Source organism: Haemophilus sp. SZY H36 (genome assembly GCF_018829625.1).
Taxonomy (GTDB): Bacteria; Pseudomonadota; Gammaproteobacteria; order Enterobacterales; family Pasteurellaceae; genus Haemophilus; species Haemophilus haemolyticus_K.
In genome coordinates, this window is sequence record NZ_JAHKKA010000003.1 from 173,014 (window position 1) to 280,875 (window position 107,862).

General features: G+C 39.2%; 99 protein-coding genes, 6 tRNA genes and 3 pseudogenes (1 of these 108 only partly in view). 44 read left to right on the plus strand and 64 right to left on the minus strand.

Going from position 1 to position 107,862, the window contains the following annotated elements; translation table 11 throughout:
• The 4 genes from ureE to rpoH all read left to right on the plus strand — a co-directional run.
• Positions 1 to 326, plus strand: the 3' portion of a protein-coding gene (gene ureE / locus KP713_RS06835; RefSeq protein ID WP_215770219.1) for an urease accessory protein UreE. The gene continues 220 nt to the left of window position 1, outside the view; 326 of the gene's 546 nt are visible here — the last part of the coding sequence; its start codon lies off the left edge, out of view; it ends in the stop codon at positions 324 to 326.
• Complete coding sequence (locus KP713_RS06840; protein WP_215770220.1) at positions 311 to 1,018, plus strand: urease accessory protein UreF; 708 nt, start codon at positions 311 to 313, stop codon at positions 1,016 to 1,018. Before ureE ends, KP713_RS06840 begins: the two co-directional genes overlap by 16 nt.
• 32 nt (positions 1,019 to 1,050) lie before the next feature.
• Entirely contained in the window at positions 1,051 to 1,362 is a 312-nt protein-coding gene (locus tag KP713_RS06845) for a DUF2322 family protein (protein WP_215770221.1), read from the plus strand.
• Positions 1,363 to 1,499: 137 nt separating this feature from the next.
• Positions 1,500 to 2,345: an RNA polymerase sigma factor RpoH gene (gene rpoH / locus KP713_RS06850; RefSeq protein ID WP_005632815.1), complete on the plus strand. Its 846-nt coding sequence runs from the start codon at positions 1,500 to 1,502 to the stop codon at positions 2,343 to 2,345.
• A 39-nt stretch (positions 2,346 to 2,384) separates the two neighbouring features.
• Here the strand turns inward: rpoH and dusC are convergent, their stop codons facing one another.
• The 5 genes from dusC to dauA all read right to left on the minus strand — a co-directional run bounded on the left by dusC (position 2,385) and on the right by dauA (position 7,455).
• Positions 2,385 to 3,317 carry a tRNA dihydrouridine(16) synthase DusC gene (gene dusC, locus KP713_RS06855; protein WP_215770222.1) on the minus strand — a complete coding sequence of 311 codons (933 nt, stop codon included), beginning with the start codon at positions 3,315 to 3,317 and terminating at the stop codon, positions 2,385 to 2,387.
• Positions 3,317 to 4,183 (minus strand): co-chaperone DjlA, encoded by an 867-nt coding sequence (djlA, locus tag KP713_RS06860; protein WP_005636320.1) that lies wholly within the window; start codon positions 4,181 to 4,183, stop codon positions 3,317 to 3,319. The genes dusC and djlA overlap by 1 nt, the downstream gene beginning before the upstream one ends.
• 78 nt (positions 4,184 to 4,261) lie before the next feature.
• Complete coding sequence (pyrE, locus tag KP713_RS06865) at positions 4,262 to 4,903, minus strand: orotate phosphoribosyltransferase (RefSeq protein WP_215770223.1); 642 nt, start codon at positions 4,901 to 4,903, stop codon at positions 4,262 to 4,264.
• 22 nt (positions 4,904 to 4,925) lie between these two features.
• Positions 4,926 to 5,642 (minus strand): ribonuclease PH, encoded by a 717-nt coding sequence (gene rph / locus KP713_RS06870; RefSeq protein ID WP_215770224.1) that lies wholly within the window; start codon positions 5,640 to 5,642, stop codon positions 4,926 to 4,928.
• Positions 5,643 to 5,712: 70 nt separating this feature from the next.
• The gene (dauA, locus tag KP713_RS06875) at positions 5,713 to 7,455 is read right to left on the minus strand and encodes a C4-dicarboxylic acid transporter DauA (protein ID WP_215770225.1); all 1,743 of its coding nucleotides are present in this window, start codon (positions 7,453 to 7,455) and stop codon (positions 5,713 to 5,715) included.
• Positions 7,456 to 7,579: 124 nt separating this feature from the next.
• Here dauA and KP713_RS06880 point away from each other — a divergent pair.
• Both KP713_RS06880 and KP713_RS06885 read left to right on the plus strand, forming a co-directional pair.
• Positions 7,580 to 7,669: transfer RNA gene (locus KP713_RS06880), tRNA-Ser, on the plus strand.
• 179 nt (positions 7,670 to 7,848) lie between these two features.
• A complete protein-coding gene (locus KP713_RS06885; protein ID WP_140519611.1) occupies positions 7,849 to 9,072 on the plus strand; it encodes an MFS transporter in 1,224 nt (407 codons plus the stop codon).
• A 43-nt stretch (positions 9,073 to 9,115) separates the two neighbouring features.
• Here the strand turns inward: KP713_RS06885 and rfaC are convergent, their stop codons facing one another.
• From rfaC to KP713_RS06910, 5 genes are all read right to left on the minus strand, one after another.
• A complete protein-coding gene (gene rfaC / locus KP713_RS06890) occupies positions 9,116 to 10,072 on the minus strand; it encodes a lipopolysaccharide heptosyltransferase RfaC (protein ID WP_215770226.1) in 957 nt (318 codons plus the stop codon).
• Positions 10,069 to 10,974, minus strand: coding sequence for a DMT family transporter (locus KP713_RS06895; RefSeq protein WP_215770227.1), 906 nt, complete (start codon positions 10,972 to 10,974; stop codon positions 10,069 to 10,071). Before KP713_RS06895 ends, rfaC begins: the two co-directional genes overlap by 4 nt.
• Positions 10,971 to 12,011 (minus strand): lipopolysaccharide heptosyltransferase II, encoded by a 1,041-nt coding sequence (gene waaF / locus KP713_RS06900; protein ID WP_215770228.1) that lies wholly within the window; start codon positions 12,009 to 12,011, stop codon positions 10,971 to 10,973. Before waaF ends, KP713_RS06895 begins: the two co-directional genes overlap by 4 nt.
• 86 nt (positions 12,012 to 12,097) lie before the next feature.
• On the minus strand, positions 12,098 to 13,024 hold the full coding sequence (gene rfaD, locus KP713_RS06905) for an ADP-glyceromanno-heptose 6-epimerase (RefSeq protein ID WP_215770229.1): 927 nt from the start codon (positions 13,022 to 13,024) through the stop codon (positions 12,098 to 12,100).
• Between the two features lie 52 nt (positions 13,025 to 13,076).
• Positions 13,077 to 13,580 carry a protein disulfide oxidoreductase gene (locus KP713_RS06910; protein ID WP_215770230.1) on the minus strand — a complete coding sequence of 168 codons (504 nt, stop codon included), beginning with the start codon at positions 13,578 to 13,580 and terminating at the stop codon, positions 13,077 to 13,079.
• Positions 13,581 to 13,688: 108 nt separating this feature from the next.
• Between KP713_RS06910 and deoC the strand changes: the two genes are divergently transcribed.
• Complete coding sequence (gene deoC / locus KP713_RS06915; RefSeq protein WP_215770231.1) at positions 13,689 to 14,360, plus strand: deoxyribose-phosphate aldolase; 672 nt, start codon at positions 13,689 to 13,691, stop codon at positions 14,358 to 14,360.
• Positions 14,361 to 14,393: 33 nt separating this feature from the next.
• Here deoC and KP713_RS06920 read toward each other — a convergent pair whose 3' ends face one another.
• The 3 genes from KP713_RS06920 to gpt form a co-directional block, all read right to left on the minus strand.
• Positions 14,394 to 15,923 (minus strand): YifB family Mg chelatase-like AAA ATPase, encoded by a 1,530-nt coding sequence (locus tag KP713_RS06920; protein WP_215770232.1) that lies wholly within the window; start codon positions 15,921 to 15,923, stop codon positions 14,394 to 14,396.
• Positions 15,924 to 16,037: 114 nt separating this feature from the next.
• The gene (gene yihA, locus KP713_RS06925) at positions 16,038 to 16,655 is read right to left on the minus strand and encodes a ribosome biogenesis GTP-binding protein YihA/YsxC (RefSeq protein WP_005632793.1); all 618 of its coding nucleotides are present in this window, start codon (positions 16,653 to 16,655) and stop codon (positions 16,038 to 16,040) included.
• Positions 16,656 to 16,795: 140 nt separating this feature from the next.
• Positions 16,796 to 17,263, minus strand: a complete 468-nt coding sequence (gpt, locus tag KP713_RS06930; RefSeq protein WP_048953410.1) for a xanthine phosphoribosyltransferase — start codon at positions 17,261 to 17,263, stop codon at positions 16,796 to 16,798.
• A gap of 106 nt (positions 17,264 to 17,369) precedes the next feature.
• Between gpt and pepD the strand changes: the two genes are divergently transcribed.
• On the plus strand, positions 17,370 to 18,827 hold the full coding sequence (gene pepD, locus KP713_RS06935) for a beta-Ala-His dipeptidase (RefSeq protein ID WP_215770233.1): 1,458 nt from the start codon (positions 17,370 to 17,372) through the stop codon (positions 18,825 to 18,827).
• A 132-nt stretch (positions 18,828 to 18,959) separates the two neighbouring features.
• Here the strand turns inward: pepD and gnd are convergent, their stop codons facing one another.
• The 11 genes and pseudogenes from gnd to KP713_RS06985 all read right to left on the minus strand — a co-directional run bounded on the left by gnd (position 18,960) and on the right by KP713_RS06985 (position 28,516).
• On the minus strand, positions 18,960 to 20,414 hold the full coding sequence (gnd, locus tag KP713_RS06940; RefSeq protein ID WP_215770234.1) for a decarboxylating NADP(+)-dependent phosphogluconate dehydrogenase: 1,455 nt from the start codon (positions 20,412 to 20,414) through the stop codon (positions 18,960 to 18,962).
• Between the two features lie 241 nt (positions 20,415 to 20,655).
• Complete coding sequence (locus KP713_RS06945) at positions 20,656 to 21,276, minus strand: hypothetical protein (RefSeq protein ID WP_009499573.1); 621 nt, start codon at positions 21,274 to 21,276, stop codon at positions 20,656 to 20,658.
• Positions 21,277 to 21,379: 103 nt separating this feature from the next.
• Complete coding sequence (locus KP713_RS06950) at positions 21,380 to 21,799, minus strand: hypothetical protein (RefSeq protein ID WP_215770235.1); 420 nt, start codon at positions 21,797 to 21,799, stop codon at positions 21,380 to 21,382.
• A 99-nt stretch (positions 21,800 to 21,898) separates the two neighbouring features.
• Positions 21,899 to 22,058 (minus strand): annotated as a pseudogene (locus KP713_RS09010) (GNAT family N-acetyltransferase); the annotation flags it as partial.
• 16 nt (positions 22,059 to 22,074) lie between these two features.
• Positions 22,075 to 22,410: an avidin-fold protein gene (locus tag KP713_RS06955; protein WP_215770236.1), complete on the minus strand. Its 336-nt coding sequence runs from the start codon at positions 22,408 to 22,410 to the stop codon at positions 22,075 to 22,077.
• Between the two features lie 65 nt (positions 22,411 to 22,475).
• A complete protein-coding gene (locus KP713_RS06960; RefSeq protein ID WP_215770237.1) occupies positions 22,476 to 22,868 on the minus strand; it encodes a GNAT family N-acetyltransferase in 393 nt (130 codons plus the stop codon).
• Between the two features lie 33 nt (positions 22,869 to 22,901).
• A complete protein-coding gene (gene pgl / locus KP713_RS06965; RefSeq protein WP_215770238.1) occupies positions 22,902 to 23,600 on the minus strand; it encodes a 6-phosphogluconolactonase in 699 nt (232 codons plus the stop codon).
• An 84-nt stretch (positions 23,601 to 23,684) separates the two neighbouring features.
• Entirely contained in the window at positions 23,685 to 25,169 is a 1,485-nt protein-coding gene (gene zwf, locus KP713_RS06970) for a glucose-6-phosphate dehydrogenase (protein ID WP_215770239.1), read from the minus strand.
• A 74-nt stretch (positions 25,170 to 25,243) separates the two neighbouring features.
• Positions 25,244 to 26,053: a 3'(2'),5'-bisphosphate nucleotidase CysQ gene (gene cysQ / locus KP713_RS06975; RefSeq protein ID WP_215770240.1), complete on the minus strand. Its 810-nt coding sequence runs from the start codon at positions 26,051 to 26,053 to the stop codon at positions 25,244 to 25,246.
• Between the two features lie 4 nt (positions 26,054 to 26,057).
• Positions 26,058 to 26,474, minus strand: coding sequence for an HI_0559 family membrane protein (locus tag KP713_RS06980; protein ID WP_118817389.1), 417 nt, complete (start codon positions 26,472 to 26,474; stop codon positions 26,058 to 26,060).
• A 53-nt stretch (positions 26,475 to 26,527) separates the two neighbouring features.
• On the minus strand, positions 26,528 to 28,516 hold the full coding sequence (locus tag KP713_RS06985; protein WP_106013680.1) for an OPT family oligopeptide transporter: 1,989 nt from the start codon (positions 28,514 to 28,516) through the stop codon (positions 26,528 to 26,530).
• A 206-nt stretch (positions 28,517 to 28,722) separates the two neighbouring features.
• Between KP713_RS06985 and hslR the strand changes: the two genes are divergently transcribed.
• Positions 28,723 to 29,121, plus strand: a complete 399-nt coding sequence (hslR, locus tag KP713_RS06990; protein WP_048953393.1) for a ribosome-associated heat shock protein Hsp15 — start codon at positions 28,723 to 28,725, stop codon at positions 29,119 to 29,121.
• 55 nt (positions 29,122 to 29,176) lie between these two features.
• Here the strand turns inward: hslR and gyrB are convergent, their stop codons facing one another.
• Together gyrB and KP713_RS07000 are read right to left on the minus strand one after the other, a co-directional pair.
• Positions 29,177 to 31,597: a DNA topoisomerase (ATP-hydrolyzing) subunit B gene (gene gyrB, locus KP713_RS06995; RefSeq protein ID WP_215770241.1), complete on the minus strand. Its 2,421-nt coding sequence runs from the start codon at positions 31,595 to 31,597 to the stop codon at positions 29,177 to 29,179.
• 125 nt (positions 31,598 to 31,722) lie between these two features.
• Positions 31,723 to 34,035, minus strand: coding sequence for a Tex family protein (locus KP713_RS07000; RefSeq protein WP_215770242.1), 2,313 nt, complete (start codon positions 34,033 to 34,035; stop codon positions 31,723 to 31,725).
• Positions 34,036 to 34,142: 107 nt separating this feature from the next.
• Here KP713_RS07000 and greB point away from each other — a divergent pair, with 107 nt between their 5' ends.
• A complete protein-coding gene (gene greB / locus KP713_RS07005; protein WP_048953387.1) occupies positions 34,143 to 34,619 on the plus strand; it encodes a transcription elongation factor GreB in 477 nt (158 codons plus the stop codon).
• Between the two features lie 3 nt (positions 34,620 to 34,622).
• Positions 34,623 to 35,312, plus strand: a complete 690-nt coding sequence (locus KP713_RS07010; RefSeq protein WP_215770243.1) for an rRNA large subunit pseudouridine synthase E — start codon at positions 34,623 to 34,625, stop codon at positions 35,310 to 35,312.
• A gap of 130 nt (positions 35,313 to 35,442) precedes the next feature.
• Here the strand turns inward: KP713_RS07010 and tuf (KP713_RS07015) are convergent, their stop codons facing one another.
• From tuf (KP713_RS07015) to rpsL, 4 genes are all read right to left on the minus strand, one after another.
• Entirely contained in the window at positions 35,443 to 36,627 is a 1,185-nt protein-coding gene (tuf, locus tag KP713_RS07015) for an elongation factor Tu (protein WP_005646706.1), read from the minus strand.
• Positions 36,628 to 36,691: 64 nt separating this feature from the next.
• Positions 36,692 to 38,794: an elongation factor G gene (gene fusA, locus KP713_RS07020; protein WP_009501123.1), complete on the minus strand. Its 2,103-nt coding sequence runs from the start codon at positions 38,792 to 38,794 to the stop codon at positions 36,692 to 36,694.
• Between the two features lie 82 nt (positions 38,795 to 38,876).
• On the minus strand, positions 38,877 to 39,347 hold the full coding sequence (rpsG, locus tag KP713_RS07025) for a 30S ribosomal protein S7 (RefSeq protein WP_005626581.1): 471 nt from the start codon (positions 39,345 to 39,347) through the stop codon (positions 38,877 to 38,879).
• Between the two features lie 157 nt (positions 39,348 to 39,504).
• Positions 39,505 to 39,879, minus strand: a complete 375-nt coding sequence (gene rpsL, locus KP713_RS07030; protein ID WP_005543325.1) for a 30S ribosomal protein S12 — start codon at positions 39,877 to 39,879, stop codon at positions 39,505 to 39,507.
• 266 nt (positions 39,880 to 40,145) lie between these two features.
• On the opposite strand from rpsL, the gene KP713_RS07035 reads away from it, so the two are divergent.
• Complete coding sequence (locus KP713_RS07035) at positions 40,146 to 41,522, plus strand: chloride channel protein (RefSeq protein WP_215770282.1); 1,377 nt, start codon at positions 40,146 to 40,148, stop codon at positions 41,520 to 41,522.
• Positions 41,523 to 41,533: 11 nt separating this feature from the next.
• Positions 41,534 to 42,523 (plus strand): tRNA dihydrouridine(20/20a) synthase DusA, encoded by a 990-nt coding sequence (gene dusA / locus KP713_RS07040; protein WP_215770244.1) that lies wholly within the window; start codon positions 41,534 to 41,536, stop codon positions 42,521 to 42,523.
• Between the two features lie 48 nt (positions 42,524 to 42,571).
• On the opposite strand, the gene KP713_RS07045 is transcribed toward dusA, so the two are convergent.
• Entirely contained in the window at positions 42,572 to 42,862 is a 291-nt protein-coding gene (locus KP713_RS07045; RefSeq protein WP_005665629.1) for a YfcZ/YiiS family protein, read from the minus strand.
• Positions 42,863 to 42,884: 22 nt separating this feature from the next.
• The gene (trpS, locus tag KP713_RS07050; protein ID WP_215770245.1) at positions 42,885 to 43,889 is read right to left on the minus strand and encodes a tryptophan--tRNA ligase; all 1,005 of its coding nucleotides are present in this window, start codon (positions 43,887 to 43,889) and stop codon (positions 42,885 to 42,887) included.
• Between the two features lie 128 nt (positions 43,890 to 44,017).
• Between trpS and hflD the strand changes: the two genes are divergently transcribed.
• The 5 genes from hflD (at position 44,018) to glmU (ending at position 48,746) form a co-directional block, all read left to right on the plus strand.
• The gene (hflD, locus tag KP713_RS07055) at positions 44,018 to 44,635 is read left to right on the plus strand and encodes a high frequency lysogenization protein HflD (RefSeq protein WP_215770246.1); all 618 of its coding nucleotides are present in this window, start codon (positions 44,018 to 44,020) and stop codon (positions 44,633 to 44,635) included.
• Positions 44,636 to 44,657: 22 nt separating this feature from the next.
• Complete coding sequence (gene purB / locus KP713_RS07060; protein ID WP_215770247.1) at positions 44,658 to 46,028, plus strand: adenylosuccinate lyase; 1,371 nt, start codon at positions 44,658 to 44,660, stop codon at positions 46,026 to 46,028.
• Positions 46,029 to 46,299: 271 nt separating this feature from the next.
• Positions 46,300 to 46,791 (plus strand): 50S ribosomal protein L10, encoded by a 492-nt coding sequence (rplJ, locus tag KP713_RS07065; protein WP_005626605.1) that lies wholly within the window; start codon positions 46,300 to 46,302, stop codon positions 46,789 to 46,791.
• Between the two features lie 54 nt (positions 46,792 to 46,845).
• A complete protein-coding gene (rplL, locus tag KP713_RS07070) occupies positions 46,846 to 47,217 on the plus strand; it encodes a 50S ribosomal protein L7/L12 (protein ID WP_009501111.1) in 372 nt (123 codons plus the stop codon).
• Between the two features lie 158 nt (positions 47,218 to 47,375).
• Positions 47,376 to 48,746: a bifunctional UDP-N-acetylglucosamine diphosphorylase/glucosamine-1-phosphate N-acetyltransferase GlmU gene (gene glmU, locus KP713_RS07075; protein ID WP_215770248.1), complete on the plus strand. Its 1,371-nt coding sequence runs from the start codon at positions 47,376 to 47,378 to the stop codon at positions 48,744 to 48,746.
• A 39-nt stretch (positions 48,747 to 48,785) separates the two neighbouring features.
• Here glmU and KP713_RS07080 read toward each other — a convergent pair whose 3' ends face one another.
• The 7 genes from KP713_RS07080 to KP713_RS07110 all read right to left on the minus strand — a co-directional run bounded on the left by KP713_RS07080 (position 48,786) and on the right by KP713_RS07110 (position 52,653).
• Complete coding sequence (locus KP713_RS07080) at positions 48,786 to 49,097, minus strand: DUF5389 family protein (protein WP_215770249.1); 312 nt, start codon at positions 49,095 to 49,097, stop codon at positions 48,786 to 48,788.
• 96 nt (positions 49,098 to 49,193) lie between these two features.
• A tRNA-Arg gene (locus tag KP713_RS07085) sits at positions 49,194 to 49,270 on the minus strand.
• A gap of 55 nt (positions 49,271 to 49,325) precedes the next feature.
• Positions 49,326 to 49,402 (minus strand) — tRNA-Arg (locus KP713_RS07090).
• A 20-nt stretch (positions 49,403 to 49,422) separates the two neighbouring features.
• Positions 49,423 to 49,517, minus strand: a tRNA-Ser gene (locus KP713_RS07095).
• A gap of 115 nt (positions 49,518 to 49,632) precedes the next feature.
• Positions 49,633 to 50,577 (minus strand): alpha/beta fold hydrolase, encoded by a 945-nt coding sequence (locus KP713_RS07100; protein WP_215770250.1) that lies wholly within the window; start codon positions 50,575 to 50,577, stop codon positions 49,633 to 49,635.
• Positions 50,578 to 50,655: 78 nt separating this feature from the next.
• Positions 50,656 to 51,771, minus strand: a complete 1,116-nt coding sequence (gene asd / locus KP713_RS07105) for an aspartate-semialdehyde dehydrogenase (RefSeq protein ID WP_106013704.1) — start codon at positions 51,769 to 51,771, stop codon at positions 50,656 to 50,658.
• A 165-nt stretch (positions 51,772 to 51,936) separates the two neighbouring features.
• Positions 51,937 to 52,653: an MgtC/SapB family protein gene (locus KP713_RS07110; RefSeq protein ID WP_215770251.1), complete on the minus strand. Its 717-nt coding sequence runs from the start codon at positions 52,651 to 52,653 to the stop codon at positions 51,937 to 51,939.
• Positions 52,654 to 52,804: 151 nt separating this feature from the next.
• Between KP713_RS07110 and rimO the strand changes: the two genes are divergently transcribed.
• Positions 52,805 to 54,142: a 30S ribosomal protein S12 methylthiotransferase RimO gene (gene rimO, locus KP713_RS07115; RefSeq protein ID WP_215770252.1), complete on the plus strand. Its 1,338-nt coding sequence runs from the start codon at positions 52,805 to 52,807 to the stop codon at positions 54,140 to 54,142.
• Positions 54,143 to 54,205: 63 nt separating this feature from the next.
• On the opposite strand, the pseudogene KP713_RS07120 reads toward rimO, so the two are convergent.
• Both KP713_RS07120 and KP713_RS07125 read right to left on the minus strand, forming a co-directional pair.
• Positions 54,206 to 54,325, minus strand: a pseudogene (locus tag KP713_RS07120) (NADPH quinone reductase MdaB); the annotation flags it as partial.
• Positions 54,326 to 54,346: 21 nt separating this feature from the next.
• Positions 54,347 to 54,999: pseudogene (locus KP713_RS07125) on the minus strand (IS1595 family transposase).
• Positions 55,000 to 55,086: 87 nt separating this feature from the next.
• Between KP713_RS07125 and KP713_RS07130 the strand changes: the two are divergent.
• The 7 genes from KP713_RS07130 (at position 55,087) to KP713_RS07160 (ending at position 64,243) form a co-directional block, all read left to right on the plus strand.
• Positions 55,087 to 58,074, plus strand: a complete 2,988-nt coding sequence (locus KP713_RS07130) for a type I restriction endonuclease subunit R (protein ID WP_215770253.1) — start codon at positions 55,087 to 55,089, stop codon at positions 58,072 to 58,074.
• Between the two features lie 274 nt (positions 58,075 to 58,348).
• Entirely contained in the window at positions 58,349 to 58,975 is a 627-nt protein-coding gene (locus tag KP713_RS07135) for a Fic family protein (RefSeq protein WP_215770254.1), read from the plus strand.
• Between the two features lie 31 nt (positions 58,976 to 59,006).
• Entirely contained in the window at positions 59,007 to 59,363 is a 357-nt protein-coding gene (locus tag KP713_RS07140; RefSeq protein ID WP_215770255.1) for a Fic family protein, read from the plus strand.
• Between the two features lie 24 nt (positions 59,364 to 59,387).
• The gene (locus KP713_RS07145; RefSeq protein WP_252346329.1) at positions 59,388 to 60,029 is read left to right on the plus strand and encodes a restriction endonuclease subunit S; all 642 of its coding nucleotides are present in this window, start codon (positions 59,388 to 59,390) and stop codon (positions 60,027 to 60,029) included.
• 20 nt (positions 60,030 to 60,049) lie between these two features.
• Complete coding sequence (locus tag KP713_RS09060; protein ID WP_215770256.1) at positions 60,050 to 61,402, plus strand: restriction endonuclease subunit S; 1,353 nt, start codon at positions 60,050 to 60,052, stop codon at positions 61,400 to 61,402.
• Between the two features lie 70 nt (positions 61,403 to 61,472).
• Positions 61,473 to 62,633 carry an AAA family ATPase gene (locus KP713_RS07155; RefSeq protein ID WP_215770257.1) on the plus strand — a complete coding sequence of 387 codons (1,161 nt, stop codon included), beginning with the start codon at positions 61,473 to 61,475 and terminating at the stop codon, positions 62,631 to 62,633.
• Positions 62,630 to 64,243: a type I restriction-modification system subunit M gene (locus KP713_RS07160; protein WP_215770258.1), complete on the plus strand. Its 1,614-nt coding sequence runs from the start codon at positions 62,630 to 62,632 to the stop codon at positions 64,241 to 64,243. Before KP713_RS07155 ends, KP713_RS07160 begins: the two co-directional genes overlap by 4 nt.
• A 187-nt stretch (positions 64,244 to 64,430) precedes the next feature.
• Here KP713_RS07160 and rep read toward each other — a convergent pair whose 3' ends face one another.
• From rep to waaA, 4 genes are read right to left on the minus strand one after another with little or no spacing between them, the layout of a single operon-like run.
• Positions 64,431 to 66,446, minus strand: a complete 2,016-nt coding sequence (gene rep, locus KP713_RS07165; protein ID WP_215770259.1) for a DNA helicase Rep — start codon at positions 66,444 to 66,446, stop codon at positions 64,431 to 64,433.
• Between the two features lie 5 nt (positions 66,447 to 66,451).
• Positions 66,452 to 66,664, minus strand: a complete 213-nt coding sequence (locus KP713_RS07170; protein WP_005644190.1) for a YceK/YidQ family lipoprotein — start codon at positions 66,662 to 66,664, stop codon at positions 66,452 to 66,454.
• Positions 66,661 to 67,131 carry a pantetheine-phosphate adenylyltransferase gene (gene coaD / locus KP713_RS07175; RefSeq protein ID WP_046949399.1) on the minus strand — a complete coding sequence of 157 codons (471 nt, stop codon included), beginning with the start codon at positions 67,129 to 67,131 and terminating at the stop codon, positions 66,661 to 66,663. The genes KP713_RS07170 and coaD overlap by 4 nt, the downstream gene beginning before the upstream one ends.
• Complete coding sequence (gene waaA / locus KP713_RS07180; RefSeq protein WP_215770260.1) at positions 67,128 to 68,411, minus strand: lipid IV(A) 3-deoxy-D-manno-octulosonic acid transferase; 1,284 nt, start codon at positions 68,409 to 68,411, stop codon at positions 67,128 to 67,130. The genes coaD and waaA overlap by 4 nt, the downstream gene beginning before the upstream one ends.
• 62 nt (positions 68,412 to 68,473) lie before the next feature.
• On the opposite strand from waaA, the gene KP713_RS07185 reads away from it, so the two are divergent.
• The gene (locus KP713_RS07185; protein WP_215770261.1) at positions 68,474 to 69,238 is read left to right on the plus strand and encodes a glycosyltransferase family 2 protein; all 765 of its coding nucleotides are present in this window, start codon (positions 68,474 to 68,476) and stop codon (positions 69,236 to 69,238) included.
• Here KP713_RS07185 and KP713_RS07190 read toward each other — a convergent pair.
• The 5 genes from KP713_RS07190 to KP713_RS07210 all read right to left on the minus strand — a co-directional run bounded on the left by KP713_RS07190 (position 69,235) and on the right by KP713_RS07210 (position 72,983).
• A complete protein-coding gene (locus KP713_RS07190) occupies positions 69,235 to 69,792 on the minus strand; it encodes a DNA-3-methyladenine glycosylase I (RefSeq protein WP_215770262.1) in 558 nt (185 codons plus the stop codon). The genes KP713_RS07185 and KP713_RS07190 overlap by 4 nt on opposite strands.
• Entirely contained in the window at positions 69,789 to 70,607 is an 819-nt protein-coding gene (gene aroE, locus KP713_RS07195) for a shikimate dehydrogenase (protein WP_215770263.1), read from the minus strand. Before aroE ends, KP713_RS07190 begins: the two co-directional genes overlap by 4 nt.
• A gap of 3 nt (positions 70,608 to 70,610) precedes the next feature.
• Positions 70,611 to 71,162, minus strand: coding sequence for an L-threonylcarbamoyladenylate synthase type 1 TsaC (gene tsaC, locus KP713_RS07200; RefSeq protein WP_215770264.1), 552 nt, complete (start codon positions 71,160 to 71,162; stop codon positions 70,611 to 70,613).
• A 15-nt stretch (positions 71,163 to 71,177) separates the two neighbouring features.
• Positions 71,178 to 71,714 (minus strand): DNA topoisomerase family protein, encoded by a 537-nt coding sequence (locus KP713_RS07205; RefSeq protein WP_215770265.1) that lies wholly within the window; start codon positions 71,712 to 71,714, stop codon positions 71,178 to 71,180.
• A gap of 123 nt (positions 71,715 to 71,837) precedes the next feature.
• Positions 71,838 to 72,983: a porin gene (locus KP713_RS07210; RefSeq protein ID WP_106014308.1), complete on the minus strand. Its 1,146-nt coding sequence runs from the start codon at positions 72,981 to 72,983 to the stop codon at positions 71,838 to 71,840.
• Between the two features lie 282 nt (positions 72,984 to 73,265).
• Here KP713_RS07210 and tig point away from each other — a divergent pair, with 282 nt between their 5' ends.
• The 5 genes from tig (at position 73,266) to nusG (ending at position 77,637) form a co-directional block, all read left to right on the plus strand.
• On the plus strand, positions 73,266 to 74,564 hold the full coding sequence (gene tig / locus KP713_RS07215) for a trigger factor (protein ID WP_215770266.1): 1,299 nt from the start codon (positions 73,266 to 73,268) through the stop codon (positions 74,562 to 74,564).
• A 96-nt stretch (positions 74,565 to 74,660) separates the two neighbouring features.
• Positions 74,661 to 75,272, plus strand: coding sequence for an ATP-dependent Clp endopeptidase proteolytic subunit ClpP (gene clpP, locus KP713_RS07220; RefSeq protein WP_258183412.1), 612 nt, complete (start codon positions 74,661 to 74,663; stop codon positions 75,270 to 75,272).
• Positions 75,273 to 75,280: 8 nt separating this feature from the next.
• Positions 75,281 to 76,522, plus strand: a complete 1,242-nt coding sequence (gene clpX / locus KP713_RS07225) for an ATP-dependent protease ATP-binding subunit ClpX (RefSeq protein WP_215770267.1) — start codon at positions 75,281 to 75,283, stop codon at positions 76,520 to 76,522.
• Positions 76,523 to 76,661: 139 nt separating this feature from the next.
• Positions 76,662 to 77,078 carry a preprotein translocase subunit SecE gene (gene secE / locus KP713_RS07230; protein ID WP_009500265.1) on the plus strand — a complete coding sequence of 139 codons (417 nt, stop codon included), beginning with the start codon at positions 76,662 to 76,664 and terminating at the stop codon, positions 77,076 to 77,078.
• A 1-nt stretch (position 77,079) separates the two neighbouring features.
• The gene (gene nusG, locus KP713_RS07235; RefSeq protein WP_048953309.1) at positions 77,080 to 77,637 is read left to right on the plus strand and encodes a transcription termination/antitermination protein NusG; all 558 of its coding nucleotides are present in this window, start codon (positions 77,080 to 77,082) and stop codon (positions 77,635 to 77,637) included.
• 56 nt (positions 77,638 to 77,693) lie between these two features.
• Here the strand turns inward: nusG and KP713_RS07240 are convergent, their stop codons facing one another.
• From KP713_RS07240 to KP713_RS07265, 6 genes are all read right to left on the minus strand, one after another.
• Entirely contained in the window at positions 77,694 to 78,446 is a 753-nt protein-coding gene (locus KP713_RS07240) for a DeoR/GlpR family transcriptional regulator (RefSeq protein WP_140527513.1), read from the minus strand.
• A 29-nt stretch (positions 78,447 to 78,475) separates the two neighbouring features.
• A complete protein-coding gene (locus tag KP713_RS07245; RefSeq protein WP_215770268.1) occupies positions 78,476 to 79,054 on the minus strand; it encodes a rhomboid family intramembrane serine protease in 579 nt (192 codons plus the stop codon).
• 26 nt (positions 79,055 to 79,080) lie between these two features.
• Positions 79,081 to 79,740 carry a bifunctional tRNA pseudouridine(32) synthase/23S rRNA pseudouridine(746) synthase RluA gene (gene rluA / locus KP713_RS07250; protein ID WP_215770269.1) on the minus strand — a complete coding sequence of 220 codons (660 nt, stop codon included), beginning with the start codon at positions 79,738 to 79,740 and terminating at the stop codon, positions 79,081 to 79,083.
• A 2-nt stretch (positions 79,741 to 79,742) separates the two neighbouring features.
• Positions 79,743 to 82,514, minus strand: coding sequence for an RNA polymerase-associated protein RapA (rapA, locus tag KP713_RS07255; protein WP_215770270.1), 2,772 nt, complete (start codon positions 82,512 to 82,514; stop codon positions 79,743 to 79,745).
• Between the two features lie 111 nt (positions 82,515 to 82,625).
• Positions 82,626 to 82,702 (minus strand) — tRNA-Arg (locus KP713_RS07260).
• A 48-nt stretch (positions 82,703 to 82,750) separates the two neighbouring features.
• A tRNA-Pro gene (locus KP713_RS07265) sits at positions 82,751 to 82,827 on the minus strand.
• 178 nt (positions 82,828 to 83,005) lie between these two features.
• Between KP713_RS07265 and folD the strand changes: the two genes are divergently transcribed.
• The 5 genes from folD to purT all read left to right on the plus strand — a co-directional run bounded on the left by folD (position 83,006) and on the right by purT (position 87,268).
• Positions 83,006 to 83,860 (plus strand): bifunctional methylenetetrahydrofolate dehydrogenase/methenyltetrahydrofolate cyclohydrolase FolD, encoded by an 855-nt coding sequence (gene folD / locus KP713_RS07270; RefSeq protein WP_140531291.1) that lies wholly within the window; start codon positions 83,006 to 83,008, stop codon positions 83,858 to 83,860.
• 298 nt (positions 83,861 to 84,158) lie between these two features.
• Entirely contained in the window at positions 84,159 to 84,761 is a 603-nt protein-coding gene (locus KP713_RS07275) for a beta-phosphoglucomutase family hydrolase (RefSeq protein WP_215770271.1), read from the plus strand.
• On the plus strand, positions 84,761 to 85,234 hold the full coding sequence (locus KP713_RS07280) for a YqaA family protein (protein ID WP_140586674.1): 474 nt from the start codon (positions 84,761 to 84,763) through the stop codon (positions 85,232 to 85,234). The genes KP713_RS07275 and KP713_RS07280 overlap by 1 nt, the downstream gene beginning before the upstream one ends.
• A gap of 340 nt (positions 85,235 to 85,574) precedes the next feature.
• A complete protein-coding gene (luxS, locus tag KP713_RS07285; protein WP_065265494.1) occupies positions 85,575 to 86,078 on the plus strand; it encodes an S-ribosylhomocysteine lyase in 504 nt (167 codons plus the stop codon).
• Positions 86,079 to 86,086: 8 nt separating this feature from the next.
• Positions 86,087 to 87,268, plus strand: a complete 1,182-nt coding sequence (gene purT, locus KP713_RS07290) for a formate-dependent phosphoribosylglycinamide formyltransferase (RefSeq protein ID WP_215768087.1) — start codon at positions 86,087 to 86,089, stop codon at positions 87,266 to 87,268.
• Positions 87,269 to 87,325: 57 nt separating this feature from the next.
• Here the strand turns inward: purT and dtd are convergent, their stop codons facing one another.
• The 3 genes from dtd to KP713_RS07305 all read right to left on the minus strand — a co-directional run bounded on the left by dtd (position 87,326) and on the right by KP713_RS07305 (position 88,525).
• Positions 87,326 to 87,760, minus strand: a complete 435-nt coding sequence (gene dtd, locus KP713_RS07295) for a D-aminoacyl-tRNA deacylase (protein ID WP_215768088.1) — start codon at positions 87,758 to 87,760, stop codon at positions 87,326 to 87,328.
• A complete protein-coding gene (gene mioC, locus KP713_RS07300) occupies positions 87,757 to 88,197 on the minus strand; it encodes an FMN-binding protein MioC (protein WP_048953319.1) in 441 nt (146 codons plus the stop codon). Before mioC ends, dtd begins: the two co-directional genes overlap by 4 nt.
• 109 nt (positions 88,198 to 88,306) lie before the next feature.
• A complete protein-coding gene (locus KP713_RS07305) occupies positions 88,307 to 88,525 on the minus strand; it encodes a cell division protein ZapB (RefSeq protein WP_046949384.1) in 219 nt (72 codons plus the stop codon).
• A gap of 150 nt (positions 88,526 to 88,675) precedes the next feature.
• On the opposite strand from KP713_RS07305, the gene glpX reads away from it, so the two are divergent.
• Positions 88,676 to 89,689 (plus strand): class II fructose-bisphosphatase, encoded by a 1,014-nt coding sequence (glpX, locus tag KP713_RS07310; protein WP_215770272.1) that lies wholly within the window; start codon positions 88,676 to 88,678, stop codon positions 89,687 to 89,689.
• A gap of 51 nt (positions 89,690 to 89,740) precedes the next feature.
• On the opposite strand, the gene KP713_RS07315 is transcribed toward glpX, so the two are convergent.
• The 4 genes from KP713_RS07315 to ilvC form a co-directional block, all read right to left on the minus strand.
• Positions 89,741 to 91,987: a YadA family autotransporter adhesin gene (locus tag KP713_RS07315; protein ID WP_252346331.1), complete on the minus strand. Its 2,247-nt coding sequence runs from the start codon at positions 91,985 to 91,987 to the stop codon at positions 89,741 to 89,743.
• Between the two features lie 8 nt (positions 91,988 to 91,995).
• Entirely contained in the window at positions 91,996 to 92,421 is a 426-nt protein-coding gene (locus tag KP713_RS09030) for a hypothetical protein (RefSeq protein ID WP_252346332.1), read from the minus strand.
• Between the two features lie 318 nt (positions 92,422 to 92,739).
• The gene (locus KP713_RS07320) at positions 92,740 to 95,346 is read right to left on the minus strand and encodes an autotransporter outer membrane beta-barrel domain-containing protein (RefSeq protein WP_215770273.1); all 2,607 of its coding nucleotides are present in this window, start codon (positions 95,344 to 95,346) and stop codon (positions 92,740 to 92,742) included.
• Positions 95,347 to 95,419: 73 nt separating this feature from the next.
• Positions 95,420 to 96,898, minus strand: coding sequence for a ketol-acid reductoisomerase (ilvC, locus tag KP713_RS07325; RefSeq protein ID WP_065249283.1), 1,479 nt, complete (start codon positions 96,896 to 96,898; stop codon positions 95,420 to 95,422).
• A 543-nt stretch (positions 96,899 to 97,441) separates the two neighbouring features.
• Here ilvC and ilvY point away from each other — a divergent pair.
• The 6 genes from ilvY to ppx all read left to right on the plus strand — a co-directional run bounded on the left by ilvY (position 97,442) and on the right by ppx (position 106,850).
• Complete coding sequence (gene ilvY / locus KP713_RS07330; protein WP_215770284.1) at positions 97,442 to 98,320, plus strand: HTH-type transcriptional activator IlvY; 879 nt, start codon at positions 97,442 to 97,444, stop codon at positions 98,318 to 98,320.
• A 31-nt stretch (positions 98,321 to 98,351) separates the two neighbouring features.
• Positions 98,352 to 99,230 carry an EamA family transporter RarD gene (gene rarD, locus KP713_RS07335; protein ID WP_118856679.1) on the plus strand — a complete coding sequence of 293 codons (879 nt, stop codon included), beginning with the start codon at positions 98,352 to 98,354 and terminating at the stop codon, positions 99,228 to 99,230.
• Positions 99,231 to 99,548 carry a thiosulfate sulfurtransferase GlpE gene (gene glpE, locus KP713_RS07340; RefSeq protein WP_140531262.1) on the plus strand — a complete coding sequence of 106 codons (318 nt, stop codon included), beginning with the start codon at positions 99,231 to 99,233 and terminating at the stop codon, positions 99,546 to 99,548.
• Positions 99,549 to 99,670: 122 nt separating this feature from the next.
• Complete coding sequence (gene tamA / locus KP713_RS07345) at positions 99,671 to 101,407, plus strand: autotransporter assembly complex protein TamA (protein WP_215770274.1); 1,737 nt, start codon at positions 99,671 to 99,673, stop codon at positions 101,405 to 101,407.
• A gap of 9 nt (positions 101,408 to 101,416) precedes the next feature.
• Entirely contained in the window at positions 101,417 to 105,313 is a 3,897-nt protein-coding gene (gene tamB, locus KP713_RS07350; RefSeq protein WP_215770275.1) for an autotransporter assembly complex protein TamB, read from the plus strand.
• A 7-nt stretch (positions 105,314 to 105,320) separates the two neighbouring features.
• Positions 105,321 to 106,850, plus strand: coding sequence for an exopolyphosphatase (gene ppx, locus KP713_RS07355; RefSeq protein WP_215770276.1), 1,530 nt, complete (start codon positions 105,321 to 105,323; stop codon positions 106,848 to 106,850).
• Positions 106,851 to 107,013: 163 nt separating this feature from the next.
• Here the strand turns inward: ppx and tuf (KP713_RS07360) are convergent.
• A partial coding sequence (gene tuf, locus KP713_RS07360) for an elongation factor Tu (protein WP_215770277.1) occupies positions 107,014 to 107,862 on the minus strand: 849 nt, incomplete at its 5' end.

Below are 107,862 nucleotides of genomic sequence, written 5' to 3' on the forward strand. Positions count from 1 at the left end.
TGTTTATCAGCGATGAATTAGTGATTGCGATTGAAATTTTACCAAGTGAAGTGATTGTATTATCACCAAAAACCTTGCCTGAAATGGCTCGGGCTTGTTATGAGATCGGTAATAAACATTCGCCACTCTTTTTAGATGGTGATGAAGTAACATTGCCGTACGATAAGCCGATGTTCGAGTGGCTGCAAGCGGCGGGATTTAATCCACAAAAAGCAGAACGCCGTTTAAGCCAAGCGTTGAGGGCCAATTCTGCACAATGGCACGGGCATTCGCACGATCATCACGGTTATCATCATCACGGAGATGGAAATTGGCACCAACATTAAACCGAAGTCTTGCTGATTTAGGCGCGTTGCTTCACTTAGTTGATCCCACTTTACCTATTGGTGGATTTAATCACTCCAACGGCTTGGAAACCTTTGTCCAGCAAGGTATAGTAAAAAACAAAGCGACCCTCGAAGAATATGTGCAAACCCAGCTGTTGCAGAACTGGATTTACAACGACGGTGCGTATCTTTCCCATGCATTCGATGCAATGTGTGAGGGTAATTTCGACCGCTTGTGTGAGCTGGATTGGCAACTTTCTGCCACCAAAATAGCACGAGAAAGTCGCGAAGGGAGTTTCAAACTCGGTGTACGCTTGCTGAAAATTTTTATTCGCTACGAAACACATACGCTACTCACCACTTACCAACAAGCGATTGTCGAAAAACGCGTGCAGGGCTATTTTCCGATAGTATTTGCAATGGTCGCCCAAGCGATGGGGTTAACCAAAGCCGACACGCTCTATGCGTTCTACTACAACGCAGCAGTCGGTGCGATCACTAACGGCGTAAAGCTAATTCCCCTCAGCCAAATGGATGGGCAAGATATTCTGTTTGACTTGCGAGGCTCTCTTGTGCAGGCGGTGGAATTAAGCCTTGAACCCGACGAAGAATGGCTTGGTGCGTCAACGCTGGCGAATGATATTCGGGCTATCCAGCATGAAACGCTTTATACCCGACTCTATATGTCGTAATAATATTGAAAACACAGTTAAGGAAAAGCAAAATGAGCTTTAAAGAAATTTTAGAAACCTTACCCAAAATCGATCATTTAACTGGTTTAAATGTGATGGATGGTAAAACGATTATCCACAACATTCCAGCCATACCCGGTAAATTAGGTTCTCTTCGCCTTTACAATGCATTGGCTGAAAAATTTAACGGGAAATTAAACCGCACTTCCGCACAACAAGGCGTTGAATGGTTTGCAGAACACATCGAAGATGCAAAAGCGAATCCAGGCAAGCATCCGAACATTGATTTACTATTTAAAGTCATTGATGAAAATCTTAATTTAACCCTGATTCCACTTTGCTAATTAATCAGAATTATTTAGAATAATTGAACTTTTGATTGATAAAACCTGTCTTATTAACAAATTGGTTCAATAAGATAGCTTATTGTGCTATAACTAGGCTCATTGATTGGCAAAAGCCAAAATAAAGAAGGGAAACGATGGATAAAGAAACACAAATGATGTTAGTTCCTCAAGGCAGTATCGAAGGTTATATTCGTGCGGCAAATGAATATCCGATGCTGACGGCAGAGGAAGAAAAGGAATTGGCAGAACGTTTGTATTATCACGAGGATTTAGATGCAGCGAAAAAACTCATTTTGTCGCATCTTCGTTTCGTGATCCATGTTGCGCGTGGCTATTCTGGCTATGGTTTGCCTCAAGCTGACCTAATCCAAGAAGGCAATATCGGCTTAATGAAGGCTGTTAAACGTTTTAACCCTGAAGTTGGGGTTCGTTTGGTGTCATTCGCTGTGCATTGGATTAAAGCTGAAATCCACGAATATGTTCTTCGTAACTGGCGTATCGTAAAAGTCGCAACCACGAAAGCTCAACGTAAATTATTTTTCAACCTACGCAAAACTAAACAACGTTTAGGCTGGTTCAATGAAAATGAAGTTGATCTCGTTGCAAATGAATTGGGTGTATCCAAAGAAGATGTGATCGAAATGGAATCACGTATGAGCGGTGCGGATGTAGGTTTTGATTTACCTACTGATGATGCAGAAACAGAAACTTATTCTCCCGCCCTTTATTTGGAAGATAAAAGTTCTAATTTCGCAGCAGAGCTTGAAAATGAAAACTTTGAAAGCCAAGCAACCGAGCAATTAGGTGCGGCGCTACAAAGTCTAGATGCGCGTAGTCAGGATATTATCAAAGCTCGTTGGTTAGATGATAACAAAGCTACATTGCACGACTTGGCAGCGAAATATAATGTCTCTGCGGAACGTATCCGTCAATTAGAAACCAATGCACTGAAAAAATTAAAAAGTGCGGTGAGTTTTTAAATAATTTAGAAAAAGAAAACCTGCTGATTAGCAGGTTTTTTATTTATTATTTAAACGTAATTTCAAATCTTCAGCAGTTTGGCAAGTCTTAATCTTATCAAACACTTTGTTCGCTTCATCATATTCCTTATTCAAATAACGTAACCATTGTTTAATTCGTGCCACATGATAAAAGCCACTGTCATATTCATTTTCAACATTAGCATATTTTTGCAAGATTTTTTGAATCTCACACCAAGGCATTTTTTCTGCATTTGATTTCAGAACATGACTTAAATTCGGAATGTTCAACGCGCCTCGTCCTACCATTAAATCCTGACAACCTGTTTGGGATAAGCAATCTTGCCCATCTTGCCAATGCCAAATTTCTCCGTTAGCAATAACAGGAATGGATAAACGCTCTCGGACTTCACCAATTTTTTTCCAATTAATTCGATCAGCGCGATAACCATCAGCTTTTGTGCGTCCATGAACTGTAATTTCGGTTGCTCCCCCTTGCTCCACCGCATCAGCGATTTCAAGGGCTTGAGAAATATCATCCCAGCCTAACCGCACTTTTACACTAACAGGAAACTCATTGTACACGGCTTGGCGTAAGGCTTGAGTGGCACGATAAATCAATTCAGGCTGTTTCAATAATGCCGCACCGCCATTGCTGCCATTCACAGTTTTAGAAGGGCAACCACAATTTAAATCAATGCCATGAGAACCAAGCTCGATCGCTCGAATCGCATTTTCAGCAAGGCATTCTGGATGCTGCCCAAGCAACTGCACTCGCACAGGCGTGCCAGAAGAAGTAAAGCCCTGATTTTTTAATTCAGGGCATAAACGATAAAATACTTTTTCAGGAAGAAGTTGATCAACTACGCGCACAAATTCTGTTATACATAAATCGTAGTCATTCACTTCGGTGAGAAGTTGACGCACAAAGGGATCTAGAACCCCTTGCATAGGCGCAAGAATAACACGCACTATTTCCAGCCTTTTGCTTTACAAATTAAATCGTAAGCGGCTTGAATCTGTTGAGTTTTTTCTTTTGCCATTTCCATCATTTCTGGAGGTAAACCTTTCGCCACGAGTTTATCTGGATGGTGTTCATTCATTAAACGACGATAAGCGCGCTTAACCGTGTTTTGCTCGTCGGACTCAGTGACACCCAATACTTTATAGGCATCGTTTAAAGTTGGACCTGAAGCATGTTGGTAACCACCACTATTTTGTTGCTGATATTGGTAGCCACCTTGATATGCACCTTGTTGATATTGCTGATAGAAACCTCCTTGAGTAAAAGCCCGCGCAGCCATTTCCATCGCAATCATTTGTTCAAATTGCATACGAGAAAGACCAAGTTCTTCAGCGATCACATAAAGCACTTCTTTCTCATTTTCGTGAAGTTCTGAATCGGCAAAAGCCGCTTGAACTTGTACTTGTAAGAACATTCGTAATAAATCAGCACGTTGCCCACAGCCAATGCGAAATTCACGGATAACTTGGCGAATCGGGAAATCAGATTCTTTACCACGACGAAACGCATCCTGTGCTAATTTACGCCCCGCATCATCCAATTTAAGCTGAATCATTAATTGATTAGCTAATTGGATATCTTCTTCTGTTACACGCCCTTTCGATTTACTTAAATGGCCTAGCACCGCAAAGGTGGTTTGCATAAACAAGTCTTGACGCGTTGTTTTCTTTTTAAAGAAACTGGAACTTACCGAACCAAGCTCATACAATTTTTTATCTGCGATGGAACCTAAAATGAGCCCAGCAATCGCACCAAAAAATCCACCTACTTTCCAACCTAAAAATACGCCTATAATTTTTCCAATAAATCCCATTCTTTCCCCTGTTAAGTCAAAGTGCGGTTATTTTTATAATGCTATTTATAATGATGACAAAAATTTATTTCTCAAGTTTTATATGCCAAATTCAGCACGATAAGCACGCATTTCTGGCAAATGGCTACTGTATCGAGGATCTTGTTCGATAAATTGCATCAAATCATCTAAATCAATAATTGATAGCACTTGGCATTGATAATCACGTTCTACTTCTTGAATTGCAGAAAGCTCACCTTTTCCTCGTTCTTTACGGTTTAGAGCGATCAATACTGCCGCAAGCTCTGCCTTATTTGCACTGATTAATTCCATAGATTCACGGATCGCAGTGCCAGCCGTAATCACGTCATCCACAAGCAAAATTTTTCCTTGCAATGGGCTACCAATTAAATTACCGCCCTCTCCGTGATCTTTAATTTCTTTGCGATTAAAACACACGGGCTTATCAATACCATAACGATTAAATAACGCGACCGAAACTGACGTGCCAATTGGAATACCTTTGTAAGCGGGCCCAAAAACAATATCAAAATCTACCGCACTTGCCTGAATTGCCGCAGCATAAAACTCACCTAAACGCGCTAAATCTGCCCCCGTATTAAACAAACCCGCATTGAAGAAATACGGACTTTTACGCCCCGATTTCAAAGTAAATTCTCCAAATTTCAATACATTTCTGCTTAAAGCAAATTCGATAAAATCGCGTTTATATTGTTCCATTTTTAATCCCTATAAACTGTGTTTATAAGCCTAGCGCTTCGCGTTGAGCGATGAAAATTTGATTACAGCCTTGTTTCGCTAAATCTAATAATGTTAATAATTCTTCATGGCTAAATGGCTCACCTTCTGCAGTGCCTTGCACCTCAATCATTCGACCATCTTCGATCATCACAACATTCATATCAGTTTCCGCTGCAGAATCTTCTACGTATTCCAAATCACAAACAGCTTGACCATCAACAATCCCTACAGAAATTGCCGAAACTAAACCTTTAATTGGATTAGTTTTTAACGTACCATTCTCAATTAAACCATTGATCGCATCATATAATGCGACTGCAGCACCAGTAATGGATGCAGTTCGTGTGCCACCATCCGCTTGAATAACATCACAATCTAAAGTAATCGCACGTTCACCAAGAGCTTTGAGATCCACCATCGCGCGCAAAGAGCGGGCAATTAAACGTTGAATTTCCATTGTGCGCCCACCTTGTTTACCTTTAGCCGCCTCACGTTGCATGCGACTATGTGTTGAACGTGGCAACATTCCATATTCAGCCGTGACCCAACCTTGCCCTTGTCCTTTTAAGAAACGCGGAACAGCATCTTCCACGGTTGCAGTACAAAGCACTTTGGTATCACCAAATTCAACAAGCACAGAACCTTCAGCATGCTTGGTGTAGTTACGGGTAATTTTAATTTGGCGGGGTTGATTATTTTCTCGATTATTTGGACGCATAATTATTCCTTGATATGGTTTAGAACGATGTAATAAAAAAGCGCACTATTCTAGCACGCTTTAGTTTTCATTATTGGGTAGTTTTTTCAAAGTCACGAATTTTATGGAAAGTTTCGTTTAAATCTGCCGCAAAATTAATTTTTTGAATATCTGGCGAAGAATTAGATTTAACTAACATTCTCAATGGCTGGAATTGCATATTGCACAAGTAAAGTTGTTGATGCGGCAACATGTGTTGAACAAATCGAGTAAGCGCATGAATTCCACCAGCATCAAGCACGGTCACTGCATCACATTGCAGCACAATATGTCGGATTTCATGATCGGTATGAACCGTTCTATCATGCAAATCCGCAAATAATTTATCCGCAGCAGCAAAGAAAAGCGGACCGCTAATTCGGTAAACCAAAACATCATCTAAATCTTCAGGCGCATTGTGTTCAATGGCTTTTGTCATCTCAGCAATCGTCCGAATAAACAAGAGACTTGCAAGCAACACCCCGACACTAATCGCAATTACCATATCAAACAATACAGTCAAAATAAGACAAGTCAGCAACACCGCCATTTCATTTTTGCCTGAACGGCGAGCAAGGTAAATAATATCGTGCACACTTGCCATATTCCACGCCACCACCAACAACAAAGCAGCCATAGATGACAAAGGCAAATAAGAAAGCGCTTGCGAAAACAAAAGTAAAGCGAATAAAACAAGTATTGCGTGCACGACACTCGATATTGGCGATACCGCCCCTGATTTCACATTAGCCGCAGAACGAGCAATCGCAGCTGTTGCCGTAATCCCACCAAAAAACGGAGAAATGATATTCCCCAAGCCTTGCGCTAATAACTCGTTATTGGAGTGATGTTTAGTATCAGTCATGTTATCTAAAATCACTGCACAAAGAAGTGATTCGATTGCGCCCAATACCGCCATTGAAAAAGCAGCAGGTAACAAAGCTTGTAAGCTATTAAAATCCCAATGAATTAATTGACCTTGCGCATCAGGAATATTCCACGGCAGAGAAAAATCTGGCAATACATTAGGAATCCCATGACCAATGGAACCATCAGGCAAAGTATATTGGAATGCAGATCCAATCGTCGCCACCTCAAAACCAAAATACTGTAATGCTAGAGCTAAAATCGTCCCCATAATCACGGCAGGTAGATGCCCTGGCACTGCCAAACGCAATTTATGCCATTGAGTCAGGACTAATAGTGTTACCGCTCCAACCGAAGCATTAGCCCAATTTATCGTAGGAAGTGCGGTAAAAATTGTTTGGATTTTTGCAAGGTAATGCGCCGGCATTTTTTCTATGGAAAGCCCCAAAAAATCCTTAATCTGCAAAGTACCAATAGTAATACCAATCCCGCAAGTAAACCCCAAGGTGACTGGCAACGGAATATATTCAATTAAACGCCCTAAACGAAATAACGCCATCAAAACTAAAATGAGGCCAGAAAGCAACGTTGCCATCAAAAGACCACTTAGCCCAAATTGTTGAGTAACAGGGTATAGAATCACAACAAAAGCGGCTGTAGGCCCAGATATATTAAAGCGAGAACCACCCGTCAGCGCGATAACGATACCCGCAATAATTGCCGTATAAAGACCATGTTGTGGCGGCACACCACTCGCAATAGCCAAAGCCATGGAAAGCGGAATTGCAATCACCCCCACGGTCAACCCTGAAATAATGTCTCGAATCAGCGATTTTTTCGAATAACCTAAACGGAAAGAATCTTTCAGCGCGCTAAAGGGTTTTACGGCTAAAAAAACATTTTTAGAAAATAACGCTTTAATATGCATAAAAAAACTACAAACGATAAATAAAGTACGGTTATTCTAGCGAAACTTTTAAAAGTTTTTTATGTTCTAGCGCAAAAAACTTGACTAAACTGGAGCAAATCTTTATAGTTTGCGCACCTTTTACGGTGAGATGTCCGAGTGGTTGAAGGAGCACGCCTGGAAAGCGTGTATGTGGGAAACTGCATCAAGGGTTCGAATCCCTTTCTCACCGCCATCCTAATTTTATTCCCTAATCATTCCCCTTTTCTTTCTTCTTCAAATTCAGTTTTTTTATTCTGCTTATTTTTGTTACGCTCATTGAATTTTTTCATCAATGCAGTAAACTAGGCACCGATTTTTAATCACCTCTCTTTTCACTTTAAATGTTACCTGCGAGTAACAAAAGGACACATCATGACAAACAAAGTAAACAGTTATGGCTGGAAAGCCTTAATTGGCTCTGCCGTCGGCTATGCAATGGACGGTTTCGATCTTCTCATTTTAGGTTTCATGCTGAGTGCAATTTCCGCAGACTTAAATCTAACCCCCACCCAGAGTGGCTCTCTCGTGACATGGACGCTTATTGGTGCTGTATTTGGCGGCATTTTATTTGGTGCATTAAGCGATAAATACGGTCGTGTACGTGTACTTACTTGGACCATTCTTCTTTTTGCGGTGTTTACTGGTTTATGTGCGATTGCACAAGGTTATTGGGATTTACTGATTTATCGCACAATTGCTGGCATTGGCTTAGGCGGTGAATTTGGAATTGGGATGGCTCTAGCAGCAGAAGCATGGCCCGCACGCCACCGAGCGAAAGCAGCATCTTATGTTGCCTTGGGTTGGCAAGCAGGTGTGTTAGGTGCCGCATTACTTACACCATTATTGCTCCCGCATATTGGCTGGCGTGGAATGTTCTTGGTGGGTATCTTCCCTGCATTTGTCGCTTGGTTCTTACGTTCTCATCTACACGAACCTGAAATTTTCACTCAAAAACAAACCGCACTTTCAACTCAATCTAGCTTTACTGATAAATTACGTTCATTCCAGCTTCTTATTAAAGATAAAGCCACGAGCAAAATTAGCCTTGGTATCGTTGTGCTCACCTCCGTACAAAACTTCGGTTATTACGGCATTATGATTTGGCTACCTAATTTCTTATCAAAACAACTTGGATTCAGTTTAACTAAATCTGGGCTTTGGACAGCCGTTACCGTCTGCGGCATGATGGCTGGAATTTGGATTTTCGGACAACTCGCTGACCGCATCGGACGCAAACCAAGCTTCTTACTTTTCCAATTAGGCGCAGTGATAAGTATCGTGGTTTACTCACAACTTACCGATCCTGACATTATGCTTCTTGCTGGAGCATTTTTAGGTATGTTTGTGAACGGAATGATGGGCGGTTACGGTGCATTAATGGCGGAAGCCTACCCAACAGAAGCTCGAGCAACCGCACAAAACGTACTTTTCAATATTGGTCGTGCCGTAGGAGGATTTGGACCTGTGGTTGTGGGCGCGGTCGTACTCGCCTACTCTTTCCAAACTGCCATCGCCCTACTTGCGATTATCTACGTAATTGATATGTTAGCGACAATTTTCTTAATCCCTGAATTAAAAGGTAAAGCCTTAGACTAAGAAAATATAAAAGATAAAAATGCTCGCCAAGTGCGAGCATTTTTTATGAAATAAAAGGGAGCAATTGTGATAACACTTGTTCAGCTGAAATCTCTTTCATTGAACTTGCCGATAAGTAATGCTGATTTTTACCATAACAGCCAATCAATTTAGGATCCGTTGCGCCATAAAGCGTAATATTGGGCTTATCCAAAGCAGCAGTTAAATGCGCCAAGCCTGTATCCACCGACACGACGGCTTTTGCACTCGCAAGCTGTTTTGCAAGCTCCGTTAAAGTTAATTTCGGCAATACAATCACTTTAGAATCAACTTGAGCCAAACGCTCTGCTCGCGCTTTTTCTTGTTCATTTCCCCAAGGCAAGCGAATTTCGTAATCAGAAAGTGCGGTAATTTTTTCAATCAATTTTTGCCATTCTGATTCTTCCCAATGCTTATCTGCCCGAGTTGTAGAATGAATGAATACCACATAGTTTTGTTCTGAAGTTTGATGAAGAAAATGACGAGCAATATCATAGTCACCCTGAACTTGAGGTAATTCATAACCTAAACTTTGGGCAAAAAGCTGACGAATTCGTTCCACAGCATGCTGTTGATAAGAAATGGCATATTTTTTATCGTAGAAAAAAGACGCTAACGGCTCTCGGATACTTTGGCGATCATAGCCATGTTTCACACCTTGAGCGAAACGAGTTGCAAATAAAGCACTTTTAATGAGTCCTTGCGCATCAATTACCGCATCATAGTTTTTAGCCTGCAACAAAGTGCGGTAATTTTTCCACTCATTTCTTGTTTGAATGGAAAAAGGCGATTTACGCCAACGGCGAAAAGCAATAGGAATCACGCGATTTACGGCAGAATGCCAACGTGGAATTTCTGCAAAGTTTTCTTCCACCACCCAATCAATGCTTAAACTGGGGATCGCCTTTTGTGCATCAGTCAAGGCGGGCAAAGTGTGGATAATATCCCCCATAGAGGAAGTCTTAATCACGCATACTTTCATTTAATTAACCTTCTTCCCCAGTGCATAATCCCAAGCCCAGATACGGCTAAAATGCCCCCAATAATTAAGGAGGAATCCACCTGTTCATTCAACCAAACGGCTGAAAATAAAATGCCTAAAATCGGCACAAGAATAATATAGGCCGAGGCATTGCCCGCCCCTAAGTGTTTCACACCATCAAAATACCATGCATAAGCCAATACCGTTGAGCCAAATGCAAGACCAAGTAAACTAAACCATTGCGATCCATTTAATTGAAATACGCTTGCCCAATCTTCCGCACTTTCCGTCCATAATGCTGCCAACGTCAGCATAAAAAAACCAAAAGTAGAAGAAATCGTGGTAGCAGTGAGAGAATCAATTCCGATTAATACTTTACGAGCCAATAAAGTATAAGCAACCCAGCAAACTAAAGCACAAAGCAATAACATTTGACCGAACCCAAAATTTTGTAAGAGGTTAGTTGGATTCCATTTTGTCATGGCTAACAAAGAACCGCTAATGGCAATAATCATCCCTAATACAACCCAGCGATTCCATTTTTCTTTAAATAATAAAATAGCAAAAAACATCGTAAAGACGGGATTAGAGGCAACGACCATCGTTCCTTGCCCTGCTGGAACATATTTCAAACCCCAAATAAAGAAAGTCGAATAACCAAAGATCCCAAGCAAAGCCGTTAACAATAACCCCACCCATTGATTAGGTCGCAGTTGTTTAGCATATTTGAAACGATTCGCCGCATATAGCCAAATAATGAGTGGAATAATGGCGAAAAAAAAGCGCGCGCTTGAAGCAACAAATGTCGGCATAGCTTGGGCAACCACTCGTCCCCAAGGCCAAGAGGCGCCCCATAAAATCACCATTCCAATTAATTGTAAATGTATGCGTAGAGGGGTCATTTTGCTAATAATGCCTCTAATTTTTCTAATGCCATTTCTGGCGTAATATCAATCAAACTTTGATGATAACCGCCCTCTTTATCGCCTTTACGGACTTTAATCAATCCACCTTCAATTAAACGAATAATCGTTGCTTTATCCGAAAGCGGCGGCGTATATTGCGGGCTAGTTGGTCCATAAAGTGCAATCAATGGGCGATTAACTGCTGCCGCAATATGCATTAAACCACTGTCATTTGTCACGACTGCCGTACAATTTGCAATTAAATCCACTGCTTCATTTAAATTGGTTTTTCCTGCTAAATTGACACAAAACTCACGCAACTCTTCTGGCAGCGCTTGACGAATTTCTTCGCCCACTAGTTCATCTTTAGCAGAACCAAATAGCTCCACCGCATAGCCTTGGGTAATTAACATTTCTGCTAATTTTGCATAATGATAATGTGGCCAACGTTTTGCTGGGCCAAATTCTGCACCGGGACAAAAACCAATAATTGGACGCTCGCCTAAAAGTGCGGTTTGTTTTTCAAATTTTTTTAAGGTTTCAGCTTGTCGCGTTGGCTCAACCGTCAAATAGGGTTTCAAGACAGGAATATCATCAGCTTTTGGTACGGCATCTTTTTCAAAAGCCAATGCAACATAACGCTGCACCATCATTGGATAATATTTTTTATTGGCTCGTAAATCATTCAATAAAATATAACGGCTTTCGCCTTTCCAACCACGACGATGAGCAATTTTTGCGAAGAAAGGAACAAACGCAGATTTCAATGAATTAGGCAAAATAATCGCCATATCATATTGTTCACGCAAAGATTTCCCTAAACGATAACGCGTTCCCAATTCAAAGGCTCCGTGCCCTAATGGCATTTCAATCGCCTTACGCACCTCTGGCATACGCGCAAGCAAAGGCTTACACCAATTCGGTGCCATCACATCAATATTGCAGTTTGGATATTGAATTTTCAGTTGCTGGTACAAACTGTGCGACATCATCATATCGCCAACCCAAGATGGGCCAATAATTAGAATATTCATTTTCTGTCTTTCAGATAAAAGTGCGGTCAAAAATACCGAGATTTTTTAACCGCACTTTGTTGATGGGAAGTAGGCAAACCTACGGTTTATTTTCTATTCAACCATGCCATATATTCAGCCACGCCTTCGGCGACTGTTTTGAATGCTTTATCGTATCCTGTTGAACGAAGTTTAGTTAAATCTGCTTGAGTATATTCTTGATAACGAGATTTCAAATGTTCTGGGAATGGAATGGTTTCAATCTCGCCTTTTCCGTGGAATTTCACTACTGCATCAGCCACCGCACGGAAACTTTCTGCATTTCCTGTACCAAGGTTGTAAATACCTGAAATACCATTTTGCCAACACCAAATATTCACTGCAGCTACATCGCCTACATAAACGAAATCACGGCGGAAGTGTTCGCTGCCTGCAAATAATTTTGGATTTTCGCCTTTTAAGATTTGGTTATTCAAGTGGAATGCTACACTCGCCATAGAACCTTTATGATTTTCACGCGGCCCGTAAACATTGAAATAACGGAAACCACATACTGGCGATTTTGCTTCAGGCAAAATGTTGCGCACATATTGGTCGAACAAAAATTTAGAATAGCCATACACATTTAACGGGCCTTCAAATTCACGTTCTTCACGGAACACTTTGGTATCACCATAAGTTGCTGCGCTTGAGGCATAAAAGAAAGGGATTTCGCGGTCAAGGCAATAATGCAACAACTCTTTAGAATATTCGTAGTTGTTGTGCATAATGTATTTGCCATCCCATTCCGTAGTCGCAGAACATGCCCCCTCGTGGAATACTGCATCAATATCGCCAAATTCGTCGCCCGCGATAATAGAAGCAATGAAATCTTCTTTATCACAATAATCTGCAATGTCTAAATCAACTAAATTGGCAAATTTTGTGCCATCTTTTAAGTTATCGACCACTAAAATATCTTTGCGCCCTAAATCATTCAATGCTTTGACAATATTGCTGCCAATAAAACCTGCGCCACCTGTTACGATAATCATAATTCTGTCCTCTTTAAAATAAGTCTGCGTATTGTAATAGATTTTCTACTGCTTAGCCAAAAAACTCTGCGAAAAACAACCGCACTTTTAATCCCCAATAACTCGTGAGGCCGGTCGTAACAAGATCCATTTTGCCTTTACTCAACAGCACAATTGTGGGCGTTACATTAATTTGCCATCGTTCTGCAAATTCCCCTTTAGGATCGTTAACCGTAGTGAAGTGGTAGTCATTTTTACTTAAATAATCATTTACGTCCGCCTCATTACCTGAACGTAACGCCACCGATACAACTTGATAGCCTTCTTTCGCTAAAGAATTAATTGCTGGCGAAGTATAGCGACAATAACCACACCAAGTTCCCCAAAAATAAAGCAGCGTAGGTTTATTTTGGTCAAGGCTCTCAAGAGAAAAAGAGTTCCCTTGAAGATCTTGTAGTGTGATTTTATTTATTTCCTCAGGCACTACAGGGCGACGAACAAAATCCAGTATGCTACTCATCACAATAAAAGTTAAAAAGAGGGATAATCCATTCTTAAGTAGTTTTTTAATCTTCATTTTCTTTATTCCTTACCGCATTGAGATGATTGTAATCAAGCATAAAAGCACAGTCAAAAACAAGGGATTTTTGCTACAATAGGTAAAACATAAATAAGGAGGAAAATAATGACACCGAATCAACTTGCTCAATATATCGATCACACCGCACTTACCGCAGAAAAAAATGAACAAGATATTTTGACACTCTGTCATGAAGCGATTGAACACGGATTTTATTCTGTATGTATCAATTCTGGTTATATTCCACTCGCTAAAGGAAAACTTGCTGGATCAAATGTAAAAATTTGCACCGTAGTTGGCTTCCCTTTGGGGGCGAATTTAACCTCTGTCAAAACATTTGAAACACAAGAATCCATTAAAGCAGGTGCAAATGAAATTGATATGGTAATTAATGTAGGTTGGATAAAATCGCAAAAATGGGATGCCGTAAAACAAGATATTCAAGCAGTATTTAATGCTTGTAATGGCACGCCATTAAAAGTGATTTTAGAAACTTGTTTGCTCACTAAAGATGAGATAGTGAAAGCCTGTGAAATTTGTAAAGAAATCGGTGTGGCTTTTGTTAAAACATCAACAGGCTTCAATAAAGGTGGATCGACCGTAGAAGATGTTGCATTGATGAAACAAACGGTTGGCAATATTGGTGTTAAAGCATCAGGCGGCGTACGCGATACTGAAACGGCACTTGCAATGATTAAAGCGGGTGCAACTCGCATTGGTGCAAGTGCAGGCATCGCAATTATTAGTGGTACGCAAGATACCCAAAGCACTTACTAATCCTTTCACGCGTGGTATTCTCACCACGCGTTTTTACATATTCGACAATTTCTGCAGCAAACGATCCATTGCTCGATAGCCCAAGGCCTCCGCCAAGTGCGGTTGAAAAATTTGTTGTTCTCCTTGCAAATCAGCAATGGTTCGAGAAACTTTCAAAATACGATGGTAAGCCCGTACAGAAAGCCCCAGTTTATTCAGCGCATTTTCAAGGAAAAATGCATCTTTATCACTTAACTTGCAATCACGTTCAATCTCTTTACTATTCAAATAAGCATTAATTTTTCCCGCTCTTTCCATTTGAATCTCACGTACTTTTAACACTTTTTCACGAACTTGAGCACTGGTTTCGCCACGATCGCCCGTATTTTGTAAGCTACCTTGTGGCAATAAAGGCACTTCAATAGACAAATCGAAACGATCTAAAAATGGTCCTGAAAGTCGATTCAAATAACGCATAATTTGTTGTGGTGAAGTGCGGTTATGTGTTCCAGTATAATGGCCCGTCGGGCTTGGGTTCATCGCTGCTACTAATTGAAAACGAGCTGGAAATTGGATTTTGGCATTAGCACGAGAAATAATAATCTCACCACTTTCTAAAGGCTGACGTAGTGCATCTAACACCTTTCGCTCAAATTCTGGAAGCTCATCAAGAAAAAGTACACCATTTGTTGCTAAGGATATTTCACCAGGTTTTGGGATCGTTCCGCCTCCAACTAAAGCAGGCATTGATGCACTATGGTGCGGTGCGCGAAAAGGACGTTGTTTCCAATTATGAAAATTTAACTCGTTTTGAACTAAACTCGTTACAGATGCCGTTTCTATCGCTTCTAAATCTGTCATTTCAGGTAAAAGTCCTGTTAATCGACTAGCTAACATCGTTTTTCCTGTACCCGGTGGGCCAAGAAAGAGCAAATTATGCTGCCCAGCTGCGGCAATGGTCAATGCTCGTTTGGCATGCTGTTGTCCAATAATATCTGTTAAATCTAATGTATTTTTACCCGAAAAACTTACCGCACTTTCTTTCACAATTTCAGTGGCGAGTGGTAATTTTTCCTGACCATTGAGAAATTGCACCACATCTAAAAGCGTTTGCGCAAAATAAGTATTTTGATCAGACACAAGCGAGGCTTCATTGGCATTTTGTTTCGCGATAATTAACTCTCGCTTTGACTTTTGCGCAGCAAGAATAGCGGGAATTACACCGTGAACGCCACGTAATTGCCCCGTCAGCGCAAGCTCAGCCACAAATTCAAATTGCTTTAAACGGCTTGCATCAAGCTGATCCGATGCAGCTAAAATTCCGATGGCAATAGGCAAATCAAATCGACCACCTTCTTTCGGTAAATCTGCAGGTGCGAGATTCACGGTAATTCGTTTAGCTGGGTATTTAAATTGTGCATTCATTAACGCGCTACGCACTCGATCTTGTGCCTCTTTCACCGTTTTTTCGGGCAAACCAACAAGCGTAAATCCTGGTTTTCCGTTGCTTAAATGCACCTCAATGGTGACAAGCGGTGCTTGCACACCCATAGAAGCACGGCTGTAAACAATAGCAAGGGACATGATAATCCTTAAAGTGCGGTAAAAATGAAAATAGTTTTTGCACTATAAAAAAAGCACATAATGAAATCATTCATCATGTGCTTTTCTTGCGATCTAGATCGCAAAATTTACATTTTATTCCGCAAAAAGTGGCGAAAACCAAAAATCTAATTTCGCTGCAAGTTTATCAATACCAATTTTATTTTGTGCAGAAAAGGCTTCTACTTGAATATCACCTTGGAATGGAAGAATCGCTTCGCGCACCATTTTCACTTGTTTACTACGTGCACTTTGACTCAATTTATCGGCTTTAGTAAGCAATAAAAGTACTGGTAAATCTGCTGAAACCGCCCATTCAATCATTTGTTGATCAAGGTCCTTAAGCGGATGGCGAATATCCATCAGCACAACCAATCCCGCCAAACATTCGCGTTTTTGCAAATATTCACCTAATGATTTTTGCCATTGGATTTTCATTTGCTCTGGTACAGCTGCGTAGCCATAGCCTGGTAAATCCACCAATTTACAATTTGGTTCTACTTCAAATAAGTTAATGAGTTGTGTGCGCCCTGGTGTTTTTGAGGTACGGGCCAAATTTTTTTGATTGGTTAATGCATTAAGTGCGGTCGATTTTCCCGCATTTGAACGACCCGCAAACGCAATTTCAATGCCCGTATCTTCAGGAATAGAACGAATATTCGGCGCACTCGTTAAAAAGTGAGTTTTATGGTAATTAAGTTTAATTTCAGACATAAGGATTCCTTTTAAAATTGCGCTTAGAATAGCATAAATAATCCTGTTTCCGAAATGACACGGATTAACTCAAAAGGTAAATTAAGAGATAAAAAAATGCGAAATCAAAGAGATTTCGCATTCAAGTCTAAAGAATAAACTTATTTTCTTGCAAGAGGCGGGACAAACATTAATCCTAAATCCCAAGGCTGTTCAATCCAAGTATTTTGAGGAATATCAATCACATAATCATCAACTAGTTCTGCCCCTGCTGGTTTTGCAAATACTGTCACAAATTTTGCATTTGGATACATTTCACGGATTGCACGTGCCGTATTACCTGTATCAACTAGATCATCAACTATGATGAAACCTTCCCCGCCATTTGGTACCTGTGCAGCGTGAAGAACCTGCAATTCACCTTGATTATTGTGGTCATGATAACTTGCAATACAAACGGTTTCTACGTGGCGAATGCTTAACTCGCGAGCTAATACTGCAGCAGGGAATAAACCACCGCGACTCACGGCAATAATACCTTTCCATTGGGATGCTGGAAGTAAACGCTCTGATAATTTACGAGCATGCATTTGGAACATATCCCAAGTCACCACATATTTTTCACTCATTTTAATACCCTAAATTTTGTCAATAAATAAAAATTGCGTAAGGATAACCTGAAATAGCATTTTATGCTATTATTTCCTCAAACTTTTTCAATAAAAAGGAGAAACTATGTCTGAAATTACAACACTTCAACCTGAATTGCTATGGAAATGGTTCGATCAAATTTGTGCAATACCACATCCATCTCATCATGAAGATACACTTGCAAACTTTATTGTTAACTGGGCAAAAGAAAAGCATTTTTTTGCAGAACGTGACGAGGCGGGTAATGTATTAATTCGCAAACCAGCAACAGCAGGTATGGAAAATCGCACACCTGTTGTATTGCAAGCCCACTTGGATATGGTGCCTCAGGCTAATGAAGGTAATCCGCATGATTTCACTAAAGATCCGATTCGTCCTTATATTGATGGTGATTGGGTAAAAGCAAAAGGGACAACGCTTGGTTCCGATAATGGTATTGGTTTAGCATCTACATTAGCCGTTCTTGAAAGCGATAATATCGCACATCCACCACTTGAGGTCCTTCTTACCATGACAGAAGAAACAGGAATGGACGGTGCATTACACCTCCGTCGTAATTGGCTACAATCGGACATTCTTATCAATACTGACACTGAAGAAGTCGGAGAAATTTATATCGGTTGTGCCGGAGGAATTAATGCCAATTTATCAATACCAATTCAATGGGAAAACAACACTTTTGAACAATCAATTCAACTCACATTGAAAGGTTTGCGTGGTGGACATTCAGGTTGCGATATTCATACTGGACGAGCTAATGCAATCAAAGTTATGGCTCGCGTATTAGCGAAACTTTCACAAAACACTTCTCCTTTCCAGCTTGCAGAAATTCGTGGTGGTTCAATTCGAAACGCTATTCCTAGAGAAGCTGTTGCGATTCTAGTTTTCAATGGCGAACCTCATGCTTTTGAAAGTGAGGTAGAAAAACTAAACATTTTATTAAAAGAAGAATTATTCATTGCTGAACCTAACCTTAAGCTTTTCTTAGAATCATCGGAAAAACCACAATCTATCTTTACCTTAGAATCAACAGAAAAAGTCATTCATTTATTAAACGCATTACCTAACGGCGTCATTCGTAATAGCGATGTAATCAAAAATGTTGTCGAAAGTTCACTCAGCATTGGGGTATTAAAGACCGAAGAGCACAGTGTGAAGGGAACTATTTTAGTACGTTCATTAATTGAAAGCGGTAAAGATTATGTAACAGAATTATTAACCTCTGTTGCCAACCTTGCGGGTGCGAAAACTGAATTTTCAGCACCATATCCAGGTTGGAAACCAGTCAATGATTCCTCCATATTAAATCTTACCCAAAAACATTATGCTGCAGTGTTAGGCAAACAACCTGATATTAAAGTCATTCATGCGGGTTTGGAATGTGGATTACTCAAAGAGCATTATCCTAATATCGAAATGATTTCTCTAGGACCAACTATCCGTAATGCGCATTCACCAGATGAGAAAGTACAGATTTCTACTGTCACAACCTACTGGAATGTATTAGTAAATGTATTAGCTGATATACCAGTTAAAGCTTAATAAATAATAAAAAGCGATGGAATTTCAATATTTTTATCGCCTTTTTAAATATCTCAAAATAAACAAAAAAGAGATAAAAAAATACCGCACTTTAATATCTCAAAGTGCGGTAATTTTTATTAATATTTTTAACTACACATCATAAGTGGTAGAGGCAGTATTCCCACCACGACCTGTCCAGTTGGTGTGGAAGAATTCACCGCGTGGTTTATCAGTACGCTCATAAGTATGTGCGCCGAAGTAGTCACGTTGTGCTTGCAATAAGTTTGCCGGTAAACGGGCTGAAGTGTAACCGTCTAAGAAGGTAATCGCAGATGCCATACAAGGCATTGGGATACCCACTTCGATCGATTTTGCCACCACTTTACGCCAGTCGCTTAATGCGTTTTCTAAAATGCCTTTGAAGTAACTATCTGAACCTAAGAAGATTAAATCTGGATTTGCTTCATATGCATCACGAATGTTACCTAAGAAACGGCTACGGATAATACAACCTTCACGCCATAATAATGCGGTTGCACCGTAGTTGATGTTCCAGCCAAATTGTTCAGAGGCTTCACGAATCAGCATAAATCCTTGTGCGTAAGAAATGATTTTTGACGCCAATAATGCTTTACGCACAGCTTCAATCCAAACTTTTTTGTCACCTTCAACTGGAACAACTGTTTTATTGAATAATTGATTTGCTGCAACACGTTGATCTTTAAATGAAGACACACAACGAGCAAAGACGGATTCAGTGATTAAGGTTAATGGAATACCAAAATCTAATGCGTTGATACCCGTCCATTTACCTGTCCCTTTTTGACCAGCGGTATCTAAGATTTTTTCAACTAATGGCTCACCATCTGCATCTTTATAACCAAGAATGTCGGTGGTGATATCGATTAAATAACTATCAAGTTCAGTTTTTTTCCATTCTGCGAAGATGGCTTGCATTTCTTCATAGCTTAAGCCTAAACCTTCTTTTAAGAATTGGTAAGCCTCACAGATTAATTGCATATCGCCGTATTCAATACCATTGTGAACCATTTTCACAAAGTGGCCAGCGCCTTCACTGCCAACCCAGTCACAGCAAGGTTCGCCTTGTTCTGTTTTAGCTGAAATTGCTTGGAAGATTGGTTTCACATATTGCCATGCTTCGTGGTTACCACCTGGCATGATAGATGGCCCATGGCGCGCGCCTTCTTCACCGCCCGAAACACCCGAACCGATAAAGCGGATGCCTTTTTCAGCCAATGATTTTACACGACGGTTGGTATCTGGGTAGTTTGAGTTACCACCATCAATAATGATGTCGCCTTCTTCTAAGTGCGGTAATAATGCCTCAATGAATTGATCCACCACATCACCTGCGCGCACCATTAACATCACTTTGCGCGGTTTTTCTAATTTAGCGGCTAAATCTTCTAAAGAGTATGCACCAATAATATTGGTGCCTTTTGCCGCACCTTGTAAAAATTCATCCACTTTTGACGTGGTGCGGTTATACGCCACCACTTTAAAGCCGTGATCATTCATATTTAAAATGAGGTTTTGCCCCATTACGGCTAAGCCGATAACACCGATGTCGCCTTTTACTGACATTGTTTTCTCCTGTTGGTAGGGTACAGGTTGTTGTACCGATTTGAATACTTTGGTGCAACAAGTTGCACCACATGACTACACGCAAAAAGTGCAGTCGTTTTTTCAATTATTTTTTATTTACGCTGGCGCGCGTCTCCCGACGCGAGCCTTACAAATTTAGTAAGTTATCAGCACGCGTCAGAAGACGCGCGCTATCAAAAACGTTGATGGTCGGATAAATCCAACCTTCTTATTAACGAAATTAGTAGGCCTCTAGTTTATCTATTTGCTCTCTATTATCGATACTTCTTAGTAAATAGTACTCAGGAATCCATACAAAAGGTAAAGACAATAAATGAAAAGTTATTATACTTTTAGATATAAGGTTTATCTCAATACTAATACAAAGTATGAAAAACAACCAAATAAGGAATAAAAGCCAAGAAAATATTTTATAAGAACTAGATTTTCTAAATAATAGGTAACTGAACTTATCTTTATACATGGGTTCTATTACTGTTGAGTTGTTTTTATATAATAACTTTATTAATTTTTCTTTTATTCCTCTAGTTATTATATTTAACTTAACCAAATCAGAATTCTTATCATTCTTTAATATGGTTATTAATAATATTATCTGTTTATCGTCTAATCCTTTAAAATAAGATATTGTTCTAAAAAATAATTGTCGTTTAATTCTCCTCCATTCTGAGATGGAGGCAAAATTTTCTATAGCATAACTTAAATACTCAAAATCTTGTTTTTTTTGAGAATAAGAAAAAGTCTTTTGAGAAATCCAAATAGCAATCCAACCAGTTATAATTGTTGCAACCAAGCTACTAAAACTGACTAAAATACCAATGGTGTTAGATTCTAAGTTCATAATCCTATTAAGCCATTAATTAATTGAACCCACGATGGCACACGTTTCGAAACGTGTGCCTTTGCCACAAACACACGCTATGAAGTGTGCACTATCAAACAGATTACTTTTGGTTAATGAAATAATGTAATTTAATATTTTTTCTGTTTGCTGGTTTTTCTAAATCGGCTTTATCGCTTTCACTGTCGCCCATCATATAGATACCAACATTTTTACCGACTTTCATCACGTGTTCTAATGCATAAAGTGCGGTGGCTTTATTCACTATTTGACTATCGCCTGCCACGCCGACATTAGCATTATCCATCGCCAAAATCTGCATTATATTTGAGGCCGACGGAGAGCCTGAAGTTTTGATCATTCCAACAATCATAGTATTGGAAACTGCATTGCTTGCTGCCGGAATCTGAACCACAAAAGTGTGGTCATTTTTCGGCATTTTCATTATAAGCTCATCAATATTAATGCCGGAAGAACAAGCAACAAGCACGGCTGCTAAGGCAATTATTAAAAGTTTTTTCATCTTTTATCTCCATTTAAGTGGGACTTATCGCACGATGGCTCGCATCATCAGTAATCCATCTTCTTGCGGCAAAAGTGCGATTACTTTTCCAAGCGTTTTTTAACTCTTTGTCCATGCACTCATGTGCTGCGTAAACCCAATATGCGGATAATAATCCACCACTTGTGGAGCAGATAAAAGCACAATTTTGTGCTTGTGGGTGCAAGACTTGTTTAGTGTGTTCAATAAACTACAAGATAATACCTTGTTTCTGATATTCTATAGCAAAACTTCTTTTAAATTTCTCTAATTAAAGAGCTGCCTTGCTCTAACGTGTCTAGCCACTGCCATTTTTCATAGCCGATGAGTTTATTACTCTTTTCTAAAGAAAATGTGGTACAACAACGCCCCAAACGGTTTTCTAGAGATTGATTTAAATGTTGATACGTAAATTCAATTTGAATATCGTCAATCCATTTCCCAATTAAGAAGCCTTTTAAAATTTCACCGCCACCATATTCGGCCCAAATCATTTTACCTTGTTGATGGTAATGAAATTCGGTTTGGCTACTCACTTCACCATTTGCGGTGTTTTCAACAGCAACAAATTTTTTATTATCTAAATTCAACATTAAGTCACTCCGCATCTGATGTATCTATATTTTAATCTTACTTTAATCCATACAATGCTAATAAATTAACTCTTCGTCCATGCACTCATATGCTGCGTAAATCCAATATGCGGATAATAATTCACGGCTTGTGGAGCAGATAACAGCACGATTTTGGCTTGTGGATGTAAGGCTTGCTTAGTGTGTTCAATCAATTGCAATCCAATACCTTGCTTTTGATATTGTTCATCAACCGCTAAGTCAGATAAATAACAGCAATAGGCAAAATCCGTCACAGAACGTGCTACGCCCACTAATTGTTTATCATCCCAAGCAGTGACTAATAAATCCGCATGGTGCAACATTGTCGCGATACGTTTTTCATCCTCTAACGGACGGCGTGCCCCGAGCGTTGTTTTATTTAGCAATTCAATAAATTGTTTAACTGAAATCGGTTCATTCACTTTGTAGTCTATCATTTTGCAAGCCGGTGATATTTGATACTCAACTTGTTATAGCAATTTAGCCGCCGCTTTATCCAAATACCATTCCGTCACCCCATTTTTTGCTTTAATTTTGGCAGCAGGGTAAGGCAGATTTTGTGCAGGAGTCGTTTGGATTTCTTTTAAAATGTTCGCTTTGCTTTCGCCAGTGACCAAATAGGTAATGCGTTTGGCTTGTTCAATGAGCTTGGCTGTTTTAGAAATGCGAATTTGACCACTTTCAGGGTGCTTAGCAATGACAGCTAGATTTTCATCATCAAAATTGGTTTGATGTGGGAAGAGAGAAGCAGTATGGCCATCTGTCCCCATACCTAAAATAATCCAATCAAAAACTCCGTTTGGAATGACCGCACTTAATTCTTCTGCGAAGCGTTTTAACTCAAAGTGCGGTTCATTTTCACCACGAATTCGATGGATATTTTCTGCTGGGATTTGAATGTGATCGAATAAAAGTTTTTGTACTTCGCCATAGTTGCTTTCAGGATTAGATGGCGGAACCATACGATCATCTCCCCACCAAAAATGCAGATTTTTCCAGTTAATTTGTTCCGCATAAGGTGATTTGGCTAGAGTTTTAAATAATAACTTAGGTGTTGAACCACCAGAAAGGGAAATATGCACAGGATGATTTAATTGGCTATAAATCACAAATTCTTGTGCAATTTTATCGACTGCGTGTTGAGCCGTTGGGAAGCTGATATAGTTCATTGATTTTCCGCTGGGCTTTAGCCCACAATTTATTATGTTCGATATTAAGAGAGGTGGGCTAAAGCCCACCCTAGATTAGATGAATTAAACTTTTTTCTTCATTAATCCACTTGGTTTACGCCAAACCTTACCTTGTTTTGCGATTAATTTATCGGCAGCCACAGGGCCCCAAGTGCCAGCTTCATATTCATGAATACGACCACCATTCGCTTTGTAATCTAAAATCGGTTGCACAAATTTCCATGCAGCGTGAACAGCATCAGTACGCGCAAACAAAGTTGCATCGCCTTTCATCGCATCAAGCAATAAACGCTCGTAAGCGGTCAGCACTTGTGCGCCTGCTAAATCGGCATAACGGAAATCCATTGATACTTCTTTTGCTTCAAAACCTGCACCTGGTTTTTTCAAACCAAAACGCATTGAAATCGCTTCATCAGGTTGAATACGAATAATCAATTTATTCTCTGGTGCATTTTGACTGAATACAGGATGTGGCGTAGTTTTAAAATGGATCACAATTTCAGTTACGCGAGCAGGTAAGCGTTTACCCGTACGGACATAGAACGGCACACCAGCCCAACGCCAGTTTTCAATTTCACAACGTAATGCGATGTAGGTTTCAGTGCGAGAATCTGCCGGTACGCCTTTTTCTTCTAAATAGCCGTTTTCCATTTTGCCGTTAATTTCAGCCGCAGTGTATTGGCCTAAAACAAGGTTATGCTCCATATCTTCGGCAGTTAATGGACGCAAACTATGCATCACTTTTGCTACTTCATCACGCATGGAGTTCGCATTAATAATCGCTGGCGGCTCCATTGCTACCATCGCTAATACTTGCAATAAATGGTTTTGGAACATATCGCGCATTGCGCCAGAACCATCATAATAGCCACCTCGCTCTTCCACACCTATAGATTCTGCACCAGTAATTTCCACATAATCAATGAAATTACGGTTCCAAAGCGGTTCAAACCAACCATTTGAGAAACGTAATACGAGCAAGTTTTGAACGGTTTCTTTACCTAAATAATGGTCGATACGATAAATTTGGTGTTCTTCAAAGAAACGATGGATTTGTACGTCTAACGCTTGCGCTGTTTTTTCATCGTAACCAAAAGGTTTTTCAACAATAATACGTTTCCAGCCATATTCTTCCGTATTTAAACCATGTGCCGCCAAACACTCAGGAATCACGCCGTAAAGGCTTGGCGGAGTGGACATATAGTAAAGGGTGTTACCACAGGTTTGATATTTATCGTGAAGCTCGTCTAAGCGTGGAACAAGTTTGCCATAATCTTGAGCATCCGAAGTATTCACAGCTTGGTAATAAAGATGGGAGCAGAAAGCATCTAAGGTTTCTGGTGTTGTTTCTTCATTATGGATTAACGCCTCACGCATTTTTTCGCGGAAAGTTTCATCGTTCAAGTCAGAACGTGCAACACCTAGAACGGAAAAGTTTTCACTCAAACGCCCGATTTTATAGAGATTATAAAGAGCTGGAATGAGTTTACGGTGAGTTAAGTCACCAGACGCGCCAAAAATGACGATACAGTTATTATCAGTTTGCATAATTATTCCTTATAAGATTCCGAGTAATGTCGAAAATAATGCCGTATTCTAGAGAAAAAAACCAATCGAACCAATCAATTAAATTGAAAGATAGAACGCCAATCGAGCGATTGATCGCCCACCATGACAAAATGCGGATTAATCAAGGTTTCACGTTGGTTATAGGTTAAAGGCTCAAAATGAGAATCAAAAATGGCACCATGAGTTTCCCCTAGTAACACTTCAGCGCCAGCGGTATCCCATTCACCAGTTTGCCCTAAACGAACATAACAATCTACTGCACCTTCAGCCACTAAACCGCTTTTTAAGCTACTTGAACCCACCACAACAAATTCACTAGGAAAATCCTTCGGTAAAATCGATCTCACTTTTTCTTGTGAAGTCGTTGCACCTACCGCAATTCGTAAAGGGCGGTCAAAATTAATCGTGGTTTTAGTGAGTTTTTTTACCTGATCCACTTGTTTTTTAAATGCGCCAAAATCACGCATTGCATAATAAGTCGTCGATAAAATTGGTGCATGAATAACGCTTAATACTGGCTTATTTTTACGAACTAAGGTTATCAACACAGAAAATTGATCGGTACGATTAATAAATTGTTGTGTGCCATCAAGAGGATCGATCAACCAATATTCTTTCCAATTTTTACGTTCTTCAAAGGAAATATGACAATTTTCTTCCGAAAGAACAGGGACATTAGGGAAAAGTGCGGTTAATTTTTCTGTCAAAAATTGGCTCACAAAAAGATCCGCTTCCGTCACAGGCGTGTTGTCTTCTTTCAATTCAACATGAACCTGTTTTTGATAAAACTGTTGCAAATGCTTACCCGCTTGATAAGCAATCAGCAATACTTGGTTAAGTAAGTGTTCGTTTAGCATGAGCATAAAATTATTCTCTTGTTTTTGGCAGCAACCACGGCATCACAAATAGAGCATAAAACACCATTCCGCATGTGCTTATTAGCCCGAGGGATAATCCCCCTTCGGTCAACCATCCCCAAAAGGAAGTTTCTTGTTCGCCGAGCAATAACAAATAAAAATAAGATGCCATATTGCAGTAAACAAATGAAATGATCGATGAAACTAATACAATCGAAGCAATGTTATAACGTGTGTAACGGAATTTTACAGCTAAAAGTGCGGTTAAAAATGCGGGGATTGTGGCAAGAAGAAATGCTGTGAGAGCATAGCTAGAAAAAGGAACGATAACGCCACTTGAATCATCATCGAACCAAATCAAAAGTGCGGTGACGATTACTTGTAAAATTAGAGGGAAAAAAATAAGTGTTTTTAAGTAAGATTTCATAATAAAAAAATAGGCTATCCAAAAGGTAGCCTATTCTAAAATAAATTTAAGGATTAATCAGATTTTTTCGCACGTAATACGCGAGATGCAAAAATCACAATGCCCACGATAAATACGATTAAACCTAACCACTCGCCAATAGTATCCCAGTTTTCAAGATTTAAGGATAATGGCGCTTCAGAACCGCCAGTGGTAACAGAAGCCGCAATAATGAATGCTAAAATCACACCCATTAAGCTTTCACCTACAATTAAACCTGCAGAGAAAAGCGTACCGAAACGTTCTGCTTTAGCAGACACTTCTTTGTTACCAAGTTTTGCAATATGACGAGTCATGATCCATGCTAAGAATGCACCGACAATCACAGGCATATTAATTGACGGTGGTAAGTAAATACCAATCCCCACGGCAATAACTGGCAAGCCAAAGACTTTGTTGCTGACTTTTTTCAAGAATGCATCAATCGTAATTAACACAGCCCCCAAAACCACACCAGTTAAAATGTAAGTCCATTCCAATTTATTGGTAAAAATACCTTGAGAAATGGTGGTCATTAATGTTGCTTGTGGTGCAGATAGCGCTTGTGAAGGATCCATATCTGGACGTGGCAACGCACCGCTGAAACCATACGCGTGATATAAGATTTCTAATACTGGCGCGATAACAAGTGCACCGACAAAGCAGCCAATAATTAATGCTACTTGTTGACGCCAAGGTGTCGCATCTACTAATAAACCGGTTTTTAAATCTTGCAAGTTATCATTAGAAATCGTTGCGGTGGTTAAAACAATTGATGCAGTAAAGAGTGTAAGTGCGGTCAAAAATTTCTGACCATCTACGGTTTCAAATAAGCCAGATGCATTACCGATTGATACCAATACCAGTGAAATCACGATAACAGAAATAATCCCGATACCAGAAATTGGGCTTGAAGATGAACCCACTAAACCCGCCATATAACCAGAAGCTGCAGCCACAAAGAAGCCGATAAATACAGCTAAGAAAGTACAAACTACCACTAATAAAATGGAAAGCTCAGGTGAAATCGGTGCAGCCGCGATAAAGTGGTGTAATGAAATAACAATTAACACAACTGTCGCGATTAAGATATAAATCATTGTTTTTGGAGAAAGGTCGATATCAACGCGATGCTCAGATTCAGCCTGTCCACCTTTCAACATACGGAAAGAATGTACCATCCCTTCAATCATTGGTTTCATTAAAATAAGTAATGTCCAAATCGCTGCGATACCAATCGTACCCACACCAATAAAGCGTACTTTCGTTTTCCAAACCACCATTGCAGCATCAATTAAGCTTGCGTCTGCCGCGATATCACCTGACATCGTGAAATATGGCACAGCCACACCCCAAGTCAAAATAACACCGATTAACATCGCAATACCGCCTACGATACCAATTAAATAACCGGCACCCAGCAAGGCAAGTGAGAAGCCCATTGGTAATTGGAAAGCCGCTTTACCAGTTTGAATCCAAGCGCTTGCACCATCAGCCATCACGCGTAAACCGTTAGTTAAAAATGCAACTAATCCTGCTAAAACACCACCATAAGCAATATCTTTCACACCGCTGTCGCCATCTGCATGATTACCTGCTTTTAAGATTTCTGCAGCAGCTACACCTTCAGGATAAGGTAAATCACTGTTTACCACCATCGCACGGCGTAATGGAATGGTGAATAACACGCCCAATGTACCACCCGCAGCACAAATCAACATAGTTTGCCAGAATGGGAAGTCTTGCCAGTAACCCATCATTAATAAGCCTGGTAAGACGAAGATCACAGAAGAAAGCGTCCCTGCTGAAGATGCTTGTGTTTGCACCATGTTATTTTCAAGAATACTAGAATCTTTGAAAAATTTGAGCACTGCCATAGAAATGACGGCCGCTGGAATAGATGACGCAAATGTCATCCCTACTTTTAGACCGAGATACACATTGGATGCAGTGAAAATCACTGTAATCAATGCGCCGAGGATAATTCCTCGAAAGGTCAATTCTTTTAAGTTTTCGTTATGCATATGTTACATCCTTAAGTAAAAAAAAGAGAACACTTTAAAAATCGCAAAAAACGCATATTTTTTCAAGTACTTTTAATCTTAATTTTATTCAATTAGAAAATATTTAAATTAAGCGGTATTTCTCTTTCCTAATTTAATAAAAATGCAATAAATAAGATTTGTGATACTATCTTATTCAATAATAACCTAATCCAAAAGGTAAATTCATGGCTAGCAAAGAAGGTGTCCGCTTAGATAAATGGTTATGGGCAGCACGTTTTTACAAAACTCGTACTATCGCTAAAACCATGATTGAAGGGGGGAAAATACACTACAATGGACAACGTGCTAAAGTTAGTAAAATTGTAGAACTAGGGGCATTAATAAAATTACGCCAAGGGAATGAAGAAAAAGAAGTTGAAGTACTTGCATTAAGTGATCAACGTCGTGGCGCACCTGATGCACAATTACTTTACCGAGAAACGGAAACAAGCCTAAAAAAACGTGAAGAAATAGCATGGGCTCGTAAAAATAATGCATTATCTATGCCCCATCCTGATCGTCGCCCAAACAAACAAGAAAGACGTAATTTACTGAAATTTAAACACCAAGATCACTTTGAATAAAAAAATAACCGCACTTAATCTTACAAGCACGGTTATTTTTCTTGCTATATTTCGACTAAATATCTAAATTTGCACGTAACGCATTCAACTCAATGAACTCACGGCGTGGCTCAACTTCATCTCCCATTAAGGTCGTGAAGAGTTGATCCGCAGCAACGGCATCCTTAATAGAAACCTTCAACATACGACGTGAATTTGGATCCATTGTGGTTTCCCAAAGTTGATCTGCGTTCATTTCACCAAGTCCTTTATAACGTTGTACTTCAAGGCCTTTACGAGATTCTCTCACTAGCCATTCAACGGCTTGTTCAAAACTACGCACTGGTTGAACTTTTTCACCTCGTGTAACGTAAGCGCCTTCTTCCAATACACCATTGAGTTGTTTATTAAGAGAAACAATTTTCGCGTATTCATTGCCGTGAACAAAATCAAAATTCAAGAAATAATCTGTATCAATACCGTGTTTACGAACCGTAATCACCGCTTCATATACTTGGCGTTCCGCGTTAAATTGTGTACGCACTGAATATTGATGCGCTTCTGTTTCTTTTGCAGTCAGTTGTTCAACAAAAGATTTACCCCAATTTTCAACCGCACTTTCGTCTTTCATCATTTCAACAGAAATTGGCGACTGATAAATTAATCCTTGCAACACAGGAGTTGGATAATGGCGACTTAAGCGACCGATAAGTTTTTGTACGCTATTATATTCTTCCACCAATTTTTCAAATACAAGGGCATTCATTGCTGGTGCATTTGCGCTAATATGTAATTCTGCGCCATCTAACGCAAGCGTTAATTCATATTGCTCCATTTCATCCGCATCTTTAATGTAGCGTTCTTGTTTTCCTTTTTTCACTTTGTAAAGTGGCGGCTGAGCAATGTAAACATAACCACGCTCAATAAGCTCAGGCATTTGACGATAGAAGAATGTTAAAAGCAGCGTACGAATGTGAGAACCATCCACATCAGCATCAGTCATGATAATGATATGATGATAGCGTAATTTATCTGGGTTATATTCATCACGACCGATACCGCAACCTAAGGCAGTAATCAATGTTCCCACCTCTTGGGAAGACAACATTTTGTCAAAACGTGCTTTTTCTACGTTTAAGATTTTACCTTTCAATGGCAAAATTGCTTGAGTTTTACGATCACGACCAACTTTTGCAGAACCACCCGCGGAGTCCCCCTCCACCAAGTAAAGTTCAGAAAGTGCAGGATCTTTTTCTTGGCAGTCTGCAAGTTTACCCGGTAAACCTGCAATATCTAATGCTCCTTTACGGCGCGTCATTTCACGCGCTTTACGTGCTGCTTCGCGCGCACGAGCAGCCATAATAATTTGGTTTACAATGATTTTTGCATCTGCAGGATTTTCCAATAAATATTCCTGCATTTTTTCATTCATCGCTGATTCCACCGCACTTTTAACTTCTGAAGACACGAGTTTGTCTTTCGTTTGCGATGAGAATTTTGGATCAGGCACTTTAACTGAAATAATCGCCACCAAACCTTCACGAGCATCATCACCTGAAGTGGCCACTTTTTCTTTTTTCAGCATACCTTCGTTTTCCATGTAGCTATTTAAGCTACGGGTTAAAGCCCCACGGAAACCTGCTAGGTGAGTACCGCCATCACGTTGAGGAATATTATTGGTAAAGCAATACACGTTTTCATTTACACCATCATTCCACTGCAACGCGACTTCTACCCCGATGCCATCTTTCTCAGCTGTAAAATAAAATGGCTTTGGATGAATTGGGTTTTTATTTTTGTTCAAATATTCGACGAATGCTTGAATGCCGCCTTCGTAATGGAAATGATCTTCTGAGCCATCACGTTTATCAATCAAACGAATAGATACGCCTGAGTTCAAGAAAGAAAGCTCGCGTAAGCGTTTTGCTAAGATTTTGTAATCAAAGGTTGTGATAGCAAAAATATCCGAGCTTGGCCAGAAACGAACCGTTGTCCCCGTTGCCTCTGTGTCGCCAATCACTGTTAATGGCGCTTGTGGCTCACCTAAATGATAGAATTGCTCATGAACGTGACCTTGACGACGAATGGTTAATTGTAATTTATCAGAAAGTGCATTCACCACTGATACGCCCACACCGTGTAATCCGCCCGATACTTTATAAGAGTTATCGTCAAATTTACCGCCAGCGTGAAGCACGGTCATGATAACTTCTGCTGCAGAAACACCTTCTTCTGGGTGAATATCCACCGGAATACCACGCCCATCATCTTGCACCGATACAGAATTATCATCATGAATGGTCACGATAATATCGGAACAATGGCCAGCGAGGGCTTCATCAATGGCATTATCCACCACTTCAAATACCATATGGTGCAAACCAGTACCGTCATCGGTATCACCGATATACATACCAGGACGTTTACGCACCGCATCAAGGCCTTTTAATACTTTAATGCTCGATGCACCATAGTTATCATTGGTCGTTTCTGACATAATTTATCTCATTCTTTTGTAAATAAAAATTGGGCGGGATTATAGCAAAAAATCGCCGTTTTGGCGATGCTTTTCGGGAAAGGAAAGATATAAAAAAAGGGCGAATAATCTCGCCCTATAACTTGTTATTTTTTCCAATTTTTTAGCGCATCAGCAAAGGCATTGCCCATCGTATTATTACCTCTTGAACTACGCTCCTCTCGTTGGGTATTTCCACGAGGTCTTGCAGATAAAGTGCGGTCAAATTTACTGTCATTTTTGACCGCACTTTCATCTAATCGCATCGTTAACGCAATACGTTTACGCGGCACATCCACTTCTAAGACTTTCACTTTCACGATATCGCCCGTTTTCACCACTTGATGTGGATCTTCTACGAATTTATCGCTTAATGATGAAATATGTACTAAACCGTCTTGGTGAACACCAATATCCACAAATGCACCGAAATTAGTCACATTGGTGACGGTACCTTCTAAAATCATACCCGGTTTCAAATCGGTGATTTCTTCCACGCCTTCTGCGAATACCGCAGTTTTAAATTCACCACGCGGATCGCGCCCCGGTTTTTCCAACTCTTTGAAAATATCTTGAACGGTCGGTAAACCAAATTGCTCATCAATGAATTGTTTCGCATCAAGCTGACGAACCACACCCGCATTACTCATTAAATCTTGGATAGATTGTGCTGTTGCTTGCAAGATTTTTTCCACTACTGGATAAGCTTCTGGATGGACACCTGAAGCATCAAGTGGATTTTTCCCACCTGCAATACGCATAAAGCCCGCACATTGCTCAAAGGCTTTTGGCCCTAAACGCGGCACTTTTTTCAATTCGCTACGGCTTTCAAAACGGCCATTTTCATCACGGTATTCCACAATGTTTTGTGCTAAGGTTTTTGTCATACCAGCTACGCGAGCAAGCAATGGCGCGGATGCCGTATTTAAATCCACACCCACTGCGTTTACACAGTCTTCCACCACCGCATCAAGTTTACGCGCAAGTTGGGTTTGGTTTACATCATGTTGATATTGCCCAACACCAATGGCTTTCGGTTCGATTTTCACTAATTCTGCTAATGGATCTTGTAAACGCCGCGCAATAGAGACCGCACCACGTAAAGATACATCTAAATTCGGGAATTCATTTGCGGCAAATTCAGAAGCAGAATAAACCGATGCCCCCGCTTCACTCACTACAACAGTTTGCGGTTTATTTTCTTTGATTTCTTTAATCACCTCTTTCGCAAAACGTTCAGTTTCACGAGAAGCAGTACCATTACCAATGGCAATTAACTCTACGTTGTGTTTGCGGATTAAGCTGAAAATCGCCACTTGCGCTTCGGCTTCACGGCCTGTGTGTGGATAAATGGTGGTGGTATCTAATAATTTACCTGTGTTATCCACCACCGCGACTTTCACTCCCGTACGCAATCCTGGGTCCAAGCCCATAGTACTTTTTGCGCCAGCGGGGGCTGCCATTAAAAGTGCGGTCAGATTTCGAGCGAAAACATCAATGGCCTCTTCCTCCGCTTTTTCACGTAAACTTGCCATTAATTCCGTTTCTAAATGCAAGGAAACTTTGATTTTCCATGTCCACGCAATCACTTGCTCACGCCATTTATCTGCTGACTGATCAGTAAAACGTACATCTAAATAATCACGAATAATCTCTTCACAATAACTTTGACGACTTCCCTCTTCTGCATCAGGATCCGCATTTAAGCTTAATTGTAAAATGCCCTCATTACGTCCACGGAACATGGCTAATGCACGGTGAGAAGGAACATTTTTCAATAATTCTTGGTGATCGAAATAATCTTGGAATTTTGCGCCTTCCGTTTCTTTGCCTTCGATCACTTTGGATACGATAACCGAATTTTTCGCTAAATAATCACGAACTTTCGCTAATAACCCAGCATCTTCAGCAAAACGCTCCATTAAAATATAACGTGCACCATCAAGTGCTACTTTAGTATCTGTTACGCCTTTATCAGCATTAACAAAGGAAAGAGAGGTTGATTCTGGGTCATTTTTCGGCTCGTTCCAAAGTAAATCAGCCAATGGCTCCAGACCCGCTTCAATCGCAATTTGGCCTTTGGTGCGACGTTTTGGTTTGTATGGTAAATACAAATCTTCTAATTCGGTTTTGCTTTGTGTCGCATGGATTTTGTCACGCAATTCATCAGTCAATTTCCCTTGCTCTTCAATAGATTTCAAAATGGTTTGACGACGATCTTCTAATTCACGTAAATAAATTAAACGGGTTTCAAAATGACGAAGCTGGGTGTCATCTAAGCCACCAGTGGCTTCTTTACGATAACGTGCAATAAATGGAATGGTGTTGCCATCATCTAGTAATTGAATGGCAGCGAGGATTTGTTGGGGTTGAACGGTTAATTCTGCCGCAATAATTTGGCTAATTTGTTGATTTAACATTGTCATACTTCTTTGTTATGAAAGGATTCGAGAAAAAACGGGGATAGAATACTGGTTTTAGGCTGTTGGCTCAAATATAATTCGAAAAACTTTCTTTTATTTTTATTATGGCAAAATCAAATTATATTACCCGTCAAGGCTGGAATGAGCTTGATCAAGAACTCAAGTTTTTGTGGAAAGAAGAACGCCCAAAAGTTACTCAAGCAGTCTCAGATGCCGCTGCGCTAGGCGATCGTAGCGAAAACGCAGAATATATTTACGGAAAACGTCGTTTACGTGAAATTGATCGTCGAGTACGTTTTCTTTCTAAACGACTAGAAGTGCTACAAATAGTAGATTACAGCCCAAAACAAGAAGGTAAAGTGTTTTTTGGTGCGTGGGTTGAGCTAGAAAATGAAGAGGGAGAAGTGAAGCAATATCGCCTAGTCGGTTGTGATGAATTCGATCCTGCTAAAAACTGGATCTCCATTGATTCTCCTGTTGCGCGTGCTTTAATCGGTAAAAGCGTTGACGATGAAATCCATGTAAAAACGCCCTCTGGCAAAATAATTCTCTATGTGAACCGAATTTGGTATGAGAAATAAGCAATGAAAAAACATTCATCATCTTTCTCTTTAAATAAGATCAAACAAAATTCGAATAATTTTCACCGCACTTTCAAGCAAAAGTCAAAGTTTAAACTCATCTCACTAAAAGAAACGAAAGTTATCGTATTTAATAAACCCTTTGACGTGCTTACTCAATTTACTGATGAGCAAGGTCGTCGCACATTAAAAGATTTTATTTCTATTCCAAATGTTTATGCAGCAGGACGATTAGATAGAGATAGTGAGGGATTATTGATTCTAACTAACAATGGCGAACTACAACATCGCTTAGCAGATCCTCAATTTAAAACAGAAAAAACTTATTGGGTACAAATTGAAGGAATACCCAAAGAAAAAACTTTAGATCAACTTAGAAAAGGCGTAAAACTTAAAGATGGCATAACTAGCCCAGCTAAAGTACGCCATATCTCCGAACCTAACCTATGGGAACGAAGCCCGCCGATCCGAGATCGTAAAAATATTCCAACAAGTTGGCTAGAAATAAAAATTAGTGAAGGGCGTAATCGTCAAGTTCGTAGAATGACTGCCCATATTGGTTTCCCCACTTTACGGCTAATAAGAGTAAATATCGGCAATTTATCCATCAATAATTTAAAAAATGGTGCATTTAGATCATTACCATTAGATGAAATAAAAGACCTATTTAACCAATTAAAGATAAGATACTAATCTGATAAATATAGCTTGATAACTATAAATATTATAGAGATATATATCTAATACTCATAAACAAAAAAGTGCGATGAAAACTCACCGCACTCTTCTCTTACTTGTCTCTTAGACTATTTCGCTACATCTATTATTTGATGATTTTCGCTACAACGCCCGCACCAACCGTACGACCACCTTCACGGATTGCGAAACGTAAACCTTGGTCCATCGCGATTGGGTGGATTAAGCTTACTGTCATTTTGATGTTATCACCAGGCATTACCATTTCCACGCCTTCTGGTAATTCAATTGTACCAGTTACGTCAGTTGTACGGAAATAGAATTGTGGACGATAACCTTTGAAGAATGGAGTATGACGACCACCTTCTTCTTTTGATAATACGTACACTTCTGATTCGAAGTCAGTATGTGGTGTGATTGAACCTGGTTTTGCTAATACTTGACCACGTTCGATTTCTTCACGTTTAGTACCACGTAATAATGCACCGATGTTTTCACCTGCACGACCTTCGTCAAGTAATTTACGGAACATTTCAACACCCGTTACAGTCGTTTTCGCTGTATCTTTGATACCGACGATTTCTACTTCATCACCAGTACGGATGATACCACGTTCTACACGACCTGTTACTACTGTACCACGACCTGAGATTGAGAACACGTCTTCGATTGGAAGAAGGAACGGTTGGTCAATCGCACGTTCTGGTTCTGGGATGTAAGTATCTAAGTGGTTTGCTAATTCAAGGATTTTTTCTTCCCATTCTGCTACGCCGTTTAATGCTTGTAATGCAGAACCACGTACGATTGGAGTATCGTCACCTGGGAAGTCATATTGAGATAGAAGTTCACGAACTTCCATTTCTACTAATTCTAATAACTCTTCGTCATCTACCATGTCGCATTTGTTTAAGAATACGATGATGTATGGAACACCTACTTGGCGACCTAATAAGATGTGCTCACGAGTTTGTGGCATAGGACCATCAGTTGCTGCTACTACTAAGATTGCACCATCCATTTGTGCCGCACCAGTAATCATGTTTTTTACATAGTCGGCGTGTCCCGGACAGTCAACGTGTGCGTAGTGACGAGTTGCTGTATCGTATTCAACGTGTGAAGTGTTGATGGTGATACCACGCGCTTTTTCTTCTGGCGCGTTATCGATTTGGTCAAATGCGCGAGCTGCACCACCGTAGTGTTTAGATAATACGGTTGTGATTGCTGCTGTTAAAGTTGTTTTACCGTGGTCAACGTGGCCGATTGTACCCACGTTTACGTGCGGTTTTGTACGTTCAAATTTTTCTTTAGACATTGCTAATGTTTCCTAAGAAGTGCGGTATAAAACACTCATGTTTTACACCGCTGGTTTACAAAAATTATTTTTTACGCGCTTCAATTACTGCAGCTGCAACACTTGTTGGCGCTTCAGCATATTTTAACGGTTCCATTGAGTAAGATGCACGACCTTGAGTTTGTGAACGTAAGTCTGTTGCATAGCCGAACATTTCTGAAAGTGGAACTTCAGCATCGATCTTAACAACGAACTCATTCGCTTCTTGACCGTTCACCATAGCACGACGACGGCTTAAGTCACCAATTACATCACCAACATATTCAGGTGGAGTTTCAACTTCAACTTTCATAATTGGCTCAAGTAATACTGGGTTTGCTTTTGCGAATGCTGCTTTAAATGCTAAAGATGCAGCAAGTTTAAACGCTAACTCAGATGAGTCTACATCATGGTATGAACCGAAGTGTAAACGTACACCAAGATCAACTACTGGGTAGCCCGCTAATGGACCAGATTTAAGCTGTTCCTGAATACCTTTATCAACCGCAGGAATGTATTCACCAGGAATTACACCACCTTTGATTTCATTTACGAATTCGTAACCAGGACCTTCTGGATCTAATGGATATAAGTCGATAACAACGTGACCATATTGACCGCGACCACCAGATTGTTTTGCGTGCTTACCTTCCACATCGTTAACACGAGTGCGGATAGTTTCACGGTAAGACACTTGTGGTTTACCGATGTTAGCTTCCACTTTGAACTCACGTTTCATACGGTCAACGATGATATCTAAGTGTAATTCACCCATACCAGAGATGATGGTTTCACCAGATTCTTCATCAGTGTGAACACGGAATGAAGGGTCTTCTTGTGCTAAACGACCTAATGCTAAGCCCATTTTTTCTTGGTCAGCTTTAGTTTTTGGTTCTACCGCAACAGAGATTACTGGCTCTGGGAATTCCATACGCTCAAGGATTATTGGTGCTTCAATTGCACATAATGTATCACCAGTAGTTACATCTTTTAAGCCGATAGCAGCTGCAATGTCACCTGCACGAACTTCTTTAATTTCTTCACGTTTGTTAGCGTGCATCTGTACGATACGACCAAAACGTTCGCGTTTTTGACGTACAGAGTTTAATACTGTGTCACCAGAATTAATAACACCAGAATATACACGGAAGAAGGTTAAGTTACCTACGAATGGGTCAGTTGCAATTTTGAATGCTAATGAAGAGAATGGTTCTTCATCGCTTGCGTGACGCTCACCTTCAGTTTCATCAAGGTTGATACCTTTGATCGCCGGAATATCAGTTGGTGCCGGTAAGTATTCAACAACGGCATCCAGCATAGCTTGAACACCTTTGTTTTTGAACGCAGAACCACAAGTTACTAAGATGATTTCGTTTGCTAATACACGTTGACGTAATGCAAGTTTGATTTCTTCTTCAGAAAGATCTTCACCGCCAAGGTATTTTTCCATTAATTCTTCAGATGCTTCAGCCGCTGCTTCAACAAGGTTTTGACGCCATTCTTCGCAGTCTGCTTGCATATTTGCAGGTACATCTTCATAGGTGAAGGTCATACCTTGGTCAGCTTCGTTCCAGTTGATCGCTTTCATTTTGATCAAATCAACAACACCGGTGAAGTTATCTTCTGCCCCAATTGGAAGTTGAAGAGGAACTGCGTTAGCACCTAAACGAGTTTTCAATTGCTCAACTACGCGTAAGAAATTTGCACCAGTACGGTCCATCTTGTTTACGAACGCAATACGTGGCACTTGATATTTGTTAGCTTGACGCCATACAGTTTCAGATTGTGGTTGAACACCACCAACCGCACAGTAAACCATTACCGCACCATCAAGAACACGCATAGAACGTTCTACTTCAACAGTAAAGTCTACGTGTCCTGGAGTATCGATAACGTTGATGCGGTGTTGTTGGAACTGTTGCGACATACCAGACCAGAATGCAGTTGTTGCCGCAGAGGTAATGGTAATACCACGCTCTTGTTCTTGTTCCATCCAGTCCATCGTTGCTGCACCATCGTGCACTTCGCCGATTTTGTGGCTAACACCAGTATAGAATAAGATACGCTCAGTAGTCGTGGTTTTACCCGCATCAATATGCGCACTGATACCGATATTACGATATCTTTCAATAGGGGTTGTACGAGCCATTATTATAACCTTGTTTATTTAATATCAGTTTATATAAGGGTAAGGCTTCATCAATGATGAAGCCCTTTAAATTCAAAACTTATTACCAACGGTAGTGAGCAAATGCTTTGTTAGCTTCAGCCATGCGGTGAACATCTTCACGTTTTTTCACTGCTGCACCTTTATTATCTGAAGCATCAGATAATTCGTTTGCAAGGCGTAAAGCCATTGATTTATCACCACGTTTACGTGCTGCTTCAACGATCCAACGCATACCTAATGCGTTACGACGTACAGGACGCACTTCAACTGGTACTTGGTAAGTAGAACCACCAACACGACGAGATTTAACCTCAACAGTTGGACGTACGTTTTCAAGTGCAACTTCAAACGCTTCTAAAGGCTCTTTACCTGTGCGTTGTGCTAAAGTTTCTAAAGCACCATAAACGATTGATTCAGCAACGGATTTTTTACCGTCTACCATGATTACATTAATAAATTTTGCAAGTAACTCTGAACCGAACTTCGGATCTGGAAGAATCTTGCGTGCTTCAACACTACGACGACGTGGCATTGCGAATTTCTCCGTATTTTAATCTTCAGGATATCCAAAACCCATCAGCAATATTTCTCTTTGAGAAAATTTGCAGCGCAAAGCGCTTTTTGACTGGAGTTTATGGTTTAAATTGTTTTGCTAATTTAGACGTTTGGCCTTACTTAACGGAGAACCATTAAGCTTTAGGGCGTTTAACGCCGTATTTAGAACGACCTTGTTTACGATCTTTAACGCCTGCGCAGTCTAATGCACCGCGTACTGTGTGGTAACGCACACCCGGTAAGTCTTTAACACGACCACCACGGATTAATACAACACTGTGCTCTTGAAGGTTGTGACCTTCACCACCGATATAAGAAGTTACTTCAAAACCGTTAGTTAAGCGGATACGACATACTTTACGTAACGCTGAGTTTGGTTTTTTAGGAGTTGTAGTATATACACGAGTACATACACCACGTTTCTGCGGGCAAGCCTCTAATGCAGGAACGTTGCTTTTTACAACCTTTTTCACACGCGGTTTGCGTACTAGCTGGTTGATAGTTGCCATTAAAAAAGCTCCAGTTTAAATGTTATTCAATAATAGAATGTTGTTCAAAAATCTACTTCCATACAGAAATAGACGGCGAATTTTAATCGTTCCGAGGTTTGTTGTCAATAATTAAACAACGCCAAGGATCCGTGAAAGGATCTTTAGTTGCGTACAAAAACGCTTCCAAAATTCACTGCACCTTTTATTCAAAATGCCAAACCAATTGCCCCAGCTAAATGACAGTTTTATAATTTCTACTTAATTAGTATTAAATTACAATGATTATGTTACGCTCGCTCAAATTTCACTTACGCTATTTCTTCCATAAAAAGCTACGCCAAACACACAGAATTTCCCACAAAAGTTTAGAATTTATCTGCCTAATTATAGGTGCGACATTTGTCTCACTCTTTTCATTTGGCTTTGCTAAATTATCTGATCTTGGACTAGAATTAAACGCTCACTGGTCATCTAAATATCCTATTGCAGTTTGGTTTGTGTTACCCCTAGGTATGGCTTGCCTGACTTGGTTTACGAAAAAATATACTCCCTATGTAGGAGGAAGCGGTATTCCGCAAGTCATTACATCAATTAATCTTCCTCATAGTAGTTATAAAACTAAATTAGTTGAATTCAGCCAAACTATTTGGAAAATTCCTCTTACCTTTCTGGCTATGCTTATCGGTGCATCGGTTGGCCGTGAGGGACCATCAGTACAAGTTGGTGCAGCTGTCATGCTGGCGTGGGGAAATTATTGTAGAAAACATAATTTAGCGTTTAAAGGATTAAGCACCAATGAATTACTTGCCACAGGTGCAGCAGGTGGGCTTGCGGCAGCCTTTAATGCACCTTTGGCTGGAGTAATATTTGCGATTGAAGAACTTGGACGTGGCGTAATGTTACGTTGGGAACGACGCGTATTGATGGGGGTATTGGCTGCAGGTTTTATTCTTGTCGCGATTCAAGGAAACAGCCCTTATTTTCCAAGTTATCAGGGGGCAACTTCTGTTTCTTATCTCTATCTTTGGCTTGCAATTTGTGGGGTGGTTTGTGGCATTCTAGGTGGCATATTTGGACGATTATTAGCAAAAGGTCTCGCAGGATTATCGCCTGAAAAATGGCGTGGCTGGGTTCGCCAACATCCTATTTATATTGCTTTATTATTGGGTTTAGTGCTTGCCGCACTTGGCAGTTACACTCACGGACAAACCTATGGCACTGGCTATGAGGTTGTTGCACGCGCCTTAGAAGGGCAAGCTATAGAGCCTGAAATTGGTATCCTTAAACTTTTGGCAACGGTAACCACTTATTGGAATGGCATTGCTGGTGGTATCTTTACCCCATCACTGACAACAGGCGCAGGCATTGGCGCAATGCTGTGGGATATCAGCGGAGGGATGGTCGATCAACGTTTTTTGGTGATTTTATGTATGGCGGCATTTTTAGCTGGCGGCACACAATCACCAGTTACCGCCAGCGTTGTTGTGATGGAAATGACAGGTGCACAACCCGTTCTCATTTGGCTCTTGATTTCTAGCATTATTGCATCCATAATCTCGCGCCAATTTAGCCCAAAACCATTTTACCACTTTGCTGCAGGACGTTTTCGCCAGCAAATGCAAGCTCGCCAAGCCGAAGAATTACGCAGCAAAACCGAATAAGAGAAATAAAAATGCCTCAAAATCTACCGCACTTTTACCGCGGCCGTTTTTCTGTTGCGCCAATGTTAGATTGGACAACACGCCATTGTCGTTATTTTCATCGCCAATTTTCAAAGCATGCGTTACTTTATACTGAAATGGTCACCGCACCTGCGATTATCCACGCAAAATATGACCACTTGGATTTTGATTTACAAGAAAATCCCGTTGCGTTACAGCTAGGAGGAAGCGATCCTGAACAACTCAAATATTGTGCAAAACTTGCTGAGGAGCGAGGCTATCACGAAATTAATCTTAATGTAGGATGCCCTTCTGATCGCGTACAAAATGGAATGTTTGGCGCTTGCTTAATGGCGAAAGCAGATTTGGTAGCAGACTGTGTAGAACAAATGCAAAGTGCGGTCAAAATTCCAGTCACTGTGAAAACGCGTATTGGCATTGATGAATTAGAGAGCTATGAATTTTTATGTGATTTTATTGAAAAGGTTCAAGGAAAAGGTTGCCAAGAGTTTATTATCCACGCACGAAAAGCATGGCTTTCGGGGTTAAGCCCAAAAGAAAATCGAGAAATTCCACCATTAGATTATGCCCGGGTGTATCAACTAAAACGTGATTTTCCACAACTAACTATTGCAATTAACGGTGGCATAAAAACCATTGAAGAAATGAAACAACATTTGCAATATGTGGACGGCGTGATGATTGGGCGAGAGGCCTATCAAAATCCAAGTTTACTTGGGCAAATTGACCAAGCCTTATTTGATCCTAACGCACCAATTGTTACCGCCCATGAAGCGGTACAATCAATGCTTCCTTATATTGAGCAACAACTTACCCAAGGTATACACCTTAATCATATCGTCCGTCATATGTTAGGTGCATTTCAAAATTGCAAAGGTGCTCGTCAATGGCGACGCTATTTAAGCGAAAATGCGTTTAAACAAGGCGCAGGAATTGAAGTCGTTGAAACCGCCTTAAGCTTTGTAGAAAACGAATCCTAAAAAACAAAATAAGCCGCAAAAGTGCGGCTTATTTTTTAGCTATTTTTCTTACGCAATACGCATTTGAAAAATCACCAATTCAGCTTGGCAACAAAAAGTGAAATCTGCCTTTAATAAATAACCATCATCCACTTTTGTAATTTCAGATTGAATTTCACAAGGTTCACTTTCTACATCACGCGCTTTCTGAGTAAAAAATGCGAGCGCTTCTTGCGCTTGTTCCTCACTGTCATAAACATATTCAATAACCTGACTACAATCACGATTATCGAAAAGTGATTTCATATCAAATGTGTTACAACCTACACATTCAATCGGTTTTTCAGTTTGAATTGCCATAATGTTATCCCTTTTATTCAGATTATTTTGCAGCAACAAACCCTACTGCCTCATACACTTTCGCCAAGGTTTCTTGTGCTTTTGCACGAGCTTTTTGCGCACCTTGTCGTAAGATATTATCTAATAAAACCTCATCATTACGATATTGATGGAAACGTTCTTGTAAACCAGCAAGTAGGGTTGAGACTTCATCCGCTACAGCTGTTTTTAAATGTCCGTACATTTTGCCTTCAAATTCTTTTTCAAGATCAGCAATTGGCTTATCCGTAACCGCAGAAAGAATATCTAAAAGATTGGATACACCCGCTTTATTTTCCACGTCATAACGAACAACAGGCGGCTCATCTGAATCTGTTACGGCACGTTTGATTTTCTTCGCCACAGATTTTGGATCTTCCAAAAGTGTCACTACATTGTTGCGGTTATCATCTGATTTTGACATTTTCTTTTCAGGATCTTGCAATGACATAATACGCGCACCTGCTTTTCCAATGAAAATTTCAGGAATAGTGAAAATATTGCCATAGAGCGCATTAAAGCGATTTGCAATATCACGCGTAATTTCTAAGTGTTGTTTTTGGTCATCACCAACAGGCACGCTTTTTGCTTGATAAAGTAAAATATCCGCCGCCATTAACACAGGATAATCAAACAAACCTACGTTAATATTTTCTGCATAACGCGCCGATTTATCTTTGAATTGCGTCATTCGACTCATTTCACCGAAATAAGTGTAGCAGTTTAACACCCAGCCTAATTGCGTGTGTTCTGGAACATGAGATTGAACAAAAATAGTACTTTTATTTGGATCAATTCCGCATGCCAAATAAAGTGCAAGCACATCAAGCGTTGCTTTGCGAAGGGCAACAGGATCTTGACGAACAGTGATCGCATGTAAATCAACTACGCAGAAAATACATTCATAATCTTCTTGCATTTTCACCCAGTTGCGCAAGGCGCCCAAATAATTTCCGATAGTTAATTCACCTGAAGGCTGCACGCCACTAAAAACAATTGGTTTTGCCATAATCAATCCTTAATACCTTAAAACTGTTCGCACATCATACCAGAAACTCTAGGCTTTTTTAATGTTCGAGTTCAAAAGCTAGGTTAAAAATGCTATATTTAACGAAAACGTTTTCCTAATATTTTCTAATGAAAAACTACCACGATATTGTTCTTGCCCTTGCTGGAGTGTGCCAATCAGCAAAATTGGTTCATCAACTTGCAACAGAAAGTCGAGCAGATTCAGATACATTTTTAACCGCACTTAATAGCCTTTTCATTACCCAACCACAACGAATCGAAGATGTTTTTGGTGGCGAAGTTCGTCATTTAAAATTAGGTCTAGAAACCTTAATTCACCAGCTCAATGCACAAGGCGATCAAAATTTAACTCGCTATTGGTTAAGCCTTTTGGCATTAGAAGGAAAATTATCGAAAAATCCCGATGCTAAACAAACATTAGGCAATCGAATTTCTCGACTAAAAGAACAGGAAATTCATTACGCTCGCGATAGCGAAACAATGCTATCTATTATGGCAAATATTTACAGCGACGTTATTAGTCCATTGGGCAAAAAAATTCACATTCTAGGCTCACCTGATTATTTGCGACAAGAACTCGTGCAAAATAAAATCCGTGCGGTTTTACTTGCAGGCATTCGATCTGCTGTGCTGTGGAAACAAATGGGCGGAACAAAATGGCAAATTTTATTTTTCCGCAGAAAATTACTTGCCATCGCCAAACAGATTTATTCTTCTATTTATTAATACAATTCTGGAGCAAACATTTATGCAACTCTCTACACTAACCGCACTTTCCCCTCTTGATGGTCGTTATCAAGATAAAGTAACTCCATTACGCGCTATTTTTAGCGAATTCGGGTTAATGAAATTCCGTGTAGCTGTGGAAGTTCGTTGGTTACAAAAATTAGCTTCAACGACAGAAATTACTGAAGTGCCGCCATTTTCTACGCAAGCGAATGCTTTTTTAGATGGAATTGTGGCTAATTTTAATGAGACAGATGCTGCACGTATTAAAGAAATTGAGCGCACAACTAATCACGATGTGAAAGCCGTTGAGTATTTTCTGAAAGAGAAAATTCAAAATGAAGTGGAACTAGTGAACGTTTCCGAATTTATTCACTTTGCTTGCACCTCAGAAGACATTAACAACCTCTCTCACGCATTAATGTTAAGCACCGCTCGTGATGAAGTGATTTTACCAGAATGGCAAAAACTGATTGATGAAATCACTCGTCTTGCGGAAGAATATAAAACGATTCCATTACTTTCTCGCACACATGGCCAACCAGCTTCACCAAGCACCGTGGGCAAAGAAATGGCGAATGTCGTTTACCGTCTAAAACGTCAATTTAAACAACTCCAAAACGCGGAAATCTTAGGTAAAATCAATGGCGCGGTAGGTAACTACAATGCGCATTTATCGGCATATCCTAATATTGATTGGCATAAATTCAGCGAAGAATTTGTCACTTCATTAGGTATTCAATGGAATCCTTATACCACACAAATTGAACCGCACGATTACATCGCTGAATTTTTTGATGCTGTAGTACGCTTTAATACCATTATCATTGATTTTGATCGAGATTTATGGGGATATATTGCATTAAATCACTTTAAACAACGAACTATTGCTGGCGAAATTGGTTCTTCTACCATGCCACATAAAGTCAATCCAATTGATTTTGAAAACTCAGAGGGCAATCTAGGATTAGCCAATGCAGTGATGACCCATTTAGGTCAAAAATTACCAATTTCTCGCTGGCAGCGTGACTTAACGGATTCAACCGTATTGCGTAACTTAGGCGTAGGATTAGGTTATTGTTTGATCGCTTATGCTTCAACACGCAAAGGCATTAGTAAACTTGAAGTAAATCAACCGCACTTATTAGAAGAACTCAATCAAAACTGGGAAGTTTTGGCTGAACCAATTCAAACCGTAATGCGCCGCTATGGAATAGAAAAACCTTACGAAAAATTAAAAGAATTAACGCGAGGTAAACGAGTGACAGAACAGGCTATGCGTGAATTTATTGATAAGTTGGATATTCCACAAGAAGAAAAATTACGTTTACAAAAATTAACACCCGCTACTTATATTGGGGCTGCAGTGGAATTAGTAGAGAAGCTATCATAGGAATTTGGCTCTTTTTCCAACAATATTCTTTACAAGAACATAGCTTTTCTCTATAATCCTGCGCCTGTGTTAGTCAATCTAACAAATTTCTGGTTGGTGCTTGACCTATTCAAGCCCCATCCAAGACCGTAGGGGAGTAATCTTAATTATCCTACGTAGATGGTGAACAGAATAAGAATTTTTCTTGCTTCTGGGCGCCGAAGTCATCCTAGTCTAAGGATTAGGTAAATTAATTCCGAGCAATCGGAGTGTATTCAGGAGCTAAAAGCCAATGGCATTAAATCTTCAAGACAAACAAGCAATTGTTGCTGAAGTAAATGAAGCAGCCAAAGGTGCACTTTCAGCAGTAATCGCGGATTCTCGCGGTGTAACTGTTGAGAAAATGACTGAATTACGTAAATCAGCACGTGAAGCTGGCGTTACAATGCGTGTAGTTCGTAATACTTTATTACGTCGCGCAGTTGAAGGCACAGATTACGAATGCTTAAAAGATACGTTTGTAGGTCCAACACTTATCGCGTTCTCTAACGAACACCCGGGAGCAGCTGCTCGTTTGTTCAAAGAGTTTGCTAAAGCAAACGATAAGTTTGAAATTAAAGGTGCAGCCTTTGAAGGTAAAATCCAAGATGTTGAATTCTTGGCAACATTACCAACTTACGAAGAAGCGATTGCACGTTTAATGGGCACAATGAAAGAAGCTGCAGCAGGCAAACTTGCTCGCACCTTCGCGGCATTACGCGACAAATTACAAGAAGCAGCTTAATCATTAAGCGTTTCTTACTTCATCTAACTTTATTTATTTTAGGAATTGATTGTTATGTCATTAACTAACGAACAAATCATTGAAGCGATTGCTTCAAAAACTGTAACTGAAATCGTTGAATTAATCGCAGCGATGGAAGAAAAATTCGGTGTTTCAGCAGCGGCAGCAGTAGCAGCAGCTCCAGCAGCAGGCGGCGCAGCGGCAGCAGAAGAAAAAACTGAATTCGACGTAATTCTTGCAGCAGCTGGTGCTAACAAAGTAGCAGTAATCAAAGCAGTACGTGGTGCAACTGGTTTAGGCTTAAAAGAAGCTAAAGATTTAGTTGAATCTGCTCCAGCAGCATTAAAAGAAGGTGTTTCTAAAGAAGAAGCTGAAGCACTTAAGAAAGAATTAGAAGAAGCGGGTGCACAAGTAGAAATTAAATAATTTCTATTTTAACCACTTTAAAATTCTGAAAACCGATGGGAAACTATCGGTTTTTTCCTATCTAAAAAGCCGTAACTTCCTTCATTTAAAAACTTATCATCTTCTCCTTTCTACGATAAAATATCTCCTATTATTATTGATAAATAAAGAGAAAATCTATGACTACAAAAGCATTAAGTGCGGTAATTTTAGCAGCCGGAAAAGGAACGCGCATGTATTCCGATTTACCAAAAGTACTACATAAAATAGCTGGTAAACCAATGGTAAAACATGTAATTGATACAGCTCATCAATTAGGCGCAGAAAATATTCATTTGATCTATGGCCACGGTGGAGACTTAATGCATACCCATCTTGCAAATGAACAAGTAAATTGGGTATTACAAACAGAACAACTTGGCACAGCACATGCAGTTCAACAAGCGGCACCTTTCTTTAAAGATAACGAAAATATTGTTGTACTTTACGGCGATGCACCATTAATAACTAAAGAAACATTAGAAAAATTAATTGAAGCGAAACCAGAAAATGGCATTGCATTGCTTACCGTAAATTTAGATAACCCAACAGGCTATGGACGAATTATTCGTGAAAATGGGAATGTTGTAGCAATTATAGAACAAAAAGATGCAAATGCTGATCAACTAAATATTAAAGAAGTAAATACTGGCGTTATGGTATCCGATGGTGCAAGTTTCAAAAAATGGCTAGCTCGTGTAGGCAATAATAATGCTCAAGGCGAATATTACTTAACGGATCTGATTGCTCTCGCAAACCAGGATAATTGCCAAGTTGTTGCGGTACAAGCAACAGATGTCATGGAAGTTGAAGGCGCAAATAATCGCTTACAATTAGCCGCACTTGAACGTTATTTCCAAAATAAACAAGCCTCCAAATTATTACTTGAAGGCGTAATGATCTACGATCCCGCTCGCTTTGACCTACGTGGAACATTAGAGCATGGAAAAGATGTGGAAATCGACGTTAATGTTATTATCGAAGGTAGTGTTAAACTCGGCGATCGCGTAAAAATTGGCGCAGGTTGCGTATTAAAAAATGTTGTTATTGGCAATGATGTAGAAATAAAACCCTATTCTGTGCTAGAAGATTCTGTGGTGGGAGAAAAAGCCGCAATTGGTCCATTTTCTCGTTTACGCCCAGGTGCAGAACTTGCAGCTGAAACGCATGTCGGTAACTTTGTAGAAATTAAAAAATCTACCGTAGGTAAAGGCTCTAAAGTAAATCACCTGACCTATGTTGGCGATTCAGAAATCGGCTCAAATTGTAATATTGGTGCGGGTGTCATCACCTGTAACTACGATGGTGCAAATAAATTTAAAACGATCATCGGTGATAATGTGTTTGTGGGATCTGATACACAATTAGTCGCGCCAGTGAAAGTCGCAAATGGCGCAACTATTGGTGCTGGGACAACAATTACACGCGATGTAGGTGAAAATGAATTAGTGATTACACGAGTTCCTCAGCGTCATATTCAAGATTGGCAACGACCAACAAAGAAAAAATAAAATAGCATAAAAAATCCTACGTTTTATCGTAGGATTTTTTTATAAACCGATTTTACAAATCGTAATTAAAGCTATATAAAAAATAACCGCACTTAATACCAATAATTTAAGAGCCAATTTGGGCTTTCTCTGATGTAGGTGATATAAAATTCGAGCTACCACCGCAAGAATAATAGGGTAAATCCAAAAAAATATTGAGAATAAATTAACTTGCCAAGTTTCTAAGTTTGAATTTTTCTCAAATGTCGTGGAAAGCAACAGAGCCATCGGACATAACAATACAGGGGCACAAAAAATAGCTAATCCCCAGGTAAATAAACTAAAACCACGAGGTAAAGATTGTCTTGTCATAATTTAAAATTTTACGAATAATTGATAATTACAATATAACAAATACTGTGATTATTAGAAAGCAAGTGGAAATCAATAGACTTGAATAAAATGAAATGGCGCACCCGAAAGGATTCGAACCTTTGACCGCTCGGTTCGTAGCCGAGTACTCTATCCAGCTGAGCTACGGGTGCGCAGATGATGCTTTAATTATTCATAACCATTTTATAAGATAGAGTCGCTTTAAAATGGCGCACCCGAGAGGATTCGAACCTCTGACCGCTCGGTTCGTAGCCGAGTACTCTATCCAGCTGAGCTACGGGTGCAGAATAAATAAAACAAACAATGGCGGTGAGAGAGGGATTCGAACCCTCGATGGAGCTTTTTAACCCCATACTCCCTTAGCAGGGGAGCGCCTTCAGCCTGCTCGGCCATCTCACCACAATCGGTGTGAGCGGTATAATACGTTTTTTAGAAAATATGTCAAACCATTTTTTGAAAAACACACCTGTTTGAATATTTTATCTACACATTAAATATGTTATTGAATAAAAATCTACTCATTATTCAAAAATACTAAAATCTTAGATATTGTTTCCCGTCTTAATTCATCTTGCTCAAATAACACCTCATGTTTCGCATTCAATACAACTTTACATTGAGCATTCGGAAAAAGTGCGGTTAATTTTTCAAGATTTTTGTTATCTACTATTTTTTCTTTTTCGGCTTGTAAAATTAGGATTGGAATTTCAATCTTAGGAATAACTTTCGGCAAGCGTTTAATTGCATTTAAACACAAATGTACCCAACGGAACGTTGGTCCGCCAAGATGAATTGCTGGATTCTTACGATTCACACGATTCATCCATTTCATTCTGGTTTTACAGAAACTTAGTTCATTGTCTTCCAAGTGGACTTGTTGATAAGATCCTTTACCAAAAACATAACGCTCGCCTTGCCCTAAAATATTCATCAGGGCAATAATCAGTTCATCTCTAATAGGGTGCTTTAAAGGAATGCCGTAAAAAGGCGAAGAAAGCACTGCTTTATTAATGCGATGATCACAATTTGCCAAATAATACGTTGCAATCAATGCGCCCATCGAATGAGCAAGCAAATGCTGCGTTGAATAGCTGAAAAGTGCGGTTACTTTTTCGATGATTTTCGCTATATCATCGACATAGAAACGAAATTCGTCTAAATGCCCTTTTTCAGAATCCTTCAGCAAATGGGTTGAATATCCTTGACCTCGGTGATCAAATAGCAACACATCATAGCCTTGATGATAAAAATCATAAGCTGGCTCTGACCATTTCAACATATTTTCAGCACGACCATTCACTAAAATCATCAATTTTCTATCCGCACTTTTTACGTGGACTAAATGACAATAAGCGATTTGAACATTATTTTTGCCAGTGAAATATTGCGTTGGAAATTGATTGAAAAAAGGTAACAGTTCGGTAAAGGCAAATTGAGTAAAGTTGGATTCTCGATTCATAAGTTTTTAGATGAGATACATCAACGCATACAAAAGAAAGAAAAAGTGCGTGAGATTTTACTTCACGCACTCTACCAATTATGCTACCAATTGTTTTAAGATACGGCGAACTGGCTCTGCTGCCCCCCATAATAATTGGTCGCCCACAGTAAAGGCAGCCAAATATTCAGGGCCCATAGCCAATTTACGTAAACGCCCCACTGGCACGCTTAATGTACCTGTTACTTTCGCTGGGGTTAATTCACGTAATGTGGTTTCTTTGTCGTTTGGAATCACTTTCACCCATTCATTATGTGATGCAATAATTTGTTCGATTTCTTCTAATGGTAAGTCTTTTTTCAGTTTGATGGTGAATGCTTGGCTGTGGCAACGTAATGCACCAATACGTACGCATAAACCATCAACAGGAATTGGATTGTCACTTAAACCTAAGATTTTGTTGGTTTCTGCATAGCCTTTCCATTCTTCTTTAGTTTGTCCTGTTTCAGGAAGAAGTTTGTCAATCCAAGGGATTAAACTCCCCCCTAATGCTGCGCCGAAGTTATCGGTTGGGAAACTATCAGAGCGCATTTCTGCAGTCACTTTACGTTCAATATCTAAAATAGATGAAGCTGGATCTTTTAATTCACTTGAAACCGCTTGTTCTAATAAGCCCATTTGTGAAAGTAATTCACGCATATTTTTTGCGCCAGCACCTGAAGCTGCTTGATAAGTTGCGACAGATACCCACTCCACCAAATCTTTTTCAAATAAACCACCGATAGCCATAAGCATTAAGCTTACCGTACAATTACCACCTACGAAAGTTTTAATGCCTTTTTTCAAGCCTTCAGAAATCACGTGTTGATTTACTGGATCAAGCACGATAATTGCATCATCTTTCATACGTAGTGCAGAAGCGGCATCAACCCAATACCCGTCCCAACCTGTTGCTTTTAATTTTGGATAAACTTCATTGGTATAGTCACCACCTTGGCAAGTCACGATAATGTCTAATTTTTTGAGTTCTTCAATATCGAATGCATTTTTAAGTTCGCCTGCATCCTTGCCACCAAATACAGGAGCTTTTTGACCTGCTTGTGAAGTTGTAAAAAATACGGGATTAAGATTCGCAAAATCATTTTCCTGCGACATACGATCCATTAATACGGAACCCACCATTCCGCGCCAGCCGATAAAGCCTACATTTTTCATTGTTGTTTCCTTAGTTTATTGTGTTTGAATAGAATTATTAATTACAAGATAGCGTTAGCAAAATCAAGTATTTTTCATGGAAATTTACATTTTGCGAAAGAAATTAAATAAGAAATAAAAAAGAGCGGTCAATTTAAAAGAAAATTTAACTTGACCGCTCTTTTTCTAATTATCTACTTCGACACTTATCACACCTTCTTCCGCTTTCAACAATGCATACGCATCTTTCAACATTGTGGAATCAATGGAAAAACAGCGAATTTGTAACCGCACTTCACCACTACTTTGATCTTTCACCTGTATATGTTCAATACGATACTGATTGTTTACTAACAATTGAGTGACTTTTCCAATACTTTCCGCACCATTGACAAGAATATTGAATTTTGTCCGACGACGTTGTGATTTACGATGTACCCAACGTTGAACCAACGGACTTAATCGAATAGACACCAAAATCATCACCGTTGCGATCACAGCATCGAATACGAAACCCGCCCCAGCAGCAATACCGATCCCCGCAGAAGCCCAAATAATTGCCGCAGTGGTTAAACCTGAAATCGCATCATTTTTCTTATGCAAAATCACACCCGCACCTAAAAATCCGATGCCACTAATCACTTGAGCCGCAAGGCGCATCGGATCCGTACGAATATTTTCTGAAACTTGCGCATAATGCTCTGCGGCTTGAATCGAAACAATCGTTAGCACACAAGTGGTGACGGCAATAATGGCGCAAGTTTTCACGCCCACAGGTTTGCGCTTAAGCTCACGCTCTAAGCCAATAACACTGCCAAGCACCATCGCCAATAGCATTTTGCTAAAAATAATTAAGTGATAAGGATCGAAAAGTGCGGTTAAAAATAAAGATGAATTTTCCATAATGATAAAAATGAGTCCGACATAATCGTCTATTCTACATCACTTAGCTTAAAATCTTTACCCTTCCAAGCCTTTAATTTATCGCCTTTCTTGCGAAAATTGAGTAAAATCTTGCGTTTGAAATTTTATAGAGCGAAAGAACGGTTATTTTATGCAAAATTCAACCCCAAGCATTGGCTTTGTAAGCCTTGGTTGCCCAAAAAACTTAGTAGATTCTGAACGAATCTTAACGGAGCTACGCACCGACGGTTACAACATTGTGCCAAGCTATGAAAATGTCGATTTAGTGATTGTGAACACTTGTGGCTTTATTGATAGCGCTGTGCAGGAATCACTCGAAGCGATTGGTGAAGCATTAGAAGAAAATGGACGCGTCATTGTGACTGGCTGTTTGGGGGCAAAAGAAGACCAAATTCGTGAAGTGCATCCTAAAGTTTTGGAAGTCAGCGGCCCACATAGTTATGAAACAGTGATGGCGCAAGTTCACAAATACGTGCCAAAACCAACACATAACCCTTACACGAGTTTGGTACCAAAACAAGGCGTGAAACTCACACCAAAACATTATGCCTATTTGAAAATCTCTGAAGGCTGTGATCACCGTTGTACGTTCTGTATTATTCCATCTATGCGTGGTGATTTAGAAAGCCGTTCTATTACGCAAGTTTTGGATGAAGCAAAACGTTTAGCTGAAGCAGGCGTAAAAGAATTACTTGTGGTATCACAAGACACTTCCGCTTATTCCATGGATTTAAAACGCCAAGAGGGTGGTGTAAAAACGGCTTTCTGGAATGGCATGCCAATTAAAAATGATTTAATGACGCTTTGTAAACAGCTTGGCAAACTTGGCATTTGGGTTCGCTTACATTATGTGTATCCCTATCCGCATGTGGATGATTTAATTCCATTAATGGCAGACGGCACGCTCTTGCCATATTTAGACATTCCATTACAACACGCCAGCCCGAAAATCTTAAAAGCAATGAAAAGACCGGGCAGTATTGACCGCACTTTAGAACGCATTAAACAATGGCGTGAAATTTGCCCAGATTTAACATTGCGCTCCACCTTTATTGTCGGTTTCCCAGGTGAAACAGAAGAAGATTTCCAATTATTGCTCGATTTCTTAAAAGAAGCCCAACTTGATCGCGTCGGCTGTTTCAAATTCAGCCCCGTTGAAGGCGCACCTGCAACAGAGATGGCTGACCAAGTACCAGAAGATGTGAAAGAAGAACGTTTCCACCGCTTCATGCAATTACAACAGGAAATTTCTGCAAACCGTTTAAAACAAAAAATCGGTAAAACTCTTGATGTATTAGTGGATGAAATTGACGAAGAAGGCATTGTTGGCCGATCTAAAGCAGATGCCCCTGAAGTTGATGGGTTAGTTTACGTAGATAATTTAAGCGGAATCAATGTCAAAGTCGGCGACGTGATTAAAGTAACCATCACAAATTCTGATGAATATGATTTGTGGGGAAGTTGTTAAATAACAACAATCTCAACGAAATAAACAAAAAATCCATCTTCGTATTGAAGATGGATTTTTCTATCAACCAAATACTTTTTCTAAGTGTGCTTGGTAGTCTGCTAAGTATTGTTCTATTTGTGGATTTTTAATCACATCATTACATAAGAATGTCGGCAGACGTCTTAAGCCGATGAATTCATTAGAGACTGACGTAGATTAGCCCTAAATACCACACCATTTTCTCAATATTTTAAGCTGTTCTTTTGGTGCTCCAAAGTTAAACCAAATTCACATTCCTTCAAGAATAAAGGAAAGTTTTTTCGATCGATTCCATTATATTTTCGGAGGATTCTCTTCGCCTGACTCCAGAAATTTTCTATTCCATTTATGTGGTTTTGTTTCACCGCAAATAGTTCGGAATGATTGATTCGTTCGTGGTGAAATTTGCTCACGTCAAGGGCATCATAGCTTCGATAAGTATCGGTATAAACCCAGCTATCAGGCTTGATTTTCCTCACAATAACAGGCGTTAATGTCTCTGTTTTGGTATTTTCTACCACTACCGTAAATACTTTTCCTTGTCGCTTTAACAAACCAAATACGGTAACTTTTCCTGCTGCGCCTCGGCCTCGTTTTCCTTTACGATGACTGCCAAAATAGATTTCATCAAGCTTAATTTGACCATCAAAAACCTCATCGGTTTCAAGGGCTAAATGATAGCTAATGACTTCACGAATTTTTCAGTGAAACAAAATCGCTGAATTGGCTTGGATACCGAGTAAATCATCCGCTGCTCGGGCTGTAACTTTTAGTACAAAAAATTCAAGGAGCTTATTTTGTATAGATTTCTTTAATTTACAATGAATTATCTTCATTTTTATATGACTAGCATACTTGCTAATCTACGTCAGTCCCTATTTTTATGTTAAAATAATTAAAATTATAATTATTGAAACTTTATCATGACCTACACCGAATCAGCCATCGAGCACAAGTTCATTCAAAAACTTATTGATTTAAAATATACCCACCGTCCCGATATTTATGACCGAGAATCGCTCGAAAAAAATTTCCGTCAAAAATTCGAGCAATTGAACCGCGTCCGTTTAACTGATAGCGAATTTGAACGCTTAAAACTGGAAATCATCAAACCTGATGTGTTTTCTGCTGCGAAGCTCCTACGCGAGACCAATACTTTCATTCGTGAAGATGAGACTCCACTCTACTATACTCTGGTTAATATCAAAGACTGGTGTAAAAACGACTACGAAGTCATCAGCCAATTGCGCATCAATACTGATAATAGCTATCACCGGTACGACGTAATTTTGTTAATTAACGGGCTTCCGTTGGTACAAATCGAGCTAAAAACCCTGCAAATTCCGCCGATAAAAGCCATTGAGCAGATTATCGACTACAAAAATGATACGGGAAACGGCTACGGTAACAGTCTTTTATGCTTTATGCAGCTTTTTATTGTCAGTAATGAAAGCAGTACCTATTATTTTGCTAATAACTCAAACAAACACTTTAGCTTCGCTGCAGACGAACGCTTTTTGCCCGTTTATCATTTTGCAGACGAAGCCAACAATAAAATCAACCATCTCTACGACTTTGCCGATAAATTCTTAGAAAAATGTACCTTAGGCAGAATGATCAGTCGTTATATGGTATTAGTTGCCAATGAGCAAAAACTGTTAATAATGCGTCCTTACCAAATTTATGCTGTTAAAGCGATTGTGGATTGCATTCATCAAAGTCGCGGTAATGGTTATATCTGGCACACTACTGGTTCCGGTAAAACGCTGACTTCCTTTAAAGCCTCAACTCTGCTCAAAGACAATCCTGATGTCGATAAATGTCTGTTTGTTGTAGATAGAAAAGACCTTGATCGCCAAACCCGTGAGGAATTCAACCGTTTCCAAGAAGGCTGCGTTGAAGAAAACACCAATACCCAAACTTTAGTAAACCGTCTGCTGTCCGACGATTACGCTGACAAGGTCATCGTAACTACTATTCAGAAACTCGGCTTGGCGCTCAAAGAAAACAGCAAATACCACAACCAATTAAGCACACTCAAAGACAAACGAATGGTGTTTATCTTTGACGAATGTCATAGAAGCCAATTCGGCGACAACCATCGAGCGATTAAAAACTTCTTCCCGAAAGCTCAGATGTTTGGCTTTACTGGCACACCGATTTTTGAAGAAAATGCCAGTTACAAACGTATTGATGGCACGGATGCTACACTTCAGACGACCTTAGACATCTTTGAACAGCAGTTGCACGCCTACACCATCACCAATGCTATTGACGACGGCAATGTCTTGAAATTCCATATCGATTATTACAAAGCCGAAGGTGATAAACCCGTTTCCGCCACCCATCCTGCCACCAAACAGGCAATTGTCGATTCCATTTTAAGCAAACACGATGCAGCAACGGGCGGCGAGCGCCGCTTCAACGCTATTTTTGCTACCGCGTCCATTAACGATGCCATCGAATATTACGAATTATTCAAGTCTGCCCAAGCTAAGCTGCAAGCAGACAATCCCGAATTTGAGCCGTTGAACATCGCCTGCGTTTTCTCGCCGCCTGCACAGTCAATGCAGAAAGATGACCACAAAAACCAATCCGACATCGTTCAAATGCAGGAAGATTTACAACAGGAAAAATTCGATAATCAAACTGACCCAGAAGGCAAAAAAGCAGCCTTAAAAGCTATTATCGAAGACTACAACCACCAATACCGTACCAACCACAGCATCGGTGAATTCGATGTGTACTATCAGGATATTCAAAAACGCATCAAAGACCACCAATATCCCGACAAAGACTATGCGCACAAAAACAAAATCGATATCACCATCGTCGTCGATATGCTGTTGACCGGATTCGACAGCAAATATTTGAACACGCTCTATGTCGATAAAAATCTCAAGTACCACGGCTTAATCCAAGCCTTTTCCCGCACTAACCGCGTTTTGAACGCAAGCAAGCCCTACGGCAATATCCTCGATTTTCGCGGACAAGAGGCGCAGGTAGATGAAGCCATCAAACGCTTTTCAGGGCAGGATACAGAGCGCGCCAAAGAAATCTGGATAGTCGATTCCGCAGAAATCGTCATGACCAAACTGCAAAACGCCATGACTCAACTTGAAGACTTCATGTCATCGCAAGGCGTAGCATGCGAACCATCCGAGGTTTATAACCTTAAAGGCGACAACGCCCGCGCAGGCTTTCTTAACCTATTTAAAGAAGTACAACGTTACAAAACCCAGCTTGGGCAATACACCGATTTAAGCGAAGAACAAAAGCAAGAAATAGAAGCCATTCTACCCACCGATACCCAACGTGCTTTCAAAGGCGTATATCTGGATATGGCGCAACGCTATAAAGAAAAAACTGGTAAGAAAGACACTGTTTTACCTCAAGAAATCGAACAACTGGATTTTGAATTCGTCCTATTTTCATCCGCCATCATTGATTACGACTACATTATGCGCTTGATTGCTGAAAACACATCCAAGCCGAAGAAACAGCAGATGAGCCGAAAGCAATTAGTCGAACTGATTGCCTCTAGCAGCGACCTGATGGACGAAAAAGACGACATCATTGCCTACATCGACAGCTTAAGAGCAGGCGAAGCCCTAAGCGAAAAAGACGTTAAAGCAGGCTATCAGGCATTCCGTCAGGCAAAAACAAACGAAAAACTAACCGCACTTTCTGCAAAACACGGCATCGCTAACGAAACCTTGTCCGCCTTCATCAACGAAATCATAGACAGAATGATTTTCGACGGTGAAAAACTGACCGACCTGCTTGAGCCGCTAGATTTAAGCTGGAAAGAACGTCGTTTGAAAGAGCTTGCCCTGATGGAAGACCTTGTCCCCTTGCTGAAAGGTTTGGCAAAAGGCAAAGAGATCTCAGGATTGAAGGCTTATGAGTAAAAAGTGCGATTTCTTGAAATAACGACAACTCTTATTTCGAGAAAAGCTGTTTTCTCGAAATAACATCATTTATTATTTTGAGAAAATGCGTTTTCTCAAAATAAGTAAGTGTGTTATTTTAAGGAAAACACAAAATCAAGGTGAATTTATGTCAGCCACACAAAAAATCGAAACCTTCAAAGCAGGCAAATGGGAAAAACGCTACCAATACAAGAGTTTTGAGCCGACGCTCATCAACAAGCCGTGATCGTGGGAAGATCCCACAATCAACTTTATGCTGGAGCGGGCAACCAAAGCCTTGGGCGAACTGAATGCTTTGTCACTGATTGTGCCTGATATTGACTTATTTATTCAAATGCATATCACCAAAGAAGCACAAACATCCAGCAAAATTGAAGGCACGCAAACTCAGCTTGACGAAGCATTAATGCCCGAAGATCAAATCCAACCTGAAAAACGCGATGATTGGCGTGAAGTACAACATTACATCAAAGCCATGAACCAAGCAGTTGACGGGCTAAAAACACTGCCGCTGTCCAACCGCCTGCTTAAAGAAACACACCATACTTTAATCAGCGGAGCAAGGGGCAAAGAAAAACTGCCCGGTGAATTTCGCAGCAGTCAAAACTGGATTGGCGGTTCAAGTTTAATGGACGCAGCATTTATCCCGCCGCATTATGAGAACGTGCCTGAATTGATGGGTGATTTGGAGCTGTTTTGGCACAATGAAGACATATTTGTGCCGCATCTTATCCGTATCGCCATCAGCCACTACCAATTTGAAACCATTCATCCATTTTTAGATGGCAATGGGCGTGTCGGGCGTTTACTGATCCCCTTGTATTTAATTGGCCATGACGTATTGGAAAAACCGTCTTTCTATATATCAGATTTTTTTTGAGCGCAATCGGGCCAGCTATTACGATGCATTGATGGCAGTACGCCTGCGGAATGATTTGAGACATTGGATTTTATTCTTTTTAAAAGATGTCGAAGAAACGGCAAAAAAAGGCTGTCAGGTTTTCCGTCAAATTCTAGCGTTGCAACAAGAAATGCATGCCGTTGTTATGAGTTTGGGTAAGCGGGCAGAAACCGCAAACAGCCTGCTGAAACTGCTTTATACACAACTGATACAGACCGCACAAGACGTAGAAAAGAACTTGGGCGTATCGTCATCAACTGCCAATTCACAGTTAAAAGAATTTGAAAAGTTGGGCATTTTGCAGAAAATAACGGGTAATAAACGTGGAAGGATGTATGTCATGACCTGTTATTTGAATATTTTCTAAGCAAAGACTTAAAGAGCACAGACAATGAATACAACAAACATGGACAAACAAGACGACAAACAAGAACGTGTTACCCCAAAACTGCGGTTTCCGGAGTTTCAGACGACGTTGGAGTGGAATAAAGATATTTTGGGGAATTTGTTTGCTGAAAGAAGCAAAAAGAATAATCCAGGAAAAACTGTTTTAGCTGCGACCCAAGATAAAGGTGTTATCCCTTACGAATTGATGGAAAAATCTGTTATTCGCGACAGAAAAAACTTGGGTGGATATAAGTTAGTCTTGCCAGAAGATTTCGTTATCAGCTTACGCTCATTTGAAGGTGGTTTTGAGTATTCGAAATATGAAGGAATTATTTCACCCGCCTATGTAGTGCTTTATCCAAAGATAAAAATATACAATTATTTTTTCCGAATTTATTTTAAACAGGATAGCTTCATTCAACAGATTCAGAATAGCCTGAATAATAGTTTACGAGATGGAAAATCTATCTCATATAAACAAGCCTCCACATTATCTATTGCATTGCCTAAAATTGAAGAACAGCAAAAAATCGCCGATTGCCTGTCTTCCATCGACGAATTGATCGAACTGGAAGAGCGGGCGATTGCAGGCTTGAAGCAGCATAAAAAGGGTCTTATGCAGAAATTGTTTCCTACAGTCGGATAAATACAGGACAGAGATAAACAATGAATAACCAAGACAACAAAAAAAGAGTAACGCCCAAACTGCGGTTTCCGAAGTTTCAGACGACGTTGGGGTGGGAAGTTACACAATTAAAGTTTATTTGTGACGTATTGCAAGGAAATGTATTCCCAGAAGCATTACAAGGTAAAAAAAGTGGAAAATATCCTTTTTTTAAAGTTAGTGATATTTCAAGATCTATTATTGATTCCAATGGACATTTATCTAAAGCTGCAAATTATGTGGATGAAAGTGATGTATCAAAATTAAAAGCAAAAATTATCCCTAAAAACTCAACTGTTTTTGCAAAAATTGGGGAAGCATTACGCCTAAATAGACGAGCTTATACTCAATCAGAATGCCTAATAGATAATAATATTGCAGCATTAAAAGCAAATGGCAAAGCAAATGATTACTTTATTTATCAGTTAAGCCAACTTATAGATTTAAATAATTATTTTGCAGGCGCTGTCCCATCTGTTAATAAATCCACGTTAGAAAATATAGAAATTTCATTTCCAGAAATTAAAGAACAACAAAAAATCGCCGATTGCCTTTCATCAATCAACGAACTAATTAATTTAAGAGAACAAAAACTTGCCGCCTTAAAACAGCATAAAAAAGGCTTGATGCAGCAGTTATTCCCAAGCCACAATGACCTGCAAGCAAGCAAGCAAGCAAGCAAGCAAGCAAGCAAGCAAGCAAGCAAGCAAGCAAGCAAGCAAATAGTTTATCCGAAACTTAGATTTCCGCAATTTAAAGATTGTGAAGGCTGGAAAGTTGTCAAATTAGGTAATGTATTCAAAAGAATAACTTTAAAAAATAAAGAGAATAATCAAAACGTATTAACTATTTCTGCACAATATGGATTAATTAGTCAACTAGAGTTTTTTAATAAATCTGTTGCTGCAAAAAATATTACAGGATATTACTTATTGCACAAAGGAGATTTTGCATATAACAAAAGTTATTCTAATGGCTATCCTTGGGGAGCGATTAAACCACTCAAACTATACGATAAAGGTGTTGTTTCTACTCTTTATATTTGTTTTAGACTTCAAGAGCTTCACTTAGAATACGGCTCATTTTTTGAACACTATTTCGAAACAGGATTACAAAATCCTGAAATCAGCCAAATAGCTCAGGAAGGGGCAAGAAATCATGGTTTACTAAATGTTTCAGTTCAAGACTTTTTTGAAAATATAAGCATTTGTCTTCCCTCTTCAAAAGAACAACAAGCCATAGCCGATTGTCTGTCTTCACTGGACAAACTGATCAGAGAAGAAAACGAACAGATAGACCGTCTGAAAGACCATAAGAAGGGACTGATGCAACAATTGTTCCCTAAAATACAATAAGGAAACAGCGACTATTTTTGCAGCATCACGAAAATGGTCGGTTCAACCAATTGAGAACCAATAAAACGCAATGGTAAACAAAAACACACAGCAAAACGAAGATCCGTTCAAAGACCTAGTTGATTTAAACGACTTGGCGGGACGACTAAGAAAACAAAACAGCAAATGCCACCTGATTTTTGCCCATAATGGCACAGGGAAAACACGCTTATCAATGGCATTTAAAGATTTGGGGAAACAAGGCAATAGTCGTGATACGTTGTATTTTAATGCCTTTACCGAAGACTTATTTTTTTGGGACAACGATTTAGACAACGATACTGACCGAGTATTGGTATTGAATGATTCATCTAAGTTTTTTGCGGGCATTTGGGAATTGGAACTGGATAACCGTATTCGTCCGTTATTACAAAAATATATAGATTTTGATTTTCGGATAACTAAAGAGAAACATAAAAAAGAGGCTGATAAAGAAGAAATTGAAAGATGGGAGGTTTCTTTTTTCCTGCCTGACAATCCAGATGAAAATATTAAAGTATCTAGAGGAGAAGAGCATCTTTTCATTTGGTGTTTCTTTCTTGCCATCCTGCAACTTAGCTTGGACAAAGAAGAAGGTTCGCCTTATGAATGGGTGAAATATGTCTATATTGATGATCCGATTTCTTCGTTAGATGATAATTATGCCGTTTCTGTTGCTCAGAATTTAGCAACATTACTTAAATCCTATAACAAAGACGGCAGGCTTCAAGATCCTATTCAGTTTATTATCTCTACTCATCACGGGTTATTCTTTAACGTATTGTGCAATGAATTACAACGAGCACCGAGATATTTACTATCCAAAAATACTTCTGATAAATACTATTTCATTAAACTAGAAGGGGATACTGCTAGTTTGTATCATGTGGCCATGCTGAAAATGCTGAAAGATACGTTGGATAATGATGAACCGCTATATCCTTATCACTTCAATATTCTACGCAATATTATGGAGAAAACAGCAAATTTTCATGGGTTGGCAGGCTTTAAAAAATGTATAGAACTAGAAGATGCTGAATTTTATGAACGTCTGATTCCAGTACTCAATCATGGCGGTTATTCTGTTTTTGAGCCAAAAGAGATGCTGCCTGAAAATAAAGAAAACTTTGTAATGGTTTTGAGAAAATTATTGGACACATATCCGTTCCACCAAGATTTATTACCCAATTTATTTAAAGAGAGTCAATTATGACCCAAGAACAATTAAACCAACTCGGCAAAACACTATGGGCAATCGCCGACCAACTGCGCGGGGCGATGAATGCCGACGATTTCCGCGACTATATGCTGTCATTTCTGTTTTTACGTTATCTGTCCGACAACTACGAGCTTGCCGCACAAAAGGAATTGGGGCGAGATTATCCGCAATTGGGTGATGAAGACAAGCGCACACCGCTTGCCGTGTGGTATGAAGAAAATGCAGACTCTGTCGCTGATTTTGAAAAACAGATGCGCCGTAAAGTACATTATGTGATTAAGCCCGAGTTTCTTTGGGGCAGTATTGCTGAGCTTGCACGAATTCAAAGCAGTAAATTATTAAATACTTTGCAAGATGGCTTTAAATATATTGAAAACGAGTCTTTTGAAAGTACGTTTAGCGGCTTATTTTCCGAAATTAATTTAAATTCGGAAAAGCTTGGCAAAAATTACGAAGAACGAAATAAGCGATTAAGCGAGGTCATCAAGAAAATCGCTGAAGGCATCAATGAGTTTTCTACCAATAGCGATGCTTTGGGCGATGCTTATGAATACTTAATTGCCCAGTTCGCATCCGGTTCTGGCAAGAAGGCCGGCGAGTTTTATACCCCTCAACAGGTTTCTACAATTTTATCGCGGATTGTTACGCTCGACAGCCAAAACCCAGCCAGCGGCAAAAAGAAAAAGCTGGACAATGTGCTGGACTTTGCCTGTGGTTCAGGATCTTTATTACTGAATGTGCGTCATCAGATGGCGGAAGCGGATGGGTATATCGGTAAAATATACGGACAGGAAAAGAATATTACCACCTACAACCTGGCGCGGATGAATATGCTGCTGCACGGTGTAAAGGATACAGAATTTACCATTCATCACGGCGATTCCTTGCTCAACGATTGGGATATTTTGAATGAAATGAACCCTGCTAAGAAACTAGAATTCGACGCCGTTGTTGCCAATCCTCCGTTTAGTTACCGCTGGGAGCCGAAGGAGGATTTGGCAAACGATTTCCGCTTCAAAAACTATGGGCTAGCCCCTAAATCTGCAGCAGATTTTGCCTTTTTGCTGCACGGTTTTCATTTCTTGAGCGATAGCGGCACGATGGCTATCATTCTGCCGCACGGTGTGTTGTTCCGTGGAGGCGCGGAAGAAAAAATCCGCACAAAACTACTCAAAGACGGCAATATTGATGCCGTTATCGGGCTGCCTGCCAATTTGTTTTATTCAACAGGCATTCCGGTCTGCATTTTGGTGTTGAAAAACTGTAAAAAAGAAGACGATGTTTTGTTTATCAACTCCGCCGATTATTTTGAAAAAGGCAAACGCCAAAACCGTCTGACAGGCGAATATATCGATAAAATCGTGGACTGTTACCAATACCGCAAAGAAGAACAAGGCTACTCCCGCCGTGTATCTATGCAGGAAATTGAAGATAACGGCTACAATCTGAATATTGCCCGCTATGTCAACAATACCCCTATTGAGGAGGAGGTTGATTTAGGTGCTAACCATAAGATCTTAGTGGGTTTGGATTTAAAAATTAGAGAAGCTACAGAAAAGCACAATGCATTTTTGAAGGAGCTAGGATTACCTCTACTGCCTTGAGTATTATTAAAAAGCCGATTGAAATAAGCATTCAAAAAAATGGAAATCAACCAGTGCTAATAAAATAAAAAGGAGGCGGCTACTTTTCTTTTCATCATCAATGGTATAGTGTACGAAATTGTTGATAAAAACACTTTAAAACTTAGCCGCACTTTCTCCCCATTATTTTTTCATTTAAAGCCATTTTCTAGCCTCCTTTCAAAATCGCTCTTAATCGATCAAGTTGGTTTTGTGTTTTTTCTTGTTTTTGCTCGGTGGTTAATTTTGGTTTATCGCGTTCCCATAACACATCGTCATTGGGTAATTCAGCTAAAAATCTGCTGGGTTCTGGGCGAACTAATTCACCATATTGACGGCGCTCACGGCATAAGGAAAAAGTGAGTTCTTTTTGCGCTCTTGTGATCCCCACATAAGCCAATCGGCGTTCTTCTTCCACGTTGTCTTCATCAATGCTGGTTTGGTGGGGCAAAATGCCTTCTTCCATACCGATCAAATAAACATAAGGAAATTCCAATCCTTTAGATGCGTGCAATGTCATCAGTTGAACTTGATCGCTCTCGTCATCGTCTTCGCCTCGCTCTAACATATCACGTAATGTCAAGCGGGTTACCACTTGATTAAGGTTCATCGGCTCATTGATTTCATCGCCTTTTAACATATCCGCAACCCAGTCAAATAACGTGGCGACATTCTTACTTTGCATTTCTGCCGCTTTAGGGCTTGTCGCGTATTCGTACAAATATTCTTCATAATGAATTGCAGATAACATTGAACGTACTGCACGTTCTGGTTCAGAACGTTGAATTTCATCATTAAGCTCTACAATCCAACGGCCAAATTTTTGCAATGAATCATAGGCTTTTGGCGTGATGCGTTGAATAAGTTCAAACTCAAAAATAGCGTCAAACAAACTAATGTGTTTTTCTTGAGCCAACTCCCCAAGTTTTTGTAACGTCGCAGTGCCAATTTCACGCTTCGGTGTATTCACAATACGCAGGAATGCTGCATCATCATCTTGATTCACCACCAAGCGTAAATACGCCATCATATCTTTAATTTCTGCACGGGAGAAAAAAGAAGTACCGCCCGAAATTTTGTAAGGAATACGGTTTTGCATCAGTACTTTTTCGAGTAATCGGGATTGATGATTGCCTCGATACAAAATCGAATAATCTTTATATTTGGTTTTACGGCTAAAACGATGGGCGATCAGCTCGGCGACAATCCGCTCGGCTTCGTGTTCTTCATTTTTTGCCTCAATAACAAGCAATTTTTCCCCTTCACCAATAACTGAAAAGAGTTTCTTATCAAACACGTGCTCATTGTTATCAATCAAAATATTGGCGCAATGCAAAATGCGTTGAGTTGAACGATAATTTTGCTCCAGCTTAATCACTTGCAAACGAGAGAAATCATCGCGTAAACGCACCATATTTTCTGGTCGTGCGCCACGCCACGAATAAATAGATTGGTCATCATCGCCCACCACAGTGAAACAAGCGCGATCACCCACTAAAAGTTTAATCAGTTCATATTGACTGGTGTTGGTGTCTTGATATTCATCCACCAACAAATAACGAATTTTTGCCTGCCATTTTGACCGCACTTCTTCATTTTGCTTGAACAACAATGTCGGCAACATAATTAAATCATCAAAATCAAGGGCATTGTAAGCTAGAATTTGTGTGGCGTAACGCTCATAACATTTTGCAAAAGTTTGATATTTAGCATCACGCGCCAACGCAAATGCCTGTTTTGGCGAAATCAAATCATTCTTCCAGTTAGAAATCACTGAAATTAACTCACGCAATAAATCCTTATCTTCTTTTAATACATCTGCGGTTAGCTCTTTTAACAACGCAAATTGATCGTGTTCGTCAAACAAGGTCATATTTGATTTAAAGCCAAGCGCTTTATATTCACGCTTAATAATGTCAAAACCGAGCGTATGAAAAGTGGATACAAGCAAGCCTTTAGATTGCTCTTTGCCAATGGAATGTGCCACACGCTCTTTCATCTCGCGTGCGGCCTTGTTGGTGAAAGTAACAGCGGCAATTTGTTTCGGAGAATAACCGCACTTTTCAATTAAATGGGCAATTTTATTAATGATTACGCGAGTTTTGCCTGAGCCTGCACCAGCAAGTACAAGGCAAGGGCCTGTCACATATTCAACGGCTTGTTGTTGTTGAGGATTGAGTTTCATAAGAATTATTGGGCCCACGCATAGGGCAGTAATACGGTGTCTAATAAAAATGAGAGAGGCAAATCTAAGATTGGCAATCCCCATTGTTGGGCCATTTCAAGATCATAAGCAGCCCCTGCATAGGCGGTATATTTTTCTGTTGGATCGATAAGTTTAACCACGGAACCACAACCAGATAAAGCGATTAGTGCGGTCAAAAAAATAAAGGTTTTTATCATCGTGCTTTTAACGCATTGAACACAGGTACAGGAACTAGCTCAGCGACATCACCACCATGCAAATAAATTTCACGCACAATGGTGGAAGAAACAAATGCCCATTTTTCTGCGGGTGGGAAAAACAAACTATCTACGCCTTTTGTGAGTAAACGATTAAGGGCAGCTAATTGAAGTTCATATTCAAAATCTGTTGTTGTGCGTACGCCGCGAATAATGGCGGAAATATTGTGCTGTTTAATCACATTAGCCAGCAAATCAGAAAAGCCAAAAACCTCCACATTGGATAAATGTGCAACAGATTGACGCACAAGCTCTACGCGTTCATCCAACGAAAATAGCGGTTTCTTGCTTGGGCTATTCGCCACCGCCACTAAAACACGAGGAAAAATCACCGCACTTCTTTCAATAATGTCTAAATGACCGTTCGTAATCGGATCAAAAGTACCGGGATAAATCACACTCGTCATACATTACGCTCCAAATAAGGTTTTAATAAATCTAACAAACGCTGTAATGCACCACGGTTTTCCATCAGCACTTCATAGCCAGCATTGCCTAAACGTTCGCTCGCCTCTTTTGAATTTAATAAGGCTTCTACCGCGCGCTCTAAGGCATCTGCTGTTGAATTAACTTCCAGCACACCTTGTACTTCCACCAGCATTCGAAATATCTCGGGGAAATTGAAAGTATGCTTGCCGGTAATCACTGGCATTTTAAATGCAAGAGGTTCCAGTGGATTATGTCCACCATGTTTCACAAGACTTCCACCCACAAAAGCAATATCTGAAACACCATACATCAACATCAGTTCGCCCATGCTATCGCCTAAAATCACTTGGGTGTTTTCATTTGGTAACTCATTTGTCGAACGGCGAATAAATTGGAATTTTTCTTTTTTAAGTAAATCTGCCACCATATTAAAACGCTCTGGATGGCGCGGAACGAGCAATAGCAATAAATTTGGGTATTTTTCCAATAATTGGCGATGTGTTTGTAAGATAATTTGCTCTTCGCCTTCATGGGTACTCGCCGCAATCCAAATTGGACGATTTTTTACCCAAAGTGCTCGTAAAGCATCAATCTTTTCACGTAACTCATCAGTGATGGAGAGATCATATTTAATATTGCCCGTCACCTTCAATTTATCTTTGCGATAACCTAAATCCAAATAACGATTGCTACTAATTTTGTCTTGAGGTGCAATTAAATCAATTTGTGAAAACATATTTTGCAAATGCGGTTTAATTTTTCCATAACGGCGCGCTGAACGAGCAGACAAGCGGGCATTTGCCACCACAAAAGGAATGTCTCGGCGATAAAATTGTTGAATTAAATTTGGCCAAAGTTCGGTTTCAATCACAATACAAAGTTTTGGCTGAACAAAGTCAATAAAACGATTAATGGCGCAAGGTATGTCGTAAGGCAAATAGCAATGGAAAACGCTATCGCCAAAAGCCGCTTTGACACGATCAGAACCCGTAGGGGTGACCGTAGTGAAAGTAATCGGTAAGTGCGGGTAATTTTGTTGGAGTTTTTGCACGAGTGGTGTAGCAGCAATAACCTCACCCACTGATGCCGCATGAATAACGATACCTCCAGCCTTAGGAGGTGTCAGTGAGGCATAAAAACCATAACGCTCACCAAGCCTTTTTCGGTAATTCGGAGCCTTAAATCCGCGTAGCCACATAAAGAGCAGCACCAACGGTTGAATCAGATACATCAAGCTCGTATAAAAAAAACGCCACATAAATGAAATTCGGTTATACTTGAAAAAATTTCGGCTAGTATAGCAAAAAAAGGATTGAAAATATGCCTACAATTAGCGTTGCGATGATTGTAAAAAATGAAGCACAAGACCTAGCGAATTGCTTAGATACCGTAAAAGATTGGGTGGATGAAATTATCATTCTAGATTCTGGCAGCACAGATAATACCAAAGAAATTGCGCTTAATTATGGAGCAAAATTCTATGAAAATAGCAACTGGCCGGGCTTTGGTAAACAACGCCAATTAGCCCAACAATATGTAACCAGTGATTATGTACTCTGGTTAGATGCTGACGAACGCGTTACGCCCAAGCTACAACAGGCTATCTTAAATGCAGTTAAAAATGATCGAGAAAATACCGTTTATGAAATTCCACGAGTGAGTGAGGTATTTGGGCGTGAAATTCGCCATTCAGGCTGGTATCCCGATTATGTGGTTCGCCTCTACCGCACAAACTATGCGCAATATAACGATTCGCTTGTACATGAAAAAGTCGAATTTCCAGCTGGGACAAAAGTAGAAAAATTAACGGGGGATTTAGAACATTTCACTTATAAAAGCATTCATCATTATCTAGTGAAATCAGCGGGTTATGCAAAAGCCTGGGCAGATCAACGCCAAGCTAAAGGAAAAAAAGCCACACTTTGGCAAGGAATCACGCATGCGCTCGGTTGTTTTGTGAAGATGTATTTGTTAAAAGCGGGTTTTTTAGATGGCAAACAAGGATTTTTATTAGCAGTGTTATCAGCGCATTCAACCTTTGTAAAATACGCAGATTTATGGGAGCGCGATCAGCATAAACACTAGCGAGTTTTGCAAGGGCAATCATTTAAATGATCGTCCACCAATCCCATAGACTGCATAAACGCATAGCACGTGGTTTCGCCAACAAAGACGAAACCACGTTTTTTTAAAGCTTTAGAAAGAGCTTTAGATATTTCTGTTTTAACAGGTACAGTTCGCAAATCAGGCACATCATTCACAATCGGTTTATGATTGACAAATGACCAAACAAAATCACTGAAATTTTCACCGCACTTTTCCATCACCAAATAAGCTTTCGCATTTTTGACAATGGCCTCTAACTTGGCTCGATGGCGGATTAATCCTGTATTTTGCATGCAAGCATCAATATCAAGTGCGGTCATTTTTACGATTTTTTTCGGATCAAATTGATGAAAGGCTACACGGTAAGATTCACGTTTTTTCAAAACTGTAATCCACGAAAGCCCCGCTTGCTGCCCTTCCAAACAAATTTTTTCAAATAGCTTTTGGCTATCGAATTCAGGCTTTCCCCATTCCTTGTCATGATAATCAATATAAATAGGTTGTTCGCCAACCCAAGGACATCGAGTAATCATAACATCTCCTTTTTAAGCTGTTCATAAACCACCACAAAATCTGGCATTACGCCTCGCCATAAATGGAAAGAATGTGCTGCTTGCGCGACCAACATCCCGAAGCCATCGCTAACGTTGGTTAAACCCAAACTTTTGCATAATGCGATAAATGGCGTGTCTATGACTTTCGCATATTGCATATCGTAAAAAGCCGAGCCCGATTTTAAAATTTCAGTATCAACTGGAGCAGTTCCACCACTTAATCCAGCTGAAGTCGCATTAATCACCAAATCATAAGTTTGTAGCGGAATAGAATCCATTGAGGCAGCTTGAATATTGCCGTAAGGCTGAAATCTTTCAGCTAATTCTTTGGCTTTCGAAAAAGTGCGGTTGGCAAGGAGGATATTTTGTTGAGCTTGTAAAAGTGGCAATAATACGCCTTTTGTTGCTCCACCTGCTCCTAGAATTAATATGCGTTGATTTGGATGAAGCCAATTCAAACGTTGTAAATCCGTTACCAAACCAATCCCATCGGTATTATCCGCATAAAGTTTACCATCATCGAGTTTTTTTAGCGTATTGCAGGCCTCCGCCAATTTTGCTCGTTGGCTATATTCGTCTGCCAACTGGTAGGCACGTTCTTTAAAAGGCGAAGTAATATTGCAACCTTTCGCGCCATCCTCAAAAAATGCTAAAAGCTGTTGTTCAAAAGAATCAATATCACCTAATTTTGCAATGTATTCCATTGTTTGATGCGTTTGCGCGGCTAACTTATTTTGAATCAATGGGGATTTACTTTGCGCAATCGGATTGCCCCACACAGCATAAAGATCCATAAATTATCCCTGTCTAAAAAGTTGATTTGTACGCAAGTCTCGAATTTCGGATGGATTGAACGCCCCGCCTACCATTTCATCTAATACTGGAAAATCTGCACCGAATTGTAACCGCACTTCATCGGCGGTACGGCAAGGTGACTCACCAGTCAGATTTGCGCTAGTCGAAGTTAATGCAAACTCCGTGATTTCACACAAGGCTTTCACAGAAGGGTGATCGCACAAGCGTACTGCGATGCTATCAAATTTGCCCGTGAGAAAATGCGGGATGGTCGATTTTGCTGGCACAATCCAAGTAGTGGGACGTTCATATTTACCTTTCAGGCGAGAAAGCTGTTCATCGTTAATCTGCTCAAAATCGACAAAAGGACGGAAAAAATCTAAGCTAGGCGCCACCAAAATCAGCCCTTTTTCTGCTGGGCGTTGCTTTAAATTAAGTAATTTTTTTACCGCACTTTCACTTTGAGGATTACAGCCCAAGCCAAACACAGCTTCAGTGGGATACGCAACCACTTGATTTTGTCGAAGCGCCTCGGCAATTTGTTCTCTATTCATTTTACTCTTTTACTTTTATTGCTCAAAAATATGACGGCAAGTTTTATTTGCACACTGGAAAATTTGTTTTTCCCTATCTTCGCTTTTTAACAAAGAAAGCGGGAAATGGCACGTTGGGCAAGGCACGGCATAAGGCTTGGCAGGCAAAGAAAATTTACATTTAGGGAAATTATTGCAACCGTAAAAAATTTTTCCTTGGCGACCCCGACGAGAAATCAAATGCCCCGTTTTACATTCAGGACAAGTAATTTTTTCCTCAGTCTCAGATTCTTCTCGCACCACAAAATCGCATTCAGGATAATGGCTACAACCAATAAACATCCCAAAACTACCTTGTTTCAACTGCAATAAATTACCGCACTTCGGGCAAATTTCATCAAGTGTTTTTAATACTTTATGCTCCGATCGTTGCAAAGGACGCAAATAATCACATTCAGGATAAGCAGAGCAACCTAAAAACAGCCCTTTTTTGCCTTGTTTAATTTGCAAAGGCGAACCACATTGAGGGCAAAGCTCTTCATGCTTTATGCGTTGAAAAAGTGTTTCTACCATAAACTGATCACTTTATTTACCAATATGATTGATTCTACAAGCTTAGGTTTTCTCGTCAATATTCAATAAAATAAAAGCGGGATATTTTACAATATCCCGCTCACACTCAATTACAGTCCTAGATTACCAATAAGCACGTAAACCTACAACAGTTTTATAATCGTGCGCTTTGCTAGTTTCTACACCATTTTCTTGAGTTTTGGTTCGTGTTGCTTGCCATTCAACAAATGGTTTAACCTTAATAGAACCTTGTTTATATACGTAGTACTCTGTTCCCACCATAAATTGATTTTTAGTTTTTTCTGTACGAGAACCAGTATGATCCTTATCTGTTTTATATGCATACATCGCATATACATTTAAATCATTATTATAGGTCCATGGGTTATTGAATTTTTGAAGAACAATTGTACGAATTTCATTCTTGGTATTTTTGTTATCATAACCACCTTTATGGTTAGTAACTTGACGTTCAAGATCAATACCATAAGTTGTATTTACAAATGTGTAAGATGCACCTAAAGAATAAGCATTTGTTGCAAATGAATTATTAGCGTTTGTATTCGCAGAAATTTCACGCGTAAAGCCTGCACCAAAACTTACACTTTGAATATCATTAATTTTGTGCTCGTAAATAGAACCTACACCCCAAACATTTTTACGAGGATTTTTTAAATCTAGATTAGTATCACCACGTTTGCTAGCACCACCGTAGTAAATACCTGCTCTTACTTTATCACCATTTTCATATTCTGAAGTATAAGTATATTGAGTTGCACGACGAGCAGCGCTATCTAATAAACCATCAGATAAGCTATAAGTATTAGCTAAATCTGTACGTTTTACTTCATCAGTGATAGTTGGCATATTACCATAAGTTAATTCACTAAATTGTTTCTCCGTATGCTTATAACCAAAACCTGCATAAAGGATACGCGTATACAGATGATCAAAATCATGTTGAGAATCAGCTTCTCCACGTAAACGCCACTCAACACGACCTAAAGCATAGAAATCATCAGTTAATTTTTGTTTCACTTTGAAACCAAAACGTGAACCATTATTAGAAACAGCATGATTAATATGATCTTTTTTCTGACTAGGTGTACTACCATAAGTATCTGTGGTATTAGAGGTACTTTCCCATTTCACACGTAAAGAGCCATTGAAATCAATATCAGTACCAGTTTCTTGAATTTGGAATTTGTAAGCTTGTGCAGAACTTGCAGCCAATGCCGCTACTGTTAAAGCGAGAAATGTTTTTTTCATCATTTGCTTTCCTTTTTATTAAACGTTAAGAAATAAATATATTTAAAATATATTGAACTTTTTCAAGTTTACTCACCACATTAGAAATAATCAAGCAAATTTGTAAATTCACGATCAAATTATCACGTAAAACATATATATAAAAAAGCCATTAAAATACAACTTTTCATCTGTCTCATATCGACTGCTTAGATTTCTTTCGTTATAATTGAGCGTCCTATTTTATTTAACAAACGTGTTCGGTGTGGATTTTTACCGAGTGCAAATTAATTGAGGTAACAAATGTCATTAAATATTGAAACAACTCAAGGTTTAGAACGCCGTGTAGCGATCACCGTTCCAGCTGAAACTCTATCTAAAGCAGTTCGTGAAGAGTTTAAACGTGCATCAAAAAATGTGCGTGTAGATGGTTTCCGTAAGGGTCATGTTCCTTCACACATCATCGAACAACGCTTCGGTGCATCAATCCGTCAAGATGTATTAAACGATTTATTACCACGTCATTTTTTTGATGCCGTGATTGCAGAAAAGATTAATATCGCAGGTCGCCCAACTTTTGGTATTGAAACTTTTGAAGAGGGTAAGGATCTAGTTTTCACCGCAACTTTTGAAGTTTATCCAGAAGTTAAATTACAAGGTTTAGAGAATATTAAAGTTGAAAAACCAACTGTTGAAATCACAGAAGCTGATATTGATAAAATGGTTGATGTGTTACGTAAACAACAAGCAACTTGGGCAGAAACCGACTCTGCAGCGAAAGCAGATGATCGCGTAACTATTGATTTTATTGGTTCTGTAGATGGCGAAGAGTTTGAAGGCGGTAAAGCATCTGACTTCGTATTATTTATGGGACAAGGTCGTATGATTCCTGGTTTTGAAGATGGTATCGTAGGCCATAAAGCAGGTGAGCAATTTGATATTAATGTAACTTTCCCTGCTGAATACCATGCAGAAAACTTAAAAGGTAAGGCGGCAAAATTTGCAATCACTTTGAAAAAAGTAGAAAACATGGTGTTACCTGAGTTAACAGATGAGTTTGTTGCTAAGTTCGGTCCGAATACTAAATCTGTTGCAGATTTACGTGTAGAAATTCGTAAGAATATGGAACGTGAATTGAAAAATGCATTAGTTTCACGTGTTAAACAACAAGTAATCAATGGCTTAATTGAACAAAATCCAATTGAAGTGCCAGCTTCTGCTGTAGAAGAAGAAATTAATGTATTACGCAATCAAGCGGCTCAACGTTTTGGTGGCAATGCACAACAAGCTGCACAGTTACCACGTGAATTATTCGAAGCGGAAGCAACTCGTCGTGTTCAAGTAGGTTTATTATTCTCTGAAGTGATTAAATCTAATGAATTAAAAGCTGATGAAGAACGCGCTAAAGCAATGATTGCAGATATAGCATCAGCTTATGAGCAACCAGCTGAGGTTGTTGAATACTATAGCAAAAACGAAGAGTTAATGAACAATATTCGTAACGTAGTATTAGAAGAACAAGCGGTGGATGCGGTACTTGCTAAAGCACAAGTTACTGAAAAAGTTTCTTCTTTTGATGAAATTATGAATCCACAGGCATAATGATTAATTAATATCGTTATGATTGAGTAAAAGTGCGGTCGCTCTTTTTAACAAAAGCGACCGCATTTTTATTTGTAGGTTATTTAGAGTAAAATAATTAGTAATTTTAGTGAAAAAGGTAAGAAAATGAGTGTAATTCCTATGGTTGTTGAACAGACTTCGCGTGGCGAGCGTTCATACGACATTTATTCCCGTTTATTAAAAGAGCGTGTGATCTTCCTCAGTGGTGAAGTTGAAGATCGTATGGCTAATCTCATTGTGGCTCAGCTGCTTTTTTTAGAGTCTGAAGATCCAACTAAAGATATCAATATCTATATCAACTCTCCCGGTGGTTCTGTGACCGCAGGTATGGCTATTTACGACACAATGCAATTTATTAAGCCAGATATTCGAACACTTTGTATCGGTCAGGCATGCTCAATGGGCGCATTCTTGCTTGCTGGCGGAACCGCTGGCAAACGAGCAGCATTACCAAATGCGCGTGTGATGATTCACCAACCGTTGGGCGGTTTCCGTGGTCAAGCATCGGATATTCAAATTCATGCACAAGAAATTTTGAAAATTAAACACACTTTAAACGATCGTCTAGCATTCCATACTGGGCAAAGTATCGAACGAATTGAGAAAGATACAGATCGTGATAACTTTATGTCAGCTGAAGAAGCAAAAGCATATGGTTTAGTTGATGAAGTTTTAATTAAACGTTAAGGAAACACATGTCAGACAAAGATAAAGATTTACATTGCTCTTTTTGCGGAAAAGAAAAAGGCGAAGTAGATAAATTAATTGCTGGTACAGACGGCTATATTTGTAATGAGTGTATTGAACTGTGTCATTCAATGATTGAAGAAAGTAATGATGAAAGTGTAGACGAAAGTGCGGCAGAAAATGAGGAGAAATTACCCACTCCTCACGAAATTCGGGCTCATCTAGATGATTATGTTATTGGCCAAGATTATGCGAAGAAAGTGCTTTCTGTCGCAGTTTATAATCATTATAAACGCTTACGAACTAATCATCAAAATAACGATGTTGAGCTCGGAAAAAGTAATATCTTGCTTATTGGACCAACGGGTAGTGGTAAAACATTGCTTGCTCAAACATTAGCTCGTCGCTTAAATGTGCCGTTTGCAATGGCTGACGCGACAACATTGACTGAGGCTGGCTACGTCGGTGAAGATGTAGAAAATGTCCTACAAAAGCTTTTACAAAACTGTGAGTATAATACTGAAAAAGCAGAGCAAGGCATTATCTATATTGATGAAATTGATAAAATTAGTCGTAAATCGGAAGGCGCATCAATTACTCGAGATGTATCAGGTGAAGGTGTACAACAAGCATTGTTAAAACTCATTGAAGGTACTGTAGCGTCTATTCCACCTCAAGGCGGGCGTAAACATCCGCAGCAAGAAATGGTGAAATTGGATACGTCAAAAATTCTCTTTATCTGCGGTGGCGCATTTGCGGGATTAGATAAAATTATCAGTAAACGTACACAAACAAGTACGAGCATCGGTTTTAGTGCGAAAGTAGAAAAAGATGAAGAAGAAAAGTCTCTTTCTGAATTATTCCGTCAAGTAGAACCAGATGATTTAATGAAGTTTGGTTTAATTCCAGAATTTATTGGGCGTTTACCCATGATTTCTCCACTAAGTGAATTAGATGAAGAAGCTCTTGTGCAAATTCTTACACAGCCTAAAAATGCCTTAACTAAACAATATCAAGCTTTATTTGGACTTGAAAATGTGGAGTTAGAATTCACTCCAGAAGCTTTAAAAGCAATGGCGAAGAAAGCGCTTGAAAGAAAAACAGGCGCACGTGGTTTGCGTTCTATTGTAGAGGCTGTATTACTTGATACGATGTATGATTTACCATCTATCAAAAATTTACGTAAAGTAGTCGTGGATGAAAGTACCATTGTAGATAATACTGCTCCAAAATTAGAATATCATTCTTAATAGAAAAGTGCGGTTGTTTTTCCTTATGTTTTCTATTTTGCTTGATGATTTTCAATAGGCAAGGCGAAAAGAAAATGCTACAATCGCATGTTCTTATAACTTTATTCTTATTTTCCTAAGTAAATAACGGATTCAATTTATGGCAACTGAAATTGTTGATAAAAAGAAAAATGCACCAGAGACGGTGGTAGAAGGTAAATCTAAAGGATTAAATACCCTTCTTTGGATTTTAGTCGCAGTCTTTTTTGCGGCAGCTGCAATTGGTAATGTTTATTTCCAAAAAGTATATTCATTACCTATTCGTGTAGTGGGTGTAGTCATTGCGTTAGTGATTGCTTTTGCATTTGCAGCAATTACTAATCAAGGTACAAAAGCTCGTACATTCTTTAAAGATTCAAAAATAGAAGCGCAAAAAGTGGTATGGCCAAGTCGCCAAGAAGCGCGTCAAACTACATTAATCGTAATTGGGGTAACAATCATTGCATCCTTATTTTTCTGGGCGACAGATTCGATTATTGTCACAGTAATTAATTTCTTAACTGATTTGAGATTCTAAAATGACTGAAGAAACAACTGTATCAAAAAAACGTTGGTATGTATTACAGGCGTTTTCTGGTTTTGAAAGCCGAGTGGCTTTAACTTTGCGTGAATACATTAAACAGCAACAAATGGAAGACCAATTTGGTGAAGTGTTAGTTCCAACTGAAGAAGTTGTTGAGAATGTTGCAGGTAAACGCCGTAAAAGCGAGCGTAAATTTTTCCCAGGCTATGTCCTTGTTGAAATGGAAATGAATGATGATACTTGGCACTTAGTAAAAAGTGTGCCACGTGTCATGGGATTCATTGGCGGTACACCTGATAAACCTGCGCCAATTTCTAAACGTGAAGCAGATGCTATTCTAAATCGATTAGAACAAAGTTCAGATAAACCACGCCATCGTAATGAGTATCACCCTGGTGAAGAGGTTCGAGTTACTGAAGGTCCATTCGCAGACTTTAACGGAACAGTAGAAGAAGTAGATTATGAAAAAGGTCGCTTAAAAGTCTCAGTATCTATCTTTGGTCGCGCAACACCTGTTGAACTTGAATTTAGTCAAGTAGAAAAAATACATTAATTACATATAAAAAAACCCTGCTAATTAAGCGGGGTTTTTCGTCATATCTGATAAAACTAACATAAAACTAATTTTGTTTTCTTATCGTGTAAATAATCGGTAATACTATTAGGGACCTTATCCGTAAACAAATATTCTACATCACTTAATTCGCCCAATCGAACAATCGCTTGGCGCGTAAATTTAGAGTGATCGGTCACTAATAACGTCTGACGTGAACTTTCAATAATCGCTCGTTTTACTTGTACTTCGTGGTAATCATAATCCAATAGTGAACCATCTGCATCGATCGCGCTAATCCCTAAAATACCAAAATCTAGGCGAAATTGAGAAATAAAATTTACCGTAGCTTCACCAATAATTCCACCATCCATTCGCAATGATCCGCCTGCCATGACAATATCAAAACTTTCATTTTGGCGTAAAAGATGAGCGGCATTCAGATTGTTCGTCACAATTCGGAGTTTTTCGTGGCCAAGCAATGCATTGGCGACAGCCTCAGGCGTCGTACCAATATCAATAAACAACGATGCACCGTTAGGAATCAACTTCGCAACTTCCTGTGCAATACTATTTTTTTGTAATGAAAAGAATTGCTTACGATCCACGTAATCAGAATTTTCAGCAGAAGATGGTGATGCCGCACCACCGTGATGACGACGGATTAAATCTAACTCCGCCAAAATATTCAAATCACGACGAATCGTTTGAGGGCTAACATCTAAGGCAGCAACCAGTTCTTCCGTGCTTAAATAGCCGGATTGTTCCACCAGTTTAATAATTTGTTGATGCCGTAACGACTGCTTCATAGAGAACCCCTTATCCAAATTGAATATACCTACTGTAGCGAATTTTTACGTAATTTGCTATCGATAAATCCCCAAATCAAGCCAACAATCAAGCCTAAAATATGCGCTGCATTTCCCATTTCAACACCAAATAAGGGGCTAATAAAACCTAATGCGATCCCCGCCAATAACATTGTGAAAAAACCTTCTGGCAGATCAAATAAATGATGATTCAATTTATCACGTATAAATACATAGCCTAGAACCGCATATACAACACCAGAAAGCCCAAAAAAAGCGGGGCCAGACACATAATTTTGCACATATCCTGTTATGGCAGATGCTACAACATACAACATCAATAATTTGACCGAACCAAAAGTGCGCTCAATCATTCCACCGAAAATAAAAAACCAAGACAGATTAAACAAAATATGTAAATTAGATAAATGTACCAATGTATGTGAGATATAACGCCACGCTTCGCTATCTTGCTCTTCGTAAGCGGGGTAATGCATCAAATACATAATATCGTCTTCAAAACCCAGCTGTTGAGCAATATAAATAAGCGCACAAAGTGCGGTGAGAATTAGCGTGATTTTTCCCTGTTGAGCTAAAAAGTTTTTCATTCGTGATCTCATACTTCTGCGCAAATTTAAAAATCAGACTTCGCGTTAAAGGTCATTGTTTCGCCTGTAATGGGGTGAGTAATCGTCAATTCTTCTGCGTGCAAGCATAATCTTGGCGACATAGCTTTAGCCTGAGGATGAGAGTAAAATTTATCGCCTAGAATTGGATGCCCTAAAGCTAGCATATGCAATCGTAATTGATGAGATCGGCCTGTCACGGGCGTCAGTTTCACGCGAGTACTGTTATTGGGCAAACGTGCTAAAACTTCGAATTTTGTGACCGCTCTTTTTCCTAAAACAAAATCCAAACGTTGGCGTGGTCGATTTTCCCAATCACAAATCATTGGAAAATTTACCTCTCCATAATCTTTCTCCAAATGCCCCCAAACAATCGCTTGATAATGTTTTTTCGGTTCACGTTCGCGAAATTGACGTTTTAATTCACGATCCGCCACCTTACTTAAAGCAAACACAATGATGCCGCTCGTTGCCATATCCAAACGATGAGCAGGCTCACAAAAGCCGAATTTTTCTTTTACTCGACTCATTGCACTATCGTAATATTGTGGTTGATTGCCTGGCACAGAAAGCAAACCGCTCGGTTTGTTCACCACGCACAAATGATTATCTTGATAAATAATATCTAAATAAGGTTCAAGAGGCGGATTGTATTCAATCAATGCCATTTTTATTCCTTGTTCGTCACAATGACACGCAAGCAATCCAAACGCCAATTTGCTTTAGAAAGCTCGTCCAATGATTGTGTTCGTTGTTGTTCCAAAATATCAATTTCGCTTTGGCGAATATTTTTATTCACTGCTCGCAAAGCCTGCAAACGGTTAATTTCTGCACTTAATTGCTGATCTGCTTGATTTTTAGCTTCGGCAATAATCGGTTCAGATAAAGATTTTACGAGCTGATCTCCTCGCGTGATCAAGGATTCAATATTGGCACGTGCCATTTTCACCATTTGATTAGCAATATTTTTACCAAGTGGTTTCAATTTGCTATGCAATGTTTCAAAGGCAACCTGTTCACCAATGTTATTTCCTTTGTTATCAAGCAGCAGACGAATAGGCGTTGGCGGCAAGAAACGATTGAGCTGTAATCCTTTTGGCGATTGGCTTTCCACCACGTAAATCAATTCAATTAATAAGGTTCCAGCGGGCAGTTGTTTATTCACAAGTAATGCCATTGCGGCTTTGCCAATATCACCAGAAGCAACAAAATCAATACCTTGACGAATCATAGGATGATCCCAAGTCAGAAACTCCATTTCTTCGCGAGCAAGGGCAAGTTCACGATCAAAGGTAACCGTCACACCTTCTTCTTTTAAACCCGGAAAATCGGGCACAAGCATTGTCCCAGTTGGGCTAATCACAATACTATTTGCGCCAAGATCTTCTTGCTCTACGCCAATAATATCGAATAATTTTAAAGCAAAATTCACAAGCTCAGGCGAATTATCTTCATCAGCAATTTGATCCACTAACGCTTGTGCTTTCTTTCCACCATTAGAATTTAGCTCTAATAAACGATCGCGACCTTTTTCTAACTCAATCTTGAGTTTTTCCCGCACAGTTTTAGTTTGTTTTAATAATTCAGAAAATTCATTCTCTGAAAGTGCGGTAGAAATTGACCGCACTTTTTCCAATTTATCAGAAAACTGGGCAAATAATGCCATTCCCATTGGACAAGTTTGTTCAAAAGCATTCAGCCCATCATTGTACCAACGCGCTAAACGACTTTGAGGCGAATTTTTCGCACAAGGCACATAAATTTGCACATCACGTTTTTGTCCAATACGATCTAATCGGCCAATACATTGTTCCAATAAATCTGGATTGGTCGGTAAATCAAATAACACTAAATTTGCGGCAAATTGGAAATTACGCCCTTCCGAGCCAATACTCGAGCTCAGTAAAACCTGTGCGCCGTTTTCTAAATCCGCAAAATAAGCCGCGGCCCTATCACGTTCGATAATCGACATGTTTTCGTGGAACACTGCGGCGCGAATCGCCTCACGTTCACGTAAAATTTGTTCTAACTGAATCGCCGTGGCTGCTGTCTGGCAAATAACAAAAATTTTTTCATCGCGATGTAGTTTGAGGAAATCAATCAGCCAATCAATTTTATCATTCTCTTCAGAGAGTGTAATTTGGTGGTAAACACGGTGCGGAAAACCTTTCACGCCTTGGCGTGTATTGCGGAATAACATTCGCCCCGTGCCATGACGATCAATTAAGGCTTGAATCAGTTCTTGACGGGCACGATGTTGTTCCTCATCATTATTTGATGCAATCGCTCTAAAAAGAGGCTCGACATCTTGTTCAAGCAACAAATCAGAAATATGATTTTTTTCTACCGCACTTAATGCCTTATTTGCCACCAAAGATTCAACAGCATTAACCACAGGTTGGTAGCGTTCCTGCTCTTTCACAAAGGTTTGATAATCAAAAAAACGTTCTGGATCCAGTAAGCGCAAACGAGCAAAATGACTTTCTTGCCCAAGTTGTTCTGGTGTTGCCGTGAGTAACAAGACGGATGGAATGATGTGAGCAAGCTGTTCAACTAATAAATAAGCCGCACTTGGTGAAGATTCAGACCACACGAGGTGATGTGCCTCATCCACAATTAAACAGTCAAATTGAGCATTGAGCGCCTGCTCTACTCGATTTGGATGAGTTTCTAACCAATTCAGCGAACAAATAATTAAGCTTTCCGTTGTAAATGGATTAACGGCATCAAGATCAAAATCATTGCAACGTTCTTCATCAAAAAGTGAAAAATGCAAATTAAAACGACGAAGCATTTCCACCAGCCATTGATGTTGCAAGGTTTCTGGCACGATAATAAGAACACGTTGCACTTTCTCAGCAAAAAGTTGATTCTGCAAAATCATTCCTGCTTCAATGGTTTTCCCTAAGCCAACCTCGTCTGCCAATAACACGCGAGGATTAACTCGATTACCGACTTCAGCGGCAATATGAAGCTGATGAGGAATTAAACCCGCACGCGTTCCGCGTAAACCACGCAATGGCGATTTAAATTGTGCTTGCTGATGACAAAGCGTGCGATAACGCAATGCAAAATGACTGCTGCGATCAATTTGCGCTGAAAACAGACGCTCTTTCGCTTGGCTAAAAGAAATAATCGATGAAATATCACCCTCTTGCACAATGACACCTTCACCTTGTGGATTTTTAACTAAATAAAATAGCAAACCGTTCATATTTTGAACGTCTAAAATCTCACCTTGCCAGCCAGCTTGATGGGATAATCTTTCACCTTTGCTAAATACAATTCGGCTTAAAGGCGCTTGTGCAGCAGCATATATACGCGTTTCATCCGCAGCAGGGAAATAAATCGTGACAGTTCGTTGATCTAATGCGGTAATGATACCTAATCCTAAAGCGTTTTCACTTTCACTCAACCAGCGCTGACCAATAGCAAAGGGCATAATAATTCTCTTTCTGATTTATATTAATAAAATTTGGGGGCGTATTGTAGCTTGCTTAAATAGCAAAGAAAATTAATAAAAGAGAATAAAAAAATAGATCGAAGAAATAAATGGCACGCCCTAAAGGATTCGAACCTTTGACCCACGCCTTAGAAGGGCGTTGCTCTATCCAGCTGAGCTAAGGGCGCATTCAAAGGATTTCTTTTGTACAGAATTTCAAGACAATATAAAAGAAGTGGTCGGCGAGATAGGATTTGAACCTACGACCCACTGGTCCCAAACCAGTTGCGCTACCAAGCTGCGCTACTCGCCGATAAGCTGAACCAATTATAGATTTGTTTTGATACCAGTCAATGACTTTTTTTATTTTTTAAGCTAATTGCTCAAAATTATTTCAATTTAGGAAATGTCACTATTTCCCGTTGTAAAAAATTCATTGTCCGTTAGAATAGCAAACGTTTTCTCTCTTTTCATATATAAAGGACAACTAAATGACTGCACAAATCATCTCTGGTACTACCCTTTCAAAAAAAATCAAATCTGATGTTGCCTCTGAGATTGAACATTATATTGCTCAAGGTAAACGTGCACCAGGGCTTGCAGTCATTCTCGTTGGGGCAGATCCTGCATCACAAATTTATGTAGGAAGTAAACGTAAAAGCTGTGAAGAAATCGGCATACTTTCCCAATCCTATGATTTACCAGAAACAACTACACAAGCCGAATTATTAGCCCTTATCGATAAACTCAATAACGACAAAACAATTGATGGTATCTTAGTACAACTCCCCTTACCTCAACAAATCAATGCAGAAGCTATTATTGAACATATTGATCCGAAAAAAGACGTGGATGGCTTCCATCCTTATAATGTAGGAAGATTGTGTCAACGAATTCCAACATTACGAGCCTGCACACCTTATGGTGTAATGAAACTATTAGAAACAACAGGAATTGATTTACATGGCAAACACGCGGTAATTGTAGGTGCATCCAATATTGTCGGCCGCCCAATGTCTTTAGAATTATTATTAGCAGGTGCAACCGTCACTGTGACTCATCGATTCACCAAAGATTTGGAAAGTCATGTTCGCCAAGCAGATATACTTGTCGTCGCGGTGGGTAAGCCGAATTTAATTCCTGGCGATTGGATCAAAGAAAGTGCGGTCGTCATTGATGTCGGAATTAATCGTGTAGATGGAAAATTAGTAGGCGATGTAGAGTTTGACAAAGCAGCCGAAAAAGCGGCTTATATTACCCCCGTTCCAGGTGGAGTTGGGCCAATGACCGTTGCAATGTTAATGAGCAATACACTTTATGCCTATAAACAAACATTAACGCAATAAAATTCAAAAGCAAGGTTAACTTTAACCTTGCTCACCAATGAGAATGAAATCATTTCTTATCAGTCAGGGACAATATTGTTCTATTGCAATCTAAAACAAGCGTATGAGTATTCAATAATCGATTAATTAATTCGCCTAGGAACTTTCTAACATTCTAATTGCTTAAGCAATCTCATTTGAATTCTATTTGTTCAAAATTTGTGCTTTAATTTACCGCTTTTTATGAAAATAAAACAATGCAGAGAGCGCAATTTTATAGCAAAATGATAAAAATTTAAAAATAAGTAAGGATGTAAAAATGTTTAATTATGCAATATTCGATCGATATGAAGGATTAATTTTTGATATGGATGGAACCCTCATTGATACTATGCCTGTTCACGCAAAAGCATGGGGAATGGTGGGAAAACAATTTGGCTACGAATTTGACAGTCAAATCATGTATAACCTAGGTGGGGCAACCGTAAGAACCATTGCAGAGGAAATGATGAAATTGGCTAATATGCCACTTGAACGTCTTGATGAAGTTATTACAGCAAAACGTGCTTTATCTTATCAGCTCATTCCATCACAATCCACCTTGCTTCCCACATTTGATATTGTAAAACATTTCTATCAGAAAAAACCGATTGCGTTAGGCTCGGGCTCTCATCGAAAAATTATTGATATGTTGATAGATAAACTTGATATTGCCTCTTATTTTAATGCCATTGTCAGTGCAGACGATGTAAAAGCGCATAAACCTCATCCAGAAACTTTTTTACGTTGTGCAGAGCTGATCAAGATTAATCCTACAAACTGTATTGTTTTTGAAGATGCAGACTTGGGCGTAAAAGCAGGTTTAAGTGCCGGAATGGATGTTTTTGATATTCGTACTCAACAAATTATAACCACAAAATGATGGAATGGTTATTAGGATTACTCACCGATTTTTGGCAAACTCATGCCTTATGGTTAATGTTTGCAAGTGCATTTCTAAGTGCGACGGTATTACCAGGTAATTCAGAGATAATATTTATTGTATTAGCTATCCCCAAATTAGCGTTAGGAACTTGGCTAAGTACGGATATTTTTTTACTTCTTTTTATGGCAACACTAGGTAATGGGCTAGGTAGCTTAACTACTTATGGAATAGGGCGCTGGCTTCCTCAATTTAGGCCAAAAAATCACCGCACTTTATGGGTTATGAAGCAACTTCAACGTTATGGTTCACTCACCTTACTATTAAGTTGGCTACCTATAGTAGGCGATTTATTTTGCGCCCTAGCGGGCTGGCTTAGATTGAACTTTATCGCGAGCTGTTTTTTTATTTTTCTTGGAAAACTGGTACGTTATGTCGCGTTATTGTTTCTCAGTGTACCTTTCTTATTATAAAATGGACAAAAGAAAAGCCCCGCAAGAATACGGGGCAAATAACCTAAGGAACCAATTTTATTAAAACAACTGCAAGTTGCTTGTTCTATCAGACAAGCCCATCTGGAAAAAGTTCACATAAATTAAAAAAATTCCAAAAAATAAAATCTAACAAAAAATACAAAGAAAAAAGCCCCGCAAGAATACGGGGCAAATAACCTAAGGAACCAATTTTATTAAAACAACTGCAAGTTGCTCGTCTTATAGGACAAAGACCTTGCTATAAAGTTCATAAAAAAATTGTAAAAAAATGAACATTCATTCAAATAATTCTTAATCAACTGATTTATAAGGAAAATTTATGCCATTACTTGATAGTTTTAAAGTAGACCACACTAAAATGAATGCCCCTGCCGTGCGTGTGGCTAAAACAATGCGTACACCTAAAGGTGATGATATTACTATTTTTGACTTACGTTTCTGCATTCCCAATAAAGAAATCCTCCCTCCAAAAGGAATCCACACTCTAGAACACTTATTTGCAGGTTTTATGCGTGATCACTTAAATAACGAAGATGTTGAAATTATTGATATTTCACCTATGGGATGTCGAACCGGTTTTTATATGTCTCTCATCGGCACACCAGACGAACAACAAGTCGCTAACGCTTGGTTAGCATCAATGCACGATATTTTAAATGTACAAGATCAAACCAAAATTCCAGAATTAAACATTTATCAATGTGGCACATATACAGAGCACTCTTTAGAAGAAGCACATGAAATCGCAAAAAATGTGATTGCTCGTCGTGTTGGTATTAATAAAAACGAAGATTTAACATTAGATAACGCATTATTAAAATAGGAGAAATAATGACAACGCTTGGTACCGCATTAACACCTAATGCAACAAAAGTGATGCTATTGGGATCGGGGGAACTTGGTAAAGAAGTAGTAATTGAACTACAACGATTAGGCGTAGAAGTAATTGCAGTGGATCGCTATGAAAATGCCCCAGCACAACAAGTTGCACACCGTGCCTATACACTCTCAATGTTAGATGGTGAGGCATTAAAAACACTTGTAAAACAAGAACAACCTGACTACATCGTGCCAGAAGTAGAAGCAATTGCAACAGCAACACTGGTGGAATTAGAGCAAGAGGGTTTTAACGTGGTACCTACCGCCAAAGCCACACAACTTACTATGAATCGTGAGGGGATTCGCCGACTGGCCTCAGAAGAACTTAAGTTACCCACCTCGCCTTACCAATTTGTAGATAATTTTACTGATTTCCAAAATGCGGTAGAAAAAATTGGCATTCCCTGTGTCGTGAAACCAATCATGTCATCTTCTGGTCATGGGCAAAGTATTTTAAGATCTAAAGACGATATTCAAAAAGCATGGGATTATGCACAAGAAGGTGGCCGTGCTGGTGCAGGAAGAATAATTGTAGAAGGGTTTGTAAAATTCGATTATGAAATTACGCTTTTAACCGTTCGTCATATCAATGGTACAAGCTTCTTAGCACCAATTGGCCATCGCCAAGAAGAAGGTGATTATCGAGAATCATGGCAACCACAAGTGATGTCGGATATTGCATTGGAAAAAGCGCAATCGATTGCGGAGAAAATTACAAGTGCACTAGGTGGACGAGGCATCTTTGGCGTAGAAATGTTTGTGTGTGGAGATAATGTCATTTTTAACGAAGTCTCACCACGCCCACATGATACAGGCATGGTCACGCTTATTTCTCAAGAGCTTTCAGAATTTGCCTTACACGCAAGAGCCATTTTAGGTTTACCTATTCCAGAGATTACTTTAATTAGTCCATCCGCATCTAAAGCTATTGTTGTAGAAGGGAAATCAAAGAATGTAAAATTTGGTGCGATTGATAAAGTGCTTGCTGAACCCCATACGAATATTCGTTTATTTGGTAAAAGTGAGGTTAATGGCCACCGACGTTTAGGCGTGTTATTAGCACGAGACGTTTCCGTAGAAAAAGCGCTAGAAAAGGTAAATCAAGCTTATCAAAAATTAGAAATTACACTCTAATATTTCCCATACTCACTGACGCAAGCCTTTCAGCTTGCGTCTATCTTATAGAAGATTTTATATATTAAGCCAAAATGTCACTGGACCATCGTTTGTTAAACTCACTTGCATATCCGCTGCAAATTGCCCTGTTGAAACAGGTAATTTCTCACCGCACTTTTGGATAAAGTATTCATATAATTCATTAGCCAATGCTGGAGGCGCACCTTTTGAAAAGCTTGGACGCAAACCTTTTTGTGTATCCGCCGCTAATGTAAATTGAGAAACAATAAGTAATTCACCTTGTGCTTGTTGAACATTTAAGTTCATTTTGTCATTTTCATCACTGAAAATTCGATAATTAAGCACTTTCTCAGCAAGTTTATCCGCTTTCTCTTGGTTATCTTCTTTTTCTATACCAAGCAAAACCAGTAAACCTTTGCCAATTTGTCCTATTGTTTCACCGTTTACATCAACTTTCGCTTGAGACACACGCTGAATTAAAGCAATCATTTTAATCCCTCGATAAAGCTCGGTAACCATGCTTCAGCATAGCCTTCTTGATCATCCACGTTTAAAACATCAATTTTTAAAGTCTCGCAAATTTTTACCGCACTTTTTTCTTGGAGAGTTTGCTCCACTTTGTCCGCAGCATAGCAAAACGTATCATAATCAGAATTACCTAATCCAACGACCGCAAAGCGAACATCTGAAAAATCGCTTTGATTTTTAGCTAATTCATCAAATAGAGGTTTTAAATTATCTGGCAACTCGCCTGCACCATGAGTTGAAGTCACAACAAGCCAAATTTTTTCATTTTCGATATCGGATAAACTTGGTCCGTGAAAAAGAGCGGTGGAAAAACCTTGAGTTTCTAAAACATCGTTTAAATGTTCGGCAACATATTCTGCACCACCTAAAGTGCTGCCAGAGAGAATGCAAATGTGCATTTGATTATCCTGTATTTATTTTCTTCCCTCATTCGAGGGAAAAGCAAAAAGAATATTTCTGAAATGATTAAAATAAAAAGGCTTAGATTTTCTAAGCCTTTTGTTACGATTAAACGTTATCAAATTTGCCAAGCAATGAACGAATATGTTCTTGCCAGTTGCGGTGTTCGTTTTTCAGTTGCTCATTTTCAGTTTGTAAACTTTCGATATTTCTTTGAGATTCTGCGTTTTTCTCTTTTAATTCTTCAACTTCTAATTGAAGCAATTGGATGGTTTCTACCGCTTGTTTAATTTTTTCTTCAAGCTGGTCTAAAATTTCTAAAGACATAATGATTTCCTTTTAAATATGGGTAAGTTTGAGAGTATTTTACCCAGTAAATTTGCCTTTTTAAAGCGTTGGAGAAAAAATTATTATGCGTTCAATAACGTAATGATAAAATCACACCGTTTTTATGGCTAAAAGTCAAAGGAGAATAAAATGAACGCTGCCCTAGCAATTGAATTTTCACGTGTAACAGAAATGGCCGCATTAGCTGCTCATACATGGTTTGGGCGGGGAGATAAAAATGCGGCTGATGATTCTGCAGTAAAAGCTATGCGTTATATGCTAAATTTAATCGATATGGATGCTGAAATCGTGATTGGCGAAGGTGAAATTGATGAAGCACCAATGCTTTATATTGGTGAAAAAGTCGGTTCTGGCATGGGAGAATTAGTTTCTATCGCCGTTGATCCTATTGATGGGACGCGTATGACCGCAATGGGGCAGTCTAATGCTATTTCTGTCTTGGCTGCTGGCGGCAGAAATACCTTTTTAAAAGCACCCGATATGTATATGGAAAAATTAGTGGTTGGCCCAAATGCTAAGGGCATGATTGATTTAACTTTACCACTAGAACAAAATCTTCGCCGTGTCGCATCTAAGCTAGGAAAATCCCTCTCAGATCTCACCGTAATGGTATTGGCAAAACCACGCCATGATGCGGTAATTAAACAAATGCATAACTTGGGCGTGAGAGTAATGGCAATTCCTGATGGTGATGTGGCAGGTTCCGTATTGTGCTGTTTGCCTGATGCCGAAGTCGATCTTCTTTACGGAATCGGTGGTGCGCCAGAAGGTGTGGCAGCTGCAGCGGCAATTCGTGCATTAGGTGGCGATATGCAAGCTCGTTTACTTCCTCGTAACGAAGTAAAAGGTGATACGGAAGAAAATAAAAAAATTGCTGCCGATGAAATTCAACGTTGTGAAGCATTAAGCGTAAAAATCAATGAAGTGTTAAAACTTGAAGATCTTGTGCGTAATAATAACCTTGTATTTACCGCAACGGGTATCACCCATGGTGATTTGCTTAAAGGTATCTCTCGCAAGGGGAATTTGGCTTTTACAGAAACCCTCTTACTTTGTGGTCAATCAGGTGCAATCCGAAAAATACAATCAATTCATGACTTAGCTCGTAAAGATTCTGAAATTTATAAGATTTTGAATATTTAGTTGTCTACAACAAGTGCGGTGAAATTTCACCGCACTTTTGTGTTTCTTCGCTTACCATTCGTAGCCTACACCAACGGAGCTCACCACATCACCTTGCGTATTTGTACTTCCGCTTAAACGGAATAAGACTTTACCGTTGTCACTAGAGCGGCTATATCCCACAGCAATAGCATTTTGTCCTTTGAAGTTTCCTGCGCCGGCAGAAACCATAGATTTACCATTACCTCGTACTTGTGGTAATCCAGCTATTGCAGCTGAACCGGCAATCCCCGCTTTCAGCATTTTATTATGTTGGGTAACTTTTTGATTAATAGCCTCGACAACAGAATAAAGTTGAGAGCCGTTAACCGCATCCGTTGATGTACTGGTAATACGACCTGCTGCAACGTGCGTAATTTGACGCTCTTTACCTTCGGCACCTACGCTGACTGTTGATGTTGGATTTGTACCAGCAAATCGATAAGTGGTGCCTTGAATAGTGATACTTTCTACAGGCATTGGTTTACTTGGCGCAGATTCATTACCTAATACTACAGCACCATCAAATCCTGCATCAACAGTGACATTATTGCCTAATACCATAACATTATGTGATGCAACTTTATTCCATGCACCAATCGCTACAGAATTATTACCTGTTACCTCATTTTTGGTGCCGATAGCAATTGAATTTGTACCGCTCGCAAAGGATTCTTTCCCTGCGGCAATTGAGTTTTCACCAATGTTAGAAAAATGACGTGTTAGTTTTTCCTCTAACTCTTTTAATGCTTTTTCTTTTTTGGCTCGCTCTTTTTCAAGCTCTTCTTTTTCTGCTTGTTTTTTTGTAAGTTCTTCTTGTTTTTGTTTTAACTCATTTGAATTTTCAGAATCGGATGGTGATTTTAAATTATCAATCTGAGATGTAAGATTTTTGATTTCTTCTTCCATCTTCTCAAATTTTATTTGAGCGTCATCTAAGGCTTTTTGGGCTTTTTCAGATTCTTCAGTTATCCCCTTAACAACATCATTGTATGGGTCATAAAGTTTCAATTTTTTAGCCCAATCAGTTAATTCTTTTGCTGTCTCGTCAGCATATTTATTCCATAATTTCTTGGTAGATTCCTTAAATTTAAATTTAATATTTTCATAATAATTTTTAGGATCGTCTTTCAGCTTAGCGATTTCTTTATATAAATTGTCTCGTTTACCTCTATTTTCTAGAGTTGGGTCTGCGATTGACTTATCATAAACAGCTATATAATCTGAAATTTTCTTAGCAAAACGTTCCACATCTTTAAGTTGATTAAGAAAGTCCTGTTTATCAAAAAGCCATTTTTCCTCAGGTGCTTCACGATCAATTAGATTATCAAAGTCATTATAAAATCTATCTACCCATTCACTTAAACGCTTCACATCCTGAGGAGTGTTAGTTTTTACTCCGTCAAAAAATTCATCAAAAAATCTTTGCGTTTGACCATAGTAAAGGTAGTGTTTTGCCTTATCTTTATCCTCAAAGCGAAATTCGACTTTCTTATTATTCTCATCATAACCCAGGTAATCGAAATCGCCTGAATGGTACTTGTGACTAGTTAATAAAAAATCACTGTGATTTATTTGATCATCACTAGCTTTTATTGGCGGAAGATAAAATACAGTATTTGCTACGTAATTTGGTTTGTAATAATTCTGAGAATTTATTTTATCAAGCTTATAAGCTTTACTTAAATCACTTATGACATTATTTTCACTTATCATTTTCAGTAGGGTAGAAAATTGCACATAACGCTCTTGTTTTTGGGATGAAAAAAAGTCATCTGTAATTCGGCTTGGTATGTTATCGATGCTTGTAATTTTTACAGGAGCTACAGAAGTTACATTTTTTAGTAAATCTGTAATGCCATCATGATCAGATGCGTATGAACTTAGATCTCTTCCAGCTCCTGTGTAAAATAAGTATTGTTTATTTCTAGATCTAATAGTATCTTTTATCTTTTCTTCGTTATATTCAAATGATCCTCTAGCGTTATCATATCCATTAACTATAATTTCATATTTATCTATACCAAATTTTTTAATTTCAGAAACATTAGGGTAATCAGCCTCAACTCGCTCTTTTAGGTCTTTTGCTAGTTTTTGTACTCCAGTTGTTCCTGCAGAATTGTCCGAAAGTTTATTCCAATCAAGTTCTTTAAGTTGTTTCAGGAATTTTATCGAAACACTTTCATCCTCTGAATAGATTGAAGGATAATGACTAGCGTATTCTTTAGCCTCTTCCCGCTCTTTGTCTAATTTGGCTAATTCTTTTTGTTTATTAGCCAAATCATTATTCAGCGAAGTAACAACTTGATTTTTTTATCGTTAGATTGTTTGATTAAATCTGTTATTTCATTAATTCTTTTGTTCAGATCTTCAGCAGTTTTATTGCGGGCTTCAATTTTTTTGTTTATATCAGAAAGTTCATTTTCTGCTTGGCTTTTGTTAGCAATCGTTTGCTTTCTTTCGTTTAATTTTTCATCAAATTCTTTACGAGAAATATTGCCACCTGTTGCAACAGAATCATTGCCTTGTGCTAAACCATATTTAGCTGTTACAGCATTGTTATAGCCAGTTGCAACGCCATGATCGCCTGTGACAATATTCCCTTCACCCGTTGTGGACGGGGCAGAATAGGCAAGGTTAGAAGATAAAGGCAATGTAAAGAGCAATAAGGCTACTGAGCTTTTTGCTGTAGTAAGAATTGTATGTTTTTTCAAAATATTCTCCTCAATCCTTGAACTATTTAAAATTGATAATCGACTTAATTATACATTTGTAGGGTTCTACATACTTATAAAAAGTATTCATTTTGTGATCTCGCTCATATTTTTTATTTTATTTTGAGTGAAATATAATCATGAATCATCGATTTGACAGCACGTGGTATCCTTGATACACAACAGAGTAATCGAATTCATTTCTCTCTTAATAGCTAAAAGAGTCTAGAATTTATAAGATATTTGAATATTTAGTTAGGGCAAACAAAAGTGCGGTGAAAATTCACCGCACTTTTAAGAGGTATGTTTAGTAAGATACTACCAGCTATAATGATAAATCGCTTGAATTGCATAAGGTTTGTCAAAGTTTTTACCGTCAGCACGGCTTACTTCTAAACCAAAGCGATGATTGGCAAATCCAGCATTTAAACCGACCGCACTTTCAAAACGTCCACGGCTGCTTGCGACATCAAGCGCACTGTTTGTGTAATGAATTTTGCTGCTACGGTTTTTGCTAGTAATCGCATTCACTTCTGCATAAGGCTGTAAATTCCAACCATTACTTAATGCAAAGCCTTTGGCTACACGTAAACCAATTCGAGAATACACAGAAAATAAGCTATCTTCATTCTCTTGTGATGAAATATGTGTCCACGCTAATTGTGCTTGCGGTGTGATTGTCCAATCGTTTGCAAGACTAAAGCGTTTACCTAATTCACTCGAAATCGTATAAGCATTGTAATGACGTTTTTCAGTGTGATCTGAATTAGCGTGTAAACGGCTGTATTTCATGATGTTATCTACATAAATACCGTCATCTGCAAGGTAAGCTGCATATAAGCCCACGCTATTGCTTCTTACTTTGCCATCACCGTAATAACCATTAAAATCAACGTTAGCTTGGCTGCGGCCAACAAATCCACCAACACGGAGGTTATAAGTTACAGCAGCATCAGCGCCCACTTGTACGCGATGTACGTTTTGTTTAAAGCCAGAAGTTTCACTGTCACCAGTCGAAAGTGCGGCTAATTTTTGGCGAGAATTCACATTACGAACCCATACATTACCTTTTTCACCGTTTTTCACTTCACCTAGACGCTGATGAATGCCGCTTAAATCATCTTCCACTAAAAGCAATTGTGCTTGGCGAAGAGAAACTTGTGCATTCGCTAAGTCTGAGAGTAATGGTGTACTTGGTAGAACTGGAGCTGCCACAGGATTGCTTGGCGTCACCACAGGATTGCTTGGAGTTACCACAGGGTTGCTTGGAGTTACCACTGGGTTGCTTGGAGTTACCATTGGATTACTTGGCGTCACCACTGGATTGCTTGGACTCACTACAGGGTTACTTGGGGTAACGGGTGCAACAGGAGGAGTTGGAGTAACCACATTTTTAGAGTTAGCTAATACCCAATTATTTCCTTCTTTTGTTAGGAAGTATTGGTAAGCACCTAAATCTACACGATTGTTGGCATTGGTTAAGCTAAATGCTGCATTACCACCATTGGTTTCTACAAGTGTCACTTTTCCGTTAGCAACATTTGCCCCTTGGTTAGTTACACCAATTTTATGATTACCTTCAGCAGTGCCTTTAACAACGATTTTATCGCTTTTGTTTTCAGCAATATTAGTATTGAGGTTAAATGTGCTAGAACCAGTGAGGTTATCTTTAATTGTTAATGTTTTATATTCAGAAGTTGGAGTAAATGTAATGTCAGAACTGTTAGCATCTAAGTTATTCAATGTGCTTGATTTATTGAAACTCCATTGACTATTAGACATAGACAAATTGATCTCATTCTTGACTGGCCAATCTGGATTTTCAAGAATTGCGCCAGTTAGTTTGGAGTTTTTACTTGCAGTAAGGTTTAGATGATAGACTCCAGCTGGTGTAGAATTGGATGCATCATCCTCATCATCTTCTGCTTCAAGAGGGAAGTTTTTATCATTAAGCGAGATTAATGCTTGAGTAGCATTTAATGTTGTATTTTCTAAATTAATTTTAACTAACTGCTCATCGCCCAATGGGAATGCGAGTAAACCATAACCTGTATTACTTTCTGAATTTTTTAGTGTTATTGTTTGCGATCCGCTATCTGATGTGGTGAATAAACCACTTTTATTGTTAAGAGTTACATTTAAACCATTAGCTATAACCGTCTGAGCCGCATTCTCATCATTTGTACCGATGTCAAAAGCAAATTGCATATCTTGATTTCCAGTAATTTGTACATTACTGATATTTGCTATATCTTCTGCACCATATAATGCGTAGGCAATATCATTCTTTCCATTCATCTTGATACTATGATTGGATGAATTGATAACAGAGGTCTTTTGAGATTCAATTGCGCTAGAACCATCGTTATTTATTTCAATATCAGCTTCTGTATTAATTTTGCCACCACGAGATTCAATCGCTGAGTTGCCACTTGAATCACCATAAGCATCAGTTATATTGTGAATTTGTGCGTAATTTTTCTCAACAATGAGTTTTGAGCCTGTTTCTAACGTGGCAGTTCCACCCCATATACTTAAAAGTGAGCTTGATGGATAGTCTTCTTTGAGTGTGGCATTTACACCAGATTTAACAGTAATATGATTATTTCTATCAGTAAGGTCAAAAATACGAAATAGTGAATCACTAGAGGCGGTCGGTTGCACTCCGTTAGTGTTAGTTCCTACATCTGTCTTCGCTATATTTTGGTAGTTTCCTGGTGTAATAGTTACATTAATTGCATCACTAATTGATGTTTGTTGGTTTTGGTTGAAAGTCCAAATTTTAGTCGATTCGTCCCAAGAATACTGACATCCCGTTGAGTTTGAACAAGTAAGATCTGTAGCCCACGCTGAATTAACTAATCCTAACGCCATAGCCACCAAACTTACTTTAAAAGTGCGGTTAAAAATTTTATTATTTTTCATGTTAATTCCTTTGGATTATAAAAAAAGCCAACTTATTGAAAATAAGTTGGCTTGAATTTTACTGGTTTAACAATTAACCCGCAACTGCGATACGTTTCATATCTGTCATATAACCACGTAATTCTTGACCGATTAATTCAACAGGGTGGTTGCGAATTGCATCGTTTACATCGCGTAAAGTGATGTTATCGATTTCCGCTGCTGGAGTAGGCTCGCCCAAGTCACCTTTTTGAAGGTTAGGGATAATTTCTTTTGCAAGAATTGGAGTCGCTACGTTAGAGAATAAGTAGTTACCATATTCTGCAGTATCAGAAATTACCACGTTCATTTCGTATAATCGTTTACGTGCGATGGTGTTCGCAATTAATGGTAATTCGTGAAGTGATTCGTAGTAAGCTGATTCTTCATAAATACCGCTAGCAACCATCGCTTCAAAAGCTAATTCCACGCCAGCTTTCACCATTGCGATCATTAATACGCCGTTATCAAAGTATTCTTGTTCACTAATTTTGCCATCATATTTTGGTGCATTTTCAAAGGCTGTTTTACCTGTTGCTTCACGCCATGCGAATAAGTCTTTGTCGCCATTTGCCCAGTCAGCCATCATTGTTGCAGAGAAGTGACCGCTAATGATGTCATCCATGTGTTTGTAATATAAGAAACCAAGGCTTTCTTTGATTTGTTCAGCTAGTTCAAATGCACGTAATTTTGCGCTGTTTGATAGGCGATCCATCATTAATGTGATACCACCTTGTTTTAACGCTTCGGTAATAGTTTCCCAACCGTATTGGATTAATTTACCTGCGTATGCTGGATCTTTACCGTCTGCCACTAATTTGTCATAACATACGATAGAGCCTGCTTGTAACATACCGCAAAGGATAGTTTGCTCACCCATTAAGTCAGATTTTACTTCTGCAACGAATGAAGATTCTAAAACACCCGCTTTATGACCGCCAGTCGCAGCAGCCCATGCTTTTGCGATCGCCATGCCTTCACCTTTCGGATCATTTTCAGGGTGAACTGCGATTAATGTTGGCACACCGAAACCACGTTTGTATTCTTCACGTACTTCAGTGCCCGGACATTTTGGCGCAACCATCACCACTGTAATGTCTTTACGGATTTCTTCACCAACTTCAACAATATTGAAACCGTGTGAATAACCAAATGCAGAGTCTTTTTTCATTAAAGGCATCACATCAGCCACTACTTTAGAGTGTTGTTTGTCTGGTGTTAAGTTTACGACTAAATCTGCAGTTGGAATTAATTCTTCATAAGTACCAACTTTAAAACCATTTTCAGTTGCACGTTGGAATGATGCACGTTTTTCTGCAATCGCTTCAGGGCGTAAGGCATAGCTAATATCTAAGCCAGAATCACGCATATTCAAACCTTGGTTTAAACCTTGCGCACCACAGCCCACGATAACGATTTTTTTGCCTTTTAAGAAGTTTGCTTCATCTGCAAATTCTTCGCGATCCATAAAACGACAACGACCTAATTGGTCTAATTTTTGACGTAAATTTAATGTGTTGAAATAGTTAGCCATTTTGTTGTCCTTAATTGTGTAAGGTGAATAATTGTATGATGTTGTGTTTGCATATTTTTTTGTTGTGGTTTGATTATAGGATTTTTTATGGTTGCGTAAAGTGATATTATTGGAATTTGATGTTGCAATTTTTACAACCACTGGGTTGTAAATAGAGATTTGGCTTTTATTAATGAGTTTCTTCGTTTTTTGTAGTGCCAAATCTCCCCTCCCCCTCTTTGCTAAAGAGGGGGAAATTCTTTGTAGAACGTAATTTACAGTAATTAACATCAAATATGCTAATGGGTGTGATGAATAATCTAACTGAATTAGTTATAACTAATTAACTAAAGTTTCTTTTATGTTGAAGAAACATTTGATTCTTTGCTTGATTTTTATGCTAATTAAAATGAAATATGCAAATAAGTAATTATGATATAAAAATATAAATGAGCCAGTTTCTAGTAATTGACTAAAGAATTCCCCTCTTTAGCAAAGAGGGGTAGGGGAGATTTGGCAGTACAAAAAACGAAGAAATTAATTTTTACTATAGATAAAAAAGTTATGGAATTTAACGACCTACAAATATTCATCCACCTTAGTGACACAAAAAACTTCGCCAAAACCGCCACCCAAAACCACATGTCCCCTTCCACCCTTTCCCGTCAAATTCAACGGTTGGAAGATGAACTAGGGAAAACACTTTTTATCCGTGACAATCGGCAAGTCAAACTTACTGAATATGGTGAGAAATTTTTGCAATTTGCTAAAACAGAATGGCAAAACTGGCAACAATTTAAACAACAGCTCAAGGATGAATCCGATGAACTTTGCGGTGAAATTAAACTTTTTTGCTCTGTAACCGCATCTTATAGCCATCTTCCGCACGTACTTAAAGAATTTCGCCAGCGTTATCCTAAAGTGGAAATTCAACTGACGACGGGCGATCCAGCGCTTGCATTAGAGTTGATTCAAACACAACAGGTTGACCTCGCTATTGCGGGTAAGCCGAATAATCTGCCATCCAGTGTGGCATTTCATAAAATTGATGATATTAGCTTATCTTTAATTGCACCGCGTGTGGCTTGTTTGGCGACACAATTACTGCAAGAAAAACCCATTAATTGGCAGCAAATGCCTTTTATTTTCCCTGTTGAAGGGCATGCTCGTCAGAGGATTGAACAATGGCTGCGGGAGAAACATATTAAACATCCGAAAATTTATGCCACCGTTGCAGGGCATGAAGGAATTGTTCCAATGGTGGGATTGGGATTCGGATTAGCGATGTTGCCTGATGTGGTCATTGACAATAGTCCAATGAATAATCAAATTTCCAGACTTAATCTTGATAAGCCTGTTGAGCCTTTTGAATTGGTTATTTGTACCCAAAAAAGGAATCTCGAACAGCCCTTAATCCGTGCATTTTGGGCGATGTTAGAATAGAATGATTAGCTGTTTAGAATAAGGATTTCTTATGTTTAAAGGTGTTCTCGTTTCATTACTTGCCTCATTTCTATTTGGCTATATGTATTATTTTTCTACGCTGTTGAAACCTTTGAGTGGCACGGATATTTTTGGTTATCGGATGATTTTTACGTTTCCCTTTGTTGTCCTTTCCGTGTTTATGTTTAAGCAGAAAAATGCGTTGATTCATCGCTTAAAACTCATCAAAAAACAACCGCACTTGGCATTGCCCTATCTTTTTTGCGGCTTATTGATGGGTTTTCAAATGTGGCTTTTTCTTTGGGCGCCGAATAATGGCAGTTCATTGAGCGTGTCTTTTGGTTATTTACTTTTGCCAATTGTGATGGTGGCAGCAGGTCGATTAATTTTTAAAGAACGTATTTCAACATTCAAATTTATTGCAGTCGTGATTGCCGCATTGGGTGTAATTTCTAATATCGTGCTAAAAGGCGGGCTTTCTTGGGAAGCTATTGTGATTTGTGTTGGCTATACCACCTATTTTTCTGTTCGAAAAGCATTAAAAAATAGTGATCTCGCCTCTTTTTGTTTAGAGATGTTAAGCCTAATCCCAATTAGCATTTATTTTGCCTTGCAAACAGATTTCGCTGTGGTTGAACAAAGTAATCCTAATATTTGGGGGCTGCTTGTGTTGCTTGGATTAATTAGCGGCACCGCATTGATAGCTTATGTGATTGCCAGCAACATGTTACCGATGAATTTGCTTGGCTTACTTGGTTATGTGGAAACCATTATGATGGTTTTTGTATCGTTTTTTATCGGTGAACAAATTGACGCCGAAAGTTATCCACTTTTTATCTGTTTAGTGCTCGCTATGATTCTTGTTGTGATTGATGGTGTGTACAAACAGCACGCAAAAGGAAGTTTATAAATGTCATTTAAAGAAATTACGCCACAACAAGCTTGGGAAATGGTTCAGCAAGGGGCAGTGTTAGCCGATATTCGCGATGATGCCCGCTTTACCCACTCGCACCCTAAAGGTGCTTTTCATTTAACGAACCAAAGTTTTTTACAATTTGAAGAGTTAGTAGATTTTGACTCCCCTATCATTGTGAGTTGTTATCATGGCGTGAGCAGTAAAAATGTGGCGACCTTTCTAGTGGAACAAGGCTATGAAAATGTGTTTAGTATTATTGGTGGATTTGATGGCTGGTGTCGAGCAGAATTACCAATTGAAACCGCTTATTAATGTTTACCCACATTCAAGCATAAAAATTATGACAAGAAATGATAAATAGCATTGATCATCTTTTACATATCCGTAGACTATAGCCACTAATGTGCAACGATAATACCTAGTAGCATTTAAGCATGAATAAAAAACCTCTAAAACTCACCGCACTTTTTCTTTTTTTTCCTAGCCTAGCTGCTTTAGCTGAACAAACGGTGGATATTGAAATTCAAGGTATCCGTGGATTTCGTGCTATTCGTAATACCGATCTTAATGTTCAACTCATCAATAAAGAAGAGATGGATGGCTCAGAACGTTATCAACACTTAGTAAGTAAAGCCGTAGATCGCGGCTTGCGGGTGTTCGGCTATTATGAATCCTCCGTTCGTTTTGAACGAAAAAAACGCCCAGGGAAACGTGATTTATTGATTGCATATGTCACACCTGGTAAGCCAACAAAACTTGCGGGGACAGATGTGCAAATCGAGGGCGAGGCGGCACAGGATGAGAACTTTACAGCCTTACGTAAAAACTTGCCTAAAGAAGGAGAACTCGTCGAGCATCAAACCTATGATGATTACAAAACCTCGCTTTCCAGACTTGCATTAGGTCGTGGCTATTTTGATGGTGAATTTAAAATCTCACGTTTAGAAATCAGTCCCGAAACCTATCAAGCATGGTGGCGAATATTATTTGATAGCGGCGTACGTTACCATTATGGCAATATTACATTTAACCATTCACAAATTAGAGAAGATTACCTAAACAACATTCTCAATATTAAATCTGGCGAGCCCTATTTAACGGCTAAGTTATCAGAACTCACTAATGATTTTTCATCATCAAATTGGTTTAGTTCAGTCTTAGTACAACCAAATGTCAATCATAAAACTAAAACTGTTGATGTTGATATTATCCTGTATCCACGTAAAAAAAATGCAATGGAACTGGGCGTAGGGTTTTCTACAGATGGAGGTATACATACTCAAATTGGCTGGACAAAACCTTGGATTAATAGCCGAGGACATAGCTTTCGGACAAATCTCTATATCTCCGCACCTAAACAAGCGATAGAAGCAACTTACCGCATGCCATTATTAAAAAATCCACTTAATTATTATTATGATTTTTCAACAGGTTGGGAAGGTGAAAAAGCAAATGATACGGATACAAAGGCACTCACATTATCAGCATTACGCTACTGGAACAATGCTCAAGGTTGGCAATACTTTGGTGGATTACGTGCGCGTTATGATAGCTTTATCCAAGCCGAAGTAACAGATAAAACCCTCTTGTTTTATCCAACAATTGGTTTCACGCGTACCCGCTTAAGAGGTGGTACCTTTGCCACATGGGGAGATGTGCAAAAAATTACCTTTGATGTCGGTAATAAAGCGGTATTATCCGAAACCGCTTTTATGAAAGTACAAGCCTCAAGTGCTTGGATTCGTACTTATGCTGACAATCACCGCATTATTGCTCGCGCAGAAATAGGCTACTTACATACAAAAAATATTGAAAAAATCCCCCCAGCACTTCGTTTCTTTGCAGGTGGCGATCGCAGTGTGCGTGGTTATGGGTACAAAAAAATCGCACCTCGTGATGCACAAAATCGACTAGTTGGTGGATCTCGCTTACTTGCTGGCTCTTTAGAATATCAATATCAATTTTACCCGAATTGGTGGGGGGCAACCTTTGCAGATAGTGGACTTGCTGCAGATGACTTCACCACAAAAGCGCTTCGCTATGGCGCTGGTATTGGCGTACGTTGGGCATCACCAATCGGTGCAATAAAATTTGATATTGCAACGCCAATTCGTGATAAAGATAACAGCAAAAATATCCAATTTTATATTGGTCTTGGGACAGAAATTTAAGGTAAAACCATGAAAGAATCAACTCAACAAACAAAAACTTCTCCCGAGACAACAACCGTTCCGCCTAAAAAAAACTGGACACGCAAAGCAATTTGTGTAGGAAGTGCGGTCATTTTTGTACCTGTTTTAGGAATTGTAGGTGCACTTTCCTTTGATGCTGGACAACGCGCACTAATTCAATTCGCAGATAAAATGCTTGATAATTTCTCAGTAGAAGATATTGAGGGTGGATTACAGCATGGTTTAGTTTTACGCAATATACACTATCAAGCTGAAGGAATTGATACTCAAATAGCCCAAGCCAATTTACAGCTCGATTTTAGCTGTTTATTGTCACGAGAAATTTGCTTACGTGATGCCACACTAAGCAGGCCAACAATTACCATCAACACCGCATTGTTACCTCCTACCGAAGAGGAGCAATCAACCTCTAAAGGCATGCAAAGAATATCATTACCGATTGGTATCAATGCAGAAAATCTAACTATTCAAGATTTATCTCTCAAGATCGATCAGAAAGATATCTCGCTTGGGCGCTTTCAAAGTGCGGTGAGTTTAAATAATGAAAGAGGTTTAACTGTTGCACCAACTGAAATTAACGATATCTCGGTGATTTCAAAAATAACAAAAGAAACAATATCAAAATCACAAACTGAAGAATCAGCAGAACCCGTTGATTGGGCGAAAGTTGAACAATCTCTTACTCCTGCATTTTTAGGTAACATACCTGAAATTATTTTGCCTTTCGATTTACATATCCCTGCGATTACAGGTAAAAACTGGCAATATAAAGTTCTCAATGAAAAAGAAGAAGTGCAGCAGTCTATTGACATATCAAATTTTGCTATCAAGGCCGATACATTTGATAATCAAATTCAACTACAATCGCTTAGCGTAGATAGCTCCTTAGGTCAGTTATCATCACAAGGTAAATTACAACTTAATAAGAACATGGCAGTTGAATTAACCTTGAAATCTCATCTAAACGCATTGAAATCTCAAGGTAACGAAATTTTACCTGCAACAGATGTTAATTTAAACGTTTCTGGTTCCTTAAAAGAAAAAACCGCACTTTCCTTAAAAACCAAAGGTGTAATGGACGCTGAGTTAACCGGTGATGTAAAACTGGCTCAAGATAAAATGCCTTTAAACATCACATTAAATATCCTAAAAGGAGAATATGCCTTTGTAAACGCTATGTCACCCTTAAAAATTGACAACGCATCACTCAACCTTACTGGAAATTTATTAGCCTACCATGGCGAGCTCAAAGGAAATGTGGAAGGTATGAATCATATTCCACTCACTCAAATCGATTTGAATGCAGATGGCAAATTATATGAAGTCACAATCAATCAACTCAAACTGGCGGCATTAGGTGGCGATGGCATACTCACCGGATACTCCAGTTGGAAAGATGGCGCAACTTGGGATGCTACAGCTAATCTCAACAAAATGAATATCCGTCCTTATGTACCCGCTATGCCTGCCGTATTATCGGGGCAATTACATTCAAAAGGTTTTGCAAACAGAACAAATTGGCAAGTCGATTTACCTGCCGTAAATTTAACCGGTTTACTCTCCTCAACCCCTATAAGCCTAAAAGGCTCAGCTAAACTCAGCGATGAAACGCTGCTCAACATTCCTGATTTACAATTCAACTATGGCAATAACAAAGTTCATGCCAAAGGAATTTTAGGGGAGCAATCTAATCTTAATTTAGATCTGCAAGCACCTAATTTACAAGGTCTCTGGACAGATTTAAGCGGTGGGATTGTAGGATCTGCAGAAATTTCTGGAAAATTGAACACACCAGAAATCAATCTTAATTTAACCTCTGAACGATTACATTTTCAAGACATAACATTATCAAAAACCAGTGTAAAAGGTCATGTGGTTAGTGAGCCCATAGTAAAAGGGCAACTCAATATAAAAGCAGCTCAACTTCACTATGGTGATACATTAAAACTAAGTGCAATTGACTTAAGCACCTCGGGTGATGAAAAAAATCATCAACTCATGCTGAAATCTCAAGGTGAACCCGTCGCCGCTAATTTACAAATTACTGGCCATTTTGACCGCACTTTAGAACAATGGAAGGGTGCCATTTCACAGGTAAAATTCCATACCCCTATTGGTGAGATAAAAACAAATCAATCCGTTGCAATAACTTACGATAATAAACAAATACAAACCGATATAAGCGCACATTGCTGGCTGAATTCAGATATTGATTTATGTTTTCCACAAAATTTTCATGCGGGAAAACAAGGAAATATTCCTTTCCAATTTAAACGTATTAATTTAAATTTAGTTAACAAGCTAATTGAACAAGAAAATCTACAAGGTCAATTACAGGCTCAAGGTAATCTAGCATGGTTTAGTGACAACCCCTTTCAATTTAATGTCAAAATCGATGGCAATCATTTAGCATTCGCTCATAAACTTGATTACCGTACTTTCAAACTGGATATTCCTAAAGCCACTCTAAATGCAGATATTCAGAATAACAATTTAGTACTAAAAACAGATATGAACGTGCATAACCAAGGCCGTCTTATCGGTAATATTTCTCTAAATGATCTTAGCAAAAATCGTCAACTTGGTGGCAATATTACAGTTGATCGATTAAATTTAGCAATCGCAAATCAATTACTGAGTAATGGCGAATCCGTGAATGGCGAAATCGTATCAAAGCTCACTCTAGGCGGTAATTTAGAAAATCCCTTATTAAACGGTGATTTTACTCTCCACAATATACGAACTCAATTAAAGTCGGCCCCAGTCAATATTACTAATGGTGACATAGCCTTACATTTTCATGGTAATCGCTCTACTTTACAGGGGAAAATTGAAACTACTGATAGTCGATTAAACTTAACAGGTCATGCTAACTGGGCAAATCTTGAACGTTGGACAACAGAAATTAACGCTCAAGCCGATAACTTTAACGTTGATATTCCATCGATGGCAAAATTACGCGTAAGTCCGAATATTACAGTAAAAGCTACCCCACAAGAATTAGATCTAAGTGGTACTGTCGATATACCTTGGGCTCGTATAAGAATTGATAGCCTACCAGATACTGCCGAGCCTGTAAGTGAAGATGAGGTCATTCTAAATGGCCCAAATAAAAGCAAAGAAGAACTCATTAAACGTGAGTTTGCTGCAAAAACAAAATCAGGGATGGATATTCGCTCTAATTTACGAATTAATATCGGAAAAGATGTGCATTTAGATGCTTACGGACTAAAAACCAATCTTGATGGCTTACTTTCAGTAAAACAAGAAAAAGGCCGATTAGGGTTATTTGGACAAATTAACTTAAATAAAGGACGCTATGCTTCTTTCGGACAAGATCTATTAATTAGAAAAGGGCAAATTAGTTTTTCAGGGCAACCTTCTCAACCTATGTTAAATATTGAAGCAATCCGTAATCCTGAGGCTATGGAAGACAGCAAAGTTACTGCAGGCGTAAAAGTAATTGGTGTTGCAGATAGCCCAGAGGTCACCATTTTTAGTGAACCAAGTAAATCACAAGATCAAGCGCTTTCCTATTTGTTAACAGGACGTTCTCTTGAAAATAGTGGTGAAGCTGGTTCCAGTGGTTCAGTTGGTGCAGCATTACTCGGCTTAGGATTATCTAAGAGCGGTAAATTAGTTGGCAGTATTGGCGAAGCCTTCGGTATCCAAGATCTCAATCTTGGCACATCGGGGGTAGGAGATAAATCTAAAGTTACGATAAGTGGAAATTTAACAAATCGCCTACAAATAAAATACGGCGTAGGATTATTTGATGGACTCGCTGAAGTAACCCTACGTTATCGGTTAATGCCACAACTTTATTTTCAATCTGTTTCCAGCACCAATCAGGTTTTTGATTTACTTTATCAATTTGAATTTTAGGAATTTTATGAATAACGCAATATTGCCCTCACAACATCGTGGTAATGTCCGTGAAATTGCAGCAATTGATCTTGGCTCAAACAGCTTTCATATGATTATTGCACGTATTGTGAATGGTTCTATTCAAGTCCTTTCTCGCTTAAAACAAAAAGTGAGACTAGCAGAAGGATTAGATGAAAATGCCGTACTCAATCAAGAAGCAATTACTCGAGGAATAAACTGTTTGGCATTATTTGCAGAACGTTTACAAGGTTTTCCGATGGAAAATGTTAACGTCGTCGGTACCTATACATTACGACGAGCGGTCAATAATGATGAATTCTTACGTCAGGCGGCCCGCGTTTTCCCATATCCAATAAATATTATCAGTGGGCAAACAGAAGCCAAAACAATCTATGCCGGCGTATGCCATACCCAGCCAGAAAAAGGCCGTAAACTGGTAATTGATATCGGTGGTGGCTCAACAGAAATGATCATAGGCGATGACTTTACCCCGCTTATTGCAGAAAGTCGCCATATGGGTTGTGTCAGCTTTGCCACTCAATTTTTCAAAGATGGAATTATTTCAGGAGAAAATTTCCAACGAGCCCGTCAAAGTGCGGTAAATAAAATCGAAGATTTAGGTTTTGAATATCGTAAACTTGGCTGGCAATCTGTACTGGGCTCCTCAGGAACCATCAAAACTGTTTCTCAGGTTATTTCCTCAACTATCGATCCTAATGGTATTATCACCACAGAACGATTAAATACCCTTATCGCTCAAACGCTACGAGCTAATCATTTCACTTCACTGAATATCAATGGCTTAAATTCTGATCGCGTAGATGTGTTTGTACCCGGACTAGCTATTTTAAGTGCTGTATTTGAGGTATTAAATATTCAACAGATGCGTTATTCTGATGGAGCACTACGTGAAGGTGTTATCTATAGCTTAGAAAAAAACTTTCAAGTTGCTGACATTCGTGCACGCACAGCTTGGGGATTAAGTGAACAATTTAATATAGATCAAGCACAGGCTCACCGTGTTGCTGACAGTGCAAACTTATTAAGTGCTCAATATCAACATTGGCAATCTCAAGCATATATTGAAGAAATGCGAGAAATCCTGCTTTGGGCTGCTCGCCTGCATGAAGTAGGTATTGTCATCAATCACAAAAGTTTGCAAAAACATTCTGCTTATATTTTACAAAATATCGAACTACCTGGTTTTGACCGTGAACAGCAACGTTTACTCACCACCCTCGTTAATTGGCATATTGGTCACCTCAAGCCAAACGAATTTCTTCGCTCTTCTCGTTATCATGAACAAGATATCATCACGCTTATACGCATTCTCCGTCTTGCGGTAATTTTCAATAAATCACGTCAAGCCACGGAAAATCTAAAAACATTCACCTTTCAAACTCAACGAGCTGACAATAATTGGCTCTTAACGCTTGAAGAAGGTTACTTAGAACGAAACCCATTAATATGGAATGAATTAAGAATTGAAAGCAATCTTCTAAAAGATTTAGAAATGGGACTAATCTTTAATTAATCCTGTCTTACTAACTATATAAAGTAAGCTTTTTTGATTTTATCTCAAAAGCTTATTTTTTATCTTCACTATTCCCAGTGGCTCGATATAAATGCAAAAAAGTGCGATGAAAACTCACCGCACTTTTCTCTTACTTGTCTCTTAGACTATTTCGCTACATCTATTATTTGATGATTTTCGCTACAACACCCGCACCAACTGTACGACCACCTTCACGGATTGCGAAACGTAAACCTTGGTCCATCGCGATTGGGTGGATTAAGCTTACTGTCATTTTAATGTTATCACCAGGCATTACCATTTCCACGCCTTCTGGTAATTCAATTGTACCAGTTACGTCAGTTGTACGGAAATAGAATTGTGGACGGTAACCTTTGAAGAATGGAGTATGACGACCACCTTCTTCTTTTGATAATACGTACACTTCTGATTCGAAGTCAGTGTGTGGTGTGATTGAACCTGGTTTCGCTAATACTTGACCACGTTCGATTTCTTCACGTTTAGTACCACGTAATAATGCACCGATGTTTTCACCTGCACGACCTTCGTCAAGTAATTTACGGAACATTTCAACACCCGTTACAGTCGTTTTCGCTGTATCTTTGATACCGACGATTTCTACTTCATCACCAGTACGGATGATACCACGTTCTACACGACCTGTTACTACTGTACCACGACCTGAGATTGAGAACACGTCTTCGATTGGAAGAAGGAACGGTTGGTCAATCGCACGTTCTGGTTCTGGGATGTAAGTATCTAAGTGGTTTGCTAATTCAAGGATTTTTTCTTCCCATTCTGCTACGCCGTTTAATGCTTGTAATGCAGAACCACGTACGATTGGAGTATCGTCACCTGGGAAGTCATATTGAGATAGAAGTTCACGAACTTCCATTTCTACTAATTCTAATAACTCTTCGTCATCTACCATGTCGCATTTGTTTAAGAATACGATGATGTATGGAACACCTACTTGGCGACCTAATAAGATGTGCTCACGAGTTTGTGGCAT

Coding starts and splice junctions, on each gene's coding strand:
- KP713_RS06845 (WP_215770221.1), top strand. CDS start 1,051: ATGAGCTTTAAAGAAATTTTAGAAACCTTACCCAAAATCGATCATTTA.
- rpoH (WP_005632815.1), top strand. CDS start 1,500: ATGGATAAAGAAACACAAATGATGTTAGTTCCTCAAGGCAGTATCGAA.
- djlA (WP_005636320.1), bottom strand. CDS start 4,183: ATGGGATTTATTGGAAAAATTATAGGCGTATTTTTAGGTTGGAAAGTA.
- pyrE (WP_215770223.1), bottom strand. CDS start 4,903: ATGGAACAATATAAACGCGATTTTATCGAATTTGCTTTAAGCAGAAAT.
- rph (WP_215770224.1), bottom strand. CDS start 5,642: ATGCGTCCAAATAATCGAGAAAATAATCAACCCCGCCAAATTAAAATT.
- dauA (WP_215770225.1), bottom strand. CDS start 7,455: ATGCATATTAAAGCGTTATTTTCTAAAAATGTTTTTTTAGCCGTAAAA.
- KP713_RS06885 (WP_140519611.1), top strand. CDS start 7,849: ATGACAAACAAAGTAAACAGTTATGGCTGGAAAGCCTTAATTGGCTCT.
- rfaC (WP_215770226.1), bottom strand. CDS start 10,072: ATGAAAGTATGCGTGATTAAGACTTCCTCTATGGGGGATATTATCCAC.
- KP713_RS06895 (WP_215770227.1), bottom strand. CDS start 10,974: ATGACCCCTCTACGCATACATTTACAATTAATTGGAATGGTGATTTTA.
- waaF (WP_215770228.1), bottom strand. CDS start 12,011: ATGAATATTCTAATTATTGGCCCATCTTGGGTTGGCGATATGATGATG.
- rfaD (WP_215770229.1), bottom strand. CDS start 13,024: ATGATTATCGTAACAGGTGGCGCAGGTTTTATTGGCAGCAATATTGTC.
- KP713_RS06910 (WP_215770230.1), bottom strand. CDS start 13,580: ATGAAGATTAAAAAACTACTTAAGAATGGATTATCCCTCTTTTTAACT.
- deoC (WP_215770231.1), top strand. CDS start 13,689: ATGACACCGAATCAACTTGCTCAATATATCGATCACACCGCACTTACC.
- KP713_RS06920 (WP_215770232.1), bottom strand. CDS start 15,923: ATGTCCCTTGCTATTGTTTACAGCCGTGCTTCTATGGGTGTGCAAGCA.
- yihA (WP_005632793.1), bottom strand. CDS start 16,655: ATGTCTGAAATTAAACTTAATTACCATAAAACTCACTTTTTAACGAGT.
- gpt (WP_048953410.1), bottom strand. CDS start 17,263: ATGAGTGAAAAATATGTGGTGACTTGGGATATGTTCCAAATGCATGCT.
- pepD (WP_215770233.1), top strand. CDS start 17,370: ATGTCTGAAATTACAACACTTCAACCTGAATTGCTATGGAAATGGTTC.
- gnd (WP_215770234.1), bottom strand. CDS start 20,414: ATGTCAGTAAAAGGCGACATCGGTGTTATCGGCTTAGCCGTAATGGGG.
- KP713_RS06945 (WP_009499573.1), bottom strand. CDS start 21,276: ATGAACTTAGAATCTAACACCATTGGTATTTTAGTCAGTTTTAGTAGC.
- KP713_RS06950 (WP_215770235.1), bottom strand. CDS start 21,799: ATGAAAAAACTTTTAATAATTGCCTTAGCAGCCGTGCTTGTTGCTTGT.
- KP713_RS06955 (WP_215770236.1), bottom strand. CDS start 22,410: ATGTTGAATTTAGATAATAAAAAATTTGTTGCTGTTGAAAACACCGCA.
- KP713_RS06960 (WP_215770237.1), bottom strand. CDS start 22,868: ATGATAGACTACAAAGTGAATGAACCGATTTCAGTTAAACAATTTATT.
- pgl (WP_215770238.1), bottom strand. CDS start 23,600: ATGAACTATATCAGCTTCCCAACGGCTCAACACGCAGTCGATAAAATT.
- zwf (WP_215770239.1), bottom strand. CDS start 25,169: ATGCAAACTGATAATAACTGTATCGTCATTTTTGGCGCGTCTGGTGAC.
- cysQ (WP_215770240.1), bottom strand. CDS start 26,053: ATGCTCATGCTAAACGAACACTTACTTAACCAAGTATTGCTGATTGCT.
- KP713_RS06980 (WP_118817389.1), bottom strand. CDS start 26,474: ATGAAATCTTACTTAAAAACACTTATTTTTTTCCCTCTAATTTTACAA.
- KP713_RS06985 (WP_106013680.1), bottom strand. CDS start 28,516: ATGCATAACGAAAACTTAAAAGAATTGACCTTTCGAGGAATTATCCTC.
- hslR (WP_048953393.1), top strand. CDS start 28,723: ATGGCTAGCAAAGAAGGTGTCCGCTTAGATAAATGGTTATGGGCAGCA.
- gyrB (WP_215770241.1), bottom strand. CDS start 31,597: ATGTCAGAAACGACCAATGATAACTATGGTGCATCGAGCATTAAAGTA.
- KP713_RS07000 (WP_215770242.1), bottom strand. CDS start 34,035: ATGTTAAATCAACAAATTAGCCAAATTATTGCGGCAGAATTAACCGTT.
- greB (WP_048953387.1), top strand. CDS start 34,143: ATGGCAAAATCAAATTATATTACCCGTCAAGGCTGGAATGAGCTTGAT.
- KP713_RS07010 (WP_215770243.1), top strand. CDS start 34,623: ATGAAAAAACATTCATCATCTTTCTCTTTAAATAAGATCAAACAAAAT.
- tuf (WP_005646706.1), bottom strand. CDS start 36,627: ATGTCTAAAGAAAAATTTGAACGTACAAAACCGCACGTAAACGTGGGT.
- fusA (WP_009501123.1), bottom strand. CDS start 38,794: ATGGCTCGTACAACCCCTATTGAAAGATATCGTAATATCGGTATCAGT.
- rpsG (WP_005626581.1), bottom strand. CDS start 39,347: ATGCCACGTCGTCGTAGTGTTGAAGCACGCAAGATTCTTCCAGATCCG.
- rpsL (WP_005543325.1), bottom strand. CDS start 39,879: ATGGCAACTATCAACCAGCTAGTACGCAAACCGCGTGTGAAAAAGGTT.
- KP713_RS07035 (WP_215770282.1), top strand. CDS start 40,146: ATGTTACGCTCGCTCAAATTTCACTTACGCTATTTCTTCCATAAAAAG.
- dusA (WP_215770244.1), top strand. CDS start 41,534: ATGCCTCAAAATCTACCGCACTTTTACCGCGGCCGTTTTTCTGTTGCG.
- KP713_RS07045 (WP_005665629.1), bottom strand. CDS start 42,862: ATGGCAATTCAAACTGAAAAACCGATTGAATGTGTAGGTTGTAACACA.
- trpS (WP_215770245.1), bottom strand. CDS start 43,889: ATGGCAAAACCAATTGTTTTTAGTGGCGTGCAGCCTTCAGGTGAATTA.
- hflD (WP_215770246.1), top strand. CDS start 44,018: ATGAAAAACTACCACGATATTGTTCTTGCCCTTGCTGGAGTGTGCCAA.
- purB (WP_215770247.1), top strand. CDS start 44,658: ATGCAACTCTCTACACTAACCGCACTTTCCCCTCTTGATGGTCGTTAT.
- rplJ (WP_005626605.1), top strand. CDS start 46,300: ATGGCATTAAATCTTCAAGACAAACAAGCAATTGTTGCTGAAGTAAAT.
- rplL (WP_009501111.1), top strand. CDS start 46,846: ATGTCATTAACTAACGAACAAATCATTGAAGCGATTGCTTCAAAAACT.
- glmU (WP_215770248.1), top strand. CDS start 47,376: ATGACTACAAAAGCATTAAGTGCGGTAATTTTAGCAGCCGGAAAAGGA.
- KP713_RS07080 (WP_215770249.1), bottom strand. CDS start 49,097: ATGACAAGACAATCTTTACCTCGTGGTTTTAGTTTATTTACCTGGGGA.
- KP713_RS07100 (WP_215770250.1), bottom strand. CDS start 50,577: ATGAATCGAGAATCCAACTTTACTCAATTTGCCTTTACCGAACTGTTA.
- asd (WP_106013704.1), bottom strand. CDS start 51,771: ATGAAAAATGTAGGCTTTATCGGCTGGCGCGGAATGGTGGGTTCCGTA.
- KP713_RS07110 (WP_215770251.1), bottom strand. CDS start 52,653: ATGGAAAATTCATCTTTATTTTTAACCGCACTTTTCGATCCTTATCAC.
- rimO (WP_215770252.1), top strand. CDS start 52,805: ATGCAAAATTCAACCCCAAGCATTGGCTTTGTAAGCCTTGGTTGCCCA.
- KP713_RS07130 (WP_215770253.1), top strand. CDS start 55,087: ATGACCTACACCGAATCAGCCATCGAGCACAAGTTCATTCAAAAACTT.
- KP713_RS07135 (WP_215770254.1), top strand. CDS start 58,349: ATGCTGGAGCGGGCAACCAAAGCCTTGGGCGAACTGAATGCTTTGTCA.
- KP713_RS07140 (WP_215770255.1), top strand. CDS start 59,007: ATGGCAGTACGCCTGCGGAATGATTTGAGACATTGGATTTTATTCTTT.
- KP713_RS07145 (WP_252346329.1), top strand. CDS start 59,388: ATGAATACAACAAACATGGACAAACAAGACGACAAACAAGAACGTGTT.
- KP713_RS09060 (WP_215770256.1), top strand. CDS start 60,050: ATGAATAACCAAGACAACAAAAAAAGAGTAACGCCCAAACTGCGGTTT.
- KP713_RS07155 (WP_215770257.1), top strand. CDS start 61,473: ATGGTAAACAAAAACACACAGCAAAACGAAGATCCGTTCAAAGACCTA.
- KP713_RS07160 (WP_215770258.1), top strand. CDS start 62,630: ATGACCCAAGAACAATTAAACCAACTCGGCAAAACACTATGGGCAATC.
- rep (WP_215770259.1), bottom strand. CDS start 66,446: ATGAAACTCAATCCTCAACAACAACAAGCCGTTGAATATGTGACAGGC.
- KP713_RS07170 (WP_005644190.1), bottom strand. CDS start 66,664: ATGATAAAAACCTTTATTTTTTTGACCGCACTAATCGCTTTATCTGGT.
- coaD (WP_046949399.1), bottom strand. CDS start 67,131: ATGACGAGTGTGATTTATCCCGGTACTTTTGATCCGATTACGAACGGT.
- waaA (WP_215770260.1), bottom strand. CDS start 68,411: ATGTGGCGTTTTTTTTATACGAGCTTGATGTATCTGATTCAACCGTTG.
- KP713_RS07185 (WP_215770261.1), top strand. CDS start 68,474: ATGCCTACAATTAGCGTTGCGATGATTGTAAAAAATGAAGCACAAGAC.
- KP713_RS07190 (WP_215770262.1), bottom strand. CDS start 69,792: ATGATTACTCGATGTCCTTGGGTTGGCGAACAACCTATTTATATTGAT.
- aroE (WP_215770263.1), bottom strand. CDS start 70,607: ATGGATCTTTATGCTGTGTGGGGCAATCCGATTGCGCAAAGTAAATCC.
- tsaC (WP_215770264.1), bottom strand. CDS start 71,162: ATGAATAGAGAACAAATTGCCGAGGCGCTTCGACAAAATCAAGTGGTT.
- KP713_RS07205 (WP_215770265.1), bottom strand. CDS start 71,714: ATGGTAGAAACACTTTTTCAACGCATAAAGCATGAAGAGCTTTGCCCT.
- KP713_RS07210 (WP_106014308.1), bottom strand. CDS start 72,983: ATGAAAAAAACATTTCTCGCTTTAACAGTAGCGGCATTGGCTGCAAGT.
- tig (WP_215770266.1), top strand. CDS start 73,266: ATGTCATTAAATATTGAAACAACTCAAGGTTTAGAACGCCGTGTAGCG.
- clpX (WP_215770267.1), top strand. CDS start 75,281: ATGTCAGACAAAGATAAAGATTTACATTGCTCTTTTTGCGGAAAAGAA.
- secE (WP_009500265.1), top strand. CDS start 76,662: ATGGCAACTGAAATTGTTGATAAAAAGAAAAATGCACCAGAGACGGTG.
- nusG (WP_048953309.1), top strand. CDS start 77,080: ATGACTGAAGAAACAACTGTATCAAAAAAACGTTGGTATGTATTACAG.
- KP713_RS07240 (WP_140527513.1), bottom strand. CDS start 78,446: ATGAAGCAGTCGTTACGGCATCAACAAATTATTAAACTGGTGGAACAA.
- KP713_RS07245 (WP_215770268.1), bottom strand. CDS start 79,054: ATGAAAAACTTTTTAGCTCAACAGGGAAAAATCACGCTAATTCTCACC.
- rluA (WP_215770269.1), bottom strand. CDS start 79,740: ATGGCATTGATTGAATACAATCCGCCTCTTGAACCTTATTTAGATATT.
- rapA (WP_215770270.1), bottom strand. CDS start 82,514: ATGCCCTTTGCTATTGGTCAGCGCTGGTTGAGTGAAAGTGAAAACGCT.
- folD (WP_140531291.1), top strand. CDS start 83,006: ATGACTGCACAAATCATCTCTGGTACTACCCTTTCAAAAAAAATCAAA.
- KP713_RS07275 (WP_215770271.1), top strand. CDS start 84,159: ATGTTTAATTATGCAATATTCGATCGATATGAAGGATTAATTTTTGAT.
- KP713_RS07280 (WP_140586674.1), top strand. CDS start 84,761: ATGGAATGGTTATTAGGATTACTCACCGATTTTTGGCAAACTCATGCC.
- luxS (WP_065265494.1), top strand. CDS start 85,575: ATGCCATTACTTGATAGTTTTAAAGTAGACCACACTAAAATGAATGCC.
- purT (WP_215768087.1), top strand. CDS start 86,087: ATGACAACGCTTGGTACCGCATTAACACCTAATGCAACAAAAGTGATG.
- dtd (WP_215768088.1), bottom strand. CDS start 87,760: ATGATTGCTTTAATTCAGCGTGTGTCTCAAGCGAAAGTTGATGTAAAC.
- mioC (WP_048953319.1), bottom strand. CDS start 88,197: ATGCACATTTGCATTCTCTCTGGCAGCACTTTAGGTGGTGCAGAATAT.
- KP713_RS07305 (WP_046949384.1), bottom strand. CDS start 88,525: ATGTCTTTAGAAATTTTAGACCAGCTTGAAGAAAAAATTAAACAAGCG.
- glpX (WP_215770272.1), top strand. CDS start 88,676: ATGAACGCTGCCCTAGCAATTGAATTTTCACGTGTAACAGAAATGGCC.
- KP713_RS07320 (WP_215770273.1), bottom strand. CDS start 95,346: ATGAAAAATAATAAAATTTTTAACCGCACTTTTAAAGTAAGTTTGGTG.
- ilvC (WP_065249283.1), bottom strand. CDS start 96,898: ATGGCTAACTATTTCAACACATTAAATTTACGTCAAAAATTAGACCAA.
- ilvY (WP_215770284.1), top strand. CDS start 97,442: ATGGAATTTAACGACCTACAAATATTCATCCACCTTAGTGACACAAAA.
- rarD (WP_118856679.1), top strand. CDS start 98,352: ATGTTTAAAGGTGTTCTCGTTTCATTACTTGCCTCATTTCTATTTGGC.
- glpE (WP_140531262.1), top strand. CDS start 99,231: ATGTCATTTAAAGAAATTACGCCACAACAAGCTTGGGAAATGGTTCAG.
- tamA (WP_215770274.1), top strand. CDS start 99,671: ATGAATAAAAAACCTCTAAAACTCACCGCACTTTTTCTTTTTTTTCCT.
- tamB (WP_215770275.1), top strand. CDS start 101,417: ATGAAAGAATCAACTCAACAAACAAAAACTTCTCCCGAGACAACAACC.
- ppx (WP_215770276.1), top strand. CDS start 105,321: ATGAATAACGCAATATTGCCCTCACAACATCGTGGTAATGTCCGTGAA.